Source organism: Lentibacillus kimchii, assembly GCF_055381965.1.
In genome coordinates this window covers 1,038,088-1,153,430 of the sequence record NZ_AP043934.1, presented here as the reverse complement: position 1 = coordinate 1,153,430, position 115,343 = coordinate 1,038,088, and the positions used below count along the sequence as shown (strand labels likewise).

Annotated in this window: 116 protein-coding genes, 1 other RNA gene, 1 pseudogene, 1 riboswitch and 1 other annotated feature (1 of these 120 running past the window's edge); of the genes and pseudogenes, 36 read left to right on the top strand and 82 right to left on the bottom strand. The window is 44.1% G+C overall.

Annotated elements, in window-relative coordinates; translation table 11 throughout:
- Positions 1-646: the 5' portion of a leucine--tRNA ligase gene (gene leuS / locus ACZ444_RS06250; RefSeq protein WP_382357520.1), read on the bottom strand. Its footprint begins 1,769 nt before the window's first position; 646 of the gene's 2,415 nt are visible here — the first part of the coding sequence; it begins with the start codon at positions 644-646; its stop codon lies beyond the left edge, outside the window.
- A gap of 69 nt (positions 647-715) precedes the next feature.
- Positions 716-933 (bottom strand) — a binding site (T-box leader).
- Positions 934-1,060: 127 nt separating this feature from the next.
- Between leuS and mnmM the strand changes: the two genes are divergently transcribed.
- Complete coding sequence (mnmM, locus tag ACZ444_RS06245; protein ID WP_382357521.1) at positions 1,061-1,630, top strand: tRNA 5-(aminomethyl)-2-thiouridylate-methyltransferase MnmM; 570 nt, start codon at positions 1,061-1,063, stop codon at positions 1,628-1,630.
- A gap of 47 nt (positions 1,631-1,677) precedes the next feature.
- On the opposite strand, the gene ACZ444_RS06240 is transcribed toward mnmM, so the two are convergent.
- Positions 1,678-2,766 (bottom strand): tetraprenyl-beta-curcumene synthase family protein, encoded by a 1,089-nt coding sequence (locus ACZ444_RS06240; protein ID WP_382357522.1) that lies wholly within the window; start codon positions 2,764-2,766, stop codon positions 1,678-1,680.
- Positions 2,767-2,848: 82 nt separating this feature from the next.
- On the opposite strand from ACZ444_RS06240, the gene ACZ444_RS06235 reads away from it, so the two are divergent.
- Positions 2,849-3,376, top strand: a complete 528-nt coding sequence (locus ACZ444_RS06235) for a gamma carbonic anhydrase (RefSeq protein WP_382357523.1) — start codon at positions 2,849-2,851, stop codon at positions 3,374-3,376.
- 75 nt (positions 3,377-3,451) lie between these two features.
- Here the strand turns inward: ACZ444_RS06235 and asnB are convergent, their stop codons facing one another.
- A complete protein-coding gene (gene asnB, locus ACZ444_RS06230) occupies positions 3,452-5,368 on the bottom strand; it encodes an asparagine synthase (glutamine-hydrolyzing) (RefSeq protein WP_382357524.1) in 1,917 nt (638 codons plus the stop codon).
- 137 nt (positions 5,369-5,505) lie between these two features.
- Positions 5,506-6,417: an urea transporter gene (locus ACZ444_RS06225; RefSeq protein WP_382357525.1), complete on the bottom strand. Its 912-nt coding sequence runs from the start codon at positions 6,415-6,417 to the stop codon at positions 5,506-5,508.
- 134 nt (positions 6,418-6,551) lie between these two features.
- On the opposite strand from ACZ444_RS06225, the gene ACZ444_RS06220 reads away from it, so the two are divergent.
- The 7 genes from ACZ444_RS06220 to ACZ444_RS06190 all read left to right on the top strand — a co-directional run bounded on the left by ACZ444_RS06220 (position 6,552) and on the right by ACZ444_RS06190 (position 11,584).
- Positions 6,552-6,854 carry an urease subunit gamma gene (locus ACZ444_RS06220; RefSeq protein WP_382357526.1) on the top strand — a complete coding sequence of 101 codons (303 nt, stop codon included), beginning with the start codon at positions 6,552-6,554 and terminating at the stop codon, positions 6,852-6,854.
- 23 nt (positions 6,855-6,877) lie between these two features.
- Positions 6,878-7,207 (top strand): urease subunit beta, encoded by a 330-nt coding sequence (locus ACZ444_RS06215; RefSeq protein WP_382357527.1) that lies wholly within the window; start codon positions 6,878-6,880, stop codon positions 7,205-7,207.
- On the top strand, positions 7,204-8,919 hold the full coding sequence (ureC, locus tag ACZ444_RS06210) for an urease subunit alpha (protein ID WP_382357528.1): 1,716 nt from the start codon (positions 7,204-7,206) through the stop codon (positions 8,917-8,919). The genes ACZ444_RS06215 and ureC overlap by 4 nt, the downstream gene beginning before the upstream one ends.
- Positions 8,920-8,929: 10 nt before the next feature.
- Positions 8,930-9,385 (top strand): urease accessory protein UreE, encoded by a 456-nt coding sequence (gene ureE / locus ACZ444_RS06205; protein WP_382357638.1) that lies wholly within the window; start codon positions 8,930-8,932, stop codon positions 9,383-9,385.
- Positions 9,378-10,064, top strand: a complete 687-nt coding sequence (locus ACZ444_RS06200; protein ID WP_382357529.1) for an urease accessory protein UreF — start codon at positions 9,378-9,380, stop codon at positions 10,062-10,064. Before ureE ends, ACZ444_RS06200 begins: the two co-directional genes overlap by 8 nt.
- Positions 10,065-10,147: 83 nt before the next feature.
- On the top strand, positions 10,148-10,759 hold the full coding sequence (gene ureG, locus ACZ444_RS06195; RefSeq protein WP_382357530.1) for an urease accessory protein UreG: 612 nt from the start codon (positions 10,148-10,150) through the stop codon (positions 10,757-10,759).
- Positions 10,760-11,584: an urease accessory protein UreD gene (locus tag ACZ444_RS06190; RefSeq protein WP_382357531.1), complete on the top strand. Its 825-nt coding sequence runs from the start codon at positions 10,760-10,762 to the stop codon at positions 11,582-11,584.
- Positions 11,585-11,725: 141 nt separating this feature from the next.
- On the opposite strand, the gene metK is transcribed toward ACZ444_RS06190, so the two are convergent.
- Positions 11,726-12,925, bottom strand: coding sequence for a methionine adenosyltransferase (gene metK / locus ACZ444_RS06185; protein WP_382357532.1), 1,200 nt, complete (start codon positions 12,923-12,925; stop codon positions 11,726-11,728).
- Between the two features lie 119 nt (positions 12,926-13,044).
- Positions 13,045-13,151, bottom strand: a riboswitch (SAM riboswitch).
- 202 nt (positions 13,152-13,353) lie between these two features.
- On the opposite strand from metK, the gene pckA reads away from it, so the two are divergent.
- From pckA to ACZ444_RS06165, 4 genes are all read left to right on the top strand, one after another.
- Entirely contained in the window at positions 13,354-14,943 is a 1,590-nt protein-coding gene (gene pckA, locus ACZ444_RS06180) for a phosphoenolpyruvate carboxykinase (ATP) (RefSeq protein ID WP_382357533.1), read from the top strand.
- 418 nt (positions 14,944-15,361) lie between these two features.
- Positions 15,362-16,351: an ABC transporter substrate-binding protein gene (locus ACZ444_RS06175; protein WP_382357534.1), complete on the top strand. Its 990-nt coding sequence runs from the start codon at positions 15,362-15,364 to the stop codon at positions 16,349-16,351.
- 18 nt (positions 16,352-16,369) lie between these two features.
- Entirely contained in the window at positions 16,370-17,173 is an 804-nt protein-coding gene (locus ACZ444_RS06170; RefSeq protein WP_382357535.1) for an ABC transporter ATP-binding protein, read from the top strand.
- Positions 17,163-17,969: an ABC transporter permease gene (locus ACZ444_RS06165; RefSeq protein ID WP_382357536.1), complete on the top strand. Its 807-nt coding sequence runs from the start codon at positions 17,163-17,165 to the stop codon at positions 17,967-17,969. The genes ACZ444_RS06170 and ACZ444_RS06165 overlap by 11 nt, the downstream gene beginning before the upstream one ends.
- 11 nt (positions 17,970-17,980) lie before the next feature.
- Here the strand turns inward: ACZ444_RS06165 and ytkD are convergent, their stop codons facing one another.
- The 6 genes from ytkD to ACZ444_RS06135 form a co-directional block, all read right to left on the bottom strand.
- Positions 17,981-18,610 (bottom strand): RNA deprotection pyrophosphohydrolase, encoded by a 630-nt coding sequence (gene ytkD / locus ACZ444_RS06160; protein ID WP_382357537.1) that lies wholly within the window; start codon positions 18,608-18,610, stop codon positions 17,981-17,983.
- A 77-nt stretch (positions 18,611-18,687) separates the two neighbouring features.
- Positions 18,688-19,005: a hydrolase gene (locus tag ACZ444_RS06155; protein WP_382357538.1), complete on the bottom strand. Its 318-nt coding sequence runs from the start codon at positions 19,003-19,005 to the stop codon at positions 18,688-18,690.
- Between the two features lie 99 nt (positions 19,006-19,104).
- On the bottom strand, positions 19,105-20,547 hold the full coding sequence (locus ACZ444_RS06150) for an o-succinylbenzoate--CoA ligase (RefSeq protein WP_382357539.1): 1,443 nt from the start codon (positions 20,545-20,547) through the stop codon (positions 19,105-19,107).
- A 103-nt stretch (positions 20,548-20,650) separates the two neighbouring features.
- On the bottom strand, positions 20,651-21,463 hold the full coding sequence (gene menH / locus ACZ444_RS06145) for a 2-succinyl-6-hydroxy-2,4-cyclohexadiene-1-carboxylate synthase (protein WP_382357540.1): 813 nt from the start codon (positions 21,461-21,463) through the stop codon (positions 20,651-20,653).
- Positions 21,456-23,213 carry a 2-succinyl-5-enolpyruvyl-6-hydroxy-3-cyclohexene-1-carboxylic-acid synthase gene (menD, locus tag ACZ444_RS06140; protein WP_382357541.1) on the bottom strand — a complete coding sequence of 586 codons (1,758 nt, stop codon included), beginning with the start codon at positions 23,211-23,213 and terminating at the stop codon, positions 21,456-21,458. Before menD ends, menH begins: the two co-directional genes overlap by 8 nt.
- Positions 23,214-23,216: 3 nt before the next feature.
- A complete protein-coding gene (locus ACZ444_RS06135; protein ID WP_382357542.1) occupies positions 23,217-24,602 on the bottom strand; it encodes an isochorismate synthase in 1,386 nt (461 codons plus the stop codon).
- A gap of 165 nt (positions 24,603-24,767) precedes the next feature.
- Here ACZ444_RS06135 and ACZ444_RS06130 point away from each other — a divergent pair, with 165 nt between their 5' ends.
- From ACZ444_RS06130 to ACZ444_RS06100, 7 genes are all read left to right on the top strand, one after another.
- On the top strand, positions 24,768-25,697 hold the full coding sequence (locus ACZ444_RS06130; protein WP_382357543.1) for a 1,4-dihydroxy-2-naphthoate polyprenyltransferase: 930 nt from the start codon (positions 24,768-24,770) through the stop codon (positions 25,695-25,697).
- A 22-nt stretch (positions 25,698-25,719) separates the two neighbouring features.
- A complete protein-coding gene (locus tag ACZ444_RS06125) occupies positions 25,720-26,103 on the top strand; it encodes a hotdog fold thioesterase (protein WP_382357544.1) in 384 nt (127 codons plus the stop codon).
- 90 nt (positions 26,104-26,193) lie between these two features.
- A complete protein-coding gene (locus ACZ444_RS06120) occupies positions 26,194-26,757 on the top strand; it encodes a thioredoxin family protein (protein WP_382357545.1) in 564 nt (187 codons plus the stop codon).
- An 82-nt stretch (positions 26,758-26,839) separates the two neighbouring features.
- Positions 26,840-27,844, top strand: coding sequence for a potassium channel family protein (locus ACZ444_RS06115; RefSeq protein WP_382357546.1), 1,005 nt, complete (start codon positions 26,840-26,842; stop codon positions 27,842-27,844).
- 124 nt (positions 27,845-27,968) lie between these two features.
- Positions 27,969-28,355, top strand: coding sequence for a S1 domain-containing post-transcriptional regulator GSP13 (gene yugI, locus ACZ444_RS06110; protein ID WP_382357547.1), 387 nt, complete (start codon positions 27,969-27,971; stop codon positions 28,353-28,355).
- Positions 28,356-28,488: 133 nt separating this feature from the next.
- A complete protein-coding gene (locus ACZ444_RS06105) occupies positions 28,489-29,838 on the top strand; it encodes a glucose-6-phosphate isomerase (RefSeq protein ID WP_382357548.1) in 1,350 nt (449 codons plus the stop codon).
- 244 nt (positions 29,839-30,082) lie between these two features.
- The gene (locus ACZ444_RS06100; protein WP_382357549.1) at positions 30,083-31,252 is read left to right on the top strand and encodes a MalY/PatB family protein; all 1,170 of its coding nucleotides are present in this window, start codon (positions 30,083-30,085) and stop codon (positions 31,250-31,252) included.
- An 80-nt stretch (positions 31,253-31,332) separates the two neighbouring features.
- Here the strand turns inward: ACZ444_RS06100 and ACZ444_RS06095 are convergent, their stop codons facing one another.
- Both ACZ444_RS06095 and ACZ444_RS06090 read right to left on the bottom strand, forming a co-directional pair.
- Complete coding sequence (locus tag ACZ444_RS06095) at positions 31,333-31,914, bottom strand: superoxide dismutase family protein (RefSeq protein WP_382357550.1); 582 nt, start codon at positions 31,912-31,914, stop codon at positions 31,333-31,335.
- 87 nt (positions 31,915-32,001) lie between these two features.
- Positions 32,002-32,181 carry a hypothetical protein gene (locus tag ACZ444_RS06090; RefSeq protein WP_382357551.1) on the bottom strand — a complete coding sequence of 60 codons (180 nt, stop codon included), beginning with the start codon at positions 32,179-32,181 and terminating at the stop codon, positions 32,002-32,004.
- Positions 32,182-32,314: 133 nt separating this feature from the next.
- Between ACZ444_RS06090 and kapB the strand changes: the two genes are divergently transcribed.
- Positions 32,315-32,707 carry a kinase-associated lipoprotein KapB gene (kapB, locus tag ACZ444_RS06085; RefSeq protein ID WP_382357552.1) on the top strand — a complete coding sequence of 131 codons (393 nt, stop codon included), beginning with the start codon at positions 32,315-32,317 and terminating at the stop codon, positions 32,705-32,707.
- Between the two features lie 125 nt (positions 32,708-32,832).
- Here the strand turns inward: kapB and ACZ444_RS06080 are convergent, their stop codons facing one another.
- Entirely contained in the window at positions 32,833-33,108 is a 276-nt protein-coding gene (locus ACZ444_RS06080) for a phosphocarrier protein HPr (RefSeq protein ID WP_382357553.1), read from the bottom strand.
- Positions 33,109-33,311: 203 nt separating this feature from the next.
- On the opposite strand from ACZ444_RS06080, the gene deoD reads away from it, so the two are divergent.
- Together deoD and ACZ444_RS06070 are read left to right on the top strand one after the other, a co-directional pair.
- Positions 33,312-34,019 (top strand): purine-nucleoside phosphorylase, encoded by a 708-nt coding sequence (gene deoD, locus ACZ444_RS06075; protein ID WP_382357554.1) that lies wholly within the window; start codon positions 33,312-33,314, stop codon positions 34,017-34,019.
- A 150-nt stretch (positions 34,020-34,169) separates the two neighbouring features.
- Complete coding sequence (locus ACZ444_RS06070; protein ID WP_382357555.1) at positions 34,170-34,769, top strand: biotin transporter BioY; 600 nt, start codon at positions 34,170-34,172, stop codon at positions 34,767-34,769.
- A gap of 43 nt (positions 34,770-34,812) precedes the next feature.
- On the opposite strand, the gene ACZ444_RS06065 is transcribed toward ACZ444_RS06070, so the two are convergent.
- The 3 genes from ACZ444_RS06065 to ACZ444_RS06055 form a co-directional block, all read right to left on the bottom strand.
- A complete protein-coding gene (locus tag ACZ444_RS06065) occupies positions 34,813-35,493 on the bottom strand; it encodes a 3D domain-containing protein (protein ID WP_382357556.1) in 681 nt (226 codons plus the stop codon).
- A gap of 298 nt (positions 35,494-35,791) precedes the next feature.
- The gene (locus ACZ444_RS06060; protein ID WP_382357557.1) at positions 35,792-36,103 is read right to left on the bottom strand and encodes a YuiB family protein; all 312 of its coding nucleotides are present in this window, start codon (positions 36,101-36,103) and stop codon (positions 35,792-35,794) included.
- Between the two features lie 98 nt (positions 36,104-36,201).
- Positions 36,202-37,422 carry an NAD(P)/FAD-dependent oxidoreductase gene (locus tag ACZ444_RS06055; RefSeq protein ID WP_382357558.1) on the bottom strand — a complete coding sequence of 407 codons (1,221 nt, stop codon included), beginning with the start codon at positions 37,420-37,422 and terminating at the stop codon, positions 36,202-36,204.
- A gap of 240 nt (positions 37,423-37,662) precedes the next feature.
- Between ACZ444_RS06055 and ACZ444_RS06050 the strand changes: the two genes are divergently transcribed.
- Positions 37,663-38,649, top strand: coding sequence for an NAD(P)/FAD-dependent oxidoreductase (locus ACZ444_RS06050; RefSeq protein ID WP_382357559.1), 987 nt, complete (start codon positions 37,663-37,665; stop codon positions 38,647-38,649).
- A gap of 52 nt (positions 38,650-38,701) precedes the next feature.
- On the opposite strand, the gene ACZ444_RS06045 is transcribed toward ACZ444_RS06050, so the two are convergent.
- Positions 38,702-39,058: a HesB/IscA family protein gene (locus tag ACZ444_RS06045; RefSeq protein ID WP_382357560.1), complete on the bottom strand. Its 357-nt coding sequence runs from the start codon at positions 39,056-39,058 to the stop codon at positions 38,702-38,704.
- Between the two features lie 145 nt (positions 39,059-39,203).
- On the bottom strand, positions 39,204-39,530 hold the full coding sequence (locus ACZ444_RS06040) for a YuzD family protein (RefSeq protein WP_382357561.1): 327 nt from the start codon (positions 39,528-39,530) through the stop codon (positions 39,204-39,206).
- 174 nt (positions 39,531-39,704) lie between these two features.
- On the opposite strand from ACZ444_RS06040, the gene ACZ444_RS06035 reads away from it, so the two are divergent.
- Entirely contained in the window at positions 39,705-39,929 is a 225-nt protein-coding gene (locus ACZ444_RS06035) for a NifU family protein (RefSeq protein ID WP_382357562.1), read from the top strand.
- 43 nt (positions 39,930-39,972) lie between these two features.
- On the opposite strand, the gene ACZ444_RS06030 is transcribed toward ACZ444_RS06035, so the two are convergent.
- Positions 39,973-40,935, bottom strand: a complete 963-nt coding sequence (locus tag ACZ444_RS06030; protein ID WP_382357563.1) for a 2-hydroxyacid dehydrogenase — start codon at positions 40,933-40,935, stop codon at positions 39,973-39,975.
- A 64-nt stretch (positions 40,936-40,999) separates the two neighbouring features.
- Entirely contained in the window at positions 41,000-41,971 is a 972-nt protein-coding gene (locus tag ACZ444_RS06025; protein ID WP_382357564.1) for a protein kinase family protein, read from the bottom strand.
- Positions 41,972-42,056: 85 nt separating this feature from the next.
- Here ACZ444_RS06025 and ACZ444_RS06020 point away from each other — a divergent pair, with 85 nt between their 5' ends.
- Entirely contained in the window at positions 42,057-42,569 is a 513-nt protein-coding gene (locus tag ACZ444_RS06020) for a phosphatidylglycerophosphatase A family protein (protein ID WP_382357565.1), read from the top strand.
- A gap of 17 nt (positions 42,570-42,586) precedes the next feature.
- Here ACZ444_RS06020 and ACZ444_RS06015 read toward each other — a convergent pair whose 3' ends face one another.
- The 3 genes from ACZ444_RS06015 to ACZ444_RS06005 all read right to left on the bottom strand — a co-directional run bounded on the left by ACZ444_RS06015 (position 42,587) and on the right by ACZ444_RS06005 (position 45,645).
- Entirely contained in the window at positions 42,587-43,372 is a 786-nt protein-coding gene (locus ACZ444_RS06015; RefSeq protein WP_382357566.1) for a TIGR01457 family HAD-type hydrolase, read from the bottom strand.
- A gap of 80 nt (positions 43,373-43,452) precedes the next feature.
- Positions 43,453-43,890 carry a DUF86 domain-containing protein gene (locus ACZ444_RS06010; RefSeq protein ID WP_382357567.1) on the bottom strand — a complete coding sequence of 146 codons (438 nt, stop codon included), beginning with the start codon at positions 43,888-43,890 and terminating at the stop codon, positions 43,453-43,455.
- A gap of 108 nt (positions 43,891-43,998) precedes the next feature.
- Complete coding sequence (locus ACZ444_RS06005) at positions 43,999-45,645, bottom strand: alpha-keto acid decarboxylase family protein (protein ID WP_382357568.1); 1,647 nt, start codon at positions 45,643-45,645, stop codon at positions 43,999-44,001.
- A gap of 136 nt (positions 45,646-45,781) precedes the next feature.
- On the opposite strand from ACZ444_RS06005, the gene ACZ444_RS06000 reads away from it, so the two are divergent.
- Together ACZ444_RS06000 and ACZ444_RS05995 are read left to right on the top strand one after the other, a co-directional pair.
- A complete protein-coding gene (locus ACZ444_RS06000) occupies positions 45,782-46,246 on the top strand; it encodes a MarR family winged helix-turn-helix transcriptional regulator (RefSeq protein WP_382357569.1) in 465 nt (154 codons plus the stop codon).
- Between the two features lie 128 nt (positions 46,247-46,374).
- The gene (locus tag ACZ444_RS05995; RefSeq protein WP_382357570.1) at positions 46,375-46,632 is read left to right on the top strand and encodes a hypothetical protein; all 258 of its coding nucleotides are present in this window, start codon (positions 46,375-46,377) and stop codon (positions 46,630-46,632) included.
- Positions 46,633-46,682: 50 nt separating this feature from the next.
- Here ACZ444_RS05995 and ACZ444_RS05990 read toward each other — a convergent pair whose 3' ends face one another.
- Positions 46,683-46,958, bottom strand: coding sequence for a YutD family protein (locus tag ACZ444_RS05990; protein ID WP_382357571.1), 276 nt, complete (start codon positions 46,956-46,958; stop codon positions 46,683-46,685).
- Between the two features lie 143 nt (positions 46,959-47,101).
- On the opposite strand from ACZ444_RS05990, the gene ACZ444_RS05985 reads away from it, so the two are divergent.
- Positions 47,102-47,683 (top strand): YhcN/YlaJ family sporulation lipoprotein, encoded by a 582-nt coding sequence (locus tag ACZ444_RS05985; protein WP_382357572.1) that lies wholly within the window; start codon positions 47,102-47,104, stop codon positions 47,681-47,683.
- Between the two features lie 84 nt (positions 47,684-47,767).
- A complete protein-coding gene (locus tag ACZ444_RS05980) occupies positions 47,768-48,691 on the top strand; it encodes a M23 family metallopeptidase (RefSeq protein WP_382357639.1) in 924 nt (307 codons plus the stop codon).
- Positions 48,692-48,782: 91 nt separating this feature from the next.
- On the opposite strand, the gene ACZ444_RS05975 is transcribed toward ACZ444_RS05980, so the two are convergent.
- The 34 genes from ACZ444_RS05975 to ACZ444_RS05810 form a co-directional block, all read right to left on the bottom strand.
- Entirely contained in the window at positions 48,783-48,890 is a 108-nt protein-coding gene (locus ACZ444_RS05975; RefSeq protein ID WP_382357573.1) for a MetS family NSS transporter small subunit, read from the bottom strand.
- A gap of 1 nt (position 48,891) precedes the next feature.
- A complete protein-coding gene (locus ACZ444_RS05970) occupies positions 48,892-50,430 on the bottom strand; it encodes a sodium-dependent transporter (RefSeq protein WP_382357574.1) in 1,539 nt (512 codons plus the stop codon).
- 143 nt (positions 50,431-50,573) lie between these two features.
- Positions 50,574-51,371, bottom strand: a complete 798-nt coding sequence (gene yunB / locus ACZ444_RS05965) for a sporulation protein YunB (RefSeq protein WP_382357575.1) — start codon at positions 51,369-51,371, stop codon at positions 50,574-50,576.
- 54 nt (positions 51,372-51,425) lie between these two features.
- Positions 51,426-51,728 (bottom strand): YunC family protein, encoded by a 303-nt coding sequence (locus tag ACZ444_RS05960; protein WP_382357576.1) that lies wholly within the window; start codon positions 51,726-51,728, stop codon positions 51,426-51,428.
- 65 nt (positions 51,729-51,793) lie between these two features.
- Positions 51,794-53,194, bottom strand: coding sequence for a bifunctional metallophosphatase/5'-nucleotidase (locus ACZ444_RS05955; protein WP_382357577.1), 1,401 nt, complete (start codon positions 53,192-53,194; stop codon positions 51,794-51,796).
- Positions 53,195-53,205: 11 nt separating this feature from the next.
- Positions 53,206-53,970, bottom strand: coding sequence for a sulfite exporter TauE/SafE family protein (locus tag ACZ444_RS05950; protein WP_382357578.1), 765 nt, complete (start codon positions 53,968-53,970; stop codon positions 53,206-53,208).
- A 280-nt stretch (positions 53,971-54,250) separates the two neighbouring features.
- Complete coding sequence (locus tag ACZ444_RS05945; RefSeq protein ID WP_382357579.1) at positions 54,251-55,789, bottom strand: acyl-CoA carboxylase subunit beta; 1,539 nt, start codon at positions 55,787-55,789, stop codon at positions 54,251-54,253.
- A 75-nt stretch (positions 55,790-55,864) separates the two neighbouring features.
- Positions 55,865-57,526, bottom strand: coding sequence for a class I adenylate-forming enzyme family protein (locus ACZ444_RS05940; protein ID WP_382357580.1), 1,662 nt, complete (start codon positions 57,524-57,526; stop codon positions 55,865-55,867).
- Positions 57,527-57,691: 165 nt separating this feature from the next.
- Positions 57,692-58,630, bottom strand: coding sequence for an MBL fold metallo-hydrolase (locus ACZ444_RS05935; RefSeq protein ID WP_382357581.1), 939 nt, complete (start codon positions 58,628-58,630; stop codon positions 57,692-57,694).
- Positions 58,631-58,667: 37 nt separating this feature from the next.
- On the bottom strand, positions 58,668-59,453 hold the full coding sequence (locus ACZ444_RS05930) for an enoyl-CoA hydratase/isomerase family protein (protein ID WP_382357582.1): 786 nt from the start codon (positions 59,451-59,453) through the stop codon (positions 58,668-58,670).
- A gap of 66 nt (positions 59,454-59,519) precedes the next feature.
- On the bottom strand, positions 59,520-60,695 hold the full coding sequence (locus ACZ444_RS05925) for an acyl-CoA dehydrogenase family protein (protein ID WP_382357583.1): 1,176 nt from the start codon (positions 60,693-60,695) through the stop codon (positions 59,520-59,522).
- 29 nt (positions 60,696-60,724) lie between these two features.
- Positions 60,725-61,594: a 3-hydroxyacyl-CoA dehydrogenase family protein gene (locus tag ACZ444_RS05920; protein WP_382357584.1), complete on the bottom strand. Its 870-nt coding sequence runs from the start codon at positions 61,592-61,594 to the stop codon at positions 60,725-60,727.
- A gap of 77 nt (positions 61,595-61,671) precedes the next feature.
- Positions 61,672-63,276, bottom strand: coding sequence for a long-chain-fatty-acid--CoA ligase (locus ACZ444_RS05915; protein ID WP_382357585.1), 1,605 nt, complete (start codon positions 63,274-63,276; stop codon positions 61,672-61,674).
- 136 nt (positions 63,277-63,412) lie between these two features.
- Positions 63,413-65,062 carry a long-chain-fatty-acid--CoA ligase gene (locus tag ACZ444_RS05910; protein ID WP_382357586.1) on the bottom strand — a complete coding sequence of 550 codons (1,650 nt, stop codon included), beginning with the start codon at positions 65,060-65,062 and terminating at the stop codon, positions 63,413-63,415.
- A 15-nt stretch (positions 65,063-65,077) separates the two neighbouring features.
- Positions 65,078-66,052 carry a quinone oxidoreductase family protein gene (locus ACZ444_RS05905; RefSeq protein ID WP_382357587.1) on the bottom strand — a complete coding sequence of 325 codons (975 nt, stop codon included), beginning with the start codon at positions 66,050-66,052 and terminating at the stop codon, positions 65,078-65,080.
- The gene (locus ACZ444_RS05900; protein ID WP_382357588.1) at positions 66,049-66,834 is read right to left on the bottom strand and encodes a 2-phosphosulfolactate phosphatase; all 786 of its coding nucleotides are present in this window, start codon (positions 66,832-66,834) and stop codon (positions 66,049-66,051) included. The genes ACZ444_RS05905 and ACZ444_RS05900 overlap by 4 nt, the downstream gene beginning before the upstream one ends.
- 6 nt (positions 66,835-66,840) lie before the next feature.
- Positions 66,841-67,908: a phosphotransferase family protein gene (locus ACZ444_RS05895; protein WP_382357589.1), complete on the bottom strand. Its 1,068-nt coding sequence runs from the start codon at positions 67,906-67,908 to the stop codon at positions 66,841-66,843.
- Positions 67,909-67,920: 12 nt separating this feature from the next.
- Positions 67,921-68,313 carry an acyl-CoA thioesterase gene (locus ACZ444_RS05890; RefSeq protein ID WP_464433694.1) on the bottom strand — a complete coding sequence of 131 codons (393 nt, stop codon included), beginning with the start codon at positions 68,311-68,313 and terminating at the stop codon, positions 67,921-67,923.
- A 119-nt stretch (positions 68,314-68,432) separates the two neighbouring features.
- Positions 68,433-69,002, bottom strand: coding sequence for a TetR/AcrR family transcriptional regulator (locus ACZ444_RS05885; RefSeq protein ID WP_382357591.1), 570 nt, complete (start codon positions 69,000-69,002; stop codon positions 68,433-68,435).
- A gap of 58 nt (positions 69,003-69,060) precedes the next feature.
- Complete coding sequence (locus ACZ444_RS05880; RefSeq protein ID WP_382357592.1) at positions 69,061-69,837, bottom strand: SDR family oxidoreductase; 777 nt, start codon at positions 69,835-69,837, stop codon at positions 69,061-69,063.
- A 17-nt stretch (positions 69,838-69,854) separates the two neighbouring features.
- Positions 69,855-71,063 carry an acyl-CoA dehydrogenase gene (locus tag ACZ444_RS05875; RefSeq protein WP_382357593.1) on the bottom strand — a complete coding sequence of 403 codons (1,209 nt, stop codon included), beginning with the start codon at positions 71,061-71,063 and terminating at the stop codon, positions 69,855-69,857.
- A gap of 222 nt (positions 71,064-71,285) precedes the next feature.
- A complete protein-coding gene (sufB, locus tag ACZ444_RS05870) occupies positions 71,286-72,683 on the bottom strand; it encodes a Fe-S cluster assembly protein SufB (protein WP_382357594.1) in 1,398 nt (465 codons plus the stop codon).
- Positions 72,684-72,725: 42 nt separating this feature from the next.
- A complete protein-coding gene (sufU, locus tag ACZ444_RS05865) occupies positions 72,726-73,151 on the bottom strand; it encodes a Fe-S cluster assembly sulfur transfer protein SufU (RefSeq protein WP_382357595.1) in 426 nt (141 codons plus the stop codon).
- Positions 73,141-74,358: a cysteine desulfurase gene (locus tag ACZ444_RS05860; RefSeq protein WP_382357596.1), complete on the bottom strand. Its 1,218-nt coding sequence runs from the start codon at positions 74,356-74,358 to the stop codon at positions 73,141-73,143. The genes sufU and ACZ444_RS05860 overlap by 11 nt, the downstream gene beginning before the upstream one ends.
- Positions 74,358-75,668, bottom strand: a complete 1,311-nt coding sequence (gene sufD, locus ACZ444_RS05855; RefSeq protein ID WP_382357597.1) for a Fe-S cluster assembly protein SufD — start codon at positions 75,666-75,668, stop codon at positions 74,358-74,360. Before sufD ends, ACZ444_RS05860 begins: the two co-directional genes overlap by 1 nt.
- A 19-nt stretch (positions 75,669-75,687) precedes the next feature.
- The gene (sufC, locus tag ACZ444_RS05850) at positions 75,688-76,473 is read right to left on the bottom strand and encodes a Fe-S cluster assembly ATPase SufC (protein ID WP_382357598.1); all 786 of its coding nucleotides are present in this window, start codon (positions 76,471-76,473) and stop codon (positions 75,688-75,690) included.
- Positions 76,474-76,780: 307 nt separating this feature from the next.
- Positions 76,781-77,740, bottom strand: coding sequence for an ornithine carbamoyltransferase (gene argF, locus ACZ444_RS05845; protein WP_382357599.1), 960 nt, complete (start codon positions 77,738-77,740; stop codon positions 76,781-76,783).
- A gap of 228 nt (positions 77,741-77,968) precedes the next feature.
- Complete coding sequence (locus ACZ444_RS05840; RefSeq protein ID WP_382357600.1) at positions 77,969-78,292, bottom strand: thioredoxin family protein; 324 nt, start codon at positions 78,290-78,292, stop codon at positions 77,969-77,971.
- 9 nt (positions 78,293-78,301) lie between these two features.
- A complete protein-coding gene (locus ACZ444_RS05835) occupies positions 78,302-78,655 on the bottom strand; it encodes a toprim domain-containing protein (protein WP_382357601.1) in 354 nt (117 codons plus the stop codon).
- A 130-nt stretch (positions 78,656-78,785) separates the two neighbouring features.
- Positions 78,786-79,169: a glycine cleavage system protein GcvH gene (gcvH, locus tag ACZ444_RS05830; RefSeq protein WP_382357602.1), complete on the bottom strand. Its 384-nt coding sequence runs from the start codon at positions 79,167-79,169 to the stop codon at positions 78,786-78,788.
- A 73-nt stretch (positions 79,170-79,242) separates the two neighbouring features.
- Complete coding sequence (locus tag ACZ444_RS05825; RefSeq protein WP_382357603.1) at positions 79,243-79,599, bottom strand: arsenate reductase family protein; 357 nt, start codon at positions 79,597-79,599, stop codon at positions 79,243-79,245.
- Positions 79,600-79,761: 162 nt separating this feature from the next.
- Entirely contained in the window at positions 79,762-81,546 is a 1,785-nt protein-coding gene (locus ACZ444_RS05820) for an acyl-CoA dehydrogenase family protein (protein WP_382357604.1), read from the bottom strand.
- A 71-nt stretch (positions 81,547-81,617) separates the two neighbouring features.
- Positions 81,618-82,793, bottom strand: a complete 1,176-nt coding sequence (locus ACZ444_RS05815) for an acetyl-CoA C-acetyltransferase (protein WP_382357605.1) — start codon at positions 82,791-82,793, stop codon at positions 81,618-81,620.
- Positions 82,794-82,813: 20 nt separating this feature from the next.
- Positions 82,814-85,213, bottom strand: coding sequence for a 3-hydroxyacyl-CoA dehydrogenase/enoyl-CoA hydratase family protein (locus tag ACZ444_RS05810; RefSeq protein ID WP_382357606.1), 2,400 nt, complete (start codon positions 85,211-85,213; stop codon positions 82,814-82,816).
- Between the two features lie 280 nt (positions 85,214-85,493).
- Here ACZ444_RS05810 and ACZ444_RS05805 point away from each other — a divergent pair, with 280 nt between their 5' ends.
- The gene (locus tag ACZ444_RS05805; protein WP_382357607.1) at positions 85,494-86,348 is read left to right on the top strand and encodes a YitT family protein; all 855 of its coding nucleotides are present in this window, start codon (positions 85,494-85,496) and stop codon (positions 86,346-86,348) included.
- 263 nt (positions 86,349-86,611) lie between these two features.
- Positions 86,612-86,764 (top strand): annotated as a pseudogene (locus ACZ444_RS05800) (transcriptional repressor); the annotation flags it as partial.
- A gap of 61 nt (positions 86,765-86,825) precedes the next feature.
- Here the strand turns inward: ACZ444_RS05800 and ACZ444_RS05795 are convergent.
- Positions 86,826-88,046, bottom strand: coding sequence for a C40 family peptidase (locus ACZ444_RS05795; RefSeq protein WP_382357608.1), 1,221 nt, complete (start codon positions 88,044-88,046; stop codon positions 86,826-86,828).
- Positions 88,047-88,376: 330 nt separating this feature from the next.
- Here ACZ444_RS05795 and ACZ444_RS05790 point away from each other — a divergent pair, with 330 nt between their 5' ends.
- A complete protein-coding gene (locus tag ACZ444_RS05790; RefSeq protein WP_382357609.1) occupies positions 88,377-89,402 on the top strand; it encodes an FUSC family protein in 1,026 nt (341 codons plus the stop codon).
- 64 nt (positions 89,403-89,466) lie between these two features.
- Here ACZ444_RS05790 and ACZ444_RS05785 read toward each other — a convergent pair whose 3' ends face one another.
- Together ACZ444_RS05785 and ACZ444_RS05780 are read right to left on the bottom strand one after the other, a co-directional pair.
- A complete protein-coding gene (locus tag ACZ444_RS05785) occupies positions 89,467-90,462 on the bottom strand; it encodes an LLM class flavin-dependent oxidoreductase (RefSeq protein WP_382357610.1) in 996 nt (331 codons plus the stop codon).
- Positions 90,463-90,466: 4 nt separating this feature from the next.
- Positions 90,467-91,060 (bottom strand): DUF1836 domain-containing protein, encoded by a 594-nt coding sequence (locus tag ACZ444_RS05780; RefSeq protein WP_382357611.1) that lies wholly within the window; start codon positions 91,058-91,060, stop codon positions 90,467-90,469.
- A gap of 145 nt (positions 91,061-91,205) precedes the next feature.
- On the opposite strand from ACZ444_RS05780, the gene trhA reads away from it, so the two are divergent.
- Entirely contained in the window at positions 91,206-91,856 is a 651-nt protein-coding gene (gene trhA, locus ACZ444_RS05775; protein WP_382357612.1) for a PAQR family membrane homeostasis protein TrhA, read from the top strand.
- Positions 91,857-91,981: 125 nt separating this feature from the next.
- Here the strand turns inward: trhA and ACZ444_RS05770 are convergent, their stop codons facing one another.
- The 7 genes from ACZ444_RS05770 to ACZ444_RS05740 all read right to left on the bottom strand — a co-directional run bounded on the left by ACZ444_RS05770 (position 91,982) and on the right by ACZ444_RS05740 (position 97,524).
- Positions 91,982-92,380, bottom strand: coding sequence for a hypothetical protein (locus tag ACZ444_RS05770; RefSeq protein WP_382357613.1), 399 nt, complete (start codon positions 92,378-92,380; stop codon positions 91,982-91,984).
- 201 nt (positions 92,381-92,581) lie between these two features.
- Positions 92,582-92,947: a transfer-messenger RNA gene (gene ssrA / locus ACZ444_RS05765) on the bottom strand.
- Between the two features lie 116 nt (positions 92,948-93,063).
- Complete coding sequence (gene smpB / locus ACZ444_RS05760) at positions 93,064-93,531, bottom strand: SsrA-binding protein SmpB (protein WP_382357615.1); 468 nt, start codon at positions 93,529-93,531, stop codon at positions 93,064-93,066.
- 123 nt (positions 93,532-93,654) lie between these two features.
- The gene (locus ACZ444_RS05755) at positions 93,655-94,596 is read right to left on the bottom strand and encodes a metal ABC transporter solute-binding protein, Zn/Mn family (protein WP_382357616.1); all 942 of its coding nucleotides are present in this window, start codon (positions 94,594-94,596) and stop codon (positions 93,655-93,657) included.
- Positions 94,597-94,932: 336 nt separating this feature from the next.
- On the bottom strand, positions 94,933-95,877 hold the full coding sequence (locus tag ACZ444_RS05750) for a metal ABC transporter solute-binding protein, Zn/Mn family (protein WP_382357617.1): 945 nt from the start codon (positions 95,875-95,877) through the stop codon (positions 94,933-94,935).
- 43 nt (positions 95,878-95,920) lie between these two features.
- A complete protein-coding gene (locus tag ACZ444_RS05745; RefSeq protein WP_382357618.1) occupies positions 95,921-96,781 on the bottom strand; it encodes a metal ABC transporter permease in 861 nt (286 codons plus the stop codon).
- Positions 96,781-97,524, bottom strand: coding sequence for a metal ABC transporter ATP-binding protein (locus ACZ444_RS05740; RefSeq protein WP_382357619.1), 744 nt, complete (start codon positions 97,522-97,524; stop codon positions 96,781-96,783). Before ACZ444_RS05740 ends, ACZ444_RS05745 begins: the two co-directional genes overlap by 1 nt.
- A gap of 407 nt (positions 97,525-97,931) precedes the next feature.
- Between ACZ444_RS05740 and codA the strand changes: the two genes are divergently transcribed.
- Entirely contained in the window at positions 97,932-99,179 is a 1,248-nt protein-coding gene (gene codA, locus ACZ444_RS05735; protein ID WP_382357620.1) for a cytosine deaminase, read from the top strand.
- 106 nt (positions 99,180-99,285) lie between these two features.
- Here codA and ACZ444_RS05730 read toward each other — a convergent pair whose 3' ends face one another.
- From ACZ444_RS05730 to secG, 5 genes are all read right to left on the bottom strand, one after another.
- Entirely contained in the window at positions 99,286-99,909 is a 624-nt protein-coding gene (locus ACZ444_RS05730) for a DUF3298 and DUF4163 domain-containing protein (RefSeq protein WP_382357621.1), read from the bottom strand.
- 110 nt (positions 99,910-100,019) lie between these two features.
- The gene (locus ACZ444_RS05725; protein WP_382357622.1) at positions 100,020-100,736 is read right to left on the bottom strand and encodes a phosphatase PAP2 family protein; all 717 of its coding nucleotides are present in this window, start codon (positions 100,734-100,736) and stop codon (positions 100,020-100,022) included.
- Between the two features lie 189 nt (positions 100,737-100,925).
- Positions 100,926-103,115: a ribonuclease R gene (gene rnr / locus ACZ444_RS05720; RefSeq protein ID WP_382357623.1), complete on the bottom strand. Its 2,190-nt coding sequence runs from the start codon at positions 103,113-103,115 to the stop codon at positions 100,926-100,928.
- A gap of 51 nt (positions 103,116-103,166) precedes the next feature.
- Positions 103,167-103,913: an alpha/beta hydrolase gene (locus tag ACZ444_RS05715; protein WP_382357624.1), complete on the bottom strand. Its 747-nt coding sequence runs from the start codon at positions 103,911-103,913 to the stop codon at positions 103,167-103,169.
- A 148-nt stretch (positions 103,914-104,061) separates the two neighbouring features.
- Positions 104,062-104,295 carry a preprotein translocase subunit SecG gene (secG, locus tag ACZ444_RS05710; protein WP_382357625.1) on the bottom strand — a complete coding sequence of 78 codons (234 nt, stop codon included), beginning with the start codon at positions 104,293-104,295 and terminating at the stop codon, positions 104,062-104,064.
- 200 nt (positions 104,296-104,495) lie between these two features.
- Between secG and ptsP the strand changes: the two genes are divergently transcribed.
- Positions 104,496-106,202: a phosphoenolpyruvate--protein phosphotransferase gene (gene ptsP / locus ACZ444_RS05705; protein ID WP_382357626.1), complete on the top strand. Its 1,707-nt coding sequence runs from the start codon at positions 104,496-104,498 to the stop codon at positions 106,200-106,202.
- Positions 106,203-106,357: 155 nt separating this feature from the next.
- On the opposite strand, the gene ACZ444_RS05700 is transcribed toward ptsP, so the two are convergent.
- The 8 genes from ACZ444_RS05700 to ACZ444_RS05665 form a co-directional block, all read right to left on the bottom strand.
- The gene (locus ACZ444_RS05700; RefSeq protein WP_382357627.1) at positions 106,358-106,951 is read right to left on the bottom strand and encodes a nitroreductase family protein; all 594 of its coding nucleotides are present in this window, start codon (positions 106,949-106,951) and stop codon (positions 106,358-106,360) included.
- Positions 106,952-106,979: 28 nt separating this feature from the next.
- Complete coding sequence (locus ACZ444_RS05695; RefSeq protein ID WP_382357628.1) at positions 106,980-107,948, bottom strand: nucleoside hydrolase; 969 nt, start codon at positions 107,946-107,948, stop codon at positions 106,980-106,982.
- 155 nt (positions 107,949-108,103) lie between these two features.
- Positions 108,104-109,519: a sodium/glutamate symporter gene (locus ACZ444_RS05690; protein WP_382357629.1), complete on the bottom strand. Its 1,416-nt coding sequence runs from the start codon at positions 109,517-109,519 to the stop codon at positions 108,104-108,106.
- 183 nt (positions 109,520-109,702) lie between these two features.
- Positions 109,703-110,989 carry a phosphopyruvate hydratase gene (gene eno, locus ACZ444_RS05685; RefSeq protein WP_382357630.1) on the bottom strand — a complete coding sequence of 429 codons (1,287 nt, stop codon included), beginning with the start codon at positions 110,987-110,989 and terminating at the stop codon, positions 109,703-109,705.
- 81 nt (positions 110,990-111,070) lie between these two features.
- Positions 111,071-111,832: a triose-phosphate isomerase gene (gene tpiA / locus ACZ444_RS05680; RefSeq protein ID WP_382357631.1), complete on the bottom strand. Its 762-nt coding sequence runs from the start codon at positions 111,830-111,832 to the stop codon at positions 111,071-111,073.
- A gap of 15 nt (positions 111,833-111,847) precedes the next feature.
- Positions 111,848-113,032, bottom strand: a complete 1,185-nt coding sequence (locus ACZ444_RS05675) for a phosphoglycerate kinase (protein WP_382357632.1) — start codon at positions 113,030-113,032, stop codon at positions 111,848-111,850.
- A gap of 133 nt (positions 113,033-113,165) precedes the next feature.
- Positions 113,166-114,173, bottom strand: a complete 1,008-nt coding sequence (gene gap / locus ACZ444_RS05670; RefSeq protein WP_382357633.1) for a type I glyceraldehyde-3-phosphate dehydrogenase — start codon at positions 114,171-114,173, stop codon at positions 113,166-113,168.
- A gap of 40 nt (positions 114,174-114,213) precedes the next feature.
- Positions 114,214-115,248 (bottom strand): sugar-binding transcriptional regulator, encoded by a 1,035-nt coding sequence (locus ACZ444_RS05665; protein ID WP_382357634.1) that lies wholly within the window; start codon positions 115,246-115,248, stop codon positions 114,214-114,216.
- Positions 115,249-115,343 lie beyond the last annotated feature (95 nt).

Below are 115,343 nucleotides of genomic sequence, written 5' to 3'. Positions count from 1 at the left end.
CTTTAATGCTTTCCGGCCAGTCGAGTTCATCCAAATCTTCCAGAAGTCTGTCAGCATAATCAGTAATTCTGAGCATCCACTGTTTCATCGGTTTACGGACAACAGGGTGATCGCCCCGTTCGCTTTTACCGTCAATAACTTCCTCATTGGCCAGCACTGTTCCAAGTGCCGGGCACCAGTTAACCGGGACTTCAGCCATATAGGCCAGTCCATGGTCATAAAGCTTTTTAAATATCCATTGCGTCCATTTATAATACTGCGGATCAGTTGTATTAATTTCACGATCCCAGTCGTAGGAAAAACCAAGGTCCTTAATCTGCCGTTTAAAGGTAGCAATATTATGCTCAGTGAATTCAGCCGGGCTATTGCCTGTATCAATGGCATATTGTTCGGCAGGCAAGCCAAATGCATCCCAGCCCATTGGATGCAGGACGTCATATCCCTGCATACGTTTCATCCGGGAAAAAATGTCGGTTGCTGTATAGCCTTCCGGGTGTCCTACATGCAACCCTGCTCCGGACGGATAAGGAAACATATCAAGGGCATAGATTTTTTCTTTATCTGAATGTGCGGGCGTTTTAAATGTTTCATTTTCTTCCCAATAGTGCTGCCATTTCTTCTCAATTTCCTGATGGTTAAAACTCATATTCATTGCCTCCTGTTATTCATTTTTAAGGGCCAGAATGACTGTCTATACAAAAAACTTCTCATCCTCTAAAAGGACGAGAAGTTTATCTCCCGCGGTACCACCCCGATTAACGTGCTGCAACGTTCACTCGTTTCCTTAACGCGGGATCCACGGCAGAAACTAGGAACGCATCGTCATTTCTGCAACTGAAAGGTGAGTTCACAAAAGGTCGGGAACAGTTCACACCAGCCACTGTCTCGCTTCACCCGAGAGCATTCATTACTAGTCCTTATCATAGTCGTTCTCTCCTGTATATAGTGCAGTCTACCCAATAAGAGGGGGAGTTGTCAAGATCCGACAGCGTCCGTCCTTTCCAATCACCCCTTTTTCGTGCTAAACTATGAGCAGTTAACGTAAAGGAGCACGTGCACTATGCTAAAAGGAATCATTAACTACTCACATTATTTAATGCAGGAAGCTGTCAATCAGGGTGATACGATCATTGATGCTACGTGTGGAAACGGCCACGATACCGTTTTTCTCAGCAAGATTGCTGGTCAGGAAGGCCATGTATTTGGTTTCGATATTCAGGACCAGGCAATTGCTCACACAAATGAGCTTCTCGCGCAAAATGGGTCAACGAACACAACGCTTATTAAAGACAGTCACAGCAATTTGCTGCACCATATACCTGTGGACCGGCTAACCCGTTTGGGCGGAGCCATATTTAATCTCGGATTTCTCCCGGGAAGCGATAAATCAATCATTACCCAGAGTGAGACAACAATCCTGGCCATCGAAAGCATGCTTCTGCACCTGAAGCAGAACGGAATTATTGTACTCGTCGTTTATCATGGTCATGAAGGCGGCGATCAGGAACGCGAAGAGCTTATGCGCTACGTTCGCCAACTGAATCAGTATCACTATCAGGTTTTATTCTATGGTTTTGTTAATCAGAAAAATGATCCGCCTTTTATTCTGGCCATTACAAAACACGAATAAAGAAGCTGGGACAAAACGAAAACGATTTAGTCACGCAAACGTTCATTCTAGTTGTTCGTACGTTTGTCCCAGCCTCGTTGTTTGAAGCGGTAGAAAAATCGCGTATTCCAATGAAAAAAACGTGCCTTATAGCCGCTCATGCGCAGCAATGCATTAGTCATTTCCGGACCGCCTTCAAGCGTTCGCACCTTAGGGTCACCCAGATAAAGCCCGATAAGCCCGTGCCGCACCAGCTCATGAAATCGGCGATCGGGCAGTGATTGCACATGACAATCAGCCTGGGTGACAAAGTACATAAGCCGTTTTTTAAGCTCTGTTCTATCAGCATAAAAACGGCAAAAATTCAAATCCCCTTCTGCCTCATCTTCCTGCTGATCAATATAATAATCCAGTAAAATATGCAATCCCTGCATAAACGGAAAATAACTTGTAATAATGGCATCCGGCAATGAACGCGTTAGCCGCTCCCCCAAAGCATAAGACACAAGGCAAAAAACTCCAAGCGTTGAACCGGCTGCTGCCGCAAATTCATACCAATACAATGATGAATGATCAGTCTTTTCCTCGAACCAGTTCACAAGCCGCGGAACACGCTCCTCTTCTTTCACATGTTTATGGACTTGCAAGTCGCTGTAAAGCTGCTCCAATTGCTGAATGTGCTCGCTGATCTCAGTATAAGCTGTTATTCGTTGCATTGTTTGCTGACACGTGCGGACGAGATCGGCCAAATAGTCGCCATCCCGCTGATCTGTACGCAACGCATAATAAAACTGAAGTGGATTTTTCTGGCTCAGGGCATCGCTCATCGCTTCATGCAGCAGACGAAAATCATTCGGGTCAAGCGATATACTCCGGTCACATAAGTTGTCCAGGTAATCACTGATTGTCTGATAAGCTACAATAAATCGAACAGCTTCCCGCCACTTACTGCCGGCAAGCAGCGCATATACCGCACCCCCCAGACAGTGAAAACGCTTGGTTTCAATACTTGCAAGCGCCTGCTTGCGCAATTCAGCATTCGGAATCGCCTCAGCCCGCGTCTTCCAAAAAGCTAATTCCCTGTGAACAGCAGGAAAAATCCTGCGGTAGACGGTCGTCATTAACGTTAAAGAGGTCTTCGGTATACCGCTTGCCAACACCTATTCCTCCGATCATTCGATATAAGTCAGAAAAATTTGCTACACTGATTATACCATCATATTTTCAAGGGGGATTCAAATGATAGACCCGTTTAAACAAACGAAACCTGATATTCATCCATCCGTTTTCATAGCCCATGATGCCGACGTTATTGGAGATGTAACGATTCTGGAAGACGCCAGCATCTGGTTCAAAACGGTTATACGCGGTGATGTCGCTCCGACAAAAATCGGGCGTCGTGTTAACATTCAGGATTTGTCACTAATCCATCAAAGTCCTGATCTCCCGGTAACTGTTGAAGACGATGTCACAGTCGGACACCAAGTCACTTTGCACGCTTGCACCATTAGAAACAATGCTTTGATTGGCATGGGGTCCCTGATTATGGATAATGCCGAAGTCGGCGAATATGCTTTCATTGGTGCTGGGAGCCTTGTACCGCCAGGCAAAAAGATACCGCCCTATTCACTCGCACTGGGACGCCCGGCCAAAGTTGTGCGCACTTTGACTGATGAAGACTATGCAGAGATGGCGCGCATTCGTAAATCCTACGTTGAAAAGAGTCAATACTATAAACACCACACGAATTTAAGCCAGTCATTTTAATCTGCATGGCTGAACTGAACATTAATATGAAAGCAGACGGCCGCCCTTTTTTCGCAGTCGTCTGCTTTCATAACTCTAGCTGGACTCTGATCTGAGGAAAACTTTGCTGTCAGATCCGGTCTGAGTCAGTGTTTCTCTGTCAAACTGATTTTCCACAAAAATTTGATGCCACAGCATAAACATGAGAACTGTCCAGATTTTCCGGCTATAGTCGCCTTTATCCTGACAATGCGCCTCAAGCAAATTGAGAACATACGATTTATCCAATAAATGATCAGTCGAACTTTCCTGAATCAGCCGTTTGGCCCAATCATACAGCTCGTTCTTCAGCCAGTGCCGGATAGGCACAGGAAACCCGAGTTTTTTCCTGTCCAGTACATGATCCGGTATTAAACCGCGTGATACGTCACGCAAAATGCTTTTAGTTGTTCCATTGCCTGTTTTTAACTTGGGCGGCAGCTGACTTGCGACCCGGAACACCTCTTTATCCAAAAATGGCACACGAAGCTCAAGAGAATGAGCCGCCAGCATCCGGTCGGCATTTAATAGAATATCTCCTGTCAGCCACGTATGGATATCAATATACTGCATTTGATTAATAAACGGATACGCGCTCACCTGATCATATAATGGGCCGGTGACTTCCCGGTAGGACAAGTCTTTCCGGAACGATTTCAGAAACGCTTGCTTCTCGTCCTCCTCAAACATTTTAGCATTGCCGATGTAACGATCCCGGAGCGGTGTGGTGCCCCGTTCAAGAAAACTCTTGCCGCGCACACCCTCTGGCATGACGGCAGCAACGCGCTTCAGCAGTTTTTTAACTGTGAACGGGATGTAGGAAAATAACTTCAAAGACTCCGGCTCGCGGTAAATATTGTAACCGCCAAACAGCTCATCTGCTCCCTCACCTGACAAAGCCACATCGACATGCTTCCTGGCTTCGCGTGCCGCAAAATATAAAGGCACACAGGCCGGATCAGCAAGCGGATCGTCCATATACCACATAATCTTCGGAAGTGCCTTTACATATTCCTCTGGGGTAATACGATAAGCTATATTATCTACCCCTAGTTTAGCCGCTGTTTCTTTAGCCACATCAATTTCAGAATAGCCTTCCCGGTCAAAGCCGACTGAAAATGTTTTAATATCCGGTTTGAACTCTTTGGCAATAGCTGCCATAATCGTCGAATCAATGCCGCCGGAGAGAAACGCTCCAATTGGAGCATCACTGTTCATACGCACTTTAACAGAATCATACAGACTATCGCGAATTCGTCTGATCCAATTCTGTTTATCTGCCAGAACTGGTGTAAATGATGCCTGCCAGTAACGATGCTGCGTCATTTTTTCACCCGGTTTTTTTATAAAGTAATGCCCGGGCGCCACTTTTTTAATATGGTCTGTCATTGTCATTGGTTCAGGTACAAACTGGAAACTTAAGTAATGCTGCAGCGCCTCCGTATCAATGGCTTCATGTTCCGCCATAAACGAAATGCATTTCTTTTCTGATGCGAAAACGGCTTCTTCATCTGTTTCTCTGTAAAATAGTGGTTTAATGCCAAATGGATCACGTGCCCCGTACAAGATCGCCTGTTCCTTATCCCAAATCAAAACGGCAAACGTCCCGCGTAAAAGCGCAAAAGCCTGTTCCTGATATTTTTTAAACAATACCGCCAGCATCTCTGCGTCAGACTCAGTGGCAATCGTATCATCTTCTGTTGTGACATTCTGCCGCAATTCCTCAGTATTATAAATGTCGCCATAAAAAACAAACCACATGGCCTCATCTTCATAGGTTAGCGGCCGGAGTTCACTCTCATAGCCACTGTTTGTGCTCCGCTTAAATCCTAATGACGCATACTTATCGTAATAATAGCCTTCGTCATCCGAATAATGGTGAATCAGCCATTGAATTTGCTCTTTAAAAACCGCTTTTTGTTCTTCATCCGGGATTTCCGGATAATTGCGTATCACGCCAGTAAAACCGCCCATTTTTGCTTCACTTCCTATCTCGATGTCTTAATGCATACTTCGTGGTACATGTCTCTTATTATACCAAAAAGCAGACCGGACATATAGTCTGATCGTGACATTTATTAACTGGAAGCATTTATCGGTGGCGGCTTTGTTCAGATCTTTACCAACACCTGTCTTGCAGCCAGCAGCGTCCATGTCGTTAGCACAAAGGGCAAGGTCAGTACAGGCAGGCCATATGGCAAAAGCAAGGAGTGCACAGCCGCCGTGACAGGCACACTCAGTATCACACCAATCAGTCCTGTCACAGGCGCAAAGTCTGTCTTAACATCAAATACGGCGGCGACCGCTATAATCGTTAAAACAGCATTATACCCGTAGATACCTGAATTTAATGACTCCATGTCAGCTCCCATGATGTAAGCTGTCAGAAAAGCTAAGACTGTACTTGCGACGGCATAAAGGCCAAACGTCCATCCTGCCCAGAAGATGCCTGCTAAAATGATAAAACCGGTCCAGAAAAAGTCCTGCAAAAAAATTTGACCGACCCCCCTCACCATTCCTTCAAACCAGTGCAAATCCCCTGTTGGCGTGATTGTCCAGCTGGCTAGACTTTCGGGAGCTAAACCATTCGACAAATCCAGAATATGGAGCTGATAAGCTGCGATAACAAACAGCCAGGTCACCAAAATAAATGGGAATGTGATGGCCGGCATTTTAAATTGGCCAAGGATATGCATAACGCTGGCATTCAGCAAACCAGCAATGGCTGCGCCAATAATCGCAAACAGCCAGGTATAAGGACCATCCAGATAAATGAAAAGAGCCAGGCCTGTCAGCACCGAATTAAATCCAAACAAGCCGCTTTGCGCACTCTCGCTGTCGCCGCCAGCGATTCCAATTAACGTACCGATACATGAAGAAACAATTGCAAGAACACCAAGCGAGAGCGAAGTGGCCATTAAACCTGCGATAATGAAGATTCCTGTAATTGAATTTTCAATTAATACAACCTGGGAAACGCCCTTTAAGATCATGTTAATCAATTGGACTGGTTTGATCGTCATTCAGATACCTCCTTGAGCGTTATAGTGTCCCCCTAAAAAGAAGATTATTTATCTATGCATAGTTTTTATATGGCAATACATGCTAGGTATAGGACAAACCGTTCTTAAGATTGGTTATTAATGGAGGGATAACGTTGCATTTACTGCCCAGAGAGCAGGAAAAACTCATGATTGTTGTTGCGGCAGATGTGGCTAAGCGGCGGAAACAGCGCGGTCTGAAGCTGAATCATCCTGAAGCCGTTGCACTTATTACAAATGAATTAATAGAAGGTGCGCGGGATGGTAAATCAGTATCCGAATTAATGGAGGACGGAACCAAGATATTATCCGAAGATGATGTCATGGAAGGTGTGCCGCATCTTATCAGCGATGTGCAGGTAGAAACGACTTTTCCAGACGGGGTCAAGCTTGTCACCGTGCACAACCCGATTAATTAAGCAAAGGAAGGTGGTCCTGCCATATGAAACCGGGCGAATATATTCTCAAAGATGAAGATGAAGACATTATTTGCAACAAAGGAAAAGAAACCAAAAAAATAAAGACCGTCAATACAGGTGATCGTCCAATCCAAGTGGGCTCGCATTTTCATTTTTATGAAGTGAACGAAGCACTGGCGTTTGATCGGGATGAATCATTTGGCTATCGCATGAATGTCCCAGCAGGTGCGCCCGTTCGGTTTGAACCAGGAGATGAGAAGGAAATCGAACTTGTAGAACTTGTCGGTGAACGACGCGTTTATGGCTTGAACGAAAAAACAGATGGCCCATTAGACAAGGAGGGTAGATCATGAGTTTAAACATGTCACGAAAACAGTATGCTGAAATGTATGGACCTACGACAGGTGATGCGATTCGCCTTGCAGACACGGATCTGCTCGTAGAAATTGAGGACGATCTGACTTCTTTCGGTGACGAAGTGGTATTTGGCGGCGGTAAAGTTGCCCGTGAAGGGATGGGAATGGATCCCTTAGAATCAAGAGATAATCCGGATGTCGCAGATCTCGTAATTACGAATGCTGTCATCGTTGACTATACCGGGATCTATAAAGCGGATATCGGCATTCGTGATGGTAATATTTCCGGAATTGGCAATGCCGGAAACCCGAAAATCATGGACAACATTGACATCATCATTGGCGCAGCAACAGAAGTTATGAGTGGTGAGGGCAAAATTTTGACAGCCGGCGGCATTGATTCCCACGTTCATCTGATTAATCCCGATCAAATCGAAACAGCCCTGACAGCAGGACTTACCACCCTTTTTGGAGGCGGAACCGGTCCAGCTGAAGGATCCAAAGCCACAACGGTTACGCCGGGGTCATGGCATATTCACCGCATGCTTGAGGCTGCCGAGGCGTTACCGATTAACATCGGGGTTTTGGGTAAGGGTCAAGCCAGTGATACCGGCCCGCTAGCTGAACAGGTCGAAGCAGGTGCTATTGGCTTAAAGGTACATGAGGACTGGGGCGCAACCTATTCGGCTATTGATCACTCACTGGAGGTTGCCGACAACTATGATGTTCAGATTGCCCTTCACACAGATACACTGAACGAAGGTGGTTTTGTGGAAAATACAGTAGATGCCTTTAAAGACCGCGTTATCCATACGTATCATACAGAAGGGGCTGGCGGCGGCCACGCACCAGACATTATTAAAACAGCCAGCTATGCCAACGTCCTCCCTTCATCAACAAACCCGACGCTTCCCTATACCGTTAACACGGTTGATGAGCACATGGATATGTTAATGGTTTGTCATAATTTAAGTCCAGATATTCCAGAGGATGTGGCATTTGCAGATTCCCGAATTCGTGAAGAAACAATTGCTGCCGAAGATATTCTCCAGGACATGGGTATTTTTAGTATGACCAGTTCCGACGCCCAAGCAATGGGACGAATTGGTGAAGTGATTCTCCGGACATGGCAAGTGGCTCATAAAATGAAACAGCAGCGGGGCAAGATGAAGGAAGATCCTGAAGTCGGCGACAATCAACGTGTGAAACGTTTTGTTTCCAAATACACCATTAACCCAGCTATAACACATGGGGTATCAGATTATATTGGATCTGTTGAGGTCGGAAAAACAGCAGACCTCGCCCTCTGGGACAGCAAATTCTTTGGTATGAAACCGGATAAAGTTATTAAGAACGGTTTTGTCGTGCAAAGTGTCATGGGTGACTCCAACGCATCAATTCCAACACCGCAGCCAATTAAGTATCGTCCCATGTTCGCTTCTTATGGCAAGGCACTTAAACAAAGTTCATTCACGTTTGTATCACAAACGGCCTATGATAACGGCATTGCAGAACAATTAGGTCTGGAAAAGATAACCAAACCAGTTCATGGTATCCGTAATCTGTCTAAAAAAGATATGAAATGGAACTCCGAAACCCCTGAACTGACAGTTGACCCGCAGGAGTATACCGTACGTGTTGATGGCGAGAAAATTACCTGCGAAGCTGCTGATGAACTGCCGATGACGCAACAATATTTCTTGTTCTGAGGTGAATCAAATGGTCATTGAAGAGGTTGTTAACCATGTTAGAGATATCGATGAACAGGCGCTGAACAATTACCAGATTGAGAAAGTTTATTTGGAGAACAGTGATTTACTCAAGCGGATTCAGCGTGTAACGACAGATCACAATAAGGAAATTGGCATTAAATTAAAAGACGGCAAGAACTTACAGGTCGGCGATGTTTTATACCAGGATGACGCTAATCTAATAATGGTTGATGTATTACCAGAAGATCTTCTGGTAATATATCCCCGCAATTTGAATGAGATGGGTGATATTGCGCATCAGCTTGGCAACCGCCATTTGCCTGCACAGTTCCGAGACGGTACCATGGTAATCCAATACGATTATCTGGTTGAGGAATTGCTGCAAAATATAGGTATTCCCTTTTCCCGCGAAACAGAAAAAGTGGAGCAAGCATTCCGTCATGTGGGGCATAGTCATGGATAATTATGTACTTGACCTCATGCAGCTGTGTGATTCTAACTTTCCGACAGGTGCCTTTAACCATTCCTTTGGTCTGGAAACCTATATTCAAGGTGATCACATCAGTAATCAACATACATTTTCGTCCTGGATTAAAGCTTACTTACAAGAGCAGCTGGTTTACACAGATGGTCTGGCCTGCGCGCTCAGTTATGAAGCACTTAAGAACAAGCGTATGGAAGATATCTGGCAGTTGGACTCATTAATAACTGTTCAGAACCTTCCAGCTGAAACACGGGATGCGAACATGAAAATGGGCGAACGTCTCTTGAAAATGACAATTCCATTATACGAATTCCAAAGCCTTATAATCTACAGCCACAAGATCGAAACAAAGCAGGCATTTGGCCATCCGGCAATCGTATTTGCGATGATTGGCTACGGTTTGAATATTCCTAAACAATCCATTGTACTGGCCTATTTGTATTCAACTGTTGCTGGACTTGTCCAAAATGCTGTGCGCGGAATCCCCATCGGTCAAACAGCAGGACAGACACTATTGCATGACTTGCAGACAGATCTGGCGTCCGCTGTCAGGCAGATTGACAGATTATCAATCGATGATTTCGGCATAACGGCTCCGGGTCTGGAACTGTCGCAAATGAACCACGAACAGCTCAACATACGTATATTTATGTCCTGAAAAGCATTGGTCAGAAACTCTGCTCTAACGTCTTCGTTTTAAAGCGGGACTCCCCAAATTACTTAAAGAAAGAAGTGATAGCAATGGATCCTATTACAATCGGTGTTGGCGGTCCTGTTGGCGCGGGAAAAACCGCTCTGATTGAAAAAATGGTGGAACAATTGCGTGATGAATACAGCATGGCCGTTGTAACCAATGATATTTATACAAAAGAAGACCAGAAGATATTGCTTAATAAAAACGTCTTGCCGCAGGATCGCATCATTGGTGTTGAAACCGGCGGCTGCCCGCATACGGCTATACGAGAAGATACATCCATGAATGACACAGCTCTGAACGATTTAAAAGAAAAACATCCCGATACAGATTTATTCTTTGTTGAAAGCGGCGGCGATAATTTAGCTGCAACGTTCAGCCCTGAACTCGTCGACTTCTCAATTTACATTATTGACGTGGCACAAGGCGAAAAGATTCCGCGTAAAGGCGGTCAGGGCATGATTAAATCCGATTTGTTCATTATCAATAAAACAGATTTAGCACCATTTGTCGAAGCTGATCTTGATGTTATGGAAGCTGACGCCCAAACGTTTCGCGGCAATAAAGCGTTTGTATTCACAAACTTAAAAGATAACACCGGCGTGGACCAAGTGGTTGACTGGATCAAACAACATGCTTTATTAGTAGGGTTGAATTAAATGGCTGCATGGACGGGTGATTTGCAGCTGAGTATGAAAAATAAGCGAGGAACGTCTGTGCCTGAGACTATTTATTTTCAGGGTGCTTTTAAATTAATGCGCCCAAAATATTACGATGATTCTGGTCAGCCCTGTTATTTTATACTCAATCCTGGTGGCGGTTATGTCGACGGTGATCGCTACCGGATGTCATTTACATTGGAAAAAAATGCCGAGCTTCTTCTGACAACACAGGCTGCAACCAAAATATACAGAACACCAAATAAGCCAGTTACACAGGAAACGACCATTGTCTTAAACGAGGGAAGTCTTTTAGAATATATCCCTGATCCAATCATTGCTTACAATAAAGCGAATTATAAGCAGACCAATATCATCCATATGAAAACTGGATCCACGCTTATTTATTCGGACATCATTACGCCTGGCTGGTCGCCAGACGGGTCACTGTTCAGCTATGAAAATATCCAGGTCAAAAATACAGTATACCTGAATGATCAGCTTGCTGTCTTTGATCATTTAAAATTAAATCCCGCAACAGATCATATTCAGGACATCGGTATGATGGAGGGATTCTCGCATTTGGGCTCCATGCTGGTGGTAAATGAGGATTTGCAGCGCGAACATATAGAAGCGTTGACAGAACAATTCAGGTCTGACGCGGCTGACTGCAAGCTGGGCTTTTCAGAACTAATGGCGCCTGGTTTTTCCGTTCGGATCTTAGCAAACCAAACCCAGGTCATCGAGCGGATTCTCTCAGAGATTCACAGCTACATCCGGGAACACCTGTTTTCAAAGAAGCGCGTATTTTTGCGAAAGTATTAAGTTATTAACTTTGACGAGAAACACGTCAAGTATATGTACTGCTCCCCAAAAATTAAAGTCTAACTTTTGGGGTGCACCTCTGCCCTTATAATACGTTTTCTCTCTGCAGGAAGAAAGCTCATAATGATGTTTATTAGAGGGCTATTTTACCGTTAGTGCCTGAAGTTTTTCCACTTTATCCGTTTTTTCCCACGGAAATAGTCTATCCGTTCGCCCGAAGTGGCCATAGGCAGCTGTATCTTTAAAAATCGGCTGACGCAGATCAAGCATACGAACAATTCCTGCTGGACGAAGATCAAATACGTGGCGTATAGCATCTGCAAGCGACTCCTCAGCCATGATACCTGTGCCAAATGTATTAACTGCTATCGATACCGGCTCACTGACACCGATCGCATAAGCCAGTTGCACCTCGCATGTTTCAGCCAAACCTGCCGCAACTATATTTTTAGCAACGTACCTCGCTGCGTAAGCGGCAGACCGGTCAACCTTTGTGCAGTCTTTCCCGCTGAAAGCACCGCCGCCATGCCGGGCATATCCGCCATACGTATCAACAATAATTTTCCGGCCTGTCATCCCTGCATCACTGCGGGGACCGCCGATCACAAACCGGCCGGTTGGATTTATAATATAATTTGTTTCGTCATCAAGCCATTTTGCCGGCACAACCGGACGAATAACTGACTCAATCAAATCCTGTTTAATTTGATCTATCGAAATATCCTGATGATGCTGGGCAGAAATGACGATCGTGTCAATTCGCACTGGCGTCCCCTGTTCATCATATTCCACCGTCACCTGCGTTTTACCGTCAGGGCGCAAGTAATTCAGAACATTATGTTTACGCACATCGGCGAGACGTTTTGCGAGTTTATGAGCCAGCGATATCGGCAAAGGCATCAGTTCGTCTGTCTCATTACAGGCAAAACCAAACATCAGACCCTGATCGCCTGCTCCGATGGATTCAATTTCGTCATCGTTCATCTCGCCTTGACGCTCCTCAAGCGCCGCATCCACCCCGCCGGCAATATCGGGGGACTGTTCATCAATTGCTGTAAGCACAGCACATGTTTCCGCATCAAAGCCATATTTAGCCCTGGTATAACCAATATCTTTAATCGTTTGCCGAACGATTGCCTGGATATCGACATATGTCGTTGTCGTGATCTCACCTGATACCAGAATCAAGCCTGTTGTCACAGTCGTCTCACAAGCAACACGGGCATTTGGATCTTTTGTTAGAATTTCATCTAATATGGCATCGGAAATCTGATCAGATATTTTGTCCGGATGGCCTTCCGTAACGGACTCCGATGTAAATAAACGCCTTTTAACAGCCATGTGGCCGTGTCCTCCTTAAGTGTTTGCTGCGGAACTCTTTTCAGCATAAATTGCAATCAAGTGACGTCTTCACAACAAAAATCCTTTCCCGCACAATGAGGAAAGGATTAGGCCTTTCACTCTTATTGTTCAAGGTTTCAGCCTTGCACCAGATTAGCACCTCGTCACAGACGTGATGGTTGCCGGGCTTCATTGGGACTGTCCCTCCACCAGCTCCGAATAAGAGAATATCCGCTCGAAACTTTATCATAACGAAATAACCCTCGGCTGTCAACTTGTCCACTGTCGACTGGTATCACACATTTATAAAAAATTCATACGATTAACCATAAAATAGTATGGACTAATGTGTTTAATGTGTTATACTAATAAGCGAATTAATATAACAGAATCATTTGGCCGAACTTAAAAAAAGGCAGGTTTTGAAAATGAAAACAAAAGAAGACACCTTACTGATGCAAGATTTGCTTGCTCACGACAATATACAGAAGAACCTGGCTGTGCCGCAGTTAGCAGAAAAAATCCTGAACCGGGGTGAAGGTGTTCTGAGCGCGACCGGGGCTGTATGTGCAACAACTGGTGCGTATACCGGCCGTTCTCCTGAAGATAAATTTATCGTCCGTGATAATATGTCTGATGAACACGTTGATTGGGGTGAAATCAACCAACCGATTGATGAAACCGTCTTTGACAATTTGCTGCAAAAAGTAACAGCTCATCTGCATAATCGAGATGCTCTTTTTCAATTCAGAGGGTTTGCTGGGGCTGATCCTAACTACCGGCTGCCAATTGACGTTATAACAGAGTATGCCTGGCACAGTCTATTTGCCCGGCAGCTGTTCATACCTCCGACAAAGGGTGAATTAGAAACACATGAATCTGATTTCACTGTTATATCCGCCCCAACATTCAAAGCTGATCCGGATACCGACGGAACCAATTCCGAGACTTTCATTTTGATTTCCTTTGAGAAGCGGATTGTGTTGATCGGCGGAACAGAATATGCTGGTGAAATTAAAAAATCGATCTTTTCTGTCATGAACTATCTCTTGCCGCAGAACAATGTCTTATCCATGCACTGTTCGGCAAACGTTGGGCAGGAAGGCGATGTTGCCCTATTTTTCGGCCTGTCCGGAACGGGGAAAACCACGCTCTCGGCAGATCCTTACCGGCGCTTAATTGGTGATGATGAACATGGCTGGAGTCCGAACGGCATTTTCAATATTGAAGGCGGCTGCTATGCCAAATGTATTAACCTGTCAGCGCAAAAAGAACCGCAAATTTACAATGCCATTCGTTTTGGCTCCGTACTGGAGAATGTTGTACTCGACCCATCATCGCGTGAACCGGACTATGATGACACGTCACTGACCGAAAATACGCGTGCAGCCTACCCACTGGAGAATATCGACAGAATCGTCACACCCAGTGTTGCAGGTCATCCGAACACGATTATTTTCCTGACAGCAGATGCATCTGGAACGCTGCCGCCGATCAGCAAACTGACAAAAGAGCAGGCCATGTACCATTTTCTAAGCGGCTATACCAGCAAACTTGCAGGAACTGAGCGGGGAATCACTCAGCCGGAAGCAACCTTTTCCGCTTGTTTTGGCTCCCCATTTTTGCCGCTGGCACCATCCAGATATGCTGAGATGCTTGGAGACAAAATCGATCAATTTAATTCAAGTGTTTTTCTCATTAATACCGGCTGGACTGGTGGCTCATATGGGACCGGTAAGCGAATCAAGCTTTCCTATACAAGAGCTATGGTCCACGCTGCACTGGAAGGTGAACTGGCAACTATCGAAACCGTTACCGATGAGATTTTCGGACTGGACATTCCGCTTCATGTTCCAGGTGTGCCTGATGACGTTCTTGTTCCTAAGAATGCATGGGCTGATAAACAAGCATACGTTAACGAAGCACAAGCACTTGCCGTAAAGTTTCACGATAACTTCAGCAAATTCACAGAGGCAAGCGATGACATCCGTAAGGCTGGACCCGTCTACAAAGGGTAACTAAATTTCTATATCCTCATCCCAAAAGGATTTATATATGATAGCCATAGCCAGTATAAACTGGCAAGGGCTGGGACATAACGAAAGCGAACAACGCAAGCGTCGAACAATGCTCCGATTCAGCGGAGGCTCACCAGCCGCCCGCGGAAAGTGACGTCTTTTTCCGGAGCGGTTCAGTCACGCAAGTGGTTCGCACTGTTGTCCCAGCCCCTTTTTGATATTGCCACCCTTCTCCCCTGTGTCCTCTAAATTCATCAGCGACAATCTGGGCATTCACACATTTTCCTCACCCGAATAAAATGACGATATATCATAAAACGCTTGGCATGTGACTGTCTGTATCATCCGCTCTGACAGATGGCTTTACAGACAGCTGCGCGGACAGCCATAACGTTTACAGGAAAGGAGCCCTTCCGGTATGAAACGTTTAGGTATAACGCTTTTAGGCTTTCTTCTGCTCATTATCACAGCAGCCTGTGGCACTAACCAGGATAAAACAACCATTCAATTAGCTGAAGTAACGCGTTCCGTCTTCTACGCCCCTCAATATGTCGCCATTGAAAAAGGTTTTTTTGCAGATGAAGGCATCGATATTGAGCTAAAGACAGCTTGGGGTGGTGATAAAACCATGACAGCCCTGCTATCCGATGGAGCAGATGTGGCTCTTGTCGGATCAGAAACGTCGATTTACGTTCATGCACAGGATTCCAATGATCAAGCCGTTAACTTTGCTCAATTGACTCAAACAGATGGAACATTTCTGGTTGCTAAAGAGCCAAAACCGGATTTCACTTGGGATGATATCAAAGGAAGCACATTTCTGGGCCAGCGTGTAGGCGGTATGCCGCAAATGGTCGGTGAATACGTCTTGAAACAGCATGATTTAGACCCACAAACCGATTTAAATTTGTTGCAGAATATTGATTTCGGCAACATACCAGGTGCGTTCTCCTCTGGTGATGCGGAATACGTCCAATTATTTGAGCCAACAGCAAGCACCTTTGAAAAAGAAAACAAAGGCCATATTATCGCCTCATTCGGTGAAGAATCCGGTAATGTCCCCTATACCTCATTTATGACCAAGGAAACGTTCCTGGATGACAATGAGCAAACCGTTAAGCAATTTACGAGAGCCGTCTATAATGCACAGGAATGGGTACAGAATCATAGTGCTGAGGAAATAGCGGATGTCATTCAGCCCTACTTTGAAGATACAGAAAAGAAAATGATCGCCTCGTCCATCGAGCGTTACAAGGACCAGGACTCTTTCGCTTCCAATCCGAAACTTGATAAAGAAGGCTGGAGCAACTTAAAGGCTATTATGGATGAAGCCGGCGAACTTCCAGAAGATGCGCGGTATGAAGATCTTGTCAATACAACGATTGCTGAGGAAGTCATTGGCAAGTAGCAAATAAGGAGGAAAACCATGTCATTTCTCACCCTTGATCAGGTGTCACATCTTTATTTTTCTAAAAAAACCTATACAAAAGCACTTGATAATATCTCATTCTCAGTAAAAAAAGGTGAATTTATTGCCCTGCTCGGCCCCAGTGGCTGTGGCAAATCAACGATCCTGTCGATTATGGCCGGTATATTCAATCACACATCCGGCAGGGTTTACGTTAATAATCAACCATTGCAGCAGGCCCAGCCGAATATTGGCTATATGCTCCAGCAGGATTATTTATTCCCATGGAAACGCATTATTGAAAACATTTTACTGGGCCCTAAACTCCATCATGACCACTCAAGTGAAACACAGAACAGAGCCGCTGAACTTCTTGGGCAGGTTGGCTTATCCGGCATAGCTGGTGACTATCCTGAATCACTTTCAGGCGGTATGCGGCAAAGGGTGGCACTTGTGCGCACCTTGATTACCAATCCCGATATTCTGCTTTTGGATGAACCTTTTTCGGCCCTCGACTATCAAACCAAATTAAGATTAGAGGATTTAGTCTGGGATTTGCTGCAGCTGTATAACAAGACGTCTCTTCTGGTAACGCATGACATCGGAGAAGCCATAGCCATGAGTGACCGGATCATCGTGATGGACAGTAATCCAGGTACGATTGCCAAAACATTTGAAGTGCCGCTTGAACTGCGTAATGAAAGACCATTCATGGCCAGACGTCATTCAAAGTATCAGCTTCTTTTTGACAAAGTATGGGACGAATTAACCAAAAATGAAAATGGATCACAACAGGGGGTAGCATCCTCATATGACACATGAAACCGATAATCAGTTATTTCAAAACTATTTGCGAAACGTGAAACGGGAAAAACGATTTATTTCCGTCTGGCAGATTATTTTGCTGATTGCACTGTTCGGCTTTTGGGAGCTAGCCAGCCAAATGCGATGGATTGATCCGCTGATATTCAGTTCACCATCTGAAGTTTTCACCGTTCTGGTGGAAAAGTTCGCGGACGGGTCAATGTTCACGCATCTTAAAATCACCTTGTTTGAGACAGTTCTGGGCTTTTTAATCGGAACAATTTCCGGCATTATGATGGCTGCGATTTTATGGTCATCCGAACGATTTTCCAATATAATGGATCCTTATCTGGTCGTTATGAACGCCATGCCTAAAGTCGCTCTCGGACCCATTCTTATCGTCGCCATTGGACCCGGATACACAGCGATCATTATGATGGGTGCTATTATTTCTGTGGTCATCACCACGTTAGTCGTCTATTCCGCTTTCAAAGAGGTTGATCCAAACTACATCAAAGTTTTAACAAGCTTCAAAGCAACACGCGGGCAGATTTTCAGAGAGGCGGTTTTTCCAGCTGCTATTCCAACAATGGTTTCAGCTCTGAAAGTTAACGTTGGTTTAGCCTGGGTGGGCGTGGTTGTCGGCGAATTCCTTGTTTCCAGCGAGGGGTTGGGCTATTTAATTGTCTATGGATTCCAGGTCTTTAACTTTTCACTTGTGATGGCCAGTTTACTTCTTATTTCAGTAGCTGCGGCGATCATGTACAAAATCATCGAACGTATTGAAGTTGTTCTAATGAAACACACACATTAAAAAGAATCGGCTTATGGCCGATTCCGCAACCCTTTTCGTTTGATGAAAGCTATTGCATGTGTTAATACATCATCCTTCATAATAAAACTGTATCGTTTATCAGATTTCACATTACGGGGGAGGTGAGCCAGCACAAACGGACCTTCTGTCTCATAATAGGTCTCTTGCTCAGCCAGCTCCCCAATATCAGCAAAGTAAATGTTTTTAACAATGGTCTCCGTTTTCCCAGCAACAATGTATTGACCGATATAACGAATAGAAGCCACTGTGCCGCCGGTTTCCTCTTTCACTTCCCGGATTGCTGCATCCCGTGCCGCTTCATCTTTCTCAACCTTGCCTCCCGGAAATTCCAGGCCGCGTTCTTTATGCCGGGTCAACAGCCATTTATGGTGATAGTGACAAATAACCCATACATGTTTCGGGCTTTGAGAAAACGGGTGATCGGCAAACGACAAGGTTACCTCATTACGATAATAATCCTTGAATGTATGCTGCATAGTTTCAACTGCTTTCATTTTTGCTGATTTCCAATAGCATATGTATTGGTTTTCATGAGCACCGCTCGCACATCGTGTTTGAATATCATACAAATGGTTAAATTTGCCTGAATAACTGCTTTTAGCTTTTGGTAATTGTATCATAAATATGGGACCGGCGAAACCATCTGGATTCTTTTATTAAAAGAGGAATAAGGCGCATTGCTTATTCCCACTTTATATCACATGCGATAATCAGATAGAATACCCATGTTCTCAATATGCTGTTTTGTTTCGTTATCACCCAGATCATAAATCATTTGAAAAGCATCTGTTATACCGGCATCATAGTCATCATTAGGTTTATCATGGTGATAAGACTTGATGGGCACATGCGAACGATAAAACGCGTTCATGTCTGCTGTATTCATGCCGTCCAGCTGCTGTCGCAATTGATTTGCTTCATCCTCTGTAGCATAAATAACATAGGTGTCATTATTAGCATAGCGAACCTGCGAAATTTCCTGACTTCCCATATTAAAGTAAAATTTCTTTTTCACAAGTCACCACCTCCTGTTATTAAGATGTGTTAATACAGGGATGATTATAAGTAACTTGTGAATATAATCGTCTGTCTCATACCAGCAACAATCAGAATATCAACCACCGGAATTTAAATACCCTGCCAGCTGATACCGCTCCAGCTTGCCGGAAGCGTTTCGCGGCAATTCATGAAGAAACCTGATCGCCTGCGGAACTTTATAACCTGCGAGATGCTGGCGGAGGAAAGCTTCTATAGCCTCAGCTGTCACAGATGAATCACGAAGCACAACGAATGCAACGGGTACTTGACCCCATTTTTCGTCAGGCCTCCCGATCACACCCGCTTCTTGAATACCTGTCAATAAGGCCAGCACACTTTCAATTTCCGTTGGGTAAATATTCTCCCCTCCGGAAATGATCAGGTCTTTCCGGCGGTCCACAACATATAAAAAGCCGTCTTCATCCATATAGCCGAGATCACCTGTTGCCAGCCAGCCGTTTTGGATTGCCTTTTGGGAAGCCTGTTCACGATTAAAATAGCCTTTTGTCACCATTGGGCCTTTGACAAAAATCTCACCAACATTTTGCGGCGGAGCATCAATTTGCAGCTGGGCTGGAAACAATGGCTTTCCGGAAGACCCTAGCTTTTCCAGGGCATCAGCAGGGCTTAGCGTGACAATTTGTGAAGCCGTTTCCGTCATGCCATATGACTGAAATATAGGCATATGTTTGGTCTTTGCCGTTTCAAGCAATGCCTTAGGTGCTGGACCGCCGCCAAGCAGCATACACCGGAGTGTATCCGGATAACGGCTCTCACCCAGCAGTGTAAGCAAATCCCGTACCATATTGGTGACGACCGAAACAATCGTGATATTTTTTGTCATAATAGCATCATGAACATGCTGTTTATCATAGTGTTCCATTAAATAAACTGGGATGCCGTAAATAACGCTTCGCAACAGAATGGACAGTCCGCTGACATGAAAAAATGGCAGCACAGCCAGCCACTTATCTTGAGGCTGCAAACCCAGATTCAGCATCGAGCCAATCGCGCTCCACCAATGGTTGCCGTATGTATGAACAACCCCTTTTGGCGTCCCTGTTGTTCCGGATGTATAAATGATTGTGAATGCATCATCCAGATCCAGTTCATGCTGCAGGTCTGTCTGTTTCTCCGGAAGCTCCCAAATGGCTGCAAAAGTATAAGTCTCTGCGGTCAAACCGCTTTGACGCTCCTGCCCCAATATTAGACTGACACCAGCATCATGCAGCTGTTCGTTCAATTCACGATCAGTCAGCCGGGTATTTAAAAGAACGCCTACAGCCCCCAGATAAGTTAAGGCATGGATCGCTGCGACCATATCGAGTTGATTAGCGGAAAGTATCCCGACTTTTGTATGCTTTTGAATACCCAGGCTGCGTAATTTTCGGGCGAATGACTGACTTGTCTCCATCAAATCCTGAAACGTATACACAACGCCATCCGCAAGTTCAATAGCTGTCTGATCAGGCGCCAGTTCAGCCCGTTTCGACAGCCAGTGGGGAATCACTTCGGCCATAAGCCTTACCCTCTTTCATCTCAAAATCTGTGGAACGCATGTCACGGCGTTCGAATAGGAACTGTAAGCCTTTGCTCGTTTTTAGCAAAGGCTTAGTTACGATTCATAATGACTTTGGACGCGACTGCAAAAAGTCACTTGCCAGTTTAGCAAAAATAACTGGCTGTTCCACGTGAATGGCATGTCCTGCCTTATAAACTATTTTGTGCTGAACGGCTGGCAGCTTAGTTGCCATTTTCTGGTTGAGCTCAACAAATTTTTGATCCCATTCGCCTGACAACAGCAAGACTGGCCGTCTCAGCTGCGGCAGAGCCTCCCACCAGGATGGCTGCACGCCCGTCCCCATATACCTTAAAGATTGGCTAAGTCCTTCTGGCACATGTGAGAGGCGCTCCGCTCTTATTTTATCACGAACAGGTTCCGAAAGCTGTTTTTGTGAAGCAAACAGCGGAAGCGATTCCCAATAGGCGACGAACGCCTCAAGCCCTTCCTGTTCAATATAATTGGCCAGGCGATCATCCTGCTGCCGGCGGGCGGCACGCTCCGTTTCCTGAGCCAAACCGGGTGAGCCGCTTTCCAAAATTAACGACGCGACACGGTCAGGGTATAAGATCGCAAAAGACAACGCCGTGCGCCCGCCCATAGAATAGCCTATTAAGTGCACTTGAGACAATCCCAGCTGATCGAGCAGGCCGGTCAGATCGTGACAAAAAGCCTCAATCGTTTTCACAGACCCCTGTTTCATGTACCTATGACCAGGCAGATCAAGTGTGATAAGCTGATACAGATTCTGTAAATCATGAACCAGATTGTCCCATGTGTCAGCTGAACCGGTGAATCCATGCAGGAGGACGATTGGTTCGCCTTCACCGTACGATTCATACCAATAAGGTGTTCCATTAATGGTCTTATACATGACGTGACGCCTCATCTTTTAACAGTGATGCCTCGATCGCCTGCCACTTTCTGCGATGCCATGCTTCGTTGGCAGCCCGTTCGGTTTTGACTTCTACGACAGACAATCCCTGATACTGATAGCTTTCCTGCAGTGAGTCTTTTAGTTCTGAAGTGCTTTCCGGCTGCCGGTACGTACCGCCATACATCTTAACAGCATATCTGAGATCAATATCAAGCGGTGTGCCAAATAGTGTCTCGAAATGGGTGTTTGGCTGGCTGGCATGCGGCAAAAAGGAAAAGATGCCGCCGCCATTATTATTAAGGACGAGAATGGTTATGTTGAGCTCGTAATGTTTGGCTGTCAGCAGCCCATTCATATCATGGAAAAACGATAAATCACCCAGAACAAGTGTAACGGGATCCCCTGTCGCTGCAGCTCCCATGCCGCTTGATACCATGCCGTCGATGCCATTGGCCCCGCGGTTAGCCAGCACATCTACAGACTTGTCCGTAGCCATAAAAAAGGTATCCAGATCCCTTACAGCCATACTGTTGCCAATGTAAATACTGCTTGCATCCGGAAGAACTGCCAGCAAACTGCGAATGGCCTCCCCTTCCGTCAGCGCATCTGTGTCATCAGAGGCCGTTAAATGATTTTTGGATGTTTGATTCATCGTTTGCCATCTGCTCAGCCACTGCGCATCTCCAGCTACTGAACCGGCACTGTTTGTCAGGTCCTGGCATAATAGAGCCGCATCGGCGTAAATCCACTCTGTTCGATTGCCCGCAGGTTCACGGTAACCTGCCACATTTTCCACGACATACTGCGGGACATCTGAGTGTTCTTTTGCGTAAAACAGATAAGCCTTCGAAACTGGCATGGCACCAAAACGGATAATAAAGTCCGGTTTCAGCTGCTGTCTTAAGGTTTCACTTCGCAAAAAAGCGTCATAACTTTCAACAATCAGATGTTTCGTATGCTTGCCCGCCCGCACCTGGGATAAAGGATCAGCAAGAATCGGCAGCTGCCAGGTTTCAGCAAGATTGGTGATCGCTAAAGCTAAGTTTGGATCGGTTTGCGGTCCGCAGACAATCAGACCTTTTGATAGAGATTGCAGCTGCTTGTTTAATTGATTCAGCTGTTCTGGTTCCAGACGGCGCTTGCCCGCAGCCATTGTATAAAACGGCTCGTCAGGCTTGTTTCCCCAAACATTATCGAGTCCCATATCCGGAATTAATGGCTCACGGAACGGAAAATTTAAGTGTACCGGGCCTGGATTGCCTTCATTGGCTGTATGGACGGCACGCGACGCTTTATTCCGCACATAGTCAAGCATCGCAGCATCTGCTTCAGGAAGAGCCATTTCCTGAAACCATTTGACATAATCACCATATAATTTAATTTGCCCAATTGCCTGGGGTGCACCCGTATCACGCAGTTCATGCGGCCGGTCTGAGGTCAGAACAACAAGGGGCACCCGGCTGTAATACGCCTCAACAATCGCTGGAAAATAATTCGCAGCAGCTGTGCCGGACGTACAGACAAGCGCAACCGGGACCTGGCGTTTTTTGGCCATTCCAAGGGCGAAATACGCCGCTGACCTTTCATCAAGTACAATCCACTGTCTTAAATCGGCGTGCTCGGTGATGGTTATTGCCAAGGGTGTCGATCGGGACCCTGGCGAGATGACAACATCGGTCAATCCGCCTTGAGCCAGTTCATCAACAAAATTGGCTGTAAAACGTGTCAATGTCTCTGTGTGATTCATGATTCAGCCTCCTAAAACAGCCAGCATCGGTGCAAATTTCATATTGGTTTCTTCATATTCCGTTTCCGGGTCCGAATCCTTCATAATACCACAACCGGCAAATAACGTGGCCTGGTCTTCCCGGATTAGCCCTGAACGAATACCAACGGCAAACTCACCATTCCGATTACTGTCAAGCCAGCCGACAGGTGCCCCGTACCAGCCTCTGTCAAGATGTTCGCAGTCACGTATGAACGTCAGTGCTTCCTGACGCGGGACACCACCTAGAGCAGGCGTTGGATGCAATTGTTCAACAATATTAAACAGACTATAACCATCTTTCAAGGTCGCCGTAACCGGCGTGTACAAATGCTGCAGATTCTTAAGCGGATAAATGACCGGCTTGTCCGGAATATTAAGATTCGTACAGAAATGAGTCAGTGATTGTCTGATCATGCTGACGACAGCATCATGTTCGCGCCGGTTTTTTGTATCATGATACAGTGCATCAGCTATGGCAGCGTCAGCTTCTTGTGTATGACCTCTTGATGCCGTTCCTGCAAGACAAGTAGACAGTATCTGATCCTGCTCTTGTTTCACCAGCCGCTCCGGAGAGGCACCAACGAAGCAGTCTTCCCCGCGTTCAAAAGCGAACACATAACTATTCGGCTGCGTTTCAAGCAGTCTCTTTAATAGAGAAGCTATGGCAGCGTCATCGGTCAGATCGACTTGCAATGCTCGTGCAAGAACAATTTTATCAGCATAATGCTGCTGCAGATACTCAGTCGTAAACCTGACCGTTTCTTTCCAGATTTCAGGGTCAATTTCCTGCTTCATTTGAATAGTCGGCCCTTCTGCTAAATGGGCTGGCGGATCCCGCAAAACCTTCTCTGTTTGCTGAAGTGTCTGTTCCAAAGATGCCGGATCATCGTTTGCCTGTACCCTGACATTCACCGTGAAATAGCAGGCATCATCCCGGCTGGTAAGCATGAATGAGGGAATCGTCAGTGCTAAATCAGGAAAATGACGCCACACGTCTGACTGCTGTTTGACCGGATCAAATGACATGCCGCCCAGCGCAAGCAGACCAGTGCCAGAGACTTCATAAGGATTATGAATAACAGCTTCACGCAGCAGTTGATTCCAGATTGTTTCCGCGTGCTCAACCCGGTTTGTCCCGGCTGTTATATCAAATGCGCTCCCGGCTCCGGCAATACAGATGTCTTCCGCTGTGCTTGACCAAAACGTCCGGTTCATTGCTTGTATGCCCGCTGCTTCAAAAAAAGCGAGCGGATTAATTGATTGTATCTTTTTAGTCATGCTCATCAACAACGGCGTTCCCCGTTTCTTTGCCTTATGAATAGCCTGATCAAGCATGTTATAAAGTGATGTTTCCTTAACATCTATCATAATCCTAACCTCCGTGATAGTCTCTATGACAAAGTACCATATCTATTGTATGCTTTTTTTGCATCCTCCTCAAGGAAGGCGCCCGACATGTCCATTGTTTGGCAATTGACACGCCTCAAGGAATTGCCTAAACTTGTAGTGATATATGTAAAGGAGATAGGTACTGTGGATTCGATAACCTCAATTAAAACCGAACTTAATGAAAAGAGCGGTCTGCAGATATGGTGGCGTCTGTTGCGGCCGCATACATTGACAGCCTCCATCATTCCAGTATTTGTCGGGACGATGTTTGCCTTAGGCGGTTACGACATTAACATTTTGTTATTCCTGGCAATGCTTCTGGCTTCTGTCCTGATCCAGGCAGCCACCAATATGTTTAATGAATATTATGATTTTGTTCGCGGCCTGGATAATGAAAAATCAGTTGGCATTGGCGGGACGATTGTCCGGGATGGCATTGCACCCAAAACAGTCCTGGGGATGGCCCTTATCTTTTTCGGCATTGCCATTTTGCTTGGTGTCTATATATGTCTTGAATCAAGCTGGTGGGTTGCTGCTATCGGGTTAGTCTGTATGTTATTTGGCTATTTGTATACCGGCGGACCATTCCCAATTGCTTATACACCATTTGGTGAACTTTTTTCGGGTTTCTTTATGGGCACAGTTATCATCGGAATCAGTTATTATATTCAGACAGGCCTTTTGACGGGTTCTGCCGTCTTAATGTCATTCCCTGTCGCTATTTTCATCGGTGCCATCATGATGTCCAATAATATCCGTGATTTGGATGGTGATAAAGAAAATGGCCGAAAAACGATCGCTATCCTGCTGGGCCGGCCAAAAGCTGTCCGCTTTCTCGCTGCAATGTTCGCGGTCGCTTATGTATTAACAGCCATCTATATTATGATGGGCATTTTACCAATATGGTCAATTCTTGCGTTTCTCAGTATCATTAAAGCCACAGACGTGATCAAAAAATTTCGCGGAAAAACCAAACCGCTGGAGATGATGCCCGCTATGGCAGCAACGGGCAAAACAAATACGCTGTATGGCCTTTTGCTTGGCATCTCACTTCTGGCCGGTCACCTATTCTGATCTCATAAGGAGAGGGTTATAAATGGATGGCAAACAGACATTGATGGAAACACTGGGTATGGAAACACTGATTACGGAGGCGAACCAGGTTGTTGTGACGATGCCGGTTGATGAGCGAACACATCAGCCCTTTGGATTCTTGCATGGCGGGGCTAATGTTGCCCTGGCTGAATCAGCTGCCAGTATCGGCGCATTTTTAAATGTTGATCCGGAACAATTTAACGTCTTTGGTATTGATATAAACGCTAATCATATAAAAAGTAAACGTGACGGTGTTGTAACCGCAACAGCCGAGCCAGCTCATAGAGGCAAAACAACAATGGTCTGGGAAATCCGCATAACCGATGAGCACGAGCAGCTGATCTGCACATCACGCTGCACCATTGGGGTTGTACCCAAAAGGTGACATATGCTATGCAGCAAATTTAACTGCTCACTTCAGAAAAATGAAAAACGGGACGAAACAAAAGCAAACCCAAAAAGGAGTGCGAGCATCATGAATTTGAATCAATGGTTTGACGAAGGGATGGACCCGAATACGTATGTTGAATCAATGACGGAACATCAGGATGGTCTGCTTCATATCTACGAATCGTTCACACCGCCTGAAGACAGCGAATTTAACAAAAACCTGTACAGCCAGAATTTGCGCGTCATCATTTTGACCGAAGACTGGTGCGGGGATGCTATGCTCAACGTGCCGATCTTGTTCCGTATGGCAGAACAGGTGAATATGCCGGTCAAGCTTCTTTTGCGTGATGAAAATCTCGAATTGATGGATCATTACTTAACGAACGGCCGGTCCCGCTCAATTCCCATTTTTATATTTATTGATGAGGCCGGCAATGAAGTGGCCAGCTGGGGACCAAGGGCGGACGAAATCCAGCAGTTTGCAGCTGAATCCCAGGCTAATCTCCCGCCCAAAGACGCGGATGGCTATCAGGAAAAAGCCCGGGAAATGCATCTGTTTATGTCTAAAACATTTCGGGACGATACAGATTTCTGGCAAATTGTCTATACCAGCATCCGGCAAACGCTTAAAAATGCTCTGAGTCGTTAGACACGTTCATTCGTGGCGTATAGAGATTGGCACCCTTTGCCTATACTAGAAATGATGACAAACCATAGACAAAGGTGAAAACATGAATCTTGAAACGTTTAAACATATTTTTTATCGCTTGCCGGTTGTTGTAAGACTGTTAATCGCCATAAGCGTGCTCATGCTGTTTTTTGGAGGTGCCATTCATCTCCTGGAACCGCGGCAATTTTCCTCCCTGTTTGACGGTATCTGGTGGGCATTCGTAACCGGAGCTACCGTTGGCTACGGTGATTTCGCCCCAATAACAGTCCCGGGAAGACTTGTAGGCATTTTGCTGATTCTTTCCGGTGGTGGCATGCTCACCTTTTACATTACAACACTTGCCGCCAAAACAATTAACCATGAAAGTGAATTGTCAGAAGGCAAAGTAGCGTTTAAAGGCAAAAATCATATCGTAGTTATCGGGTGGAATGAACGAACAAAACAACTCGCCGACATGATTGCAGACAAACGTGACGATCAGGAGGTTGTGCTGATTGACCGGACATTAGACGAATTGAACTTTCAGAACTATCCCGTCCATTTCATTCATGGTGATCCGAGTGAGGACGCTGTCTTAGTGCAGGCAAATATTCAGGAAGCTGCATCCGTCCTTATCAGTGCTGATACAACAGCCCAGAAGGAGCGGCAAGCTGATAATAATACGATTCTGGCAACTGTAGCCGTGCGCGGCAATAATCAGGTTGTGCCCATAAACGCCGAAATTCTGACGATTAGTCAAACTGAAAATGCTGTACGTGCCGGTGCTGACACGGTTATTAGTTCCAATGATTTTATGAGTACATTACTGTATCATGAGCTCTTTCACAAGAAACAGACACGTCCATTCGAAACCGTTTTGAACTTGTTAAACAAACAGCAATTTGCCCACATTGAACTGCCGCATGAATTGAATGGGCGTTCTTTTAAACAAGCTGTCCCCTTCTTTTTGAAAAATCATGAACTGCTGCTTGGGTTTATCCGCGACAGCGAGTGGATCATAAACCCTTCAGAAGAAACTGCCCTGCAAGATAACGACATGCTTATTATCCTGACAGACTGGGCGTAGGCAGACTCATTATCTTAAGACCACCTCTAATAATTTCCTTAAAGGAAGTTTTGCTCGATTTTGTTATGTGTGCTAAAATATTCTATTGTGTTAAAAGATATTGAAAACTCTAGGAGTGGTCAACATGATAGATAATTACGAAACAGGGCAGGTTCTAAACGGGAAAGTGAGAGGCATTCAATCATATGGTGCTTTTGTTGCGCTCGATGATGAAACACAGGGATTAGTGCACATTTCGGAAATAACACATAGCTACGTACAGGACATTCATGCTTTTCTGACAGTCGGTGATGATGTGAATGTGAAAGTGCTCAGTGTTGATACAGAAAAAAACCGTATTTCCCTCTCGATACGGGCAACAGAGGAACCATCCCAGGAACACGCTAATCCGAGCAAAAGCGCTGCACCAAAGCAGGCTGATAATACGAATTCTGGCTTCAATATACTGGAAAGCAAACTTGACGAATGGATCCAGCAGTCAGAGGATCGGAAGAAAACGTTTAAAAACTAGTTGTATAAACAAAAAGAAGCTTGTCTTTCACAGATAAATAGGCTTCTTTTTTTATCTCAGCTTGAATAGAAACGCTGGCATAGGATAAAGTGGTATAAGGCAACGTGACTGACTTTGATAAAGGAGACTGAACATGACCCACATTGACTTTTCTTATCAGCAAGCGCTGACGTTTTTTAACCAGCATGAACTTGATTATCTCGAAGATGACGTGCAGACCGCTCACCACAAGCTGCATAACCGAACGGGCCAGGGCAATGATTTTCTTGGCTGGATGGATTGGCCGGAAGACTACGATCGGGAAGAGTTCTCCCGAATCCAGTCCGCAGCAGACAAAATCCAGCAAGACTCTGACGTCCTGCTTGTTATCGGCATCGGCGGATCCTACCTGGGTGCGCGTGCAGCGATTCAGGCTCTGAACCATTCCTTCCATAATCTGCTTGACAGCGATAAGCGGCATGCACCGCAAGTGCTTTTCGCCGGTCATCATTTAAGTTCCACCTATATCCAGGATCTATTTGATGTGCTTGAGAACAAAGATGTTTCGATTAATGTGATTTCGAAAAGCGGAACAACTACCGAACCAGCGATTGCCTTTCGTATTTTCCGGCGTTTCCTTGAAGACAAGTATGGTGAACAAGAAGCCAGGAAGCGTATATATGCTACCACGGATAAAGCAAAAGGAGCACTGAAAACGATGGCTGATCAGGAAGGCTACGAATCGTTCGTCATACCTGATAATATTGGCGGACGCTTTTCCGTTCTGACTTCAGTTGGTCTGCTTCCGATTGCTGCAAGCGGCATCGCTGTCAGCGACATGATGCAGGGGGCCGAAGCAGCGATGCATGACCTTAGTGAACCGTCCCTTGCTGACAATCCCGCCTATCAATATGCAGCAGTGCGTAATATCTTATACCGTAAGGGCAAAACAACAGAGATGCTGATCGATTATGAACCACACTTGCACTATTTTAATGAATGGTGGAAGCAGCTTTTCGGCGAGAGTGAAGGAAAGGATCATAAAGGTCTCTTTCCGGCAACTGCTAACTTTACGACTGACCTGCACTCGATGGGCCAATACATACAGGATGGGCGTCGTGATCTATTTGAGACCGTTCTGCATATCCGTCAGCCTCAAAAGAATAGGACACTTGCCTCTGACAGTGATAATGCTGATGGCCTTAATTACCTTGCTGGCAGCACCTTACAGGCTATCAATGACAAAGCGTATCAGGGAACATTGCTCGCCCATACCGACGGCGGTGTGCCGAACCTGGTAATTGATCTGCCGGAACTTAATGCTTATATGTTTGGCTTTCTCGTGTACTTTTTCGAAAAGGCCTGTGCTATGAGCGGTTATCTTCTCGGTGTCAATCCGTTTGATCAGCCAGGTGTTGAATCCTATAAGCAAAACATGTTTGCTTTATTAGACAAGCCCGGATATGAAGACGCGAAAGAGCAATTGACAAAACGGCTGACATGATCATTGCTGGCGCCGTTTTTTACAGCAAAAAATGTTTGTATGTCATGTTTAGATTTTAGCAAAACGGTAAGACTATAAAATGTAAGACTTTCTCGTATTCCCCCTGTAAGCAAGACGTTTTATAAGCGTCTTGCTTTTTTTACTATTTAATTCAAATCCAAATGCCCTAATCTTTAACGGTATCGTATTTTCGATTATAATAAGTATACAGCTTTATAAAGATCACATTCACAGGAGGTTTACGATGGGTTTTTTTGATAAAGTACATGATCGCGAAAATACACGCTCCGTTAAATGGGATATGCGTCAGGAAGTATTTCAGTCAGATAACGTTTTGCCTATGTGGGTGGCAGACATGGATTTTAAAGCACCCGATGCGGTTAACGATGCCCTGATAGAGCGGGCTAAGCACGGCATTTACGGCTACACAACCATTAATGATGATGTCATAACACCCATCATGGACTGGATTTCTAAGCGACATAACTGGCAGATTGAAAAAGAATGGCTTTCCTTCAGTCCAGGTGTTGTAACAAGTATGCATATGGCCGTTCAGGCATTAACCAATCCCGGTGACAGCATTCTGATGCAGACACCCGTCTATACACCTTTTTATAGCATTATTGAGTCTCATGACCGGCAGCTAGTTAAAAATCCGCTACTGTATCAGGACCATTATTACAAAATTGATTTTGATGATTTTGAAGCGAAATTAAAACAGGGAGTTAAGGCTTTTCTGCTCTGTTCACCGCATAATCCGGTGGGACGCGTCTGGACAAAAGACGAACTGCAGGAAATGGCTCGCCTGTGTGTGAAACATAATGTCCTGATTTTCGCTGATGAAATTCATGCTGACCTGCTTTACCCTGGTATGACACATACACCTATAGCTTCATTGTCTGAGGAAGCTGCCAACCAGACAGTCACATGCATGTCCCCGTCAAAAACGTTTAATCTCGCGGGACTTCAAGCATCCTATATCATTACACCTGATCAATCCAAGCGAGAAGCCCTGGATGCTCAGTTAAAGAAACAGGGACTGGGAATGATTAACACCATGGGCAATACAGCAATGGAGATGGCTTATCGCCACGGGGAGGAATGGCTCGAAGAACTCCGCGGTGTCCTGCAGGCGCATAAAGATTATGTCATTGACCAGCTTGAAAATAACACCGATGTTCTGAATGTTGTCCGCTCAGAGGGTACTTATCTATTGTGGATTGACTGCAGCAAAATGCAAATGGATGCTCAAGCCTTAAAAACATTTATGAGTGAGCAAGCCAAAGTCGGCCTTAACCCTGGAGCAGATTACGGCAGTGAAGGGGAATTATTTATGCGGATGAATATTGCCTGTCCGCGTGCAACTCTGGAAGAGGGGGTCCGCCGGATCGTTACGGCTGTCAACAACTTATAAAACTTAGAGGGTGTGCTGTTCAAACCGGCTCACCCTCTTTTTACTTTCACCATTCCCAATACCAGACATGCCGCGTCAGGCTAACCTTCCGACATGTCTTCATTATGTTCAGTGGGATCTGTTGGCGTTTTGTCCGGTTTCTTTTTTTCTTTAACTATAAGTCCGCATGCCACGCGTTCACCGGCATTGCCGCCAGGCTGGCTGACACCATCATCCTGACTTTTATGAATGATGATTGACGTCCCTCCGTCTTTGAGCAATGAACCCTTGCCATCCAGTAATGTTGCTCCCTGAGCTGCTAATTCCGCATCCTGGACAAGACCACTGTTATCAGCTTTAATATTCGGCAAATCACCCACATGCGAACCATCCGGATTCATGAGACCGTGTTTGAGCCCCTTTGGATTAAAATGATTGCCCGCTGTTTTGAAATCCGGCGGGTCACATTTCGCATATTCATGCACTTGTATACCGTGAAATCCTTGCTCCAGACCCTCAAGATTCATCTTTAAATTAACCGCATTATCACCTTCTGATAGCTGAACCGTACCAATCATATCACCAGATAAGTTATACATTCCGACAGACTTCGATGTTTCATCATTATTACCTTGGCATCCCGTTATTAACAATAAGATAACAATGAGCCCTATTTTTTTCATCCAAACGTTCTCCTTTAGCCAATACGTTAAGATTAGTATTTGCCATTAAACCAAAAAATAAACAGACCTGAAATAAACAGGTCTGTTTCAATCTTCATCCCGGTTCATATCCTGCTGATACCTAGCGTCAGCTCTGGCCGCCTCTTTTTTGGAGTATCTAATAAAGAAATACAACGTCAGCACAGCACCGATGACAAAAATAGCCAATATAATGACAGCAGGGATATATTCCGATTTATCATCCGGAAAATACAAAAAATCCATCATGGCTGATCCCTTCCTCCACTTTGATTGTAGCATGTCAGCTCGATGAAACCAAAATAAGAAACCTGTTCAATTGCGGAAGGCACCGGACATCTGTCACAATAGCAGTAATATATGGAAAGGAGGAGGGAATTCTATGGCCATTTCAGTTGGTGACATGGTTGAAGTAAAATATAATTCTGGAAGATACATAGGTGAAGTGCTCGAAGACCGTGGTGAGCGTTATCTGGTCAAAGTCCGTGCCGTCAGCAAACATCCTGTGCAAGGTGATCTGCATAATCCTGGCGAAACCGAAGGCGTCGTATTTCAGGTGCGTCAAGCCCTGGCTCACCATGAAAAGATGAACGTCGTTAAATCTGCCGTTAAAAAGTTCACTGGCGATATTCCTGACTATGCGGTATCACTTGAGCAATCCATCGCTGACATTAAACAGCATCTTTCCGAACAGGATACCGCGTTTAATCAGCAGTCACTCAAACAAATTAATGAGCTTGAGCAAAATGTCTATACGAAAAGCTACTACAAATAGGAAAACGCCACGCCTGGTTCAGATAGCCTGAATTCTCGTTCAATTAAATTTAAAGCAGAAAGTGGCGCCTGACGGCATTATGAACCGCCCTCCACTTTTCTGCTTATTTCATATATGCTTTATAATCAGGATCCGGCTTCCTCGCCAAGATGCTCATTCATAACGCCTGTGATACCCTGCATTGCATCTGCTTCGTCGCCGCCAGAAGCCGTAATTTTCACTTCTGCTTCTTTAGGAATTCCCAGTGACATAACACCCATAATCGACTTAAGATTAACATCTTTTCCATTATAGGAAATTTCGATTTCCGATTCGAACTGTCCCGCTTTATTGACGAGTAATGTGGCTGGACGGGCATGCACACCAGTATCTGCTGTAATGGTAAACGTTTGTTCCTGCATTGTTCTTCATCCTTTTCAAAAATAATTCCTGCCGTATGTATTTCGTACAATTGAAATACGATACATTCGTATTATATACAATTATTCCGGTTTTTGAAATATATATGCAGTAAATTCTGCAGGCTTCACCTAAAATTTGTTTTTTATCCTGCTGCTATGATAACGTTATAGTCAATTCATTATTTTAAGGAGGCATATGTGGCATGAGTGTCCATATAGGTGCTGAGAAAAGTGACATTGCTGACAAAGTTCTATTGCCGGGCGATCCGTTGCGCGCAAAATTTATAGCTGAAAATTTTTTAAGCGACGTTACGCAATATAATCACGTACGGGGAATGTATGGTTTCACAGGTACATATAAGGGTGAACGTATTTCTGTTCAGGGGACCGGTATGGGTGTTCCATCCATTTCGATTTACGTCAATGAACTGATTCAGGAGTACGATGTGCAGACATTAATTCGTGTCGGCTCATGCGGTGCCATTCAGGAGGATGTTAAAGTGCGCGACATCATTCTGGCCCAGGGAGCAACAACTGATTCACAAACGAACCGCATGATCTTCGGCGGCATTGATTATGCGCCCCTCGCCGATTTCCAGATGCTGAAAAATGCCTACGATACCTGCATAGAACAGGGACTGGATCCAAAAGTTGGCAATGTCTTTACAAATGATACATTTTATCGGGACAATGCTAAAGAAGTTAACGAACTGCTCGCCAAATATAATGTATTGGCTATTGAAATGGAATCAACGGCACTCTATACACTTGCGGCCAAATTCAACCGCCAGGCACTCACAGTTCTGACGGTATCAGACCATGTGCTTACTGGTGAGGAGACGACGGCTGAAGAACGTCAGACAACCTTTCATGACATGATGACTATTGCACTTGAAACAGCCATCAAATAACACATTAGCAAATTAGCGCATCAAGCTGAAAAACAGTCTTGTTGATGAGGCTGTTTTTTAGTTTAATTGTAAACCTTTATATTTAAAGGTTGACAATTGGCTTAACTAGGCTTAATATCGAACCATCATCAACTTAGGAGGCTCTAGCTATTGAAAACGCTACGAACAGTCGATTTAACATTTGGATCTGTGTTTGTCTGTCTCATGGCTGTTGGTGCTAATATAACAGTCTGGCTTCCCTTTCTGGCACTGCCTATTGGCGGTACAGCTGTCCCCTTATCCCTGCAAACATTTTTCGCCATTATCGCGGGACTAATGCTTGGCAAAAAACGGGGGAGCATCGCTATGGTTACCTACATCCTGGTCGGCTTAGCAGGCGTTCCAGTTTTCGCTCAAATGAAAGCAGGTCCTATGCAGCTCATTTCACCCACCGGCGGATTTATTATTTCCTTTATTGGTGTGGCATTTGTTGCCGGATGGATCGCTGAACAATCGAGAAAGCCCTCCACACCGGTTTATTCAATTGCAGCACTGGCTGGGCTGGCCATCAATTATGGCGCCGGTGTTACATATATGTATATGGCGATGAATACATGGCTTGAACTGGATATCTCTTACTTAGCTGCATGGACAAGCATGCTGCCGTTTTTGATCAAGGACGCGGGACTAACCTGTTTGGCAGCCCTATTTACAGTTAATCTGATAAAACGCCTGCCGTCGACAAACCATTCGGCTGCTCGCACTCTCTGAATCATATAGCACCCGAAATGGTTCATATCGCGGGACGTCTTGATTAGCTTTTGGTTATTTGCTCGCGGAAGACTTGTAAAGCTTCATTTTCATTCAAGTTGTTAAGAACCTCTTCTGTTAACGTGCCATCGCCTTTTTTAATAATCGAGACGTCAACTTCCTGTTTACCCCATTTGGCATAGACGTCCTCAACCGTCTCGAAATATAAATCAATGTCGTTGCCGTTAATGGCACTGCCTTTATCAGCCACAACGCCATAACCATACTCGGGAATGAACATGACAGTGCCAATCGGGTAAACGTCCAGATCGGCTGCAATCGTCGAATACAGATCACGCTTTACCGGAACACCGGAAAACGTAATACCATACTGCGGGTGCTCAGATGTTTTGCCAGTCGATTCAACACCTGCCGTATAGCCAGTTGCCATAACAGTAGCACTTGGGTAATTTTCAGCGTTAACATACTCTTCCAGTGTTTCAGGGCCTTCAATTCGTTCGCTGGAAATATATGATTTCTGCTGTCTTTTTGTCTTCAATGTCTTATCTTCCAGTGTCGTCTCTCGGTATTCGGCTTCTCTGGAGGCCGCAAACGAAACCGGCTCATCGTCACTCAGCCCTTCTGCCTCATCTGCAAAAGATAGTGGAGACACCTTTGACCATGCACCCAAAAAGATTCCGAAAAACAAGAGTATCATGACTGATCGCTTGAGCAATGTCGGCATACTAAATGATAACACCTTCCCGGCAGTGTGTTATTGGGTGTCACCATCAGGAAATTTCCTGATGCACCGGAAATAACTGCCTACTTGGTCAGTGTTGCCAAATAGTTCATTTATATACATCACAAGCAGCCATCAAATCAGCTTAAATTAGCGAAGGAAATAGACGGAGGGAAAAGAGACATAGGTGAGAGCCTGGAGTGCGCCAGTTGCAAGGTGACTCACCATCCGCCCGCGTATTTCTGGAGCTATTTAGCCACACACATGCTCATTCTGGCTTCGCACGTTTGTCCCAGCCACCCTAAAACATTTGATAACCGTTCTTACGCAATAATTTAATAATAATACCAGAAATAATGGTACCCGCAAAACCTGCCCCAAGAATTGTAATATCCGCCGCTGTAACCTCTGTCAGTCTGGTGAACGCAGTCGTAAACGATTCTTGTGGAGCCGTGAAATAATCGGTTGTCGGCATGCCATCTACGATCATCACAATAATAATCGGATAAATAATTGCCATAAGCCACGTTGTACGCAGCAGCATATTTAATATAAAAGCCAGTCCAAAGAATATAACTAAAAACAATAAAATGGAAACAACAAACTGAATCAACGCCTGTTCCTCCTTCAGTTATCCACACAAGCCTTACCCTTATTCTATAACAAAACAGCAAAAAAACAAAGATTCAATCATATCACAATATAACCAAATCAATAAAAGAGGTTGAATTTACCTTTGCGCAGCCACAGATTGAAGCCACCCAATTTAAATAAATTCCGATTATCAAACATTTTTTTCAGGATAATAGCGCGCCAGCCAAACCATTGACGGTGATTAAACACATTCCCTAAGGCATCTGTGCTGCCAAGGGAGGCCATGATTCCAGGCTTATATGGTCTAAATGCTGCCAGCTCACCGTGGCCCTGAATTAAATTTGTGACATTGCGAGCGACCGTATCTGATTCCTGAATCGCCATGTGAGCCGTCATGGGATAGGGCTCATCTGTTCCATCAATTTGAACAGCCGCACAATCCCCCACTGCAAACACTGCACTATCATCTATGGCTCTCATATCCTGTCCTGTATCAAGTTTTCCGTTTGTTTGCGTGAATCCTGCTTCTGCAGCAATGGCATGACCGCGTACCCCACCAGTCCAAACAGTTGTAAAGGTGGGAATCATCATTCTTTCACCATTTTTCTCATAAATCACCCTGTCCGAATCACATGCCTGTACTTCTGCATCCATAATGAATTCAACACCCCGGGATTCAAGCGAATTCAAGGCGTATTCAGCCATCTGTGAATCAAATTCCGGAAGCACTGTTGATGCTTTTTCAATATTAATAAGACGAACCAGTGTCTTTGGGATATCGTACTCTTCACAAAGTTCTGGAATTCGATTAGCCAGTTCACCTAAATAGCTAATGCCTGATAGTCCGCCGCCAGCAACAACGATATTCAGTCTTCCCCGATTTTTTTCATCTTCATAATGATACCTCGCAAAATTATAATTAAGCTGTTCTTTGAGAAGGCGCGCTTCATGAATATTCGCAATCGTAAAGGCATGGTCATCCACGCCTGGTCTACCGCCTGTGTCCGGTTCCGATCCCAATGCAACGATCAGGATATCGTATGTAAGGTCCGCATTTTTCATTTTAATCTTCTTCTTGCTGGGCTTCACCGATAGGACGGTATCCATGATGAAGCTGGTTTTGTTCGTATTAATCACATCCTTAATCGGAAACCATGCCCGATCAGCAGGAAGTGTGCCGGCTGCGTTTTCATGCAGCCATGTTTTTTGATAATGATAATCATATTTGTTCACAAGCGTTACTTCAGCTTCATGTGCGGACAGCAGCTTTTCCAGCTTAATAGCAGTCATGAGACCGCCATACCCCGCACCCAGTATTACAATATTTGGCTTCCCCATCTTTGTCACTTCCATCTTATCAAGTCTGCTTATTTTGACACATTATGTAATATAATTGTAATTCATTACTAATCCTATGACTTTTCGAGCAAAGTTTCAAGACCTTGCAAACGATTGATAAGTATCTCAACCGGACATAACCAGCAGCCATACCGGCATAAGGTGCAACAATACACTCGGTAATTGATTTATGATACGATGGATATGTATATGATAACTATTGTCAATGGAGGGACATCCATGTCAGATCAAGTATATGACGTAACCATTATTGGAGCTGGTCCCACTGGCTTGTTCACAGCTTTTTATGGCGGGATGCGCCAGGCAAGCGTTAAAATAATGGAAAGTTTACCACATACCGGCGGGCAATTAACAGCCCTGTATCCAGAAAAAGATATATACGATGTCGCTGGTTTCCCTGGCATCCGCGCACAGGAACTGGTGGACAACCTGGAGAAGCAGGCCAGAATGTTCGATCCGTCAATTGTATTGGGACAGTCCGTAGAAAATGTGGAACGTCTTGAAGATGATACTTTTAAATTAACGTCCAATTCAGGCGAGGAACACTATAGCAGGACCATTATCATTACTGCAGGCAATGGCGCATTTCAGCCGCGCCGTTTGAAAGTTGAGGGCAGTGACACGTACGAGGGCATCAACCTGCATTATCATGTCAGAGATATGAATGCTTATAAAGGCCAGAATGTTATGCTTCTCGGCGGTGGTGATTCAGCAGTAGACTGGGCACTCATGCTGGAGCAGGTGGCCAATAAAGTTACCTTGGTTCATCGGCGTGATAAATTCCGGGCTCACGAACATAGTGTCGACAAGTTGAGAAATTCAAGTGTGGCGATTACAACACCTTTTGTTCCAGAAGCAATAAATGGAAATGACAAAATCGAAAGTGTGACGCTTAATGAAGTTAAAGGAGACAAAACAATCAATGTCGAAGTAGATGCGGTGCTTTGTAATTATGGCTTCATTTCATCACTTGGGCCTATAAAAGACTGGGGACTTGATATCGATAAGACCAGCATCGTTGTCAATTCACGAATGGAAACGACTATTCCGGGGATTTACGCGGCCGGTGACATCACCTCTTATCCCGGCAAAATCGACTTGATTGCTACTGGGTTTGGAGAAGGCCCAACAGCCATTAACAACGCTAAGCAGTACATCGATCCAGATGCACGCGTTCAGCCACAGCATTCTACATCAATGTTTTAACATAAACAAGAGCCAGACGTTACAGCAAACGCTCTGACTCTTGTTAATCAGTTTAACATTTTTCCGGTGCTCCCTCGCGTTTTTTAGCTTTGAACGATGAGCCGCAGCCGCATGACACAATGGCGTTTGGATTATCAATACTGAATCCCCCGCCCATCATGTTTTGTTTAAAGTCAATGGTTGTTCCTTCAATAATCGGCACATCCTGTTTGTTCATCACAACCGGTATATCGCTATCCTCTTCAACCATGTCAAGTTCGTCATTCATCTCATGATCAAATCCCAATGAGTAGGAAAGACCGCTGCAACCGCCGCCTTTGACACCAAAACGCAGCCGGGCACCTGCTTCTTCGTCCTGCATCATCTCTTTAACCCGTGCTGCTGCATCTTCTGTGATTGAAATCACCATATATGAAACCTCCTGTTTTTGAGATAAGTCAACTTAAGTTAGTATCCTCAAGTATACAAATTATTAGATAATAATTCAAACCTAAAGCTTATTCAAGCCCTGCCATTTTGCTATAAAACAGCACATGATACTTAATGCTTTATATCTAAGTTTGAACAACCGCCCCATTTCGATCCAATTCCCGGTAGATGGGTTTGAGTCTCGGAATACCTTCAGCAGCAATTTCACCATTTATGAGCACGAGCGGATAGAAAAACTCATCTTGCAAGATACGCTCACTCAAGTTTTGATCGCTGTCATCATCTGGCGGCTGCTCGACATCAACATATTTATAAACAAAGTTAGCGTCATGATATTTCCGTCCAATAGCCGCCTGCAGCCACTCATAAGTTTCTCGGGAACCCGGTGCGCCAACACAGCTTGCACAAATTTGCTCTGCCCCATAGACTGTGACCGAAATATTGTCTGCCACTTCAATTCCCCCTCATCATAACGTTAGTTTTATTTTACAAAATAGCTGAACAAAGGTACAATAAAAGTAATTAAAGAAAATAAACTGGATAAGTGAATTTCTATCCTGATCACTTTATAATAATAAGAAGACATGCGTGTTCAAATGAACAACTTTCGAAAGGAGAGATCGGTCATGCAAGAGCAGGTACAGGAAGTCCTGACCAAACTCCGGCCTTTTTTACTTCGTGATGGCGGCGATGTGGAACTGGTTGATGTTGATGATGAAGGGATTGTCCTTATTCGTCTTATGGGGGCTTGTGGCAATTGTCCAAGTTCTACCATCACATTAAAAGCTGGCATCGAACGTGCCTTGAGATCTGAAGTTCCCGGCGTATCAGAGATTGAGCAGGTTTTTTAATACATGGCTGATTAAGGCAGACATTTTGTTGTCTGCCTTATTATTATGGTACAGGTGTTAAAGGTTCCTGCCCATGCAATACAGCGTTTAAATTGGTCAGACAAAGTTCGAGCATCTTTGTCCGAGCCGTTTCACTTGCTGATCCGATATGCGGCAGACAGACAACATTCTGAAGTCCCAACAGCGGGTGTTCCGGTGAGATAGGCTCCTCAGCGAACACATCAAGTCCGGCAGCTCGAATTCTTTGTGTTGTAAGCGCCTGGAGAAGTGCCTCTTCATCCATCGTGCCGCCACGGGAGACATTGATAAAAATAGCCGATGATTTCATATTCTGAAAAGCCGTTTCATCAAACATGGCTGCTGTTTCATCTGTTAAAGGGACTAATGAAACAACAAAGTCCGACTCCTGCAGCATTTCCGTAAAACCTTTGTAAACAGCTCCCAATTCCTGCTCCGCTTTTTCCTTCCGTGAACGATTATGGTATAGAATGGACATGCCGAAGCCTTTCGCACGTCTGGCTACCGCCTCACCAATTTTGCCAAGACCTGCAATACCAATTGTTTTTCCATGAATATCAGATCCAGCCAGTAAATAAGGTGACCAATTCGTCCAGTTGCCATTACGGATATAATCCGACGCTTCAACTATCCGGCGTGCCGTGGCCGAAAGAAGCGCAAATGTCAGGTCGGCTGTCGTCTCTGTCAGCACATCAGGTGTGTTCGTCACCACAATCCCGCGCTCATGGGCTGCTTCGACGTTAACATTATCATAACCGACAGCCATATTGGCAACGACTTTCAGGTTTTTGGCAGCAGCAAGGCATTCCTGATCAATAGATTCAGTGAGCATACATAAGAGCCCATCAGCCTGACTGATTTCCCGAAGCAGCACACTCCGCGGAACGGGCTGTTCGGTTTCCTCCCACATGCGAATATTAAACAGCGCCCGGTATGACTGCAAGACATCTTCTGGCACTTTTCTGGTTACATAAATAACGGGTTTCATGCATCTTCTCCTCTTTCGTTTGCGGCATTTTTAAGATCGGGTTATCTGAGTGCCGAAATAGCGTTTACAGCCAGTGTAACACAGGTATTTGCAAGGCTTCAGGGTTAATACCAGCGTTTTCAAAAAAGAACCCCAGTCTTTCCTCATACATAGGCTGCTTCTGCAACAATTCGGCCAGTTCTGCATGAACTCCTTCATATTGGTCTGCCGAAAATCCTCGTCCGATGACATCAAAAAAATGGACTGGATATAACAGACGTGCCAACAACACACGCCAGCTAAAAATAGATAGCGGCCGGATACGCTGATAATCATTCAGAAATAAGGAAATATCACGTAACGGATCTTCCGCATACAACAGCTGATAGCGAATATATTCCGCCAAATCACGTGCTGGATGATCAACAGCGAATTCCGTTCCCCATACGAGAGAGCTTTCCAGCTGATTTTTATAGCGTCCGAAGACAACAGTTGCCTGATCAGTATCATGGAATCGTTGTTCAGATTCAGTTTCCTGCATATATTGAATCGCATTTTCGCTTAATCCAATCAAATAAGGCATCGAATCCATCAGCAGACGATAATAGTCATTTGGATGATTATGGGCTTCCCAATTTATTTTATTTTCAAATGCTGTTAACTTCTCGATCCATAATTCTTTCCATTGACCATAATTGAAAATGGTTTCCGGCTCATATGGATAAGCCGCTCCCGTCATATGAAATACCGCTAACCGTTCACCATGCGGGCCTTTTGGCAGTACTGGCCTATGATTCGCACGCCATACCATGCAAGGCGTATCATCATAAACACTAAACCACTTACCATCCAGAGTTGGTACCGGTACCGCTACGTTTCTGTAATCATTCTCGTAGTAATAATAAGCTAATGCAGCCTGTTCCATATGTATGGCTTCCGTCTGGTCGGCGTATATGATAAAATAAGTATAATTAGCATCCTGAAATACTTCCGTTCCATCCCACACGGTCCTGTCCCCTGCCTGAATGCTATAATACGTTTCGAGAAATGTCTCCATCTCAGTCACTCCTTTCATCAGCTCCTCTTATAATATATGTCAGCAAGCACATTAGTTTAACAATTTTTTTGAAAAGGTGATCATAATGGAAAATCAAACAAATCGATCAGAATTAGAAAAAAAAGCACGCGATTGGCTGTCAGAACGCGGCGTAACAATTGATGATATAGCAGACCTTGTATATTATTTACAGGCAAACTATCATGATGGTCTGGATATGGACACGTGCCGGGATAATGTGAACCGGGTATTTGGCAAACGAGAAGTGCAGAATGCCATTTTAACCGGGATTCAGCTCGACTGCCTGGCTGAGCAGAAAAAACTGGATCAGCCGCTGCAGCAGACAATCGAAACGGATGAAAGTTTATATGGCATTGATGAAATTATAGCTTTTTCAATTGTTAATGTGTACGGTTCTATCGGCTTTACCAATTATGGCTATATTGATAAACAAAAACCAGGGATTCTTGGCCCTTTAAATGATAAGTCAACGGGCGAGTGTCATACATTTCTGGATGATATTGTCGGGGCTATTGCTGCGGCGGCTTCAAGTCGGCTGGCCCATTCCGCGGCTGATGATGCATTATTGGACGAATAATGTAAAAAACTGCTCGATTAAAGAGCAGTTTTTTTAATATGGGGGAGCCATTCACTTAGATTCTGTACGTAATATGATGGCTTGACAGGTAACGAAGGGTAACAGCTGAATGGTGTCACGCCTGTGAAAACCATTAACGTATCGATGCCTGCATTGATACCTGCTCCTATGTCCGTGTCGTAATTATCCCCTACCATCAGGGTGTTGGGCTTTTCAGCATCTAGGCGCTTCAAAGCCTGGTCGATGATGATGGTTTCCGGTTTACCGATAAACGTGGGCTGCTTTCCCGTACTGACAGATACGACAGATGTCAGGGCACCATTTCCCGGCTCCATCCCCCTGTCAGTCGGGATGGTTGTGTCTGCATTTGTGGAAATAAGCTGAGCACCATGACGAACCTCACGACAAGCTTTGGACAGGGAATCGTACGTTATGCTGTGATCCATGCCTATAATGACAAAATCACTGTTTTCCTCTACAACAGCAAGTCCTTCCTGCTTCAAAGCTTCATGAAGCCCTTCTTCTCCTATAACATAGCAACGCGCCTGAGGATGCTCTCGTTTAATATAGTCAGCCGTCGCCATGCTTGATGTTAAAACATGCTCAGCCGTCGAAGGGATCCCCATTTGCTGTAATTTATGAGAGACTTGAGCAGGTGTTTTGGATGAATTATTGGTCAGGAACAGATAGGGAATCTGCTCAGAAACCAACGTGTCAACAAATGCTGCTGCATACGCAATTGGCTCATTTCCCCGGTACATGGTGCCATCCAGATCAATTATATACGCGTTATACGTTGTCATGTTGTAAATTCACTCTTTCCAGTCTTAATTTGCAGCAGTGTGACTGCGAGTTATTGCGGTTTAAATACTGTTTCCTCAGCTCACTCGTTGGAAAAGGCATTCGCCACACCTAATTCGGTATCCAGATAATGTCTGACATGTGAACTAAATTGTGCAAGGGTATCTTGATGCTGCTGAAGTGTATCAATCAGCTGCTGATAGTCCACATGCAGATAGTCTTTGACCACCATTTTCCGCAAACGGATAACGGTCTTATAAGCTTCTTCTTCGTTCTCTGGCAGAACCTCTTCATCGATCAATATATCGATAATATCCTCAAAGCCACCCGGATCACGCATAATGAAGCCATCTATCATCATATTTCCGACATCAAGCATTGACTCAATCGTCAGATGCACCGTACGTTCAAGGTATAGTTTCTCGGCAAACGTCGTAAACGAATGCTTACCAACCTCCTCTAGAAGCTGATCCATATAATTTAATATCGCCTCAATTTGCCCTCTATCAACGAAATACATGTTAATCACTCCTGACTCATAATCAATCCTATCATATCACACAAAGGAATCATCATACTGTACAAAACATGCACCCTTTTAAACAACAAGGGTGCATGAATCATTTCGTTATTCATTTTGTGCGGCGAACGCCTTGCTCACTTCTTTTAGATTGTCCGGAGCATCCAGCACACGCATCATGACTTCAATAAAATGCATCTTATCCGGCTGATTGGTTATTTGGGAAAATGCATCAACAAGCTGTTGTTCTGTTTCCACGAAGTGTGTCACCACTTCATCTTCAGCTCCAAATACACGCGGCAAGTCACGATAATGCCACATCTTGATAGTATTGTAGGAGGCATCTTCCCCATGAATCATACGTTCTACCGTATAGCCATCATTATTAATACAGAATATAATCGGCTTGATGTTTTCCCGGATCATCGTTGACAGGCTCTGAACAGTCAACTGTACGGATCCATCACCAATCAGCAAAATGTTACGCCGGTTTTTATCAGCTAATTGCGTTCCCAAAAGCGCGCCAAGTGTATAACCAATCGAACCCCATAGCGGCTGGCCAATAAATTGGCTATTGGCTGGCAGTTTCATGGTATAGCCCCCGAAAAAGGACGTCCCCTGCTCTGCCAGAATCACGTCGCCAGGACGCAAGAATTGATTCATTAAATTAAAGTAATTGTTTTGTGTCAGCTCCTTATCACTAGCTTCAATACGCCCAGCAGGCCGATAAGTTTCAAACGATGCTTCATTTCGAAAATCAATTTGTTGATTCAAAGCATTGAGACTTTCGAGAAGCGGAATACCTTCCATCGCATTTTCATGATCATCAAATAAACGATGGTTGATAACGATCATATCAGCTTCATTAAAACCATAACTAAACCCAGATGTCGCTGAATCCGTTAATTTAGCACCAATATTCAGCACAAGGTCGCTTCCATCCACATAGTTTTTGACACGCTCCTCAGAAACGGCACCGGCATACATGCCAATATAGTTTTCATGCGTTTCCGCAAAAGCGCTTTTTCCAAGTGACAGCTGCACTGCCGGAATATGTTTTTCTTCACTGAATGTCTGAAGTGCTTCATGAGCACGAAAGCTGTTGATTTCATGACCGGCAATAATAACAGGCTGTTTTGCCTGGTTCAGGCGTTCCTGCACCGATTGCACCATCTTATCGAGTGCATCTGAATGGTCAGCTTCTATAAGAGAGACTTGATGATTGGCTGGTGTCAATGGCATAGCAGCCACATCAATAGGCAAATGAATATGAACTGGACGTTTTTCACGCATGGCCAGCTGGATGACCCTTGGAATCTCCTCTTGTGCATTCACTTGCGTAATATAGGCTTGTGCACACGTTATCGGTTTAAACATTTTCCGAAAATCATCATAGCGGCCTTCACCCAAGGTATGATGCACATATTTTTTCTGGTTTTCTACATTCGTTGTTGGCGCTCCTGTAATAGCAACCACAGGAACACGTTCAGCGTAGGCACCAGCTATGCCGTTCATAGTGCTTAGTTCGCCGACACCAAATGTGGTTACAAGCGCTCCAATGCCATTAACACGTGCATAGCCATCAGCCGCATAACTGGCATTTAATTCATTCGTGTTTCCAATCCATTCCATATCCGGATGCTCTGTAATGGTGTCAAGAAATGTTAAGTTAAAATCTCCAGGAACACCAAAAGTCTTATCAACACCAGCTTTACTCAATTCATCTATTAAAAAATGCCCTACTGTATAAGTCATGAGAATACCTCCTTGAGCTCTTCGCCTATATTATAAGCGCTGAAGGCAATAAAGGTCAACATACTTGACTTTTATTGTCATTTTGGAGTACCTCATATATAATTTGAAACAAAGAGTTTACAAAAAAGGTGATAGCATGACGGAAAAAGATGATTATAATCTAATGTTATTTCATTTCGCTTATCAGACATTTATTAAAACAGCAGATGAAATCATTGAAAAATATGGTATGAGCAGGCAGCACCACCGCTTTTTATTTTACATATCAAAAATGCCTGGCATTTCGGTTAAAGAACTCCTCGACTTTCTGGAAATAACAAAACAAGGATCACACCGGACATTCAGCAAATTAAAAACGGAACAGCTGATTGAGGAATATCAAGCAAATGATGATAAGCGCATCAAGAGACTTTATCCAACTCAAAAAGGAAAAAACCTTGTACAAATATTAAACGAGGAACAAAACAAATTGCTGACAAATGTATTTGAAGACGCCGGATACGAATGGTTTAATGTGATGGAAAGATTAGCCCACAAGCGGGAAGGATTCAGAACGATCCAAGCAAAATATCAGCTTGGCGAGGAAAAAGATGAGTTTTAACCATCGATGCTAAATTAAGGATGTCACTGGCCAATCATATTGGAAAATATAGTCTTTAATTGTTGATATAGGAAAAATTACTTTGTTTAAATGCGGCACAATAGTGATTAAGAAAGGATGTGAAACAAATGGGAAAAAATGATAAAAAACAATACAGTAATTTTAAAAATGTAGAAGATCAGCAAGAATTAATTCCTGAAGAATTTCCGGAGGGACCATTCGGCTCAGAATTTAATGATCATGTGTCAAAAGGGAGTAAATCCACTCCATGGAAAGAAGGTCAGAAACGTAAGAGTGCATTTATTTATCCGGATAAAGAGCAGCACGATGATCTGCCCAGACAGGCTCCTGGATCACATCCGCTGCATGATGAACCGGACGATTAAACACCAGGGTGAACCGAGGAGGGCAAGCGGCTGCTAGTCGCCGGTTGCCCTTATTTGTTAACTTTTTTCAAAATAAAATAAGCACAGCCAAAATTGCAATGTTCATATAAGTAATCATCCAGAGTGCTTATTTTAGTATCAAAATCGGCGCTTGGGTTTTGGTCATCATAAAATCCTTTTAGACGCAGCTGATCATAACCCCAGTCACCTACAACAAAATCATATTTGGACAAAATCTCAGAAAAACGTTTGTTTAAACGTTCTTCATCAAAACCATCCTTTTCATTTTCAATAATCTCATACGTTTTCCCCTGTATCTCAATCAATACCATCACCTCATGACACATCAAGTTTATCACACGTCGAAAATCTCACCAATATTTTCGCCAGCATGCTGTATGTTTTCATGCTGATTCAAACAAACTAAGTCAACAGAACATGTTGCATCCACAGCATAAGGAGGATTGTCATGACAAAACGATTGCTTATTCCAATGTCTCTGCTTATAGCTATCCTGGTAGCAGGCTGCGCCAATACCGACAAGGCATCTGATAATGATCGCCCTCAAGCCGACGAACACCAACAAATTACTGATGAACTGGATCCAGATCAAAAGACAACACCATCCAACCCATCTGGTGAGGACAAGCTGGGATATGTCCATTATACAAAAGAAGATGTTGATAACGCTGCTGATAAGGGGCAGCAATCCATTGACATTGACCGAACCAGTCTGGCGAATATGATTACACGGATTGTATTAGAGAATGAGGATTTCGACGAAGCTGCAACTCTTGTAACGGAAGATAAAACGCTTATTGCTTATGGCAAGCAAGATAATTTAGATAACAACGAGGCGGCAGATATAGTCAACAAAACAGCTGTATCTATTCTGCCAGGATATTTTGACGTTTATATTTCTGACAACGAAGCTCTGATCCCCGACATTCAGAGCCTGCACAATTCACGAATACAGGACAATGATTATGATAATACGATCAATCAAATCATTGATCGCATGCAGGAATCCCCACAAGGAACGGATACCTAGTGCTTGCTTAAATTTTCTAAGGATCACAAGGAGGTGTGAACCGGTGTGCGTAAGAGACTATCCCTTCTCATGACTGCTGTTTTCATGTTCGGTATTCTTACTCATCCTGTTCTGGCAGATAATGCACAGAATATACAAGAGAAACGTATGGTGCTCTATAAAAAGACAGCTGCACTGACCCAAATCCCCTGGTATTATTTGGCCGCAATTGATCAGTATGAACGAAACAGCTCTGACGACGTTAAGGATGAACAGCTTATATCAATTGCATTCCCAGATGAATTGTGGTATGGAATCGGCAACAGTGCTATGATCAATGATCGCAGCATTATTCAATTTTTTCATGGAAAAGGCAAGGACGGAAACGGCAATGGTAAGGCCGATCCCGATAATCCAGAAGATGCTTTGTACACAATGGCCAATCTTTTGCTGGAGTATGGCCGATCCCGGGATCAAATCAAAATGGCCATCTGGCGTTATTATAAGCGGGACTTAACGGTCCAGACCATTATGAATACGGCCGCAATTTTCAAGCAATTTAATCGGCTCAAATTGACAGAACGCGCTTTCCCGCTTGATATGTCCTATAATTATACAACGAAAAATAATTGGGGCGACACCCGGGGATTTGGCGGGCTGCGGATGCATGAAGGATCCGACATCTTCGCAGATCATGGAACGCCTGTCAAAGCAACAACGTACGGAGTTATTGAAATGAAAGGCTGGAACTTATATGGAGGCTGGCGGCTGGGCATTCGGGATATTAATAACGTTTATCACTATTACGCTCATATGAGCAGTTATAAAGATAACATTCATACAGGGCAGATTGTTGAACCCGGCGACACCCTGGGTAAAGTCGGTTCAACCGGCTATGGCCCACCAGGAACATCCGGTAAATTTCCGCCACATCTTCACTATGGCTTGTATCAGGATAATGGATACGATGAATGGTCCTTTAATCCCTATCCCTATTTACAAAAGTGGGAACGGCAAGAATCAGACTAGATGCCAATCCATAAATATGCCTTGTTCACAACATAAAAGGGAGCCATTACCGCAGCCGGTAAAGACTCCCTTTTTTGGATACTAAGTGATACTACTTTCGTTTGCCAGCTTTTTTAACTGCGTTCGTAATACTGGCAGTCAAGCCTCCCCAAATAATCAGCATTGATACAATCATCAATGTAATTGCTCCCCCGGTCATATTACTTCGCCTCCCTTGTATCTTGTGTTTTATGTTCGTCTGCATTCTTCGACGCACGCCATTTCAGCAAGGAAATAATAATGCCAACGATTAGGGCCCCAGCAGCAACTAACCAGCCACTGGACAATACAAATAGATCCGAATAGCCTCCATAATTGCCACTTGGTTTATCAAATAACTGCAGCAAATTCTTTCTGAACAGATCAAACATGGTGAAGCCCAAGACAATCGGGGTAATGACACTAAGGCTAAAGGTCCACCAGCCACCAAGTCTGATATCAGAAACACTATTGGCATGTTCTTTGAATTCGCCCAGCTTACGCAGAACCCAAGCGATCAGGACGACCTCGACCAATCCAATAAAGGCTATACCGAACTGATTAATAAAGTAATCGACAGCATCAAGGAAGTTTATGCCTCCCCGTGTTGCAAATACAAGGGAAACGAGTGCGGCAGTACCTCCGCCTATCAGGACAGCCTTTTTCCGGGAAATATTCAGCTTATCTGACAAGCCTGCTACATAGGTTTCAATAATTGATATCAGCGATGACATACCTGCCAGTACGAGCGATGCAAAGAATAAAAACCCAAATAATTCATTAAGTGCTGGAAACTCGTTAATAATTTGCGGAAAGGCAACAAATGCCAGACCGATGCCACCATCAACAACTTCATTAATAGGAACATTCTGCTGGACAGACATAAAGCCCAGGACTGAAAACACGCCAATACCGCATAAAAGTTCGAAACTCGAGTTTCCAAAACCGACAATAAAGGCGTTGTTCGTTATGTCCGATTTTTTCGGTAGATAACTGGAGTACGTAATCATAATAGCAAAGGCAATTGACATACTAAAAAATATTTGACCATACGCTGCTATCCAGACTTGCCCATCCAATATGGCATCGAAATCAGGTGTAAAAAATGCATTTAACCCTTCAATTGCTCCGGGCAATGTAAGAGCACGAATAACAATTAACAGAAAAACCACAACCAGTGTCGGGATAAAAATCCGATTAGCCATTTCGATACCTTTTCGCACGCCCCGGTAAAGCACACCAAGGACAACCAGCCAAACGATAACTAATGGAATGAGAACACCAGGCACAAAACCGCCAAATTGGCCAGCTTCAACCATTTCCAAATGGTTATTGTACAAAAAGTTTTCTGTATCAGAACCCCAGTTCAAATTGAATGAAAAAATTGAATAAGATATTGCCCAGGCAATAATAACCGAGTAATAAGTCGAAACAACAAAGGCTATTAGGACACCCCACCAGCCTACCCATTCTGTCTTTTTGTTCATGTTCTTAAACGTTAATGGTGACGAGCCACGGTATTTGTGACCCATGGTGAATTCCATGATCAGAATCGGGATGCCGGCAGTCAGCAATGCGACCAGGTACGGGATCATAAAGGCACCGCCGCCATTTTCGAAGGCTGTCGTCGGAAAGCGCCAAATGTTACCAAGTCCCACTGCTGAACCGATTGCAGCCAAAATAAAACCTGCTCTTGTCCCCCACTGAGAACGTGTTGACATAGTTAAAACCTCCCAAACGCTAAATTGTTTAGTTTTTTCTGATATTTGTTTCCTTATTATACTGTCAGGTCTTCACTATGTCAACATAATATTTAGAATTTTTATAAACTTAAAAAAAGATCTGTTATCCAGACTCTAACAGATCAGTTCTTTTCGTCTCCAGTGATGGAATTTTTAGGCACAGAGATAGAAGGATTATCACCATCACCTTCGCCATAAAAGTCAGGAATATCACCCATTACCGCTCCGCCATCGATATAAATTTCCGTTTCAACAGTTGTGACATCGGTCATAAACGGGATAATAATTTGGACATCTGCTTCAACCTTGACATATAATGATAACCATGAACCGTTTATTCCCAGCGGCTCCTCTTCCCGAATAATATTTGTACGCACATTACCGACAAATTCCAGATTAATTGGGATCTTCGGGCCGAGATTGGCGAGAATCGTATTCCCAGTAGCTTCACCAATCGGGATTTCCACAACAGTTGGATCTTTAGAAGGCAAATTATCGGTCGTATCCTCAAATTCCTCCGGTTCAAACAGCGAATTTTCGTAGTCCGGGGGCTCGCCAGTGTTCATATAACGAAAATATTCTTCAACCCGATCCGTTGCGACCCGATTAATTTCACTGATAGCAGCTTGATCCCAGTTATAAGTAGCGACTTTTCCTTCATCATCATATGTAATATTAACGACATCATCATAATTGTAATTTTGTGCAAACCTCACGGCTGAGTTAATACCACGTGTTGCAAATTCCTCTGTCTTTCGGTCAGCAATACTCTTTAATGCCGGCGTAATTCCCCTATCAATAATCACGATCGTCAGAAAAACGATTAAAACAAATATGATCACTGTTAATACAAAAACAACGGGCAGCGGAAGCGGTGTTCCAGATCGTTTTGGTTTATGGAATGTAAGACGCTTTCGCAACGTAATCCCCCTCTCAAAACAGCATATGCTTGTTTTAAGAGGGGTAGAATCTCATCAGGCTATTTTGAGCAGTGCATCTTTGCCGGTCATACCTGGTTCCCAGCCGTATACTTTCGAAGCATTCGTTATTTTTTCCAGAGGTGCCTCCAACAGCTCATCAATTGTTTTGACACCTGCGGCACGACCGGAAATCACCTTCCTGTCAGCAAGCCGATCATTTAAAAGATCAACATCCAACGCGCCGCACATAATGTAGCCGACCTCGTTTGAAATAACCAGCAGTGTTGTCCGGGGCAATTCCACTGTTACGGCCGTATACTGCATTCCTTCAATTTCCAGCGGATTAACAGTCATCATGATGTTTATGCCTCCCTTATCCAATACAGGATATGGTATGCATGAACAAATCATCATGTCACTCATTAATCAGCCGGCACTTTGTGACGCAATGTGTACGTAAGCAAATCACGCAAAAATTCCGGAAGAACATAGTGCTTATCTTCCGCATTAGCAATTTCCGGCAGAAGCCGCCCGAATGTAAAGGTATCAGCTGTTGCAATGCGGTATTGTTTTGCCGGGTCAAGCGGCATACCCTGATAATAAACCGATTCAAGATATTCACTGCCATCGTCCCGCACGACCGTCTGAACATCAAGATCTGAATAAATCATTTGACCAAGGATTTCACCGCGAAATCCAAAACCTTTCAGCTTTAATTCCGTAAAATCTTTGCTTAAGGATGCCCGAATAACTTCTGTCAATTCCGCACCGTTAAGTTCCACCATACAAGGATTAATTGGGTGTGGACAGATACGGTGGATGTCTTTGTGCGTCACAAAACCAGCTGGTATTTGATCCAGCAACACACCAGCATTCAGCATTGCTGCATCTGCATGTGTCCATTCTTTAAGGGTATCCGTTAATTTCTGCATGATTTCCGTATGCTGAAACCATTTAACTTCTATCGGTTCCGCCAGTTCAATCACTGGTTTTCCAAGGAGGTCGTCGGCTTTTTCAGTCAATGTATTTAATGTTTCCTCTGCTGCCAAATCCCGAGGCTGTTCTGTCATATCATAAACGGCAGCCGTTTTATCAATGAGCTCCTGCCTCGCATGATCCCACGTCAGCTCCACTTCACCAGCGAATCCGCAATGCTTGCCAGCAGCTGTGATGAGTGTATTTTCCACTGTTTCGCCATTTCTCAGCAAGTGATGCGTATGGCCGCCAATAATGACATCTATAGCTTTAAAGCGGTGAGCAATTTTCTGATCCTGGCTAATGCCCAAGTGTGACATTAATACAATAATATCTGCTGATTCTTTCATATGATTCAAGTGCTTTTCCAGCGTTTCAAATGGTGCCGAAATATGCCAGTCAAGCAATTCATAAAAGGCATTAAATGGTGCAGTCAAGCCAATAACGCCAATTCTTATACCGCTATCGGATTGCAGATAAACAGTCGATTGCAGCCACTCCGGTTCAGTTTCAGTCATACTCTGCAAATTCGCACAAACAACCTGGAACGCTGCATCATCATATAAATGATAAAGTTCATCATGTGACATCGTAATCCCTTCATTATTGCCAAGCGTTGCCAGATCATAGCCGACATCATTCATTAATTGCACATTCGCTTTCCCCATAAACGCTTCGGCGACCGGATGCACCCGGTCCACATGGTCACCAATATCCATTATCCAGGAGGCTTGATTCTCACTTGCTCTCCGGGCTTTCGCTTCCTTTAAAAAGCCTGCAACCTGTGGCCAATTGTTAAAATTACTGTGTAAATCATTTGTATAGTAAAAATAAAGCTTTTCCTGCATTGATAAACTCCTTACATCAATCCTTCAAAAATTAGCCTGATACCAACAACAATCAACATTATACGCAGAATCCACTCCAGAACATTGCTTTTAATGTGTTGATTAACTTTAGCACCTATTGTGCCGCCAATCCAGGCTCCGACAATAAAGAAGATAACATACTCCCACTCAATATGACCTAAAGCGATATGTGTTCCGGCACTCATAATGCTGATAAAGACAATGACAAACATGGACGTCGCTGCAGACGTGTGAACAGATAAACCAAACAAGAAGATCATTGCTGGAACAATGATAGCACCGCCGCCAATACCGAATAAACCGGAGAGAACACCTACAATGAGTGAAATGATGACGACAGAAACGATTGGTGTTTTCGACCGCTCTTCACGCTGTCTATCCCGTTTCAGTAAAAACAGGAACGATAGTGCAATCATTAAAATGCCAAAATACAATGTGAAGTGGTCCGTATTTATAAATTGATTCAGCCATGAGCCAAGAATGCCGCCTGGAATGCTGCCAATTAAAAATAACAGGCCAATACGACTATTAATCTGCCCATTTCGATAGTAGGAAATGGATGATGAAATAGCTGTAAACACAATTGAAATCAGTGATAATCCAACGATCACCTGTGGCGTTGCCCAAGCAAAAGCATCTGAGTATGAATGCAAAAACAGCATGACCGGGATTACAATAACACCACCGCCTAAACCAACAAGGCTTCCGATAAACGCAGCAATTAACGCCACGACAATACAAATGACATAAAGCATTAAAATCCCTCGCATCTTATAACTTCATCCATATTAGCATGAATCAGACTGAATTGATATAATTTGAACTGTTCTGGCTTTCCTCAGCACCGCAATCTAAGCTTGTGCTGACAGCCTTCCTCACTAGTCCTTCGTAAACCGCTGCACATTAAAAAACCCTGTCATGATTCATTATATGACAGGGCTTCTAAAGGTTAAAGCAATTAGCCGGGTTTATTATGTTGTATAAATGCTGACGATATGCTCAATCAAATTTTCTTAAATAAATTCTCTTTTAAAGTCAAAATCCTGTTGGCCAGTTAGCTAATGATTTCTCACTGATTGTACCATTTCGGGCACAGCAAAACTCCAATGTTTGACTAAGAAACTTTCTCGTATCTCTTGGATCTATCACATCATCAATTAAATGCTTGCTGGCCGCTTTATATGGAGAACTATCACCTCCCCAAGTTCCCAATAGTTCTGAACGCTTTTCGTGGACATTATCCGCATGTTGTAATTCGTCACCATAAACGACATTAATTCCGACTTCCGGCCCTGTAAAATTAATCTCAGCTGTTGGCCATGCTACAACAAAGTCAGCACCCATTGTAGGTCCGCACATATTACCGTAAGCAGCACCAATACTTTTACGGATAATAACTGAAATCTTTGGTACAGTCGATTGTGCCAATGCCTGGTTCCATACCATAATTTTTGTTGGTATCTTCCATTTTTCCGCATCACTTGATACACGGAAGCCAGGTATGTCGTGTAAAAATACAAGTGGTATATTGTATGAATCACACAGGCAGATAAAATCAGTAGCTTTTTCACACTCCTTAACGCCAGCTGAACCTGCAAATTGCATAGGCTGGTTCGCAATCATACCAACTACTCTGCCATCTATTCTGGTCAAAACAGTAATCAGCGCTTTGCCATAGTCAGGTTTTAATTCAAAATAGTCACCGTCATCTACAATAATCTTAATGACTCTTTTCATATCATAGGCACGTTTGGTCCTGGTTGGTACAATACTTACGATTTCCTCTAAACTGCGATGAGGGTCATCAGCTGTTTCCCGGTGAATTGGCTCTTCCTGTGAATTTTGTGGCATGTAATCCAAAAAGCGTTTCATACTTTCAATCGCATCTTCTTCCGTTTCAGAGAAATGATCAGCTTGCCCCGTATATTCGGCATGTATATCCCAGCCCCCCAATTCCTCGTTTGAGACTTTTTCACCGGTTGCTACTTCCAGCATCCGGGGGCCAGCCACAGCCATTGTCGTTCCTTTAACCTGGCTTACGAAATCAGAAGAAACGGCTGTCCATGTGGGACCACCAAAACTGTCTCCCAAAATTGAAGTGATCATCGGCACTTGCCTATGATGTTGTAATAATTCTTGGTGAAACAGCATTTGGCTTATACCATCAGATCCCATACCATCTGGCATACGCAAGCCGCCGCCTTCCATTAAGTTGAACATAGGCAGACCTCGCTTTATAGCCAGGTCATGCAATGCTCGCGTTTTACGAAAATAAACCATCCCCTCTGTACCAGCAAAAACTGTTCTGTCAGCAACCTGAAGAGCAATTAAACGGCCATTGACTTTTGCGAGTCCAGTGATAACTCCATCACCAGCACTATTTGTTTCTTCACCGTCCTGATCCGAATGTGCCAGTTTACCCAATTCTAAGAAGGAACCTGAATCTATCAATTTTTCAATCCGCTCTCTAGCAGTATGAAACCCCAGTTGATGCTGTTTTTCTAATTTCTGAAGACCTCCTCCGAACCTTGCATTATCTTTTCTTGTTAATAGATCTTCAATTTCTTTTTCCATCCCAGTTCTCCTTTATTATAATGTTAATAAAATCACAGATCTTTAAAAGCATTTACCCTTACATAATTTTCAATACTATTCTTTAAGGAGTCTCCGTAATACTTTTCCTGAGCTGGTTTCTGGCAGACTATCGATAAACTCAAATGACCTCGGATATTTATAAGCAGCCATTTTCTCCTTTGCCCACTCCATCAAATCATTTTCACTGATTTCACCTTCGAATGAGGGATTTAAAACAACAAACGCTTTGACAATTTCTCCTTTGGAATCATCCGGAACCCCAACACAGGCGACCTGAGAAACTGCCTTATGATCACTTATCATCGCTTCCACATCATCCGGAAATACACTGAACCCTGAAGATTTAATCATTTCTTTCACGCGCCCTTTGAAATACATATAGCCATCCTCATCTAATTGCCCGATGTCACCTGTGAATACCCAGCCATCCTGGAGTATTTCGTCCGTGGCATCAGGTTGATTAAGATAACCTTTAAATACTCCAGGATTTTTAACCGCAATTTCACCCTCCTTACCTGGTGGCAAGTCTTCTCCAGTTTCCATATCAACAATCCGCAACGCTGTATCATATGTGGCAATACCGCATGTTCCATATTTGATGTGCTCAATTGGCATGAAAGTATCACATGTATGTGTTTCACTTAAACCATACGAGGCTTCCAGCAGGATACAACCATCTGTTAATTTTCTCCATTTCTTGGCTAACTGTTCATCAACCTGTATCCCAAAACTGGTAGCAAAATTTAGTTCAAGTGAACTCAAATCTCTCTTTTCAATTTCCGGATAATTCAATATCGCAGCATTCATCGTTGCGACTGTATATAATTTATTAATTTTATACTCTTCAATTGCCTGGATAGCTGCACCAGGATCGAAGCGTGTAAGCAGAACGCAAGAAAGTGCCCTGTAAACTGGAACATTTACTCCCATAACCATCCCAGCAATATGAGTTAATGGCGCTGAAGCCAATGATTTGTCCGTTTGTTCTAATCTGTAACTTTGGACAGTTGCAGCTGTCTTAAATAAGGCATTCCCATAAGTCAACATTGCACCCTTGGGTCTTCCTGTAGTTCCTGAGGTGAACACCATGAGTCCAACGTGTCCAACGTCATTCCAAATATCAATTGGTTCTAATTCCATTAAAGGATCAACGGAGTCAATCATCCTTTTCATATCATGAGCACTCTCACAATCTTTCTTCTTCATTGATAATTCTTCAGGAATAGGCAGTTCTGGCGCTTTAGGAAGAAAATCAGCATAATTTGTCGTAACTAAAAATTGAAGAGATGGCGCATTATCCTTGATATTTTCAATCCGCTGATATAATTCATCACCGGAAACTATCACTTTAATCGCAGCTTCATTGATGAAATAATCCAGCTCACTTTCTTTATACATCGGGTTCAACGGCACAACTACAGCTCCAATCATTTGAATGGCATAATGCGCTATCAAATATTGCGGACAGTTTTGCATAAATAGGCCAACACAATCACCTTTACCAACTCCCTGGACCTTAAGAAAACCGGAAAAACGGCGTGTGTATTCCTCTAAATCTTTCCAAGTGATATTATTTCCATAAAATATATAACCGGGTTGGTTCGGCAGCTCCTTGGCATTTTGAATGAGGTACTCATGCAATGGCTTTTCGCCTAATCGATAATCCAATTCTTCTTGGAGTCCTTTAGGCCAACTTTTTTTCAAAACGTCTTGCATTATTTAACCCCCCCCTTAATAATTTACTCAGTGGCTGTTAGCAGTACATCTCTCCCACACTTTGATACATTTTTATGATTACTCTTACTTGAATAAATGTCTCGCAAAATATCAAGTCCTCCCATGGCTAGCCACAATGCTCTTACAGTCCTTAATAGTTAACTCTTATAAAGAATACCAGTACTTCCCATAACGAAGTTCCCTTTCACACTCTCCCTTGTATCGTAAATATTCCAGATGTGCCAGAGTCTCGCCAACCGCAAACCGCATCTCGTGGACGGTAAGCTCTTTCCGGAACAGGCTTTGACAGACACTGTACACTGTATTGCCATTGCCGATTGATTCCAAAGTCTGTTGCAGCCGCTCATCATGATGTGATTTAATTTCCTCAATCCGATCATTTGCGCCATGAAAGGGATCACCATGGGAAGGTATAACGAAATCAGCTTCAACTTTCTCAATCTTATCCAATGACTCCAGATAGCGCGCCAATGGGTTTGGCTCGCCATGAAACCAATACGAAATATTTGGGGTGATCTTTGGTAAAATGTGATCAGTTGATAACAGCATATCTTTTTCTTTGTTATAAAATGTTATCAAACCATCCGAATGTCCCGGTGTTGAAATCACCTCATAGTCATGTTTGCCAAAGGACAAGATAGCGCCATCCTCCAAAAAATGGTTCACTTCCGGGTATGGTGTGATTCGCGAGATAAAGTCCTCTGTGTTCGCCTGCATTTGTTTTGCCTGATCGTCCGGAATATCCGCCAGCAGATAATTTCCTGAAAGTTCATCTAAAAACGCTTGGTTCCAAGCGTTTTTAGCAGCGTCGTAATCAATTTCCGACATGGAAACGCGTGCATTATGTTTTGCCTGCAATCCGCCAGCATACCCAAAATGATCCGGATGGTAATGTGTTACGATAATATCTGTAACATTTTTCCTGCTCAATTCCGTCTCCCATCTATTAACTGTCTGCTGATTATGCAGACCGGCATCGATGACTGTCCAGCCTTGTTCTCCTTCAGCAAGAAAACAATTTACATGATCAAGACGGAACGGAAGGTCGAGTGTAATACGCTTTAAACCGTATTCTTCCAGCACGTTTCATCACCCCTGTTCAAACATTAACGTCACATGATTACGTTCTAAAATTCGGTTCCCGCTTTTCTTTAAAAGCCTGAACCCCTTCTTCATGGTCATCTGTTGATATGACCGAAGCCTGCGTAATTCGTTCTTGTTCAAGAATGGTTTCTAAATCCAGATTAAGCGACTGATCAACTAAGCTCTTCATGAAACCGTATGCCGTTACAGGGCCAGAAGCCATTTTTACGGCAAAATCATGAACGTTTTCCTGTAATTCATCTAGCGGATACAAATGATTAACTATTCCTAATTCATAAGCCTTCTCAGCTGCTATCGGTTCAGCGCTGAACAAAAGCTCTTTCGTACGATAGGGACCAATGATTTTTGGCAGAAAGTAATGGCCGCCCCCATCTGAAATTAACCCAACTTTGGAAAAACTTAAAATAAAATTAGTTTCCTCTGAAGCAAGAATCATATCGCAAGCGAGTGCAAGGTTAAAACCAGCTCCCGCCGCAAAACCATGAACTGCAGCAATAATTGGTTTATCCAAATTTTTTATAGAAAGAATTAATTCGTTTAATTCTCCAATATGATCATAAACGTCCAAAGGTGGCTGTTTTCCCATTGTTTTGACATCTCCACCTGCACTGAATGCGCGTCCTGAACCAGAAATAACAATGGTACGGACTGTTTCGTCATGACGGGCCTCAGTAAGTGCTTCTTTTAGACCTGTCATCATGTCCGGGCTGAATGCATTCAAACTGTCCGGCCGGTTCAGGGTCAGATAGAGTACCCCTTCCTTTGTAGTCGTTAATAAATGGTCATTGCCTTGTATCGCCATTTTTATCCTCCTCAATTTATGATGACTGCGCTCATACTCCATAGCATTGTACTCACTGTTTTGCAGCTAGATAGACTGCCCTATTTTCACATTTCCTTTTAACAGATTTCGCGAAATAATTAACCGTTGTATTTCATCCGTCCCGTCATAAATGCGCCATAACCTGGCTTCACGGTACCACCGTTCAATCGGCAATTCCTTTGTGTAACCCATGCCTCCATGAATCTGAAGTACACGGTCAACAACCCGGTTGCCCATATTCGATCCATAGAGTTTAGCCATCGATGCCTGGTGCCGGTTATCCTCTCCCTGATCGAGCGTAAAAGCAGCATTCAAAACGAGCCATTTTGCCGCTTCAATCTCAACCGCTGAATCTGCAATTTGCCATTGAATCGCCTGTCTGTCGGAAATGGGCCGGCCGAACGTCTCCCGTTCTTTTGAATAATCGACAGCCATCTGCAACAGACGCTCAGCAGCGCCTACTGCCGATGCGCCAACAACCCATCTGGCGAAGCCGATCCATTCCAAGCCAAGCTCATAACCCCCGCCCACGTCACCTAAGATATTTTCTTCCGGCACTCGGACATTATCAAAAATCAAGTTGGCGGGACCCCATTCACCCATAGTATCGATATATTCTGACTTCCAGCCCATTTCTCGGTCAACAATAAAGCATGTGACACCCTCTCTGCCTGTTTCTTGATGTTTGTCTTTATCGGTAATGGCTATTACCATCACAAAATCTGCTTCGTTTCCGCCTGTAATAAATGTCTTTTCCCCGTTTATGATCCATTCATTTCCGTCCTTAACTGCTGTCGTTTTGATATTTTTTGTATCTGATCCTGCACCAGGTTCAGTCATGGCAAAACAAGATTTTTTCTCTCCATTAAGGGTTGGGATTAGATATTTCTCTTTCTGTTCGTGATTACCATAATACAGAATATTATCAGCGGAACCTCCAAATTGAAACGGCACAAACGTTTTAGAGACTTCCATCAGCACAACCGCCATCATCGTTTGTCCGATGTCGGCTCCTCCGTATTCGCTTGGCGTGTTAATGCCCCAGAATCCGGCTTCTTTGGCTTTCGCTTGAAGTTCCTCCATTTTTTCGGGTGGCAAACTTGGCTTTCCTGCCCGTTCATTTCGCAGCACTTCATTTTCAAGTGGAATCAATTCTTTCTCCACAAATTTCCGGATTGTTGTCTGCACCATTTTCTGTTCTTCTGTCAAACGTAAATACATGAAATCACTCCTTCTGTAACATGCTATTGTCACGCTTTTCTATAGTCATACCAGCCTTTTCCCGTTTTACGTCCGAGATTGCCCGCTTTCACCTTCTCTTCCACCGATTTGGCAGGCTTAACCTTTGGATCGCCGGTTTCCTGGTAAAGCTGCATGTTTGCATAGTAACCGACGTCAATTCCTGACAAATCCATTAATTCAAACGGCCCGAGCGGATGACCAAGTGCCTTTTTAGTAATAACATCAATAGCTTCAAAGTCGGCATAGCCATTTTCATATAAATACAAGGCTTCATCCGAAATGGCAAATAACAAGCGATTTGCTATGAATCCATAAATTTCTTTTTCCAGTAAAACGGCTTTACGGTCGATTTGTTCACAGAAATCCATCACCGTTCGGGCTGTTTCTTCAGACGTTTGGTCGCTCTTGACCACTTCGACACAATCCATGACAAGCGGCGGGAAAAAGAAGTGCATGTTGATCACTTTCTCAGGTCTGGATGTCACGTCAGCGATTTTAGAATTCACAATTGACGAGCTATTTGTTGCTAAAATCGCCTCCTTAGGTGCATGTTTATCCAGTTCGGAAAACACTTCCCGTTTAACATCGACTTTTTCCACCACCGCTTCGATAACCAAATCCGCATCCGTTACAGCTTCTTGTAAACTCGGAGCCGTATGAAGATTTGTAAAGGCAATCTGTTTTGTTTCCGCAGTAATCTTATTCTTATCGACCCAATCGTTCATGCGTGCTTCCAGCGTCTCCTCAGCTTTGGATAATGCACTGTCATCAACATCCTGCAGATACGTATGAAACCCGCCAAGGGCACAGAGCATCGCAATTTGATGCCCCATGGACCCGGCACCGAGAACTGCTACTTTATGAATGTTTGCTGTCATATAATCCTCCCCTTATCGACTAACTGTTCAGTATTTTCAGTCAAGTGAGAACAGATTGGTCCTCCCGCCTTTTACTTCTATTCAGTACTCTCTTCTCTGATTTTTCGCCGCAATATTTTTCCAACATTGGTTTTCGGTAATTCATCCCTGAATTCAATAATACGCGGTACTTTATACGCAGCCGTATTTTGCCGGCAATAATCCATTAAAGCTTCTTCAGAGACTGTCTCCCCTTCTTTCAGAACGGCTACTGCTTTAACAGTCTCGCCGCGGTAGGGATCAGGTACACCGACGACGACCACTTCCTGTACAGCTGGATGTTCATACATCATTTCTTCTACATCGCGTGGATAAATATTGTACCCGCTCGCAATGATAAGATCTTTCTTCCGGTCAATAACATAGGCATAGCCTTCCTCATCCATGTAAGCAATGTCGCCGGTGTAAAGCCAGCCGTCACGTAACGTATTGGCAGTTTCCTCCGGCATGTTCCAATAGCCTTTCATAACTTGCGGGCCTTTTACAATAATCTCCCCGGATTCACCCGGCGGCTGTTCAGTCATGCCGTCCGCTAAATCGACAATTTTGTAATCAGTCGAGGGAAACCCAATACCGATACTTCCCGGCTTCCTGGTACCAAACGCAGGATTACAATGAGTCGTTGGGGAACTTTCTGACAGCCCGTATCCCTCCAGTATGGCAGCGCCTGTTTTATCTTCAAATCTCCGCATAATTTCCTTTGGCATTGGTGCACTTCCGCTATTGCAAATTCGGATGCTGTCAATCCCGTATTGATCTGCTCTTGGATGATTCGCAATGGCTACATACATAGTCGGTACACCCGGAAAGCTTGTAGGCTGCCGTTCTTTGATCGTTTCCAATACATCATCCAGTTCAAATCTGGGCAGCATGATGCTCAATGATCCCGTATAAATGGAAAGGTTCATACAAGATGTCATACCAAATACATGAAACAGAGGTATAACCGTCAGAAAACGCTCTTTTCCGTATTCAATGGTATCTTTAAAAAATTCGTGGGATTGGATAACATTCGCCAGCAAATTACGATGTGTCAGCATAGCACCCTTTGAGCGTCCAGTCGTTCCACCTGTATATTGCAAGATTGCTACATCCGTAGACGGCTCAATATCAACAGGTACGGGCGGGTTTGTTGTTCTCTTAAGAAAATCTGTAAAATCGATAGCCTGACTGTCTTCCGTGCCAGAGCCTTCAAGGGTCACTTTAATCACGCGTTTAACAGACGTCTGATCAATAATCTGATTTAAAACAGGTAAGAAAGACTCATAAATAATGATCGTTTCTGCCCCTGAATCTTGCAAAATGAACGCCAATTCTTTGCCGACTAACATTGGATTAATTTGCGTAACAATTCCGCCTGCCTGCAGAACACCATAATAGCTGATGACATACTGCGGGCAGTTAGGAAGCATTAACGCTGCACGATCTCCCTTTAAAAACCCATCCTGCTGGAGAGCAGAAGTGAATGCCCCGGTTTGCTGTCCCAATTCGTTATAACTGATTTCCCGCCCATAAAATGAAAGGGCCTTATGTTCCCCGTATCCAGCAATCGTCTGATGCAGCATATCCGGAAGTGAATCATCGGGTATGTCGACCTCTTTTTGGAAATGCTCTGGGTAATGTTTCAGCCACACTTTATCCATGAAACATACGCCTCCTAAAAATGTTTTATGAGATAGCGCTTACATTTATAACGCTTGAAAACCAATTGACAGTTTGGATATCTATCCATTCATCCACCTATGGCACCTCCTTGTTTAAAATGAATTGTCTCGGCCATCAATTGTCTTTCTGCAGTTCTCTCCAAAGGATTTTGCCGCTGCTTGTTGTTGGAAAGCTGTCTCTGAATTCAACGATACGTGGATATTTATAGGCAGCCATTTGCCTTTTTGACCACTCAATAATATCATTTGCTGTTAGACTCTCTGCAGCATCAGACTCTGGAATCACAAAAGCTTTGACGGTTTCCCCTCGTTTTTCATCGGGCGCACTGACAACACACGCCTGCTGTATAGAAGGATGTTTATACAAAATAGATTCTACTTCTGTCGGCCATACTTTAAATCCAGCCGCATTGATCATCCGCTTCAGACGGTCAACAAGGAAAAAGTAGCCCTCATCATCTCTCTTTACAATATCTCCGGTTCGGAAAAATGTCTTGCCATCCAGGTCAATATGTGCCTTCTTATTATCCTCATCACGATTATGATACCCTTTGAACACCTGTGGCCCATTCACAATAAGCTCACCTTCTTCGTTCAAAGTCACTTCTTCTCCTGTAGAGGGATCAATCACCCGCGCATCGACATCGAATGACGGAATGCCAAGGCACTGCATTTTTGGCCGGTCAGGTGGATTGAAATGCGTGTGAGAGATAGTTTCCGATAATCCGTAACCCTCAACATATCTGAGTCCTGTACGTTTATACAGCTGTTCCCCCACTGCTTCAGGAAGCGGAGATCCGCCCCCGCCGATAACGTCAAGAGACGAAATGTCATAGTCTTCCAGATCAGGGATTGCCAGAAAGTCAATAAGCATTGTACTAATGTTAATCCAGTGAGAACAGCCATACGTTTCAATGGCTCTGGCAGCATAATTCCGGTCCCATCGCGTCAGCATTACCATGGAGCTTCCAGCTGCAATCGGTGCCAGTGCCGTATGCAGCAAACCTGTAACGTGAAACAACGGCAAGGTTGTCAGGGTAACTGTATCCGCAGTCATATTCATCCAATAAGAAGCGCCAAATGTGTTGGCTTGAATCGTGTTGTTCGTATGCACACATCCCTTTGGCAGCCCTGTTGTTCCTGACGTATAAGGAATCATGACAACGTCTTCTTTTGTTCCGCGATAAGAAGACGGCTTGCTTGTTTTGGCTAATGCTTCTTCCCAAATAACATCTTCAGGGAATGATTCAGGCGGATTTTTCACCTCCGGCGGCAGATCACCGATCGCTTTTTCCTTATCAATGTAGCTGACATAGGAAGCAACAATAATGGTTTCTAAGGAGGTTGTTTCTTTTAAGGGAGCTGCTTTGTCGTATAATTCTTGACCTGTAAGGGCATGACGAACCCCACAATCGTTCACATAAAAGGCAAGATCGTCTATGGTACTCATCGGATTAGCAGGGATTACAACCGCCTGTAATCGCAAAATGGCAAAAAAGCTTATCAAAAACTGAGGCGAATTTTGCATGAACAGCAACAGTTTATCATTCTTCTTGACTCCTAACTCAGCCTCCAGATAACCGGCAAGCTGTTCCACTTCATCTGCGAGCTGTTGGTACTTTAATGTTTTTCCATAATAATGGATGGCCGTTTTGTTTGGATACTTCTTACTGGATATAACTAGATTTTCGTATAAAGTCGTCTCTGGTAACGTTAAATGTTTCGGCAATCGGGCAGGCCAAAATTGATAATGAGCTGTATGCATTTGACTATCCTCCCTTTATGGTTTTAAAATCATTTTTCCTCTGGTTCGACGTTCTTGAAACAGGCGATGAACTTCTTTCGCTTCTGTTAAGGGATACGTACCGCCAATGGTCAGTTCCAGTTCGCCTTTTTCAGCATACGCCAACAGCTCCTGCAAACTGCTTTTAAACAGTTCCGGTTTCTGCATGATCTGCGGCAGAAAAAAACCAACAACGGATTGATTGCGCCGCATTAACGATGATGGATAGAATTTTGGCTGCTGTCCGCTTGCCACGCCATATACAACCATGCGTCCAAACGGTGCTAGGCATTTCAGCGTTTTATGGAAAACATCACCACCCGCCATTTCGAGCGCAACATCAACGCCTTTGCCATCCGTCACCTCGCGGACATGCTTTTCCCAGTTATCCTGGGAGTAATTAACCAGATGATCTGCCCCCATTTTCTCGGCAAAGAGCAGTTTTTCCGGTGTACTGGCTGTCGCAATCACTTTTCCCGCCCCAAAACGTTTGGCAAGCTGGACAGCCAATGAGCCAACACCGCCCGCTGCCGCATGAACAAGAACCGTCTCACCTTCTGCCAGTCTCCCCATTGTTTGTAAAATATGATAGGCACTTAGCCCCTGCAACGGAAGTGCAACCGCCTTTTCGAGTGATACGCCATCAGGAACAGGAATGAGTGAATCCGCTTTGGTTTTAACATATTCGGCATAACCACCAGATCCGATCAGCGAAGCAACGCGCGTTCCCTTTTCGACATTTCCTGCTTTATTACCAGTTTCTGTGACTTTCCCCACAACCTCCGTGCCTGGCGTGAAAGGCAGTTCAGTTGGGAGTACATATTCCCCTTCACGTCTGGCTATATCGGCATAATTGACGCCAATTGCTTCCACCTCAATGATCACATCATTATCACCTGGCTCTGGTTTCAGCTGATTCGTAACTTCCAAAACATCCGGACCACCATATTCTGTAAATTGGACGATTTTCATTTATTCAGGCCTCCTTCATTTGTTGCAGTACGATCAATAATTTCGCTGCTTAAAGAATTCACTGCATTATTTAATAGCGGCACGACATCCAGCTTTCCCAGCTGACTTACATATGCAACATCATCATATAATCCATATTTCGACAGCATGCCCCCAACAGCCGATTGCTCCAATATACTAACTGCCTGATCTGACATGTGTTCAAAGAGTAACGTTGCTGACAATGCACTGTCCGTCAAATCAACATTTTCCTGGCCAAATTCATTAATGAGACATGTAACAAAATAACCGGCTCCATAGTAATCTTCCAGACAAAACGTGTTTCTGGAACCTGAACAGACCACTACAATCGTCTCATCTTCATACGCGTTGACAATCCGTTTTCCCACAGCCGCTCCATTTAAAAGAGATGCTGTGTAAACCTTTTTCGCAGATGCTGCTTGGCGTATTGCGACAGTTCCGTTTGTTGTTGACAAAATGACGGTCTTACCAGATACACGTTCATTTAACGCGGACGGGACCGGATTCAGAAAACCTTCAATCGTCAGCCCATCACTTTCCCCGGCCAGCAATACATCGTCAGCCGACGCGTGGTTCAGCGTTTTTGCTTTATCCAGGGCCTCTCGCTTATCCAGTACCGGAATGACCTCCTTTGCACCGGAGGCGAGACAGGACGCGATAGTCGATGTTGCCAGAAGCACATCGAATACAACGGCTATTTTATTGCCGCTTATTTGATACTCATCGATTTCTTCCTTCTTCCAAAGCAGATGGATTTTCATGATACATCACACGCCTTTGGACGTATTCAGCGCGTATTGAACCAAATTAGCAACAAAGCGATTAAAATGAGCAAACCTGGGATCATCGGTTTGGCCTTTATGATACCGGTAATAAATTTGCTGACAAATAACAGCGAGTTTAAAATAGGAAAACGTCAGATAGAAATTAATAGTCGTTACATCTCTGCCGCTTTTTTTGGCATATGCATGCAAAAATTCCCGGCGTGTGTAAAAGCCCTCTTTAATGGTCGCAGGTGGTTGACCAAGACCCTTTTTCAACTCATCAGGATCGTCTGCCTGAATCCAGTAACTCAACGCAGCACCAACATCGGCGAGCGGATCCCCCACAGTCGCCATCTCCCAGTCAAATAACCCCGTCATATCACTAAAGTCTTCAGAAAACATGGCATTGTTTAACTTGTAATCATAATGGATCACTGACGGCTTCGCTGAAACAGGTATATGATTTTCCAGCCACTTCATGAGCTCTTCAACACCTGGTACATCATCCGTCTTTGAACGTTCGTAGCGCTTATTCCATCCGGCTACCTGACGCTCCATAAATCCATCCGGTTTGGTCATATTGACAAATTTCGTTTTCGTATAATCAATTCGGTGCAGTTCTACCAGCTTATCGACCATCAATTCCGAGACTTTTTTGCCCAAGGCTGGTTCATACGTGATATGATCGGGAAATTCAGAATCTATCACATTACCTTTTCGTCTTTCCATTATAAAAAAAGGACTGCCGACAATCTTTTCATTTTCAGAAAAAATATATGGTTTAGGCGCTGTTGGATAAAGGGGATGCAAGTTGGACAGCACCGCATACTCTCTGCCCATATCATGTGCTTTTGGTGCAACCGGACCAAGCGGCGGCCTGCGCAGCACCCCTTCCCATGCACCAACTGTCAATAAGTAGGTTAAATTGGAGTGACCAGCGCCAAATTGCCTGATTTCCAATGATTCGTCTGGTATTCCCTTAATATTTTCTGACAGGAAATGCTGAAGTTTTTCCTTATTCAGCCCTTCACCGTCCCGAACCTGAATCGTGTCACGGTATGCCGATTTCATACGTTTCCCTCCTCATGACGATGCTAGTTTTGCTTGCAGTTTTGCTTTGAATGAATCTGGAAGCTCTGCCGATTTTTGCTGTTCAATATCAAAGTACACGATGGTTGCTTGCCCTTTGGCAATTAAATGACCCGATGCCTTATCAAACATTTGGCTGATAAGGGTCACGCTTGTTCTGCCGATTTTTGTGACGGTTGTATCAATAGTTATGACATTTCCATAAAACCCCTGACGTATGAAGTCACATTTGGCTGAAACAAGTACGAGAGAAAAGTCTCCGTTTCCGACTTGGATTCCGAGTTCACCCAGAAATGTCAGGCGTGCTTCTTCCATATAAACAAAATAGGTCGCATTATTAATGTGTCCCAGCATATCTGTTTCAGCGACACGTGGTTTAACATCCATTTCTTTCACCTCATCTAACTTTGACCCGATTTAATAGAAATTACGGAGATCGGGATCGTTATTTTATACTATTCTGTCATTTTAGCTTTTATTACGCCTGTAAAGGAGCTGGGATCATGTCATTCTACAATTCCCGTCAGTATCATGTCTGCAAATATTTTTGACAGTTCTTCCGGCGAAACGTCGCCATCCGAATTAAACCAATTATAACTCCAATTCGTTACGCCCAGTATGCCAAATGCAATCATATCAACTTGCAGCCCCTGTCGGAATTCCCTATTCCGTACGCCTGTTTGCAGTACTTTTTCCACATTCAGACGAAAATCCTCTCGTCTCGCTTTAATATTCTTCGCATGGTCATCTGATAAATGGTGCATTTCCCGAAAGAATACACGGGCACTAGGCCCTTTATCGGCTATATCTGTTATTAATAAGCGAATAATACCGATGATTTTTTCTTTTTGTGTTCGTGCATCATTATCTATGATACGGCTCTGACGTTCTAATAAACCGGAAATATATTCATGATGTATATCCTTCAGAAGCTGCTTCTTACTCGTAAAATAGTAATAAAATGTTCCTTTCGTAACGCCCAATTCATCGACTATATCCTGGATGGACGTTTCACTGAAACCTTTTTCCCCGAATAATATGATTGCTTGCTGTGTTATTTGATCTTTCACGACCATTTCTCCTCTTATCTGTCAGTGTCTTCAGCTTTTAATAGTGTGATAGGCAGATTATAACTTAAAACGCATGCGCGCCACCATCAACTGTTAATATATCCCCGCTTACATAATCGGACGCACCAGAAGCCAGGAATAATACAGGTCCTTTCATATCATCATCACTGCCAAGGCGATTCAGTGGTGTGCTTTCAAGAATTTTATCCTGCCCTAACGCCAGCAATCCTTTGGACATCTTTGTCGGGAAAAATCCCGGGGCTATGGCATTCACATTAATATTATGCTGTCCCCACTTTGTCGCTAAATCTTTTGTGAATGTCATAATGGCCCCTTTACTGGTATTGTACCCAATCGTATCCATATATCTTGGGTCAGTTCCACCAAATCCAGCAGTTGAAGCAATGTTGATAATCTTCCCCCGTTTTTGCTCGACCATTTGTTTTCCTGCTTCCTGACTCATCAGGAATGTGCCGGTCACATTGACATTGATGACTTTCTCCCATGCTTCAGATGGCATATCCAGGACTGAAGCACCCCACGTTGCACCACTGTTATTGACTAAAATATCGATAGCACCAAAAGTCTTAACGGTTTCTTCAATAACATTTTGAACATCTTCACGCTTCGTAACATCGCATTCTAGTGGAATTGATTTGACCCCATAGTCTGTTTCCAGTTTTTCACTCATTTCTTCACAGGCATCCATTTTCCGGGAGCAGACAACAACATTCGCACCTGCCTCGGCTAATGTCCTGGCAATTTGCGCACCAAGTCCACGTGCTCCTCCGGAAACAATAGCCGTTTTCCCATCTAATTTAAAAAAATCAAATACACCCATATAGACTTTCCTCCCCGTTATAAATATTTCTTTAATTCTAATCTGGCAATCTGCCGTTGGTGAACTTCATCAGGACCATCCGCTAATCGGAGTGTACGTATATTCGCCCACTGTTCAGCGAGAACAAAATCATCGCTCACACCCGCGCCGCCAAAAGCCTGGATTGCCCGATCAATCACCTTTAATGCCATATTTGGCGCTACAACCTTGATCATAGCAATTTCGGCTTTTGCTTCTTTGTTGCCGACTGTATCCATCATATAAGCTGCTTTTAAAGTTAATAATCGAGACTGCTCGATTTCCATGCGTGATTCAGCAATCCATTGCTGGATAACACCCTGTTCTTCCAGTTTTTGACCAAAAGCCGCGCGTTCTTGTACGCGCTTACATAACGCCTCAAGCGCTCTCTCGGCAGTACCAATCGTGCGCATACAATGGTGGATTCGGCCTGGTCCCAGACGTCCCTGGGCAATGGCAAATCCTTTTCCTTCATCCCAGATCATATTTGCAGCAGGCACGCGAACATTGTTATAGGTTATTTCTGCATGCCCATGGGGTGCATGATCATACCCGAATACCGGAAGCATTCGCTCAATTGTTACCCCCGATGAATCAAGCGGAACAAGAATCATCGACTGCTGTTGGTGTTTAGGAGCTGACGTGTCCGATTTACCCATAAAAATGGCTATTTTGCATCTGGGATCGCCAGCACCGGAGGACCACCACTTTTTGCCATTAATAATATACTCATCACCATCTCTTGTGATGCTTGCCTGGATATTAGTTGCATCACTTGAAGCAACATCAGGCTCCGTCATGGAAAAACATGATCGTATTTCCCCAGCCAACAATGGATTAAGCCACTGTTGTTTTTGTTCTTCTGTTCCATATCTCGCCAGAACCTCTATGTTACCTGTATCCGGGGCGCTGCAGTTAAAAACTTCCGGCCCAATCATGGAACGCCCCATAATTTCACACAGCATTGCGTACTCCAGGTTCGAAAGTCCTGCTCCATATGTACTATCAGGCAAAAACAGATTCCATAACCCTTTCTCTTTAGCCTTCTGTTTTAGTTCCTCCATGACCGGCGGAACACGAGACCAGCGACTCGCCTGCTGATTCAGCTGTTGCTTGTAAATTGCCTCACTTGGATACACATGCTCTTCCATAAAGGTCGTTAATTCTTGTTGCAGTCGTTTTGTTTTGTCAGATAACGAAAAATCCATCTGCTATCCCCCTTAAAGTTCATACCTACTGGATAGTATGTTCTTAATATTAATATTATTATAACAAATAATTAATACATTTCAAGAAAATTCTTTGGAAAATATCAATTGAGCCAATGACATAACTCATGGCTGAAGCCTTTACGCTCTGGACCATGCTGGTACAACAAACAAAAAACCCTTGATGCGAACACTGTCGCATCAAGGGTTAAAACAATTAAATCAGCCGACTGATCCTTCCATTTCCATCTTAATCAAGCGGTTCATCTCAACTGCATATTCCATTGGCAGTTCTTTAGTGAACGGCTCAATAAAGCCCATGACGATCATTTCTGTTGCTTCTTGTTCACCAAGTCCGCGGCTCATCAAATAGAAGAGCTGCTCTTCGGATATCTTGGAAACTTTCGCCTCGTGCTCCAAGGAAATGTTGTCATTATTAATTTCATTATATGGAATCGTATCCGATGTTGATTCACTATCCATAATCAGCGTGTCACATTCGACGTTCGAACGGGCACCATAGGCTTTGCGTCCGAAGTCAACCATACCGCGGTAAGTGACCTTGCCGCCATTTTTGGAAATCGATTTGGATACAATGCTGGACGACGTATTTGGCGCCAAGTGATGCATTTTAGCACCAGTATCCTGATTTTGACCTTTACTGCCAATTGCGATGGATAACGTATCGCCTCGTGCACCTTCGCCTCTTAACCAAACGGATGGATATTTCATGGTTAATTTCGATCCCATATTGCCGTCAACCCATTCCATCATGCCGTTTGCATCAACGGTCGTACGTTTGGTGACCAAATTATAGACGTTATTAGCCCAATTCTGGATGGTTGTATAACGGCAGTAAGCATCCTTGTGAACAAAGATCTCTACAACTGCACTATGCAGTGAACTGGTTGTATAAACAGGTGCCGTGCAGCCCTCGACATATTGAACAGCTGATCCCTCATCAGCAATAATCAGTGTCCGTTCGAACTGACCCATATTCTCCGAGTTAATCCGGAAATATGCCTGCAGCGGTGTTTTGACTTGAACACCTTTAGGAACATAGATGAATGAACCACCGGACCAGACAGCCGAGTTCAAAGCAGAAAATTTATTGTCGGATGGCGGAATCACTTTGCCAAAGTACTTTTTGACCAATTCTTCATTCTCTTGAAGTGCTGAATCTGTATCTTTAAAGATAATGCCCTGTTCTTCCAGATCCTCTTGCATACTGTGATAGACAACTTCTGATTCATATTGTGCAGAAACACCGGCAAGATAATTCTGCTCAGCTTCTGGAATCCCCAGTTTATCAAATGTTTCTTTGATTTCCTTAGGCACTTCATCCCAAGTTTGCCCTTGACGTTCTGACGGTTTAACATAATAGACAATCTCGTCAAAGTCAAGTTCGGAGAGGTCGCCGCCCCACTGCGGCATTGGTTTTTTATAGAAAGTTTCCAGAGCCTTCAAACGATAATCGAGCATCCATTGAGGTTCTTCTTTCATATTAGAAATTTCCTCAACAACTTCACGCGTTAAGCCTTTTCCTGAACGAAATACTGAAACGTCCTTATCACTAAAACCATGCTCGTAACCTTCCATTTCAGGCACTTCTTTTGCCATGAAAAATTACCTCCTTAAAAGTGTTATACCTTCATCCGCTAACTATTCTTTAACACCTTTTTCCATTGCCTTCCAAGGCAAAGTGGCACATTTAATGCGGGCTGGGAACTGCGATACACCCTGTAATGCAGCAGCATCACCCATTTCGTCTGTATCGACTTCCTCGCCCAGCATCATATTTGAAAAAGCTTTCGACATATTCAAGGCATCTTCAAGCTTTTGGCCTTTAACAGCCTCAGTCATCATCGAGCAAGAGGCCATGCTGATGGAACACCCCTCACCGGTGAACTTAGCATCCTGAACCACACCATCTACTAGCTGCAACTGAAGCTGGATCCGATCGCCGCATGTCGGATTATTCATATCCACTGTCAGCGCGTCATTTTCAAACGTACCATTATTTTTGGGGTTCTTGTAATGGTCCATAATTACTTGTCTGTATAATGTATTAAGGTCGCTAAATGACATCGCCAAAAAACTCCTTCGTATGCAAAAGTCCCTCGACCAGGCGGTCAACCTCTTCTTCTGTATTATACAGATAAAAACTGGCTCGCGCTGTTGCCGGCGAATTCAGCCACTTCATCAGAGGCTGTGCACAGTGATGCCCTGCACGAACGGCAATGCCTTCCGCATCCAGCACCGTCGCCAGATCATGCGGGTGAACATTTAAATTGAAAGTAACAAGCGCCGTTCGTTCTTCCGGACCATATATGCTAATATCATCAATTGTTCGCAATTTTTTTAGTGCGTAATTAACTAAATTCTGTTCATGTTCCATGATAGCATTCATACCGACATTATTCAAAAAGTCAATTGCCGCTCCCAGTCCAATAGCACCTGCAATCACGGGAGTTCCGCCTTCGAACTTCCACGGGAGTTCCTTCCAGGTTGAATCATAGAAATCAACAACGTCAATCATTTCGCCGCCAAATTCGACCGGTTCCATGTTCTCCAGCAATGCCTGTTTGCCATACAAAACGCCAATCCCCGTTGGACCCAGCATCTTGTGACCGGAAAACGTATAGAAGTCACAATCCAAATCCTGAACGTCAACATTCATATGCGGTGCTCCCTGGGCACCATCAACAACTATAATCGCACCATTCTGGTGAGCGATATGTGCCATTTCCTTAACTGGATTGATCGTGCCAAGGACATTTGAAACATGTGAAATCGCCACAATTTTCGTGTGCTCTGTAACCGTCTCACGCACATCTTCCAAAGTGAGCGTTCCATCGCTCTGCATGGGTATATACTTCAATGCTGCTCCAGTTGCTTTAGCAGCCTGCTGCCAGGGAATAAGGTTACTGTGATGTTCCATTTCAGTGATGACGATCTCATCACCTGCCTGCAGATTAGGCCATGCATAGCTATAGGCTATCGTGTTAAGCGACGTCGTCGTTCCCCGGGTGAAGATAACCTCAGCTGTACTCGATGCATTAATGAACTGGCGCACCTTCTCCCGGGCACCTTCATATTGATCAGTCGCCCTCATACTGAGCGTATGCACACCACGATGCACATTGGCGTTATTCTCCCGATAATAGGCATCTACAGCATCAATGACCTGACGCGGCTTTTGCGACGTTGCCGATGAATCAAGATATACGAGCGGATAGCCATTTACGTCTTGGTGCAAAATCGGGAATTCATCCCGTACAGCTTTCACATCCATTAATAGACTTTCCTTTCTATAACTTGCCTCAACTGTGTTTTGACTGATTCAATAGGCAACTGGTTCACAACGGGAGCGAGAAAGCCATGAATGACCAAACGTTCAGCTTCCTGACGACGAATACCCCGGCTCATCAGATAATACATCTGCAGTGGATCGACCCGTCCGACTGAAGCAGCGTGACCGGCTTCAACATCGTCCTCATCAATCAGGAGAATTGGGTTTGCATCACCGCGTGCTTTCTCACTTAACATCAGGACGCGAGACTCCTGTCCTGCTACTGTTTTCGAGGCTCCGTCTTCGATTTTTCCAACACCATTAAAAACTGACCTGGCTTTATCGCGCATGACACCATGCTGCAGGATATTAGCTTCCGTGAATTTACCATGGTGCGTAATTTGCGATGTGAAGTTCTGCGACTGCTTATCACGGCCAACTGAAACCGTCCTGGCATTGGACACAGCGTTGTTGCCAAAGAGATTCGTTACATTTTCAGATACGGTATTTCCATCATTCATCTGGCCTAATGCCCATTCAATTCGTGCATCACGGTAAACACTGCCACGCCGGTTGATATAAACGGTTGTTCCGGCAGCAAAATTATCAACACCGCCAAAAGATATTTGCGCGTTATCATTAGCAATAACTTCCGTCACGATGTTTGCTGTTGTTTCCTGTTCAGTGTTCTCGGAAAAATAATTTTCAACATATGTCACTGAGCTGCTCTCTTCTGCAACAATTAAGACATGGTTGAAAAGAGCGGCTTCGGGATCTTCCTGCCAGAAAATTACTTGCAGCGGTTCTTCAATCTGAACATTTTTCGGAACATAGACGAATGCTCCGCCATTCATAAGCGCTGCATGAAGTGCTGTCAGCTTATGCTCGTCAACTGAAACGGCATCCTTCATATAATAGCGTTCAACAAGATCCGGATGTTCACGAGCTGCTGTGAAAATGTCGGTGAAAATGACGCCTTTATCCTTGAGTTCCTTGTTTATAGCTGCATAGGCTACAGTATTATTCCGCTGAATCAGTAAATTTTCCTGAGTGTTTTCATGATCAAGAAAATCCTGAATTGATGCCGGCAGCTTATCGAGCGAAGCAATTGTTTCCGATTTTGGAACGTTATGCTTGAAGCTGCTGAAATTCCATTTAGTAATATCCGTTTTCTCAGGTTCTGGCATCTCCAGTGATTCAGCCTGATCTAAAGCTTGAAGGCGTAAATCCCGCATCCAGTCTGGTTCATTATTTTCTTGTGAAAACTGACTGATATAATCTTTATCGTAGGACAGTTTTGTTTCGACAGTCATATTTACCCCTCCTAGCTTTTTAGACTTCTTGCCCAGAATTCTTGTCTTCAAGACCTGCTTCTTGCTTAAGCCATTCATAGCCTTCATCTTCAAGACGCTTAGCCAGATCAGGTCCACCGGATTTAACAACACGGCCATCAAGCATAACGTGAACCTGGTCCGGTGTGATGTAATTAAGCAGGCGCTGATAGTGTGTAATAATCAGGCAGCCGAATGAGTTGCTGCGCATCTCATTAACACCTTTGGCAACAACCTTCAAAGCATCGATATCCAGACCGGAGTCAATCTCGTCCAAAATGGCAATTTCCGGTTTCAGCAGCATGAGCTGAAGAATCTCGTTGCGTTTTTTCTCACCACCGGAGAATCCTTCGTTCAAATAACGCTGTGCCATGTTTTTATCAATGTCAAGTTCATCCAGTACCCTATCCATTTCTTTAATGAAATTCATCAGTGAAATTTCATTACCTTCTTCACGCTGAGCGTTAATGGATGAGCGCAGGAAGTCAGATGTTGTCACACCACTGATTTCACTCGGATACTGCATGCCCAGAAACAGACCAGCGTGAGCCCGTTCATCCACTTCCATATCCAGGACCTCTTTACCATCGAGAAGAACGCTGCCTTCTGTGATATCGTAATGCGGGTGCCCCATGATAGCCGAAGCAAGGGTTGATTTGCCTGTTCCGTTCGGCCCCATGATTGCGTGGAATTCGCCGCCTTTTATTGTAAGGTTAACACCTTTCAATATTTCATTTCCTTCAATTTCCACGTGAAGATTTTTTATCTCAAGAGTTGAGCCAGCCATTTCATTACCTCCATTTTCAATTATAGTGCCTTTATTTAGATATGGATAATTCTCATCCATTCTCAGTCTATACTTATTATTATTTTAAACCATTTTAAAAGTATTATCAACTGTCATCGTTTGCAGCAATGACTTTCAGTGACATCTTCCCTTTATTACGGGCTGCATTCATTATAATACATTTTAGTGTGTATATTAAATAAAACAATATAAAAACAGTGCCCGGAGTGGTTTCCGGACATTAATTCTTAGTCTGGCTCTTTTGAATGATACCGATCTCATTCATTTATGATACGTTTATCATGGTCTATCCCATTAAAGCCATCATTAATGCTTTCTGTGCATGCAGCCGGTTCTCCGCCTGCTGGAAAACGACGGACTGTTTCCCGTCAATCACGTCTGCCGTTACTTCTTCACCCCGATGCGCGGGGAGACAATGCATAAAAATTGCATCGTGTTTTGCTTCCGATAGCAATGCTGCATTAACCTGATAGGCTTCCAGCATTTGCTGCCTGTCTGTCTGTTCATATTCCTGTCCCATGCTGGTCCACACATCCGTATAAACAACATCAGCTCCCCGGATAGCGCTTACCGGTTCTGAGGTAATGGCCATCTTGCTTCCTGAATTTCCAGCGATGACTGAGGCTTTTTGTATAACACCTTCATCGGGCCGGCAGTGATCTGGTGTACCGATTGTTATATCCATCCCGGTCATCGCAGCACCGATCATTAATGAGTGAGCTACATTGTTACTGTCGCCTAAATAAGTCAGTCGGACACCCTTCAGAGCTCCCTTCATTTCCCTGATCGTCTGCAAATCAGCAAGCACCTGACAAGGATGATACATATCTGTCAGCCCGTTAATAACTGGAATAGTGGCATGAGCCGCGAATGTGTCAATCATGTCCTGTGAAAAAGTGCGAATCAGCATTCCATCCAGATAACCTGATAAAGCAGTTGCCGTATCAGCCATCGTTTCGCCTCTTCCCAGCTGCAGCTGATCCGCTTCCAGATAAATACCAGTGCCTCCAAGCTGGGACATACCTGTTTCAAAGGAAACACGCGTCCTTGTTGATGGTTTCATAAATAACATGCCAAGCACGCGTCCTTCTAATGGTTTACTATGAATACCTGCCTGCCAGTTATGTTTCATTTGCCCAGCCAATTCCAACAAATAAAACAGATCTTGTTTCTGATAATCCATAAGTCTTATAAAATCATGATTCAGCAGTTTTTCATCCGTTTTCACAGCCTTTTCCAGTTTCATGCAACCACCACCTTCCGCTTATTCAAATCAGATATTTTTAATAATCAATCAATAGGTTATGTATTATTATGCATTACATTTAATATAAATGCAATAATTATCAGAAATTTTTTGAGATCATTAAAAAAGCGCGAACGATGAAAGTCGTCCGCGCTCCAATCACATTTATGAACTTATATAATACAACAATCCACGGTATGAAACCTCTCAGCTTCATAGAGTCATGAATTAATCGTGCGTGCTTTGCACAAACAATTCCGGCTTGTATGTCATTAAAAAACTATAAATATTAGCTATGGATTTAAAAGCGTACACTTTATCCTTAATCGCACCATCTTCTTTAATCAAAAGGCATGGGACGCTTTCAACTTTATGCTCTTCCATGAATTGGGGATTGAGCGACGCATTCATTTCATAGAAAATACTCTGTTTATGAACAGACTCAATTTTATCAAGCATTGTCCTTGCTAGAGCACATGTACCGCAAAGCGGTGTATAAATAAACATTAAGTAGCGATCCTGTTGAATGGTGTCATCGGTTACCTGCAGCAAACAATCACCCTAAATCAAAAAAATCGGATTAACCGCTATTTGCTTCCCAGCCAGTTCGATCGCCAGCATATTTTCCGGTGTCGCGGCTACTTCGCGATATTCACTGCTTACATGAATATGCCGTGCGTGCGGAAGCTCACGCGCCAGCTGGCTGCGCAATCTGATGCCTGGGCTGTCTTCATCGGCTAAAATATACACATCCCGGTGGTCCAAGTCATACTGGTTAAGAAGCTCATCAAACTTTTCAACACCGAGTGTGCCATTCGTACAAACGACTTCTGCATCTTCCGCGATTATCTTTTTAACCTGTTTCTTATCGGATAATCCTTCTACAATAATAACTTTTTCTTGTTGATCTGTCATCCCTCTGACACTCCTCAAGCAAGATCGTGCTATTATTATATGATCAATGACGCATAAACATCCATAAGAGCTGATACGAGTATAAAAAGCCGCCATTCCTTCTTTAGGAGCAGCCGGCTTTTCACATTAATTAATCTTGACTAACAGCTTTTTCATATTGCTCAGCGGATAGCAGCTCGTCAACATCTCCTGGATTATCAGGTTCCAGAACAACCATCCATGCTTTATCATAAGGTGATTCATTAACTAATTCCGGACTGTCTTCCAATTCCTCATTAACTTCAACAACTTTTCCGCTGACAGGAGCATAAAGTTCTGAAACAGTTTTAACAGATTCAACACTGCCAAAAGGTTCATCCGTTTTTAGTTCGTCACCTGCCTCAGGCATCTCGACAAATACAACGTCACCTAGCTCATCCTGGGCAAAGTCAGTAATACCAATTCTTATTTGGCCGTCTTCCTTCTTGATCCATTCGTGTTCTTCTGTATAATACAATTCATTCGGTAAGTTCATCTGAATCCCTCCATCTGTAATCGGTCTTAATGTTACTATACTAGGCTGCAAACCATTTTTCTACCATTTTAGTTCAAAGCCATGCTGCCGTAAAGGTCTCCTCATTAAATCCAACCGTCACGTTGTCACCGTCAGTTACAATCGGCCGCTTGATCAGCATTCCGTCAGACGCCAGCAGTTCTGCCATATCATCTGCCGTCATATCATCGATTTTATCTTTAAGGTTCTGTTCGCGGTATTTTTTCCCGCTTGTATTAAAAAACTTTTTGGCAGGCAAATCACTTTTGTCCATATAATCAAGCAGTTCCTGTTTAGTCGGCGGATCATCCACAAGGTGAACGCTCGTATAATCGATGCTATGTGCATCAAGCCATTTCTTAGCTTTTTGGCACGTACCGCATTTAGGGTACCAGTAAAATGTTAACGCCATGCCTCTCTATCCCCTTTCCGTATAGCAATAAGTTTATTATAGCAAAAATGGGACAAGGGGGCGACCTGAAACGCCTTCTGAAAACAGACATCATTTTGTGCCGCCAAATAAAACCCCGGGTCTGGGTATCCAGAGCCGGGGTTTTAAACCGCTTATTTTTTATTAAACAACATATTTTTTAGTATCCAGAATTTTGGCAGCTATTTCCCGCTTTTTGGCAATGACATCGATTGGTGTATGACGGGTCAGTTTGCGCAGGGAGGACAGCATCATTTTCAGCGTATCCCCTTCTTCAATGGCGATAAGTGATTCCCTGGCTGCCGCTTCAATACGATTAAATGCTTCCTGAACATAAACTTGTGTATACAGCAGCTTTTGCTGATGCTTACTCTCGCCATCCTGATTAATAGCTTTTTCAGTACGCAAAATCACCGTTTCCATGTTATACACATCATTCACCATATCGGCCAGATTCACAAGAATTTCCTGTTCATTTTCAAGATTATTCTCGTATTTTTGTGCAGCAAGGCCAGCACCAAGCAGGATCATCTTCTTGCTGTTTTTGAGTAAATACTTCTCCTGCTCCAATGTATTATCGCCAACTTCTTCAGGCATCATCGTCATCAGCTCTTCCTGCAGGCTTTGAGCTTGTTGAAGGAGCGGCAGTTCTCCTTTCATGGCTTTCTTCATCAGTGTGCCCGGAACCAACAGACGATTAATCTCATTTGTGCCTTCAAAAATCCGATTAATTCGTGAATCACGGTACATCCGCGCTACTTCATAGTCCTCCATGAACCCGTATCCGCCATGCAGCTGGAGGGCTTCATCCACAACATAATCCATGCATTCGGTAGCGGAAAATTTATTCATGGAACACTCAATCTGGTATTCAGCGATGGCCCTCGCTACTTCTTTGCCGTCTTTCAGCTGTTCGTCGGTTAAGGAACCCATTCGCTGCTCAAACAAACCAACTGTGCGGTAAACAGCACTTTCATTCGCATACGTTTCGGCTGCCATCGTCGCCAGCTTTTCCTGTGTCAGTGAGAAACTGGCGATCGCTGTATCAAACTGCTTACGCTCATTAACGTAATCTGCGGCTAGTTCGATGCCGCGTTTAGAGCCGCCAACGCCTCCCATAGCAAGTTTGTAACGTCCAACGTTCAGGATATTAAAGGCAATTTTGTGACCTTTTCCTTTTTCACCAAGCATATTTTCAACCGGCACTTCAACATCCTCCAGGACTAATGTACGTGTTGACGAACTTTTAATCCCTAATTTATTTTCCTCAGGGCCCGTCGAAACACCCGGAAATTTGCGTTCAACAATAAAGGCAGAAAATTGATCACCATCAGCCTGAGCGTAAACAACAAATACATCGGCGAACGCTGAATTGGTAATCCATTGCTTCTCGCCATTTAAAATGTAATGGGTACCCGCTTCATTCAACATGGCCGTTGTCTTACCGCTCATAGCATCTGATCCGGCACTAGGTTCAGTCAGTGCGTAGGCAGCAATCATCTCACCGGTGGCAAGCTTCGGCAAATACGTTTGCTTTTGTTTTTCATTGCCAAAAAAGACGATTGGCAATGTACCAATGCCGACATGACCGCCATGGGTGATCGAAAATCCGCCGACACGAGCAAATTTCTCTGTAATAATAGCTGAACTGGTCTTATCCAGATTCAGCCCGCCATACTCCTCAGGAATATCGGCACCAAGCAGTCCAAGGTCGCCAGCTTTTTTCAATAATTCAACCGAATATTCAAATTCATGATTTTCCAGGTTATCAATCTTTGGTAAAACTTCACCATCAATAAAATCATCCGTTGTCTGAGCGATCATTTTGTGCTCTTCTGTAAAATCCTCAGGCGTTAAGATATCGTCAGCAGTGAGATCCTCCGTTAAAAACCCACCACCTTTAAACTGTTTTTCTTTGGTTTCGCCCATTTAAACTCATCCTTTCCTGTGTGAAATATTAAACCGTTTTTTCATGGGAACAGGTCTGTTTTCAAGCATCACTAAAGAAGCTCAAAAACACCCGCAGCTCCCATACCGCCGCCAATACACATTGTTACGACACCATATTGTACATTGCGCCGCTTCATTTCATTGATAAGACTTAAAGTCAGTTTCGTCCCGGTCATTCCCAGTGGATGTCCCAGAGCAATAGCCCCGCCGTTCACGTTAACAATGTCAGGATCAAGGTCCAGTGCCTGAATGACTCTTACAGACTGCGAGGCAAATGCTTCATTCAGCTCAATCAAACCAATGTCAGACAGGTCCAGACCAGCTATTTTCAATGCTTTAGGAACAGCCTCTACTGGACCGACACCCATGATCTCCGGTTCAACACCTGCCACGGCAAATGAATGAAATTTCGCAAGTGGCTCAAGTCCTTCAGAATCAGCTTTTTCGCGGTCCATAACCAAAACCGTGCCGGCACAATCGCTCATTTGCGATGAGTTGCCCGCTGTTACCGATCCCGTTCTCGAAAATGCCGGCTTTAATTTGCCAAGCGTCTCTTTGCTGGTTTCCGCACGCACCCCTTCATCCTTCTTAATTGTGAATGATTGCTCTTTCACCTTATTATCGCTGCCAATGACACGTTCGGTCACATCGACCGGAACAATCTCATCCTGAAACTTCCCTTCTTCTTGTGCCTTGGCAGCACGTTGATGACTGCGAACAGCAAATTCATCCTGTTCATCGCGCGAAATACCAAAGCGATTAGCCACCTCTTCGGCCGTATGCCCCATTTGCATATAATAGCCGGGTGCGTTCTGCACAAGTTCCGTATTAGGCTTAAGCACATGACCGCCCATTGGGATCAGGCTCATCGATTCTGCTCCGCCTGCAATGACTGTGTCACTGGCACCAATCATAATTTGTTCAGCTGCATAAGCAATGCTCTGCAGGCCTGATGAACAATAACGATTAATGGTAATACCAGGGACGGATTTATCCAGGCCGGCCAGTCCGGCGATGTTTCGTGCCATATTCATGCCCTGCTCGGCTTCCGGCATCGCACAGCCGATGATCACATCATCAATAGTGCCGTTATAATTATCAGCACGTCTCAGCGTTTCCTTTATCGTTAAGGCTGCCAGATCATCTGGTCTTGTATTAGCCAATGATCCTTTGTTGGCTTTTCCGACAGGGGTTCTTGAACCCGCAACAATGACTGCTTCTTTCACGTTTTTTCCCCCTCTTCAAATTAGTTTCGCAGTGGTTTGCCTTTTGTCAGCATGTGCTGCATGCGCTGCTGTGTCAGCGGCTCAGCGATCAGACTTAAGAACGCTTCACGCTCCAGATCAAGCATGGTCTCTTCATCAATCTCTGTCCCCTCTTTTATCCGGCCACCGGACAGGACATAGGCAAGCTTCTCGGCGACTTTCAGATCATGATCAGAAGCATAGCCGCTGAACTTCAATGACTTGGCCCCAAGCAGCATAGCGCCATAGCCTGCATCACCAGCAACCGGAATTTTCTCCCGTTTTGGCGGTTGATAACCGGCTTTGGCAAGCGCCAGGACCTTTTGTTTTGCATCATGCAGCAAGTGGTCAGCATTAACACTGACGGCATCGTTATTGTTCAGGAACCCGTTTTCGCGTGCTTCCTCCGCAGATGCTGACACGTTTGCTGTGGCCACTTTTTCAAACACATCAGCAGCCACCTTTGTAAGGTCAAAATCGACCCCTTTCGGCAAATGCCGCAATTCCTTTAAGTAGAGCTCCTTGGTGCCGCCGCCTCCCGGTATAAGTCCGACACCAGGTTCGACTAATCCCATATAAGTTTCCATCGAAGCCTGAATGGATGCTGCTGGCAAAGCCACTTCAGCGCCGCCGCCGACTGCCGTATTAAACGGTGCCGTAACAATGGGCTTCTCAGCATATTTAATGTTTAATCCCATGTTCTGAAACTGCCGGATAACCATATCCAGTTCAACAAAGTCCTCATCCTGTGCAGCCATCAGCATCATCCCAAGATGGGCACCGGCAGAGAAATGGTTACCCTGATTACCTATTACAAGTCCTTCGTAGTTTTGATTAACCTCATCAATTGCTTCATTAACCATTTTGATGCCATCCGGGCCAATGGCATTTCCCTGCGAATGAAATTCCAGCCCTAAGACACCATCACCCAAATCTATTAAACTGGCACCGCCGTTCGCTTTAACAACGCCTTTTTTATCTTTCAGGAGCTTGAGATCAATATTTTTCGGGTTAAAGTGTTCCTGCTTGTAGTCACCGTTATTGTAGAAATAGACATCACCGTTTTCCCTGCGATAAAAGGTCTCTTTTCCGGATTCCAGCATGTTCAGCACCCAGTCCGGAACGCTGGACCCTTCTTCCTGCATCCGTTCAACCGATTCACGTACACCGATGGCATCCCACGTCTCAAACGGACCGACTTCCCAGCCAAATCCCCATTTCATCGCCTGATCAATATTCACGATGTCATCCGCAATCGTGCCTGTCAGTTCAGCCGAATAAATGAACACTGGTTTTAATACGGACCAGACCAGATCACCTGCCCGGTCATCTTTTGCATTTATAAGCGTTTTCAATTTTTTAGCTAAATCTTTTTCCTGTTTGGCCGTTTCGGTTGCATTCGTTTTCAATTTTTGACGATCCTGATAGTCAAATGTATTCGTATTTAATTCATAAATGGTGCTACCGTTCTTTCCTTTTTGTTTTAAATAGAAACCTTGACCGCTTTTGGCGCCTATCCAGCCTTTTTCCTGCATTTTTCTCATAAAATCAGGCACTTGAAAGACGTCTCTTTCCGCACCTTCAACTTCCTTATGAACATTGTCAGCTACATGAATGAACGTATCCAGACCAACAACATCCAGTGTCCGGAATGTAGCACTTTTCGCCCGTCCGATAAGTGTTCCTGTCACTGAGTCGACTTCACCAACACTGTAACCGCCACGCAGCATTTCCTGAACCGTAACGAGCAATCCGTACGTGCCGATCCGGTTAGCGATAAAGTTAGGGGTATCTTTTGCTTCAACCACCCCTTTTCCGAGCACATCTTCGCCGAATGTTTTCATAAATGCCAGGACGTCTGGATCAGTAGCCTCTGTCGGTATAATCTCAAGCAATTTCATATAGCGAGGCGGATTGAAAAAATGCGTTCCCAAAAAGTGTTTCCGAAAGTCTTCGGAACGGCCTTCAGCCATCGCCTCTATAGAAATGCCGGATGTATTGGAGCTGACGATCGCCCCTTCCTGGCGGTACTTATCAATAGTGGCATAAACCTTCTGCTTAACGTCCAGATCTTCAACAACCACCTCAATGATCCAATCCACATCGGCTAATGCTTCGATATCATCTTCCAAATTCCCAACCTGGATCAAGTCAAGGCTCTTCTTCGTTGCTATGGGTGATGGATTCTGCTTCAGCAAGGCCTTTTTGCTGTCGCGGGCACTGCGATTCCTTACAGTCTCGTCTTCCAGCGTCAGACCTTGTTTCGCTTCACGTTCAGTCAATTCACGCGGAACAATATCGAGCATCATTGTCGGAATACCTGTGTTCGCCAAGTGAGCTGCAATACTTGAGCCCATGACACCGGAACCTATAACGGCACCACGCTTGATTGATCGCTTCATGGTATAGCCTCCCTCTTCTGTTTGAATGAATACTCATTCATTTTAGCTGAAAATAATAAGATAGAACCCTATCTCCTTATTAAACAGTGTACGTTATATTCTGATAGTTCGCAATAAAATTGGGTGATTTTTTAATAAATTAGTAAAATACTTTCATGACTCAGCAAACTGCGTTAAAATAATAGCGGTTATTTGTACTAAAGGCTGAAAATGCTTGATTCAGGATACAGCCATAATTATGTCTCGCTTATCGATTTATTACAGAAAGGATTTACATACTATGACGAAACAGGTTCTTCGCGACTATGCTCTGGTGATCATTGGCGCTACACTGGTGGGCATTGCTTATAATCTATTTCTCCTGCCCTCACGACTGGCGGCAGGCGGTATATCAGGGGTCAGTACCATTATTTACGAGGTCTATAATATAAGCCCCGCAACGTCCCAATTTTTAATTAATATTCCTATATTTATTCTTGGATGGATTACGCTGGGGAAAGATTTCAGCTGGAAAGCCCTGCTCGGTACATTTTGGGTGCCATTGATCATCTATTTAACTGCCGATTTTCCTTATACTGTAACCAATCCGGTATTGGGAACACTTTACGGTGCTATCATTCTCGGCACTGGTCTGGGCACTGTATTTAAAGGCGGCGGATCAACCGGCGGAACAGCCTCAATTGCCCAGGTTGTCAAAAAATTTACAGGGATATCAAGCGGCTATTCCCAATTGATTGTGGACGGCATGGTTGTGGTTTCCTCAATCATCGTATTCAACCTTGAATTGACCCTGTTTGCACTCATATGCATCTATCTTACAGGCAAAACGATTGATGTTGTTCAGCTGCGCACGTCTGCGACAAAACTGATGATGATCATCACGGAAGACGAAGCCAGCATCCAGCGTATTATCCACGAACAAATTGACCGCGGGCTGACGAAGGTGCGTTCCATCGGGGGCTACACCAATCAGAACCAGACAATGATTCTTTGTGTGGCAGATCAGCAGGAAGCCGTGAAAATCAAAGGGCTTCTGCAGGATAAAGAGCCAACAGCCTTTGTCGTGTTTCTAAATGCATCCGAAGTATTAGGACGCGGATTCTCGCTCAACAAGTATTACGGCCAGAAATTTTAAAAGCACTTATTCAAAACCGGCATCTCGCCGGTTTTTTGTTTGAAGCACAGTCCTGAGACACTCACTCACCTTTGGCCTGATCTGTTGGTCACCTTTCGTCATTTTTTATGAGCCATCAATAGGGAATTTAACGGCCATGGCAGATAGTGATGCCTTCATTTATCTTGGCTGTGGTATGGAATCCTTTGCCGACACCACCACGACTATAATCCACACATGTGGCTGGATCCCAAACGAATGATAGCTATGTCAGTGATAATTCTCACCATCACCACTTTATTTGCAAGAATTGCGGAAAAACAAAAGAAGTGACTATATGCCCGATGGACGGTATCCAAAAAAGCTTAGAGTGTTATGTCATTGAAGGACACATATTTGAAATTTATGGTTTATGCCCATTATGTCAGACATCATAAATAAGAAGCTCATCCACTAAGGGATGAGCTTCTTATTTATCAAGCGAATCGGTTGTCGTCATTATTGTACACTGCGTACATGGCCTTTGAAGTGGTTTTCCCAATATGAATTATTCATATTAGCAACACCTACACCACCGCTGCTTTGTGCCCCAAGGAATTTATTATTGCCCAAGTAAATGCCGACATGGCCATTTGTTTTATACGTATCAAAAAACACGAGGTCTCCCCGCTGAGCATTGCTGAGAGATACTTTTGATCCAACACTCTGCAAAGCTGCCGTGCTGGATGGAAGCGATACACCAGCTTGGCCGTATGCCCACGATACGAATCCAGAGCAATCAAAACCGCTAGGTCCCTTTCCAGCTGTTACATATGGTGTGCCTGTTTGTGAATACCCAGCTTGGATGGCGGAACTGACCGTGCTGCCGCTCGTCTGATTTGCCGTGTGTGACGTACCTGCATCAGAAGAAGACGCCTTTGATGATGAAGCTGATGCAGCGGATTGATTTGAATTGTCGGTACCGCCGGATACGTCTGAGCTATTGGAATGATCCGTCAGTTCTTTTTCAACAGCAGCAAGGCTTTCATCTTTATTTTCCAGATCGTTTTTCATGCTGTTTAAATGTTCTTTCTTCTTCTTCAGTTTTTCTTTGTCGTTTTCATTTTGCTCTTTTTGAGCCTCAATGGTTTCACTCATACCTTTGATTTCAACTTTCATATCTTTAAGATCTGAAAGTTCTTCTTTTTTAGCATCTTTGTTCTCCTGTAATTCTGCCTTATCTGTCTCCTGCCGCTCCATCATTTCTTTATCAGAGTCAGCAATCTTGGAAACGGCAGACAAGCGGTTAATCATATCTTGAAAATTTTTCGAGCCAAAAATAACTTGCAGATAGCTTATGTCCCCGCCGTTTTCCTGAAGTGAAACCAGTCGATCACTCAAAACCTTTTTCCGTTTCGCTATCTTGTCTTTAAGTGCCGATACATCATCATTAATCCTATCTATATCATCTTCTGTTTCGGATATTTTCGCTTTCGTTTCCTTCATTTTTTGTTTATTTTTATCCTGCGCTTCGCTGGTCGATTTAATTCTATCAGTTAATTTGTCCAGCTTCTGCATAACGTTTGCGATGTCTGATTCGGTATCTGACAGGTTATCCTGCACCTGAGCCTGTTCGTTTTTTACGTCCTGTAATTGTTCTGCATGTACATCGGCCGTCCAAGAGACACTGCCAACTAATAGAGCACCAGCCGTAATAGCTGTTCCAATAAATTTTTTCATCTTTCGTTCTTCACTCCCCGTATGTAATACGTAAATGCTTTATGTATGTGTTGCAGTAACGACTCTCTATGCTGTCTATATGATATAAGCAGTTTAAGTTAAATCCCACTATAACAGATGAAGATAACACACATATTATAGAGAGATTACAATTGTATTTCAAAACGCATTATCTGCCCATATTAAAAGTCTATTGGCCATAGACTAATATAATCTGGCCATTTTGTACGGGGAATGAATAGGAATGGAACAAAACATAAGTTATTTACAAAAATAGTTGCAAATTAACAAGGAACTTGAAATAATACCTTTATAAGGAGCAAACCCAACATGAAAGTGTTTAAACATTTTAAACTTGTAGGTAACCGCATTGTTAAAACAGGCTTATCCATCTTTATAACGGCATGGATTTGTGTGCTATTGGACTGGCCGCCAGTTTTCGCTGTTATTACAGCCATTGTAACGCTTGAGCCCACAGTCACGAATTCAATTCAAAAAGGACTGATTCGTTTTCCGGCTTCTGCTATTGGATCGGCCTATGCCGTCCTCTTTATATCGTTGTTCGGCAATTCGCCTATCACTTATACACTGGCAGCTGTATTTACAATAGCGACATGTGTCCGGCTGAAACTGCACACCGGACTTTTCGTTGCCACCTTAACATCCGTTGCTATGGTTGAAGTGATTCATACGAACATCCTTGTGGCCTTTTTTATCCGGCTGGGGACGACAACAGTTGGTCTGATTGTCTCGACCGTCGTCAACTTATTTGTGCTTCCGCCGGATTATACAAAAGCGATTACAAAAAAACTGCGTGCCATCGAACATACAACAGCCGTTACAATTGAAAAGTCATTTGCAGGCATTTTCCGTCAGGATAATCAGGATGATACTATTGAACAGGAACTTTACGATCAGCTGGCGGACACAATTCAGCAAACAGAAACACTGGCGCGGTTTCAAAGAGAAGAAACCAGATACCATCCGCTTGTCGGAAAAGAAAAAACGGAATTCCAGCGCCTGCAATATCAACTTATTCGCCTGCAGCAAATTCATTATCATATTGGCAACTTGAATTACTCTGTTTTTAAAAATACAAAATTCACGGCAAGCGAACAGCGAATCATTCTAGATGCTGCTTACAGCCTTGCCCGCTCGCTCAAGCAACGGATCACTTATGATGAAGCGGTTCATAAAGGGTATTTGAATCAATTGACAGATATTTTTTGGGCGGACAGTGAAGATATGGCAAAAAGCAAACAGACGCCAAACCGTTTTCCGCCTGATGTGATTATGCTATACGAACTGGTGTCCATCTATAATCTGGTCGAACGCTATTATAATAACCTGTCATAACACACTGATTTTATACAGAAACGGAATCAGAATTATGCTTATACATAAGAGCTTTTCATGTGACTCAGAGCATTTCACGAGCAATCAGTTCGTACGATTTTGCCCGTGCTTCATAACTGTGCGTAATCGTAACAATCATCCATTCATCAACCTGATAGATTGACTGCAGTTCGTTCAGCTGCTGCTTGACTTCTTGTGGATTGCCTATGATCGTCTTGTCCGCCATAGTCTGAATTGTGTCTTTTTCGTCATCCGTATACGTATAAGATTTAGCCTCATGAACCTCAGGAATTTTTCCGTCTCCCTCGCCTTTATCACCTTTGATACGCCACAATTGGTTGCTCAATGCCAGATCATGTGCTTCTTCAGTTGTATCTGCACATACAACGGCAACAGTCACAATAGTTTCCGGTGTCTGCTCAGGATGCTGCTCCCTGAACTTATCTTTATACGTTTTGGTGATAGCAGGACCATCCTGAGCACCCATGAACTGACCAAATACATAAGGAAGCCCCTTTTCGGCAGCAGCAATGGCACTTTTATCACTTGTACCAAGCATCCACGGTTTTGGCTCAACGGATGGAACAGGTGTTGGCTTAACCCTGGCATACATTGCATCCTTATCGAAACTGCTATGCAAGAAATTCTGCAGTTCATCAATTTTCTCTGGAACATCCCGGACGTTTTGCAGAAAGTTTCCTGACAGCGCCTGCGATGCTTCAGCAGATCCTCCAGGAGCACGCCCGATCCCTAAGTCGATTCTGCCGGGGTATAAGGTTGCCAGCAAATTATACGTTTCAGCCACACGAAACGGCTTATAATGCGGCAGCAGGACAGCACCTGCACCAATCCGAATCTGGCTGGTCCGGGCTCCTACCATGCCCAGCATTACATCCGGGTTAGGGCAGGCAAGTCCGGCCATATCATGATGCTCGGCGATCCAATAACGCGTGTAGCCTAGCCTGTCAGCCAGTACGGCAAGGTCTGCTGATGCCTGCAGCGCTTCCTGCGGCGTTTTTCCGGATGCAATTGGTGATTGATCTAATATACTTAGTTTCACAGCCCTATCTTCCTTCCTTTAGGTTACTCATATCTGTTGCGAGGTCGTCAACAAGCTTTTCAGCAGCTCTGCGATAATAATTGCTCATCGCTGTAAATACAGCAATCAACAAAAGCTGCTCCAAATACGCTCTGTCAGGACCTTCGGCTTTATCAAGCGTCTGGCTGACTTCCTGCTGCTGATCCTGTATAGCTTCAGAAAATTTATTAACGTTATCATCAAGCAGCTGCAAATACTGCTCATAAAACTGTTGTAAGTCAAACCCCTCATCGGTCACTTTATAATTAAGCTGGTTCAGAGCTGTCTTCACATCACTGATCGACAAAGCTCCTTTCATCTGATAAATCATGCTGATCAGAAGCAGATGTTCTTTGGTGTATTTTTTGTTTTCCACCGGGAAAAATAACTTCCCCTTGGCGTAATTATTAATCATGGTTTTTGTGAGAACTTTATCGTCCGGATAGCGGGTTGTATTGTCAAATTGACGTTCAAATAACTGAATGACTTGATCCATATACAAATTCAGGTCTGGTATATCATCCGGACGCAAATAATGGTTTAAATGAAGACTTTCAGCTAATTCTTTCATATTTTCCATCGCAAAGACCTCTACTTGTTTATTGTTTCCAAATTAATTATACGTCAGGGTTTGCTCAAAGTAAATCATTGACGCCTTAGCGATAAGCATATATTATGTTTATATCGTTTTGAAAACTATGTATGATTGTGAGGATATTACATAAATGCCCTTTTCTATCCGTGAGCCCGTGAACGCCTTGACTCACTTAGCTGGTGCTATTTTATCAGTCGCGGGACTCATTGCTTTGATTGTTAAAGCGTCCACCACAGCATCGAACTCCACCCTCGCGGTAATGGCCGTGACCATATTCGGTATTAGTCTGATTCTGTTATACAGTGCCTCAGCGACATTTCACATGGTCGTTGCAAAAGATCACATTATTCATTTTCTGCAGCGAATTGACCACTCGATGATTTTCGTGCTGATTGCGGGCACCTATACGCCCCTCTGTCTGATCAGCCTGAACGGCACCATAGGATGGGTGCTGTTTGCCATCATCACAGGCTTGGCTGCAGCAGGGATTATCTTTAAACTGGTCTGGTTCCACGCACCGCGGTTACTATCAACCGCACTGTATGTTGCAATGGGCTGGCTGATTGTTTTCTTCAGTTCCACGCTTTGGCCAATTCTCGGCGACGGCGGCATGCTAATGCTCATCATTGGAGGTATCTTTTATACAATTGGGGCCTTTATTTATTGGCTAAAGCCCTCTTTTTTATCTTTTAAATATATGGGTTTTCATGAAATATTCCATATATTCATCTTGCTTGGCAGCCTATTCCACTTTATTTGTGTTTACGGCTATGTCCTTTAATGCTCCCTTATACTGCTGGCAAACTGGAAAGCAGGAAGCGTATTTGTCTGCCACATAAAAACACTTCCTGCTAAAGGCAAAGGGGTATAACGCTGACATCACACCGTGCAGCGAAAGGGACTAACCTAAAAAGGAACAGGGATGTAAATAAACTGGATTTCAATCAGAATTCGCCTCCCCCCCCCTTTCCACCAATTCACTCGGAATCTTCCATGCTTGCCATTTATAGCTCGAACCACAATATAGTTTGTCGTCGTCTCTTCAAAAGCCGTGCTTAATACATCATTACTTTCTTTATTCATCCCTATTAAATTGCCATTATCATCATGAAGCGATAGGCCATGGCTGCCACTGTTGCCAGAATGATGTTCTACATCAAAGTAAATCCTTTCACCTTGCTCGCCATGGATAGGAATCAAATGCTCACCATTAAAATAGTCGTATTCAACCTCTACAAATGTATCTCCTGTCGTAACATCCCACCCCACTTTTGTTGTAAGATAAGAAGACGTCTTCGTTATCAACAAAACGTGTCAGTATTGCTGTGATCGACTTTAAACGCACCCTCACCTAAAAAAGCACCTCCTAAATTGGAATAGGAGGTGCTTTTTTATCGTTCATATGTCCGCGAAGTTATTCCGGATCAATACTTTGAAATAACATGTTACCAATAATGTTACCAGAAAAATAAAAGCCCCGCAAAAGCGGGGTGTTCTCCACATATGTAGTGGAGACGGCGGGAATCGAACCCGCGTCCAGAGATATCGCCACTCGGACATCTACACGCATAGCTGACATATTATCATTCGCTGACTGTTCAGCCTGTCAACGGGCTTCCCAGCAGCTAGTCTGATTGGGTTCTGCCGCTGTCCTCAGACGGGGGACAGCGGAATAGCCCGCTTCATTTGAGACCCTTCAATCTGCCACGCGGGCGACAGCAGGAAGGATCGCTCCAGTCAGTGCTTAGGCAGCTGCTAGAGCTGGTTCTTGATTATCTTCGTCGTTTAAATTTAACGAGTAACGTTTTACGAGCCGTAACCTCGACGCGCAGTCCGAGCTCAATCTATCCCTGTCGAATCCGTAACGTCCCCATGTAAAAAGGATGACAAATACGATCAGTAAGAATGAACTCTATTCAATTGTTTTTATCACGACAAAATTTATTATAACAAACATCTGTTAAAAGTCAAGAAACCAGCCGCAATACTCAGCGCATGTTCTCTTTCACAGCACGTTCAGCATCACGCTTCATCTGCCTGCGCTTCATGTCTTCTCGTTTGTCATGTTTCTTTTTCCCTTTACCAAGACCTATCAGAGCCTTAGCCACACCATTTTTGATATAAACCTTTAACGGTACAAGCGCATAGCCTTTTTGCTGGATTAAACCGGACAGCTTAACAATTTCACTGCGGTGCAGCAGCAGTTTTCGCGAACGTGTCGGATCATGATTAAACTGATTCCCCTGTTCATACGGTGCAATATGCATATTAATTAATTGCACTTCACCGTGACGGTCAATCCGGGCATGCGAGTCCTTCAGATTAATCCGGCCGGCACGGATTGATTTAATCTCGGTGCCCTGCAGTACAAGACCGGCTTCATATGTTTCTTCTACCGAAAACTCATGCCGCGCTTTTTTATTTTGCGCAAGCGTCTTCCCATTTCCTTTTGGCATACATACGTCCTCCTACTGCTTCAGTCCAGCTTATTCTAACAGAAATGCATCTCAATGCCAACTGACTATGCTGCTCATCACGTTGCTATAAGCGATCTCTTCTGGATTTAGACCGGAACAACATCAGTTATCGGTCAGACCAGTATAAATAACGTCGAGATTATAATTTAAATACTTAATGTAAGTATCGGCCTCTTCACCCTGTGCACCGATTTCACCCGAGTAAATGGGTTTATCATAGATCGGCACACCGGATTCATTGGACACTGTTTTCATTGGTCTTTTATCGTGATTTGATTCGACAAACAAGGCAGGCGGCGCATTTTTTTCAATGAAGGCTACAAGGTCTTTTATTTGCTCCGGTGTGCCATTTTCCTGTGTGTCGATTTCATACAGATAGCCTTCTTTGAAACCGTAATGATCCGCTAAATATTGATAAGATCGCTCACTTGTAACAAGAATACGATCTTCCTCTGGGATGTTCCCTAATTTTTGATCATAATCCTGTTCGACCTCTTTCAAACGATCCATAAACTCATCACCCTGTTGTTTGTACGCATCTTCCCGGTCGGGATCAGCTTCAATCAAAGCATCGCGGATATTGGCAGCCATTTTTAGACCATTGTCCGGATCAATAAAATCGTGCGGGTTTTGTTCTGTTTTATGATCACCGCCGCCAATATATAGCGGTTCAATACCTTTTGAAGCGGAGAAAACATGAGATTCATCCTGCCCAACGGCGTCGATCATTTTGAAAAACCAGCCATCTTCGCCGCCTTCCAGATTCAATCCATTATACAGAAGCACATCAGCATCTGCTGCCTGTTTATTGTCTTCAGGAACTGGTTCATAGTCGTGTGGCTCCGTTCCGGTTGGCACAAGATTATGAACCTCGACATAATCACCGCCAATTTGCTCTGCCATATCCTTTAGAACGGTGAATGACGTGACCACCTGCAGCTTATTATCAGCACTCTTTTCTGAATCACTGTCTTCTCGGTCCCCGCAGGCAGTCAGCAATAATATACTGAATATAACTGATGCTAACACTAACGTTTTTTTCATGCTTGATCGTATACTCCTTTAGGCCATTATATAATGGCTATATGCTTCCAATGTGTACACTTCCAATGGCTATACGGTTCACACTTGTCCAAGGCTTTGCTGGGCAGACGACATATGCCAAAATAAAAAACCGGCAGCAGAGCTCCGGATTCATTTGAAAATGCATATCCCAGATGGACAGCCATCGGGCTGGAATACACTCACTTATTCCAATAACCATGCGATTTATTTTAACAGATATCGCTTACTAAGCCAATTCAAATCTCTGACTGCCAGCCATCTCTCTAAAAAATAAAAGCCTCCTTTGTCTGCCAGCAGGCAAAGGAGGCTTTTATTTTAGCGGGACAGCCCATCATGAAGGATATCAAGATTATAATTCAGATACTTAACGTAGGTATCAACTTCTTCACCCTGTTCACCGATTTCATCAGAGTAGATAGGTTTATCATAGATAGGTGCGCCGGACTCATCAGATACCGTTTCCATTGGTCTTTCATCCACATTTGACTCCACAAATAAGGCAGGTGGATCGTTCTTTTCAATAAAGGATACGAGGTCTTTGATCTGCTCCGGTGTACCGTTTTCCTCTGTATCAATTTCGTAAACAAAACCTTCCTTCATGTTGTAATGATCTGCTAAATACTGATAGGCCCGCTCACTTGTCACGAGGATACGATCTTCAGCAGGAATGTCGCCTAGTTTTTCACCGTAATCCTGTTCAATTTTTTGAAGCCGGTCGATATAATCATCGCCTTGTTTCTGATACACATCCTCTCGGTCAGGGTCAACTGCAATCAGCGCATCACGTACATTTTCTGCCATCTTAATGCCATTATCCGGATCAATAAAATCGTGCGGATTTTGTTCTTTATCATGTTCACCGCCTCCGATATACATTGGCTCAACACCTTCTGAGGCAGCAAACACATTCGATTCGTCCTGTCCAACGGCGTCGATCATTTTAAAAAACCAGCCGTCTTCTCCACCCTCAAGATTCATACCATTATACAGCAAAAGATCAGCATCTGTTGCGTTTTTAATATCCTCAGGAAGCGGCTCATATTCGTGCGGGTCTGTTCCCGTTGGCACGAGATTGTGAACGTCAACATGATCGCCTCCAATTTGTTCAACCATATCCTTAAGAATGGTGAATGAGGCAATCACCTGCAGCTTATCATCATCACCCTTTTCTGCCCCGCTTTCTGATGCTTTTTCTCCTCCACAGGCAGCCAGCAGCAACATACTCAGGAGGACGACGGCTGCCAATATAAATTTCTTCATTATAAAAATCACTCCTCATTAATCACTGTCAAAATACGTTTAATTAGTTGCCAAGACTTGCACGTCGTCTATTGGCGCGCAGCTTACGCCAGACAATACCCTGTTTAGGGGCAAACAAAAATGCCAGAAGAAATAGGCCAGCTGTAGCCATAGCGATAATAGGTCCCGAAGGCAGATCAGTCATATTGCTGATATATAGCCCGATGACCGATGAAAGTGCACCAAAAAATGCTGCCAGACCAATCATCTTTGATAATTTGTTGGTTAACAGATAGGCTGTTGACGCCGGTGTAATAAGCATCGCCACAACAAGAATGACACCGACAGTCCTGAGTGAGGCAACGGTTACAAGCGTCAAAAGCACCATAATACCGTAATGAATCAGACGTGTTTTCAATCCATATGCTGCAGCCATCGTCTCATCAAAACTGGATATAAGCAGTTCTTTATAGAAAAGAAACACTGACACCAGTACGATAATACCGATGACAATTGTCAGCCACATATCGGACGGTCTTACGGCGAGTACGTTACCAAACAAGATCTGTTCAAGATTAGTAGCACTTTTGGCAACTGTGATCAGGACGATCCCCAGTGCAAGAGCCGTTGAGAAGACAATACCGATGGAGGCATCACTTTTAACACGACTGTTCTGATCAATAACACCAATACCCAGCGCCGCTAAAATGCCGACAACAACAGCACCATAAAAATAGTTAATGCCCATCATATACGAGATAGCAACACCAGGAAGAACCGCGTGGGAAATCGCATCACCCATCAAAGCCATACCGCGCAGGACGATAAAACTTCCAACAATGCCACATATAATGCCAACGATGACAGATGTGATAAAGGCCCGGCGCAAAAACTCGTAGTCTAATAGATCCTGGATAAAATCCATTACATGCCACCTCCCATACTTCCAGCCATAGTAAATGGCATTCCATAAGCCTTTTCCATATTTTTCGCCTGGAACACCGTCTGAACAGGACCGGCACCGTACAGTTCTTTATTGATAAGAATCAGTTCGTCAAAATACTCCTTCACTTTGGACAAGTCATGGTGCACAACAAAGATAGTCTTACCCTGCTGCTGCAAGTCTCTCAGCATGTTGATAATGACTTCTTCGCTTCCAGCATCAATCCCCACAAAAGGTTCATCAAGAAAGAAATAATCGGCATTCTGCGCTAACGCACGTGCAAGAAACACCCGTTGCTGCTGTCCGCCTGACAATTCGCCAATTTGCGAGTTAGCAAATTCTTCCATGCCGACCTTTTCCAGACACGTTATAGCCCAATCTTTATCGGACTTCTTCGGTCTGTGAAATAAGCCAAGTTTTGGGTATGTGCCCAGTAATACAGTATCTTTCACAATAATTGGGAAATCCCAGTCGATATTGGAGCGCTGCGGAACATAGGCAATCTGCTTGCGCATCTCCTTCAGAGGCCGGTCACCGATTGAAACACTCCCTCGATCATGCGGTATCAATCCAAGAATGGCCTTCATCAGTGTTGACTTGCCAGCCCCGTTCGGTCCAAGGATGCCAATTAGATTGCCCGTTTTAAATGAGAAACTGACATTCTTAAGAACTTCCTTGCCGGAATAGGACACATGTAAATTCTGAATCGTTATCCCCTCATTCATTCGTTCACCCTCCTAAAAAATGTGTTTATTTAAAAAAATTTCACATCTGATATAAAGTTTCCTTCGTGCAACTTTTAGTCATTATAATATATTTCCCTGTGGAAGTAAACACTTTTAACATAAACTCGCAGCTACCGTTAGTTCATGCTGAACAATGTCTTTTGGTAGACCATAATGGCTAAAAAGAAAAACTAGATCAGAAATACAGCAGCGAAAACAAAATGGCTGCATACAAGAGCCTTCTGTGATTTTGAAAGCATTCCCCCATCAGGCATTGTTTAAACGAGCTTGTATTTTTACCCGTAAGTAAATATGCTAAGATAAAACGTGTAACATTCAGCCAATAAAGGTGTTATCAGCCAGTTACATGAGCTAACAAGCTTGCAAACAGAGGAGGATTGAGGAAAATGTTGTTAACGAATGCTAAAATCTATGGACGAAAAGGCAAATGGGATATCGCTGTCCAGGAAGACCGCATACAAGCAATTACAGAATCTGATGACAATACCCAGGCAAGTGACAGCCATACGCTTGATCTTGAGGGAAAAATGGTGCTCCCTCCTTATGTCGAACCACATATCCATCTTGACTATGTCCTGACAGCTGGAACACCAAGATGGAACAAAACCGGCTCCGTTTTTGAAGGGATTGAAATTTGGTCTGAAAGAAAGCAGCTGGTGCAGGAAACAAAGGATGACATTAAAAAACGAGCCAGACAAGCAGTCAGAATGCAAATGAAACACGGCGTCCAGTATGTCCGTACACATGCTGATGTGAGTGATCCCAATTTAACAGGATTAAAAGCCCTGCTTGAACTAAGAGAAGAAGTCAAACCCTATATGGCTATCCAAGTTGTCGCTCTTCCACAAGAAGGTCTCTACACAAAACCTGACGGTGAATCACTGCTTATCCAGGCACTCGAAATGGGGGCAGATGTCGTCGGTGGCATCCCGCATTATGAGCTGACACGCGAAGATGGTGTCCATTCCATTCATAAAATTCTCGACCTGGCGCAGGAATACGATAAACTTGTTGACATTCACTGTGATGAAATTGACGATGACCAGTCCAGGTATGTGGAAGTGCTGGCTGGTGAAGCCCTGAAACGAAATATGGGATCCCGCGTCACAGCAAGTCATACAGCAGCCATGGCTACTTACAGCAACGCATACACCTATAAACTTTTCCAGACACTGAAAAAAACTGGTATGAGTTTTATTGCATTGCCGAAAGCCAATCTGCATTTACAGGGACGGTTTGACAGCTTTCCTGTCGAGCGCGGCGTCACACGTGTCAGAGACATGCTTGAAGAAAACATTAATGTTTCTTTCGGACTTGACTCCATTAAAGACCCCTGGTACCCGCTGGGCGACGGCGATATGATGAGTGTGGTCGACACTGGACTGCATGCCTGTCATATGACCGATTATGATAATATCGTCACAGCACTTAATTTAGTAACGGTTAACGGCGCGAAAACACTCGGCATCGAGAAGGATTATGGTGTAGAAGAAGGTCATCAGGCCAATTTAATCGTTATTGATACAGACTCCGAATATGAAGCAATCCGGACACAGGCACCAGTGCTTTACTCCATCCGCAATGGCGAGATTATCGTTGAAACAAAACCAGCTGAAACACATATGCCCTTTTAAATGAACTATGAAGAATCATAACCATAAAAAACGGAGAAGTCACTGCTTATTCGCAGTTTTCTCCGTTTTTGGCAGTAAAAGGCAACACACAGAATTGCTGTTCTCTCTAACCAGTGCCTGCCATGCGTCCGAACGGTCCATTCTCCTCAACAAGATTCTGCACATCATAAACAGATACCGGAAACATGGGTGCCCCAATATAGCCCGGGGTGATCTCATAAGGCTGAAAATACAAAACAAGCGCTTTATCCGCTATATAGAACATCTGATTAGGAGCTATTCCTGGAAAACCATGCAACAGCGGTATATCTCGTTTGTCAATTTGCCTTTGCACATTTTGAGAAAGAACCGTGGTGTAATGGCTGCCCGGCTTAAACAGGTCCTGAAGGCTGAAGCTTTTACCAGTATGTGTATCAAACGTCAATGATGCCATCAGACTAAGTCCATTAGCATGCTGATAAGCGATGGCATAATTAGTCAGTGTCAGACTTAGAACATGCCGTTGATTCGTTTTAATTTCAAAGGTTCCGATCATTTCTGTAAAAGCATCCGTATTTTGCTGATTGTATTGCTGCTGTCTTAAAACATGTGCCATATCAAAGATTGCTTGATTAATAGACTGCTGCGCCTGACTGTTGGGCAAACCAAAAACCTGCGGATAATAAATTGTTGTCCCCTGCTCTTGCATAACCATGGTTTGTATAGCAACCGGCAGTGCCGACTGAAGCATTTTCCATCATCCTTTACATACGTATTTATATCAGTCTATGCAACGGATGGGATAATGTCCCTGGGCAAAGTCCTCCTCTTTCATTCTCTTGATGTCTTTAAGCAGGCAGATCACGACTGACGTTTTCTTTCTCTGACAAATAGCTTACTTTTATCATGCACATTCACCTTTTGCAGAAGATTGCGCAACGGCTGCAGAGCTGGCAAATAAACGCCAACGGATATAAACACAACAGCCATTCCATATAGAAAACCAGCTAAAACGTCAGAGGGAAAATGAGCACCCAAATAGATACGCGTGATTAACAAAAAGACAATCCATGCCAATGTTAGTAATCCGGCAGCAAGTTTCTTCCAGGTTTGTCTTACAGTAAGAACAATCACCAGACCGATTAGTCCGTAAAAAATCGTAGCAGCCAAACTGTGCCCACTGGGAAAACTCTCGGCAGTCTTGTCAACCAGCTGTAAAAATTGCGGCCGGTCCCGATCAAATATGACTTTCAGAATCTTTCCGATAATGGCTGCACACACAAGTATTGTGCCGCCTAACCATAATCCTTCTGCATAATGGCGTTTATAAAACAGGACGATAACCATAACAACAGTCAGCGCGATAATCAGTCTGATATTGCCAAGCTGGGTTATCTGCGTGATAAAAGCCGTTTTACCTTCAGAGACAATTCCCTGAATCCGCTCAATCCAGGACATATCAAAAGATGTTAACCAGCTCGTATCAAAATAAACGCCCCATGCCACAACGCCAAATAGTAACAAGCAACTAATACCTATTAGGATGAGAGGTATAGCTTCCAATTTTCGTGAATGCATCGTTGTAACCCTCTTTCGTTAATAGACTGGCGTAACATTATCCGTATCGCCCAAATACGCAAAACACGCATAAGCTATGTATAACATAGAAAAGCGTGTTTGTCCCGCATCCTTTTCAAACAGAAAAAGTGCTGACCTATAAGCTGATCAGCACACATCCGAAAAATGCGATTCGCTATCCGAGCCTGTTTACTTTTTAACTTTTTTTGCCTTGATTTTTTTCCTGGGTTTCTTATCAGGCTGTTTCGTTTCGACAAGTTCAAAATCAATAACACGTTCATCCGTATCAACTTTGGCGACACGCACATCAACTTCCTCGCCGATTTTGTACATATTTCCGGTGCGCTCACCGATCATCGCATGATTGCGGTCATCATAGTGATAATAGTCATCGGTCAGATAGCTGACATGCACCAGTCCTTCAATTGTATTTTCCAGCTCAACAAATAAACCAAAACTCGTGATAGAACTGATAACCCCTGTATATTCCTCGCCAATTTTATCCTGCATAAATTCGGTCTTTTTCAGATCGTCTGTTTCCCGTTCAGCATCAACCGCCGTCCGTTCTTTTTCTGACGAATGCTTAGCAATTTCCGGCATCCGATCCTGCCAATGCGAGATGGTTTTCTGGCCCATCTGCTTATTAATCAAATAGGTTCGGATCAGCCGATGAACTGTCAAGTCCGGATAACGGCGAATTGGCGATGTGAAATGTGTGTAAAAATCGGCGGCCAGTCCAAAATGACCGATGCTTTGCGGGTCATATTTTGCCTGCTGCATTGAGCGCAGCATTAATTTGGAAATAATCATTTCCTCCGGTTTGCCTTTAACTTCCTCAATCACTTTCTGCAAAGCTGCCGGATGAATCTCATTAGCCGTTCCCTTAACCGTATAGCCAAGACCCGCTATAAAATCGAAAAAATGCTGCAGTTTGCTTTCATCCGGTTCCTCATGAATGCGGTGCAAAAACGGAACACCCATCCAATGGAAATGTTCAGCAATGGTTTCGTTCGCCGCCAGCATGAATTCCTCAATCAGCCGCTCAGCAATCGAGCGTTCGCGCAACACGACATCCTCCGGTTTGCCGGTATCATCGACAAGCACTTCAGCCTCTTTAAAATCAAAGTCAATAGCACCGCGGTTCATACGTTTTGTGCGCAGTATACCGGCCAATTTTTCCATCGCTTCAAACATCGGAACAAGCGGCTTATAGCGTTCACGCAATTCCGCATCCTGTTCAGCCAGAATACTGTTAACATCGTGATAGGTCATACGTTCACTTGACCGAATCACGCTCGGAAAGATTTCCTGGTTCACCACTTGGCCTTTCGCGTTGATCTCCATTTCGCACCCGAGTGTCAGCCTGTCCACATTCGGATTCAACGAGCAAATGCCATTTGAGAGGCGGTGCGGGATCATGGGAATCACCCGGTCAACCAGATAGACACTGGTCCCGCGTTCAAAAGCCTCCTGATCTATCGGCGAATTTTCATCAACATAATAACTTACATCAGCGATATAAACGCCTAATTTATAATGGCCGTTCGGCAATTGCTTAACCGAAACAGCATCATCCAAGTCTTTTGCATCCGCCCCGTCGATCGTAACGATCTGTTCATCTCTTAGGTCACGGCGCCCCTCTAAATCAGCAGGTTTAATATCTTCCGGGGTATGAGCCGCCTGATCAAGCACTTCGTCAGGAAAATCGACTTGGATGCCATGCTTATGGATAATTGATATGATATCGATCCCCGGATCATTTTTATGACCGAGTATGTGGATAATTTCCCCTTCAGCACTCATTTGGCCTTCCGGAAATTTCGTGATATGGACAATAACCTTATGGCCGCTCACGGCACCGCCTGTCCTATCTTTTGGAATAAAAATATCATTTGGAATACGTTTGTCATCAGCAATCACAAAACCAAACGACTGATTGTCTTCAAATGTTCCAACAATTTGATGTGTCGCTCGTTCCAGAATGCGGATAACGGTTCCTTCAGGTCTGTTGCCAGCGTCTCTGTTCCATTTTTCAATCCGAACCATAACCAAATCATTATTCATAGCAGAAGCCAGATCTGAATGATGAATATAAATATCTGAATGGGCGTCATCGTCCGGTATTAAAAACGCAAATCCTTTGGCGTGCATTTGGAGGCGGCCGCGGATAAGATTCATTTTTTCCGGAAGCCCGAAACGATTTTTACGGGTTCGAACAAGCTCACCCGCCTCTTCCAGACTATTCAGAGCCTTAACCAGCTCCTTAAAATCCACCGAACTCTGTAAATTTAAAGCTTCTTCCAGTTCATGCACAGCAAGCGGTTTATCATTGTGGTTATTAAAATAGTCACGCAAACGCTCCTGCATTGTCTCACTCATTGTCTCACCTTCTTTCTATAACGTATTATTCACGTCTTAGACATTTTATAATCATGTTTGCCAATCAAGTGTCTCTAAAAATTGATAAATATCTTCAAATAACTGTTCTTTTTCCTGGCCCATCGTGATGACATGACTGGACGCTTCATACCATTTGATGTCTTTCTGCTCAGATTTAAGATTGTTATAAATATAAGATGCACTGTCTGTGTTGATCATTTCATCCTGTCCCGCCTGTGCGACAAACGCTGGAACATCGATCAAACCGACCTGGCTGCTCACTTCTTTTACCAAGTCCGCCAGATCCGAAAACATATCACGCGAATCATCGATAAGTTCCTGTACTTCCTGTTCAATGATATCGGTATCCTTGCCTTCCAGCTCTTTAAATTGCTTGGCCTTAAAACGAAAGCCTTGTGTCAATTCTTCCTCATTATCAAAAAACATGGGTGCACACATTGAAACAATTCCTTTAACCTGTTCCGAATACGCCAGCTTTAAGCCAAGCACACCGCCGAGTGACAGCCCGGCAACGGCTATTTCATTGTATCCTAATTCCTTCAGATGATTAAAGGCATTTACAACATCTTCCCACCATTCATCCGCATTCGCTTTCACCAGTTCTTCAGGCGCTTTCCCATGACCCCTGTAAATGGGGGCATGACTCGTATAGCCTTTCTTTTCCAAAAAGCGCCCGAGCATCCGCACATCTGCAGAATGTCCGGTGAAACCATGCAATAGCAATACTGCGCGGGGGCCGGCTTCAAACGTAAATGGTTCTGGCAGTTTAATTTTCATAGCTTATGTCATCTCCTTCTGCGGTTTCGGTCTTATATAATACACCCTTAGTATCACACATTTACAATAATTAAACCCTCATCACACACTGCGATAAGGGTTTCCGGTTAAAGCTGTGTTTTATCCGAAGAAAATCAGCTTCCTTTTATCATTGAAGGATATAGCCGCTCAAAAAGGCCAGCAGGAAAAACAGAACACCGGCAACAATCGTTGTCCGGTGCAGAAAGTAATCCGCTCCCCGCGCCTTTTGTTTACCGAAAAGCTGCTCAGCTCCTCCGGATATGGCACCGGAAAGTCCTGCACTTTTGCCTGATTGCAATAAAATTAAAACGATCATAACAATAGCATCGATCAATAGCAGTATATGAACTAAAGCCTCCATCCTCAATATGCACCCCTAACATTAATACGTCAATACCTATTATTAGTCTAGCACAACTGACTGAATCATCGCAAGTTTATCTTATGTTAAATATGCCATTTAACTGCCCCGCTTTGCAAGGACGAATGGTTGATTCGCGGGTGCCTGACCGTGTAAAATACTAGCTGGACTATATTATATCGAAGGGTAGGTCACATACAATGATTGAAGGAATTGCGGCATCAAATGGCGTAGCAATAGCAAAAGCATATGAACTTGTGACGCCAGATCTGACCTATGAAAAACGGTCAATCAATGACCCCAGCGAGGAAATTAAACGGCTGGAAAATGCACTGGCTACAGCTAAAGACGAACTGGAAAAAATCCGTGAACACACCCGGCAGACAATGGGTGAGGAACACGCGGAAATTTTCTCGGCTCATTTACTCATCCTGGATGATCCCGAGATGATAACCCCGATTAAAGATAAAATCACAAATGAACAAGTCGACGCCGAAACGGCACTGGATGAGACAACCAATAGCTTTGTCGAGATATTTAAAAATATGGATAACGCATATATGCGTGAGCGGGCAGCTGATATTCAGGACGTCACCAAGCGCGTCATGGCTCATTTGCTGGAAGTAACATTCCCGGATCCCGCATTAATTGATGAGGAAGTTATTGTGATTGCCAGCGATTTAACACCATCAGATACTGCCCAGCTGAACCGAAAATTTGTCCAGGGCTTTGCTACAGACGTCGGCGGGCGTACATCTCATTCGGCGATTATGTCCCGATCACTTGAAATCCCGGCTGTCGTGGGCACAAAAGAAGTGACTGGCGCCGTTAAACAAGGAGATATCGTTATTGTTGATGGCATGGCCGGCAACGTCATTGTGAATCCGACTGATGAGGAAATAGACACCTATAAAAAGAAACAGGCGGATTTTGAACGTCAACAAGAAGAATGGGCTAAGCTAAAAAATGAAAGCACGCTGACAGCTGACAATCAACAAGTCGACCTGGCTGCCAACATCGGAACACCTGAGGAAGCTGACAATGTTCTGGAGCATGGCGGTGAAGGCGTTGGTTTATACCGCACAGAATTTTTATACATGGGTAAAAACCAATTGCCGACAGAAGAAGAACAGTATGAAGCTTATAAAGATGTGCTGGAAAAAATGGGCGATAAGCCGGTTGTTGTCCGTACACTGGATATCGGCGGCGATAAAGAATTGAGTTATTTGGATTTGCCTGAGGAAATGAATCCATTTCTAGGTTTCCGGGCCATTCGTTTCTGCCTGGAGAATCAGTCTATTTTCCGGACACAGCTCAGAGCCCTTCTGCGCGCCAGTTCTTATGGTCATTTAAGAATCATGTTTCCTATGATTGCTACATTGGAAGAATTCCGTGATGCTAAAGCGATCCTTCTTGAGGAGGAGCAAAATCTGAAAGATGAAGGCCAAACAGTGGCTGACGATATTGAAGTCGGCATTATGGTCGAAATACCATCAACAGCTGTTATCGCTAAGCAATTTGCTAAAGAAGTTGACTTTTTCAGTATCGGAACGAATGATATGATTCAATATACAATGGCTGCTGATCGCATGAACGAACGTGTCTCGTATTTATATCAGCCTTATCATCCGGCTATTTTAAATCTGCTCAGCAATGTGATTGACGCAGCCCACGCAGAAGGCAAATGGGTTGGCATGTGCGGTGAAATGGCTGGTGACGCAACGGCCATCCCAGCGCTGCTTGGTCTGGGTCTTGATGAATTCAGCATGAGCCCGACATCCATCTTGCCAGCGCGGACACAGATCCGCGGCTTGTCCAAAGAAACAATGACCTCTTATAAGGACAACCTGTTATCAATGGGGACGGCTGAAGAAGTTATCGAATTTATTAAGGATAAAACGGAATAATAGCTGAACGAAGCTGGGACAAGAATCCGAACCACTGGAATAAACGTTTCCGGAACAAACCTTCCGCGGGCAGATTGTCGTTTTGTCCCAGCTTCGTTTTTATAAGCAGGCCCATCTGCGCTTATCAGCAACAAACCTCCCTGCTGTTTTCTGCTTTATTCCTCTGTTATAAACGTCATTTTATCAGCTATGGGCGTTCTTCCCTTAAAAAGCGGTATCTTCGCAGGGTAACCTATTTGCATCACAGCCACGATTTTATCCGTCTTATAATCGAGCCCAATATCAGTATAAAATGCCTGATCATACATATACGGCGGATTCGTCCAGAGCATACCGACCCCATATTCCCAGGCGGCAAGCTGAGCATTCTGAATAAATGTACAGACACTGGCATATGCCTCGTCATACCGCGCAGGATCCGTTTCCCGCGGAAAATAAATCACCGCATGATGTGGGATTTTCAGCAAAAACCGCCTCATCGAGTCCGTCATTTTTTGTGCAGCTGGATCAGCATCAGCCGATTTCAGCATGCCGAGATGCTGATAGCTTGCAATAATCGCTTCCACCAGCTTTCTGGTGCCCTTTTTTTCATATAGTTTGATGCGCCACGGTTCTTTCATATAATGTGTGGGTGCGTAAGATCCATATGTGAAAATAGCCTGTAATATATTCCGCTGGACGTCTTCATTTTTAAAATTGGGAATGGATCTGCGCGATTGAATAGCTGTCAACGTATTGATTGGGATCACCTCGCTTGGTCTCCCTTTATTATGCCATTTATCTAAAACGTTCTCCAGTCATAATAGCCATAAACTGATGATAAAATTGCCAATAGTCAATATCCAAAGCTATTCGGTAGTGTTTTTCCTCTTTGGCTTCTTTTTCTATAACATCGACGTATGGCCTAATGTCAGCTATACTTTGCCCCCTGTCAACGCCCTGATCATTTTCGACAATTTTAACCGGCAAGTAGCGAAACGTGAACATAGTTTTATAGACAGTCGCCATGACAGTCGCCACATCATGCTGCGGTGCTCCAAGTATCCATGGATCGCGCTGTTTATAAAAATCATAGTAATAATCCAGCAGTGGTTTGATGATTTCTGCCTGACCCGCACGATCAATATCGTCAACCATTTGCGGTGTAACAATCGCCTGTCTTGTCGCATCCAACGGAACAATCGTCACATTTTCCGCTTGGTTTAAAACAAGCCTGGCAGCAATGGGATCACCATGAAAATTCGCTTCCGAAACAGCTGTAACATTCCCTGGCACCCAAAAAGCCCCGCCCATAAAATAAAACGCTTGAATTTTTTTCATTTCCTCAGGATATAAGATGAACATCGCAGCCAGCGAGGTTAGCCGCCCAATATTAACAATAATTAAATGTTCATCCTGATAACGCCTGATTAATTCCACAACATCAAAAAAGTTTTCAGTCACGGCCTCCTCTCCCGCGTGAGGCGGTTTAATCGGCCCCAGTCCATATTCCCCATGAATTTCGGAAAGTGAAGCAGGTTTTTCACCTGTCATCGGTATGTTTGCACCCAATATAACGTCAACAGATTGATCCATATTATATCGTTGCTGCATGTAACTGGCATTGGCCATTGCTTTGTCTCTTGATACATTTCCATAATTAGCAACGACTCCGACAACGTCAATCATGTCATCAAAATGGCTATAGATTAAGGCCACTGTGTCGTCTATACCAAAATCTCCAAAAACTATCATTTTCTGCGCCACAAAATCCTCCTTCATGAATTCAGCATACCTGCAATCAGGCTATTCGCTCATGATTTTGTCCTGTGCAGAATAATGATTATAAAAAAGTCCTTTCACCTCTTACCAAGAAATGAAAGGACTTTTTTACGTTAATGTTATATAAAACCTATTCAGGCTCAGCTTTTCTTTCTGCCAAAATACAGCAGTCCAACCAATAAGCCCAGCAGGCACATGATAGCGGAGATGATAAGAAATAGAATCGGGCCGAATTCAAAAATCAATGGTACCGACAGCGATGTCACGAGTCCTCCGCCAAGAAGCGGTTCAAAAATCAGCTGTTTGTAGCCAAAGCTTTCAAATGCCGGCGAATCATTTTCCGGATCAACAACACGCATCAGGAGCAGCCCTGTTGCCGTAACCCCCATGGACTGACCGAAATCACCTATAGCACGTTCAAACCAATAGGATGGAATAATACGCGGCGCTAGCACGAGCACACCGAATAGATTCCAACTAATCCCTAAAGCTGCTATCAGCAGGAATGGAATAATATGCTCACCAATCACATCAAGTGAAATCGTACCAATAGCCGTCACAACCAGTATATCCAGAGCAAATCCCTGAATGCGGGTAATCATAGGTCTGTCTAATATATTATTCTGGTCAACTTTACTGAAAACGATCTGAACGATAATGCCGCCTATCATGGCTAAAGGAAACAGCGGAATATACGTCATAAATTCTGAACCCGTCGCTGCACCCCAGGTAACACTTTCGAACCAGATCAGAAATTGCAGTATCAGATAGCCAACTAAAATGGCCAGACCAACAAGCGCAAAATGGAGCGAAAGTGGTTCGATCGATTCTGTTCTGACGGTCATGTTAGCTGCCGGGTCTCTGTTCTGAAATTCCATAATACCGCGTTTACGCAAATCCGAGAAACCTTCGACATTTTTAACCACATTTGTCTTATTCCTTCTGACAGCCCAATTAATCAGAATAATACCAAAAACAACACCGGAAAGAAGACCAACGGTTGCTAAACCAATAGACAGGTCATAGGCTTCATCAAAACCAAATTCCTCGAATGTACCGCTCATGCCAGCTGCTGTCCCATGACCGCCTTCAAAGGCTATTTCAATTAAAGCCCCGGTCATCGGCGGAAGCCCGAATACAGGCCCCAGTACAAGCACGGCCAGCAGAATACCCAGTACATACTGACCCCAGCCCATCGTCCAGCCAAAAGAAAGCTGTGCCCCGGCCAAACGCCAAATTTTCTTAAAGCCTGGTATCGTAGTGCCGAGAAACAGCGACGCAAATACAACATTAATCATAAGGCCGGGCAGATTGGACCAGACATCAATGACTTGTTCAGGTATGAGTCCGTTCGTCAAAAAAGAATCGCCGTCAACAAACATACCCAAAAACCGGCCTAATACTTGCGGACCAAATATTAATGCCAGGAATCCGCCGATAATCGAAGAAGGTAAAAATAAGTTCTGCGTCCATTTAACCTTAACGCGTACCCATTTACCAATAAGTAAAAAGACGCCAAGATATAACAGCGTAAAACCAATTTGTTCTGGTGACATTCTCAAAAACCCCTTTATGCAAATCATGCTGTGAAACAAACAAGTTTATACTATCGCACATTTCGACATTATATCATGTTTCGACATGATATGAAATCGGTTAACCATTTTAATATTTTTCTATAACAAAAAAGACTGTATAAAAAAAGAGACGGACATTATCCGCCTCTTTTGGATCAGCGATTATTTTTGTAGGTTATAAAAAGCATCCAAGCCGGCAAACTCACCCAAGCCTGACAGCTCATCTTCAATCCGCAGCAGCTGATTATATTTGGCTACACGGTCTGTCCGCGACGGAGCACCGGTTTTAATTTGTCCAGCGTTCGTGGCAACCGCGATATCAGCAATTGTAGCATCCTCCGTTTCGCCGGAGCGATGGGAAACAATCGCTGTATAACCAGCACGCTTCGCCATTTCAATTGCATCAAATGTCTCTGTAAGCGTTCCAATCTGATTGACTTTAACAAGTATGGAGTTGCCAACGCCTTGTTCAATCCCATAGGAAAGCTTGGCTGTATTCGTCACAAACAAATCATCACCGACGAGCTGAACTTTATCACCCAGGCGTTCTGTCAAACGTCTATGGCCTTCCCAGTCATCCTGGTCCAGACCGTCTTCGATTGACATAATCGGGAACTTCTCAACCAGGTCAACGAACCAGTCAATCATTTCGTCAGCTGTGCGGCTGACATCTTCACTTTTAAGATGATATTTCCCGTCCTCATAGATTTCTGAGGAAGCGACGTCCATCGCCAGTTTAACCTCGTCACCTGGTTTATAGCCGGCTGCTTCAATAGCCTCGACAATCGTACCCAGGGCTTCTTCATTTGATCCAAGATTCGGTGCAAAACCGCCTTCATCACCGACACCGGTGTTATATCCTTTGGAAGAAAGAACCTTCTTCAGGGCATGAAAGATCTCTGCCCCTGTCCGCAGTGCCTCTTTAAACGTCGGTGCTGCAACAGGCATAATCATAAATTCCTGAATATCAACGTTGTTATCAGCGTGTTCACCGCCGTTTAGTATGTTCATCATTGGGGTTGGCAAGGTTTTTGCATTAAATCCGCCGAGATAATTATACAGCGGCAATTCAAGATAACTGGATGCCGCATGGGCAACTGCGATCGAGACACCAAGGATGGCATTCGCACCTAGACTGCCTTTATTATCGGTGTCATCAAGCTCGCGCATCATCTGATCAATAATATTCTGACGCGTGACATCAACGCCAATCAACTCAGGGGCAATGACATCATTCACATTTTCAACTGCCTTCTCGACACCCTTGCCAAGGTAGCGATTTTTATCACCATCACGCAGCTCCACCGCTTCATAGACACCTGTGGAAGCGCCGCTCGGCACTAATGCAGCTCCAAACGCACCAGACTCCGTAAAGACTTCCACTTCTACTGTTGGATTGCCGCGGGAATCAAGAACCTCACGGGCATAGATATCTGTAATGTAGGGCATCGAACCACTCCTTTAGTTTTTATAGCAAACGTGTCCATCCACGTCCGCTGCTTTCATTGATAATCGGTGCTGCGAAAACTGTTACCTGTTTACGCCTGCCTCAACAAGCTGACAGAAAGATGCCGGATCCAGACTGGCACCACCAACAAGCGCGCCGTCGATATCTGACTGGCTCAAAAGCTCGTCAATATTAGCCGTTTTAACACTGCCCCCATATTGAATCACAACCTGTTCAGCAACATTTTCTGACGTCTCGTCTTTAACAATATCGCGGATGTGGGTGCAAACCTCATTGGCTTCCTGACTTGATGCAGTCTTGCCTGTTCCGATGGCCCAAATTGGCTCATAGGCAATAATGGTGGTGGCCACCTGATCGTCACTTAAACCCTGCAGTCCTGTCCTGATCTGCTGTTCAATATGTTTCGTCGTCTGATCAGCTTCACGCTGTTCAAGGGTTTCCCCGACACACACAATAGGTGTTAGGTCATGATCGAAAGCGGCATGCACTTTTTTATTGACCGTTTCATCTGTTTCCGCAAAGTGTTCACGCCGTTCCGAATGGCCGATTACAACATGTGTAATGCCAAGATCTTGCAGCATAGCCGGGCTGACTTCCCCCGTGAACGCACCACTATCTTCAAAATGCATGTTTTGAGCACCAATCTTCAGATGGCTGCCCTTCGCTTTTTCGACCAGTGCTGGCAAAAATGGAAATGGCGCGCACACTACAGCTTCTACGTCATCGGCATCCGGAAGCTGACCTGTCACACCATCAGCAAATTGTTCAGCTTCTGACAAGACTTTATTCATTTTCCAATTTCCGGCAATTACTTGATTGCGCATTGTATCACCTCTTAATCATGATTGATCGTCAAGCGCCTGAACACCAGGAAGAACTTGACCTTCCATAAATTCCAGGGATGCTCCGCCACCTGTGGATACGTGATCCATATCGCCGGCAAACCCGAATGATTCCACAGCGGCTGCTGAATCGCCGCCGCCGATAATCGTATAACCTTCAGTGTGAGCAAGGCTTTCAGCGACAGCCCGGGTACCGCCCGCAAATGGCGCATACTCAAACACGCCCATTGGGCCATTCCAAATAACCAGCTTCGATTCTTTGACTATAGCCTCATATGTTTCACGGGTTTTCGGACCGATGTCCAGTGCTTCCCAATTATCTGGAATGGCTGTGATATCAACAATCTTTGTGTCAGCAGACTCCGACAAGTCATCAGCGACAACGACATCCTGCGGCATGACAAAGCGGACATTCTTATCCTCTGCTTTTTGCATGAATTGTCTGGCAAGATCCAGCTTATCTTCTTCCAGCAATGAATTACCGATTTCGAAGCCTTGTGCTTTAACAAATGTATAAGCAAGTCCACCGCCAATAATCAGGTTATCAACTTTATCAAGCAAATTATCAATCACATTAATTTTATCTTTAACTTTGGCCCCGCCAATGATCGCTGTGAAAGGCCTCTCAGGATTGGCCAATGCTTTACCAAGCACTTCAATTTCCTTTTCCATAAGAAACCCAGCCGCAGCAGGCAACTTTTCGGCGACCCCTGTTGTGGACGCATGAGCCCTGTGAGCCGCACCAAAGGCATCGTTAACATACAAATCGGCCATATTGACAAACGCCTGTACAAGCGATGCGTCATTTTCCTCTTCGCCCGGTTCAAATCGAACGTTTTCCAGCAAAATGACATCGCCAGGACCGGCTTGACTCACAGCTTCATCCACTTCATTCCCGTAAACGTCATCCGTTTTAATCACATTTCTGCCAAGCAATTCACTCAAGCGTTCAGCAACAGGGTCAAGTCTCAGGTCATCAGAAGCCTCACCTTTTGGCCGGCCGAGATGACTGGCCAGAATAACAGTGGCGCCATGTTCTATTAGATGAGTGATCGTCGGCAATGCAGCTTTGATGCGTGTATCATCCGTCACTTCGCCGTCTTGCATAGGCACATTAAAATCCACACGGCAAAATACTTTCTTGCCTTCCACATCCAAATCATGCAGCGTTTTTTTATTCATATGATACAACCTCCTTCCACATATGTATTTGACTTGCGATTCACATGAGTCAGTTTCTCCTGTATTCGCCGTTCAACTGGTTTTCAAAGAGTTAACTGAAAAAAGGAGGAGGACGAGCCTCCTCCTTTCTCTATTATAAACCTTGTTTGCTCATATAAACAGCTAAATCAATACATCTTGCTGAATAAGCCATTTCGTTGTCATACCACGAAATAACTTTCACCATATTATTTTCCATCGTCATGGTCAACTGGGAATCAAAGTATGATGAATACGTCGTTCCTACAATGTCACTGGAAACAAGCGGTGCTTCCGTGTAACCGACGATACCTTTCAGTTCACCCTCAGAAGCTTCTTTGAAAGCTTTGTTGACTTGTTCTTCGGTGACATCCTGATCAAGTTCTGCCACAAAGTCCGTCAATGAACCGTCAGATGTTGGAACACGAACAGCCATGCCATCCAGCTTGCCATCCAGCTCAGGGATAACTTTGCCGACAACTTTCGCTGCGCCGGTGGAAGTCGGAATGGAGTTTTGCGCTGCAGCACGTGCACGACGATAGTCTTTATGCGGCAGATCAAGAATCTGCTGATCATTCGTATAGGAGTGAACCGTCGTCATCAGACCGCGCTGGATGCCGAAATTATCATTCAGCACTTTAGCAAGCGGTGCAATGCAGTTTGTCGTACATGAAGCGTTCGAGACAATATCATGTTTAGCAGGATCGTAATCCGATTCGTTAACACCCAGGACCATCGTCAGGTCTTCCTGCTTGGCTGGTGCAGAAATCAGAACTTTTTTCGCGCCTGCATCAATGTGCTTCTGAGCATCATCACGCTGCGTGAAACGGCCGGTTGATTCAATAACAATCTCGACACCGAGAGAACCCCAGCCCAAGTCAGCTGGATCTTTTTCCGAGAGCACTTTAATTTCTTTGCCGCCAACAACAATGTTGTTTCCGTTAACAGTCACTTCTTCATCCAAAGTACCATGGACGGAATCATACTGCAGCAAGTGTGCGAGCATATTAGCATCAGTCAGATCATTAATCGCAACAACGTCAACAGCATCATTTTTCAATGCCTGACGGAAAACGTTGCGTCCAATACGGCCAAATCCGTTAATACCAAGTTTTAGTGCCATGTGCAATTCCTCCTAAATTGATGCTTAAATCTAATTTATTTTAAAGAGAGGAATCCTCCCTTAAAATCGCTTCCGCTGCTGCTTCATCCGTTATTAAAAGATCACTGCCGCCCTGTTTAAAAAACGATTGGATCGCCTGCGCTTTAGACGCTCCGCCAGCTACAGCGACAACACTCTGTCTGCTGGCTGTTAAATCCTCAAGGTGAAGACCAATTGTACGCACCTTGTGAACAACTTCTCCAGCGGCATCGAAATAATAACCGAATGCTTCACTGACAGCCTTTTCCTGTTTTAATTTGCCAATGACCTCAGGTGACGTTTTACGCCGCTCGGCCATGGTGAGAGCATCACCAATCCCGTGCAGAACAACAGATGCATGCTGGATAAGCTGTAAGACATCCATGACAGCTGGTTCGTGAATCATTGTCTGATAGGACGATTCACTGAGCGGATCAGGCACATAGAGCTGTCTGTAGCTTCCTTTAGCCTGTCTGGCCATACGGGCAGCAATTTTATTTGCCTGGTTTTCCTCTTGTTCGCCGAGACCTCCCCGTGCTGGAACAAACAGACATTCAGCTGTATTTTCTGAAGGTCTCATCATTTCTGCGACCGCGGTCATGGTCGTGCCGCCTGTAACAGCTATTGTCTTTTCAGATAACATATGTTCTTCTAAGAACGTCACACATGCTTTGCCCATTTCTTCTTTTACCCATTCATGCTCATCACTATTGCCGGGAACAATTATAACGCTGTTCAGTTGTAATCTTTCCTTCAACCGGCTTTCTAAAACATTTAAACCCATTAAGTCATGCATAAACGAAGCCAGTTGCTCAATAACTAATTTCCCCTCTTTTGTCAGTTGCATACCTTTTGGAGACGCATCGATCAACCCTTGCCCGGCCAATGTATCAATCTCACCGCGGACGTGCCGCTCGGTCAGATTTGTATTAGCTGCCAGAGCCCGCCTCCCGATCGGCTGCAGAAGTTCTACATTTTCCATAAGTATGTAGCGCTGCTGCATTATTTCCAGCAAATCAGGGGATAATTTTTTGAGCGAATCAATCAGTTCACGCATCCAAGAGTTCCTCCGGTGGTCATTTTTTGTCCCAGTCATTTATAGTGTGTCCCGCGTGGGTCAAAAAAATATGAACAATTTATTTTTCCCTTTAA

Excerpts from the sequence above, each read along its gene's own strand:
- mnmM (WP_382357521.1), top strand. The coding sequence starts at position 1,061 with ATGCTAAAAGGAATCATTAACTACTCACATTATTTAATGCAGGAAGCT.
- ACZ444_RS06235 (WP_382357523.1), top strand. The coding sequence starts at position 2,849 with ATGATAGACCCGTTTAAACAAACGAAACCTGATATTCATCCATCCGTT.
- asnB (WP_382357524.1), bottom strand. The coding sequence starts at position 5,368 with ATGGGCGGTTTTACTGGCGTGATACGCAATTATCCGGAAATCCCGGAT.
- ACZ444_RS06225 (WP_382357525.1), bottom strand. The coding sequence starts at position 6,417 with ATGACGATCAAACCAGTCCAATTGATTAACATGATCTTAAAGGGCGTT.
- ACZ444_RS06215 (WP_382357527.1), top strand. The coding sequence starts at position 6,878 with ATGAAACCGGGCGAATATATTCTCAAAGATGAAGATGAAGACATTATT.
- ureC (WP_382357528.1), top strand. The coding sequence starts at position 7,204 with ATGAGTTTAAACATGTCACGAAAACAGTATGCTGAAATGTATGGACCT.
- ureE (WP_382357638.1), top strand. The coding sequence starts at position 8,930 with ATGGTCATTGAAGAGGTTGTTAACCATGTTAGAGATATCGATGAACAG.
- ACZ444_RS06200 (WP_382357529.1), top strand. The coding sequence starts at position 9,378 with ATGGATAATTATGTACTTGACCTCATGCAGCTGTGTGATTCTAACTTT.
- ureG (WP_382357530.1), top strand. The coding sequence starts at position 10,148 with ATGGATCCTATTACAATCGGTGTTGGCGGTCCTGTTGGCGCGGGAAAA.
- ACZ444_RS06190 (WP_382357531.1), top strand. The coding sequence starts at position 10,760 with ATGGCTGCATGGACGGGTGATTTGCAGCTGAGTATGAAAAATAAGCGA.
- metK (WP_382357532.1), bottom strand. The coding sequence starts at position 12,925 with ATGGCTGTTAAAAGGCGTTTATTTACATCGGAGTCCGTTACGGAAGGC.
- pckA (WP_382357533.1), top strand. The coding sequence starts at position 13,354 with ATGAAAACAAAAGAAGACACCTTACTGATGCAAGATTTGCTTGCTCAC.
- ACZ444_RS06175 (WP_382357534.1), top strand. The coding sequence starts at position 15,362 with ATGAAACGTTTAGGTATAACGCTTTTAGGCTTTCTTCTGCTCATTATC.
- ACZ444_RS06170 (WP_382357535.1), top strand. The coding sequence starts at position 16,370 with ATGTCATTTCTCACCCTTGATCAGGTGTCACATCTTTATTTTTCTAAA.
- ACZ444_RS06165 (WP_382357536.1), top strand. The coding sequence starts at position 17,163 with ATGACACATGAAACCGATAATCAGTTATTTCAAAACTATTTGCGAAAC.
- ytkD (WP_382357537.1), bottom strand. The coding sequence starts at position 18,610 with ATGATACAATTACCAAAAGCTAAAAGCAGTTATTCAGGCAAATTTAAC.
- ACZ444_RS06150 (WP_382357539.1), bottom strand. The coding sequence starts at position 20,547 with ATGGCCGAAGTGATTCCCCACTGGCTGTCGAAACGGGCTGAACTGGCG.
- menH (WP_382357540.1), bottom strand. The coding sequence starts at position 21,463 with ATGTATAAGACCATTAATGGAACACCTTATTGGTATGAATCGTACGGT.
- menD (WP_382357541.1), bottom strand. The coding sequence starts at position 23,213 with ATGAATCACACAGAGACATTGACACGTTTTACAGCCAATTTTGTTGAT.
- ACZ444_RS06135 (WP_382357542.1), bottom strand. The coding sequence starts at position 24,602 with ATGATAGATGTTAAGGAAACATCACTTTATAACATGCTTGATCAGGCT.
- ACZ444_RS06125 (WP_382357544.1), top strand. The coding sequence starts at position 25,720 with ATGGATGGCAAACAGACATTGATGGAAACACTGGGTATGGAAACACTG.
- ACZ444_RS06120 (WP_382357545.1), top strand. The coding sequence starts at position 26,194 with ATGAATTTGAATCAATGGTTTGACGAAGGGATGGACCCGAATACGTAT.
- ACZ444_RS06115 (WP_382357546.1), top strand. The coding sequence starts at position 26,840 with ATGAATCTTGAAACGTTTAAACATATTTTTTATCGCTTGCCGGTTGTT.
- yugI (WP_382357547.1), top strand. The coding sequence starts at position 27,969 with ATGATAGATAATTACGAAACAGGGCAGGTTCTAAACGGGAAAGTGAGA.
- ACZ444_RS06105 (WP_382357548.1), top strand. The coding sequence starts at position 28,489 with ATGACCCACATTGACTTTTCTTATCAGCAAGCGCTGACGTTTTTTAAC.
- ACZ444_RS06100 (WP_382357549.1), top strand. The coding sequence starts at position 30,083 with ATGGGTTTTTTTGATAAAGTACATGATCGCGAAAATACACGCTCCGTT.
- ACZ444_RS06095 (WP_382357550.1), bottom strand. The coding sequence starts at position 31,914 with ATGAAAAAAATAGGGCTCATTGTTATCTTATTGTTAATAACGGGATGC.
- ACZ444_RS06090 (WP_382357551.1), bottom strand. The coding sequence starts at position 32,181 with ATGATGGATTTTTTGTATTTTCCGGATGATAAATCGGAATATATCCCT.
- kapB (WP_382357552.1), top strand. The coding sequence starts at position 32,315 with ATGGCCATTTCAGTTGGTGACATGGTTGAAGTAAAATATAATTCTGGA.
- ACZ444_RS06080 (WP_382357553.1), bottom strand. The coding sequence starts at position 33,108 with ATGCAGGAACAAACGTTTACCATTACAGCAGATACTGGTGTGCATGCC.
- deoD (WP_382357554.1), top strand. The coding sequence starts at position 33,312 with ATGAGTGTCCATATAGGTGCTGAGAAAAGTGACATTGCTGACAAAGTT.
- ACZ444_RS06065 (WP_382357556.1), bottom strand. The coding sequence starts at position 35,493 with ATGCCGACATTGCTCAAGCGATCAGTCATGATACTCTTGTTTTTCGGA.
- ACZ444_RS06055 (WP_382357558.1), bottom strand. The coding sequence starts at position 37,422 with ATGGGGAAGCCAAATATTGTAATACTGGGTGCGGGGTATGGCGGTCTC.
- ACZ444_RS06050 (WP_382357559.1), top strand. The coding sequence starts at position 37,663 with ATGTCAGATCAAGTATATGACGTAACCATTATTGGAGCTGGTCCCACT.
- ACZ444_RS06045 (WP_382357560.1), bottom strand. The coding sequence starts at position 39,058 with ATGGTGATTTCAATCACAGAAGATGCAGCAGCACGGGTTAAAGAGATG.
- ACZ444_RS06035 (WP_382357562.1), top strand. The coding sequence starts at position 39,705 with ATGCAAGAGCAGGTACAGGAAGTCCTGACCAAACTCCGGCCTTTTTTA.
- ACZ444_RS06030 (WP_382357563.1), bottom strand. The coding sequence starts at position 40,935 with ATGAAACCCGTTATTTATGTAACCAGAAAAGTGCCAGAAGATGTCTTG.
- ACZ444_RS06025 (WP_382357564.1), bottom strand. The coding sequence starts at position 41,971 with ATGGAGACATTTCTCGAAACGTATTATAGCATTCAGGCAGGGGACAGG.
- ACZ444_RS06020 (WP_382357565.1), top strand. The coding sequence starts at position 42,057 with ATGGAAAATCAAACAAATCGATCAGAATTAGAAAAAAAAGCACGCGAT.
- ACZ444_RS06015 (WP_382357566.1), bottom strand. The coding sequence starts at position 43,372 with ATGACAACGTATAACGCGTATATAATTGATCTGGATGGCACCATGTAC.
- ACZ444_RS06010 (WP_382357567.1), bottom strand. The coding sequence starts at position 43,890 with ATGTATTTCGTTGATAGAGGGCAAATTGAGGCGATATTAAATTATATG.
- ACZ444_RS06005 (WP_382357568.1), bottom strand. The coding sequence starts at position 45,645 with ATGACTTATACAGTAGGGCATTTTTTAATAGATGAATTGAGTAAAGCT.
- ACZ444_RS06000 (WP_382357569.1), top strand. The coding sequence starts at position 45,782 with ATGACGGAAAAAGATGATTATAATCTAATGTTATTTCATTTCGCTTAT.
- ACZ444_RS05995 (WP_382357570.1), top strand. The coding sequence starts at position 46,375 with ATGGGAAAAAATGATAAAAAACAATACAGTAATTTTAAAAATGTAGAA.
- ACZ444_RS05985 (WP_382357572.1), top strand. The coding sequence starts at position 47,102 with ATGACAAAACGATTGCTTATTCCAATGTCTCTGCTTATAGCTATCCTG.
- ACZ444_RS05980 (WP_382357639.1), top strand. The coding sequence starts at position 47,768 with ATGTTCGGTATTCTTACTCATCCTGTTCTGGCAGATAATGCACAGAAT.
- ACZ444_RS05975 (WP_382357573.1), bottom strand. The coding sequence starts at position 48,890 with ATGACCGGGGGAGCAATTACATTGATGATTGTATCAATGCTGATTATT.
- ACZ444_RS05970 (WP_382357574.1), bottom strand. The coding sequence starts at position 50,430 with ATGTCAACACGTTCTCAGTGGGGGACAAGAGCAGGTTTTATTTTGGCT.
- ACZ444_RS05960 (WP_382357576.1), bottom strand. The coding sequence starts at position 51,728 with ATGATGACTGTTAATCCGCTGGAAATTGAAGGAATGCAGTATACGGCC.
- ACZ444_RS05955 (WP_382357577.1), bottom strand. The coding sequence starts at position 53,194 with ATGCAGGAAAAGCTTTATTTTTACTATACAAATGATTTACACAGTAAT.
- ACZ444_RS05950 (WP_382357578.1), bottom strand. The coding sequence starts at position 53,970 with ATGCTTTATGTCATTTGTATTGTCGTGGCGTTAATTGCTGCGTTTATC.
- ACZ444_RS05945 (WP_382357579.1), bottom strand. The coding sequence starts at position 55,789 with ATGGAAAAAGAAATTGAAGATCTATTAACAAGAAAAGATAATGCAAGG.
- ACZ444_RS05940 (WP_382357580.1), bottom strand. The coding sequence starts at position 57,526 with ATGCAAGACGTTTTGAAAAAAAGTTGGCCTAAAGGACTCCAAGAAGAA.
- ACZ444_RS05930 (WP_382357582.1), bottom strand. The coding sequence starts at position 59,453 with ATGGCGATACAAGGCAATGACCATTTATTAACGACTACAAAGGAAGGG.
- ACZ444_RS05925 (WP_382357583.1), bottom strand. The coding sequence starts at position 60,695 with ATGTATTTACGTTTGACAGAAGAACAGAAAATGGTGCAGACAACAATC.
- ACZ444_RS05920 (WP_382357584.1), bottom strand. The coding sequence starts at position 61,594 with ATGACAGCAAACATTCATAAAGTAGCAGTTCTCGGTGCCGGGTCCATG.
- ACZ444_RS05915 (WP_382357585.1), bottom strand. The coding sequence starts at position 63,276 with ATGGATAAAGTGTGGCTGAAACATTACCCAGAGCATTTCCAAAAAGAG.
- ACZ444_RS05910 (WP_382357586.1), bottom strand. The coding sequence starts at position 65,062 with ATGCATACAGCTCATTATCAATTTTGGCCTGCCCGATTGCCGAAACAT.
- ACZ444_RS05905 (WP_382357587.1), bottom strand. The coding sequence starts at position 66,052 with ATGAAAATCGTCCAATTTACAGAATATGGTGGTCCGGATGTTTTGGAA.
- ACZ444_RS05900 (WP_382357588.1), bottom strand. The coding sequence starts at position 66,834 with ATGAAAATCCATCTGCTTTGGAAGAAGGAAGAAATCGATGAGTATCAA.
- ACZ444_RS05895 (WP_382357589.1), bottom strand. The coding sequence starts at position 67,908 with ATGAAATCGGCATACCGTGACACGATTCAGGTTCGGGACGGTGAAGGG.
- ACZ444_RS05890 (WP_464433694.1), bottom strand. The coding sequence starts at position 68,313 with ATGGATGTTAAACCACGTGTCGCTGAAACAGATATGCTGGGACACATT.
- ACZ444_RS05885 (WP_382357591.1), bottom strand. The coding sequence starts at position 69,002 with ATGGTCGTGAAAGATCAAATAACACAGCAAGCAATCATATTATTCGGG.
- ACZ444_RS05880 (WP_382357592.1), bottom strand. The coding sequence starts at position 69,837 with ATGGGTGTATTTGATTTTTTTAAATTAGATGGGAAAACGGCTATTGTT.
- ACZ444_RS05875 (WP_382357593.1), bottom strand. The coding sequence starts at position 71,063 with ATGGATTTTTCGTTATCTGACAAAACAAAACGACTGCAACAAGAATTA.
- sufB (WP_382357594.1), bottom strand. The coding sequence starts at position 72,683 with ATGGCAAAAGAAGTGCCTGAAATGGAAGGTTACGAGCATGGTTTTAGT.
- sufU (WP_382357595.1), bottom strand. The coding sequence starts at position 73,151 with ATGTCATTTAGCGACCTTAATACATTATACAGACAAGTAATTATGGAC.
- ACZ444_RS05860 (WP_382357596.1), bottom strand. The coding sequence starts at position 74,358 with ATGGATGTGAAAGCTGTACGGGATGAATTCCCGATTTTGCACCAAGAC.
- sufD (WP_382357597.1), bottom strand. The coding sequence starts at position 75,668 with ATGACTGTCGAAACAAAACTGTCCTACGATAAAGATTATATCAGTCAG.
- sufC (WP_382357598.1), bottom strand. The coding sequence starts at position 76,473 with ATGGCTGGCTCAACTCTTGAGATAAAAAATCTTCACGTGGAAATTGAA.
- argF (WP_382357599.1), bottom strand. The coding sequence starts at position 77,740 with ATGAAACTGGAAAAGGCTGTGAAAACGGATGAAAAACTGCTGAATCAT.
- ACZ444_RS05835 (WP_382357601.1), bottom strand. The coding sequence starts at position 78,655 with ATGACAGATCAACAAGAAAAAGTTATTATTGTAGAAGGATTATCCGAT.
- gcvH (WP_382357602.1), bottom strand. The coding sequence starts at position 79,169 with ATGAACTTACCGAATGAATTGTATTATACAGAAGAACACGAATGGATC.
- ACZ444_RS05825 (WP_382357603.1), bottom strand. The coding sequence starts at position 79,599 with ATGGCGTTAACATTTTACTGGTACCCTAAATGCGGTACGTGCCAAAAA.
- ACZ444_RS05820 (WP_382357604.1), bottom strand. The coding sequence starts at position 81,546 with ATGGGCGAAACCAAAGAAAAACAGTTTAAAGGTGGTGGGTTTTTAACG.
- ACZ444_RS05810 (WP_382357606.1), bottom strand. The coding sequence starts at position 85,213 with ATGAAGCGATCAATCAAGCGTGGTGCCGTTATAGGTTCCGGTGTCATG.
- ACZ444_RS05805 (WP_382357607.1), top strand. The coding sequence starts at position 85,494 with ATGACGAAACAGGTTCTTCGCGACTATGCTCTGGTGATCATTGGCGCT.
- ACZ444_RS05795 (WP_382357608.1), bottom strand. The coding sequence starts at position 88,046 with ATGAAAAAATTTATTGGAACAGCTATTACGGCTGGTGCTCTATTAGTT.
- ACZ444_RS05790 (WP_382357609.1), top strand. The coding sequence starts at position 88,377 with ATGAAAGTGTTTAAACATTTTAAACTTGTAGGTAACCGCATTGTTAAA.
- ACZ444_RS05780 (WP_382357611.1), bottom strand. The coding sequence starts at position 91,060 with ATGGAAAATATGAAAGAATTAGCTGAAAGTCTTCATTTAAACCATTAT.
- trhA (WP_382357612.1), top strand. The coding sequence starts at position 91,206 with ATGCCCTTTTCTATCCGTGAGCCCGTGAACGCCTTGACTCACTTAGCT.
- smpB (WP_382357615.1), bottom strand. The coding sequence starts at position 93,531 with ATGCCAAAAGGAAATGGGAAGACGCTTGCGCAAAATAAAAAAGCGCGG.
- ACZ444_RS05755 (WP_382357616.1), bottom strand. The coding sequence starts at position 94,596 with ATGAAAAAAACGTTAGTGTTAGCATCAGTTATATTCAGTATATTATTG.
- ACZ444_RS05750 (WP_382357617.1), bottom strand. The coding sequence starts at position 95,877 with ATGAAGAAATTTATATTGGCAGCCGTCGTCCTCCTGAGTATGTTGCTG.
- ACZ444_RS05745 (WP_382357618.1), bottom strand. The coding sequence starts at position 96,781 with ATGGATTTTATCCAGGATCTATTAGACTACGAGTTTTTGCGCCGGGCC.
- ACZ444_RS05740 (WP_382357619.1), bottom strand. The coding sequence starts at position 97,524 with ATGAATGAGGGGATAACGATTCAGAATTTACATGTGTCCTATTCCGGC.
- codA (WP_382357620.1), top strand. The coding sequence starts at position 97,932 with ATGTTGTTAACGAATGCTAAAATCTATGGACGAAAAGGCAAATGGGAT.
- ACZ444_RS05730 (WP_382357621.1), bottom strand. The coding sequence starts at position 99,909 with ATGCTTCAGTCGGCACTGCCGGTTGCTATACAAACCATGGTTATGCAA.
- ACZ444_RS05725 (WP_382357622.1), bottom strand. The coding sequence starts at position 100,736 with ATGCATTCACGAAAATTGGAAGCTATACCTCTCATCCTAATAGGTATT.
- rnr (WP_382357623.1), bottom strand. The coding sequence starts at position 103,115 with ATGAGTGAGACAATGCAGGAGCGTTTGCGTGACTATTTTAATAACCAC.
- ACZ444_RS05715 (WP_382357624.1), bottom strand. The coding sequence starts at position 103,913 with ATGAAAATTAAACTGCCAGAACCATTTACGTTTGAAGCCGGCCCCCGC.
- secG (WP_382357625.1), bottom strand. The coding sequence starts at position 104,295 with ATGGAGGCTTTAGTTCATATACTGCTATTGATCGATGCTATTGTTATG.
- ptsP (WP_382357626.1), top strand. The coding sequence starts at position 104,496 with ATGATTGAAGGAATTGCGGCATCAAATGGCGTAGCAATAGCAAAAGCA.
- ACZ444_RS05690 (WP_382357629.1), bottom strand. The coding sequence starts at position 109,519 with ATGTCACCAGAACAAATTGGTTTTACGCTGTTATATCTTGGCGTCTTT.
- eno (WP_382357630.1), bottom strand. The coding sequence starts at position 110,989 with ATGCCCTACATTACAGATATCTATGCCCGTGAGGTTCTTGATTCCCGC.
- tpiA (WP_382357631.1), bottom strand. The coding sequence starts at position 111,832 with ATGCGCAATCAAGTAATTGCCGGAAATTGGAAAATGAATAAAGTCTTG.
- ACZ444_RS05675 (WP_382357632.1), bottom strand. The coding sequence starts at position 113,032 with ATGAATAAAAAAACGCTGCATGATTTGGATGTGGAAGGCAAGAAAGTA.
- gap (WP_382357633.1), bottom strand. The coding sequence starts at position 114,173 with ATGGCACTAAAACTTGGTATTAACGGATTTGGCCGTATTGGACGCAAC.
- ACZ444_RS05665 (WP_382357634.1), bottom strand. The coding sequence starts at position 115,248 with ATGCGTGAACTGATTGATTCGCTCAAAAAATTATCCCCTGATTTGCTG.